We start from the raw sequence: 82,105 nt of genomic DNA, 5'->3' as shown, positions 1-82,105 counted from the left end.
GCTTGTCGAGTCCCGCGTCCTCCCGCCAGGGCAACTTCTTCGGCATGGTCGGCATGACCATCGCGATCGCCACCACGCTGGCGGCGCATCCGCCGTCGGGCCAAATCGGCTGGATTCTCGTGATCCTCGGTATCGCCATTGGCGGCGGCATCGGCGCGGTGATCGCCCGCCGCGTGCCGATGACCTCGATGCCGGAACTGGTCGCTGCCTTCCACTCGCTGGTCGGTATGGCGGCGGTGCTGGTGGCAGCCGGTGCGTTCTACGCGCCTGCCGCGTTCGACATCGGCACCCGTGGCAACATCCACGCCTCCAGCCTTGTCGAAATGTCGCTCGGCGTCGCCATCGGCGCTCTCACATTCACCGGCTCGGTGATCGCGTTCCTGAAACTGTCGGGCCGCATGAGCGGCGCGCCGATCATCCTGCCGGCACGCCACATCATCAACATCGTGCTTGCGCTGGCGCTGGTCTATTTCATCTACGGCCTCGTGGTGTCGCAGAGTCAGGTGGACTTCTGGCTCATCACCATCATCGCGCTGGTGCTCGGCGCCCTGCTGATCATTCCGATCGGCGGCGCGGACATGCCGGTCGTGATCTCGATGCTCAACTCGTATTCGGGCTGGGCGGCGGCAGGCATCGGTTTCACCCTCGGCAACTCGGCGCTGATCATCACTGGCGCGCTGGTCGGCTCGTCGGGTGCGATCCTGTCCTACATCATGTGCCACGCGATGAACCGTTCCTTCATCTCGGTGATCCTCGGCGGCTTCGGCGGCGAGACGGCCGCGGCCGGCGCCGCTGGCACGGGCGAAGTGAAGCCGGTCAAGCTCGGCTCCGCCGACGATGCGGCCTTCATCATGAAGAACGCGCAGAAGGTCATCATCGTGCCGGGCTACGGCATGGCGGTGGCGCAGGCGCAGCACGCCCTTCGCGAAATGGCCGACACGCTGAAGAAGGAAGGCGTCGAGGTGAAGTACGCGATTCATCCGGTGGCAGGCCGCATGCCCGGCCACATGAACGTGCTGCTGGCCGAAGCCAACGTGCCTTACGACGAGGTGTTCGAACTCGAGGACATCAACTCGGAATTCGCGCAGGCGGACGTGGCTTTCGTGATCGGCGCCAACGACGTGACCAACCCGGCGGCGGAAGAAGATCCGAAGTCGCCGATCTATGGCATGCCGGTGCTGCAGGTCTGGAAGGCCGGCACCGTGATGTTCATCAAGCGCTCGCTGGCGTCCGGTTACGCCGGCGTCGACAACCCGCTGTTCTATCGTGACAACACCATGATGCTGCTGGGCGACGCCAAGAAGATGACCGAAAATATCGTCAAGGCGATGTAGGCGCGCATCAGCCTTTCCATTCGCGAAAGCAAAAAGGCCGTGCTGTATGCACGGCCTTTTTTGTTACGCCTCTCTTGGCAATCGATGGATCGCGCAGAGCTTGTTGCCGTCCGGGTCGCGCAGATAGGCGATGTACAGCTTGACGCCGCCGCCTTCGCGAATGCCCGGCGGATCTTCGCAGGTTGTGCCTCCGTTCGCGATCCCGGCCGCATGCCAGGCATCGGCCGCTTCGGTCGAAGCGGCAGCAAACCCAATCGTCCCGCCATTGGCTGGGGTGGCAGGCTTGCCGTCGATGGGCCTGGAAACCGAAAACGTCCCGGTTTTGGTGCGGTAAAAGATGCGATGGCGATCGACGATCGCGGGCGGCACGCCGAGCGTCCCCAGCAGATTGTCATAGAAAGCCTTGGCGCGATCGAGATCATTTGTCCCGACCATGACGTGAGAGAACATTCTTTTCGTTTCCTTCCCAAAAACAGTCCTTTTTGGTTAAGGCATCTTGCTTCCGGGTGCAAATTTCCCCCTAGCTGGCTAGGTCTTTTGCAATCGTGCCGTTAGAGTGAACGCATGAGTGGACAAACACACATGCCGAGGTCAGCCTGGGTCTATCCCGCGCTGGCCGTTTTGCTTTACATCGCTACCGAAATTCCCGGGCTTGGCATCGGTTTTACCCGCTCTCCCGCCGGGCTTGTCTTTGCAGCGGTGCTGCTTGTCGTTCTGTTCGGCACTGTGTTTGCCGCCGTGCACCACGCCGAGGTGATTGCTCACAGGATTGGCGAGCCGTTCGGCACGCTGCTACTGACCCTCTCGGTCACTATCATCGAGGTTGCGCTGATCGCCACCATCATGCTCGGCGAAAGCGGCGTACCGACGCTGGCGCGCGATACGGTGTTCGCGGTGGTGATGATCGTGTGCAACGGGCTCGTGGGTATCTGCATTCTCTTTGGCAGTTTGCGCTACCGCGAGCAGGATTTTCAGGTCACCGGCGCGAACGTCTATCTGAGTGTGCTGATTGTGCTTGCTACCATCACGCTGATCCTGCCGAACTACACGGAAACCACGCCGGGCCCCGTTTATTCGGCGAGCCAGCTTGGCTTTGTCAGCGTTGTGACCATCGTGCTCTACGGCGTGTTCCTTTACACCCAGACCATCCGGCACCGTGACTACTTCATCGCCGGCGCAAGCGATGAAGATGACGGTCACATGCCATCCAGCCGTATGCTGACGATCAGCGGGATTCTTTTGCTGGTGTCGCTGGTCGGCGTGGTGATGCTGGCCAAGAAGTTTTCTCTGGTCGTCGATGCGGGTGCGGCCGCCATCGGTGCGCCGCCGGCGTTTGCCGGTGTTGTCGTGGCGCTGTTGATCCTGTTGCCGGAAGGCGTCGCCGCGCTGTCGGCCGCGCGCAAGAACGACCTGCAGAAGAGCATCAACCTCGCGCTCGGCTCCTCGCTGGCCACCATCGGTCTGACCGTCCCGGCCGTTGCGATCGCCACCTACATCCTCGACAAGCGGCTGGTGCTCGGTCTTGAGACGCGCGACACCATGATGCTGGTCATGACCTTCCTGGTCAGCCTTGCCACATTCGGAACGGGCCGCACCAATATCCTGTACGGCCTGGTCCATCTGGTGATGTTCGCGGTGTTCCTCTTCCTGGTGCTGGTGCCGTAGCGGCATCGCCGAGCCTCCGCGCGGGCTTACCGGGAACGTCTAAAATTCCTGACAAAGCCGTTACCCGGCGTTTTCCCGGCCTTTGCCACCGATCCGTCGCAGTTGATCCCTCAATCGGCCCAAAAGTTCCCTCATCCATCTCCGCGCGGGGAGTTGCGATGATCAAGAAGCTGTTCACCAAGTACTTTTTAGAAGTTATTCCGTCGATCGTGGCGACGGTGGTCGGTGCGTATATCGTCACCCACTACATCAACGCCAAGTCCGAAACGGACAAGCCGAAAGCTGCGATCTCGGCCCCCGCCGGGACCTCGAAGGATGCCGCCCCGCAAACGCTGAAAGCAGACGACTCCGGCGACAAGGTCTCAAAAGAGAGCGCGAAGGCCGAGGCCGCCAGGCTCAAGGCGGAAAAGCTTGCCCTCGAAAAGGCCGCGGCCGAGCGGTCGGCGGCTGACCGGGCCGAGAACGCGAAGCGGGCCGCCGAAAAACTTGCCGCCGAGAAAACCGCCAGCGAGAAGGCCGCCGCCGACAAGGCTGCTGCCGAGAAACTCGCCAGCGACAAGGCCGCTGCCGAGAAGCAGGCAAAGCCGGTTACGAAGTCCGCGCCCGTTGTGCCGCTGCCCGCCGAAGCCAATGCCGCCTCCGACGACCGGCGCGACGCCAACGATCTGGCGCGGGCCGCGATCGAACGGCTGCGCAATGCCAAGACCTCCGAACAGCCGCGTGCGCCGGAAGCCGCGCGTGCCGAGGAACAGCCGAAAGCGGAGCGCGCCAGGGTCAACAGCGTTGTTTATGCGCCGGCAGCCGCCCCGCAGCAGCCGGCGATGCAGCCGCTGCCGCCCGCGGTGACTGTTGCGCCGGGACCGAGCGAAGCGGCAGTCACGCCACCGAAACCCTTCCCTGAGCCCATTTCCGGATCATCCGACATCCGGGCTGACGATGGTTTGCGGCTGACGCCGCCCGCGGATATTCCTTCGCGGCCGCTGGATTTGCGCGCGAAACAGGGCCGGATCTCGTCTGTGACGGAAGATGTTGTCTCGGCCGCGAAGTCGGTGTTTCACGCCGTGGTGCCGGAATCGAACTAGACGTGTCGCTTCGACGCTCGGATGAGAGAACTGCAGCATCTCCCATTCAAGTCGGCGTGTTGCCCTGAGCCGCTTAATAGCACCGCGTGATATTCACGCTGACGGTTTCTTCCGCGCCTTCGCGCCGCGGGACCTTGACGGTCTGCCTGGTGCATTCCTGCACATAAGGTCTGTCGGACGGCGCGACCGCCGGCGGAAACCGGTGTGACCAATCCCAGGGAACGTCATAGGTGTACGTGTAACGGACGTCGCCCGATGATGGCGGCACGGCATCCACCACGCCCGGTTCGGCATATGATGGTTCGTAGAACAGGCCTGCCGTGCCCGGCCAGAAAGTCCCTGCGTGGTGTCCCCGGTGACGATGCAGCGGCCGGCCCGCTGACGGACGGAAAGCCGGCCGCGCCGAACCGGAGCTTCCAGCATATGCGATTGCCGGATCGGCAAATGTCTCGTTCGGGGCAAGGACAAGCGCGACTGCGCCAAGAGAGGCGATAAGCGCTCCGTACATTCGATACGTCATGGCGCGCACCAGTTCCAAGTTGCGAGCAGCACTCATGGCACGCTAGGTCCGGCTTTTCGGGCCCGCAAACTCAGACTTAATAATTGGTTAAGGCTTAATCTTAACGGGCCGGCTGGTGGCGTCGACGATATCCAGAAACTCCTTCACCGTGCTGACCGCTCCGGGGCTCGCCGCGAGATAGCCGGGAAGTTGCGTGACCGCATCGCGGAACGCATCGCCCTTCATGATGTCGAGCACGCGCTGCATCGGTTCGGTGTCCAGAAACGCGCGGCGGCAGACGAAGAAATAGTCCTCCGTCAGCAGCCGGACGAAATCGAGTCCGAACTGCCTGGCGGCGGCTTCGACGCCGAACGCCGCATCCGCCATGCCGCTCGCCACATAGGCGGCCACGGCGGCATGGGTGAATTCCATCTGCTGCGCGCCATTGATCCTCGCCTCGTCGATCTTGTGCAGTTTCAGCAATTGGTCGAACAGCGTGCGTGTGCCGGAATCGTGGTCGCGGTTGACGAAGCGCGCCCTGGTTTCGACGAGGTCGCCCAGCGATCCGATCCTGAGCGGATTGCCGGACTTCACCATCAGGCCCATCTCGCGGGTCACGAAGCTGATGACGCGATCCTCGCGCGGATCGAGCCATTCCCGGCAGGCCTTGACGCTTTGTGCGCGCAGCTCGCCACGCGGGATATGGACGCCGGACAGATCGCAGGCACCCTGCGCCAGCGATACCAGCGAGTTCTGGTTGCTCACATAGCGCAGATCGACGCCGATGCCGGGTTCCTTGTCGAGCAGCTCGCGCAGCTTTGAGACCGCGAATCCATGGCTTGCGTGCACGCGGATGACTGACGGGCGCTGATGCAGGAAGGGCTTGATCTCGGTGGCGAGTTCCTGAGCGAGGTTTTCGAGTTGAGGGCCGAGCCGCGCCTGCATGCGTTGTCCGGCCCACACCAGTTTCTCGCCGAATGCGGTCAGCGTCGTGCCTTTGCCGCGATGGGTTTCGACCAGCGGCACGCCGAAGAACTCCGACCATTGTTCAACCAGATTCCAGACATGCCGATACGAAAGCCCGGCGTGGTCTGCGGCACTGGTGAGTTTGCCGGATGTGCGGATGTCATTGAGTACGCCGAGCATAACGACGGCGGTTTGCGGGCTGCCTTCCTTGTGAAACCGCCAGACGGGTTCGATCTCGATCTGCAGCATCGTGACGTCCTTATGAATCCAATTTCATATGATCGTGAGTCATTGGCATATCATATCATATTTACTGGGGGATTTCTAATGAACAAACTCAAGAAAAGAACAGGAGAAATATGATGTCAATTGCATATGACTATTCCCCCGGTACGACCGCGCACGACAATGCCGTCGTTCTCCGCAAGCAACTCCTCATCGACGGTCGCCACGTCGAGTCGGTCTCGGGGCGGACCTTCAACACGCTCAATCCCGCCACAGGGCAGGTGATCGCGACCATCTCGGAGGGCAATGAGGCCGATGTCGACCGGGCGGTCGATGCAGCGCGCCGCGCCTTTGAAGGGATCTGGGGCACCATGCGTCCCGCAGAACGTGGCCACATCCTGTTTCGTTTCGCGGAGCTTCTGAAGAAGCACGGCGCAGAGATTGCCGAACTGGAAAGCCGCGATGCGGGCAAGCCGATCGCCGCCGTGCTGCGGCAGGATCTCCCCGCCGCCATCGACACGCTGACCTATTACGCGGGCTGGGCCGACAAGATTCACGGCGACACTGTGCCGACGCGCAGCGATGCGTTGACCTATACCGTGCGCGAGCCGGTCGGTGTGGTCGCGGTGATCGTGCCGTGGAATTTCCCGCTGATGATCGGCATGTGGAAGCTGGCGCCAGCGCTGGCCTGCGGCTGCACCATTGTCATGAAGCCTGCCGAGTTGACGTCGCTGTCAGCGCTGCGCCTTGGCGAGCTTGCGCTCGAGGCAGGTCTGCCGCCGGGCGTGCTCAACATCGTGCCTGGTCCCGGCCGTGTGGTCGGCGACGCGCTGGTCAATCATCCCGGCGTGGACAAGGTGACTTTCACCGGTTCGCCCGGCGTTGGCCGCGGAATTCTCAAAGGCGCGGCAGGCAACTTCAAGCGGGTGTCGCTCGAACTCGGCGGCAAGTCGGCCAACGTGATCTATGACGACGCCGATCTCGATGCGGCGACCAAGGCCGCAGCCGCAGGCATCTTCTTCAATGCCGGGCAGGTGTGTTCGGCAGGCTCGCGCGTCCTCGCGCACGAGAAGGTCTATGAAGAAGTGGTCGCGCGGCTCACCGCCCGTGCCGAAGCACTGCGCATGGGCGACACCGCCGACAAGACCACAGCGCTGGGGCCCGTGATCTCCGAGAAGCAGATGAAGTCGATTCTCGAGTATGTCGACATCGGCCAGAAGGAGGGCGCGACGCTTGTCACCGGCGGCCAGCATGTCGGAGATCGCGGCTACTACATCAGCCCGGCGGTGTTCGCGAATGTGAAGCACGAAATGCGGATCTCACAGGAAGAAATCTTCGGCCCGGTGGTCAGCGTCATCAAGTTCAAAGATGAAGCTGATGCGCTGCGGATCGCCAACGGCACGGCATTCAGTCTCGCGGCGGGTGTGTGGAGCCGCGACATCGGTCGGGTGCAGCGTTTCGCGAAGAAGGCGAAGGCCGGCACGGTCTGGATCAACACCTATGGCTATACTGATGTGCGGTTGCCCTGGGGCGGTGCGGGTGACTCGGGCTTCGGCCGCGAGCACGGCACCGAAGCGCTGGCGAACTTCACCGAGCCGAAAGCGGTGTGGATGAATCTGAACGTTTGAAATCTCCCTCTCCCCGCTTGCTGGGAGAGGTGAAGAGACGCACAGCTCAAACAAAAACGCGGGCCGAAAGGCCCGCGTTTTCATATTCAAAACTATTGTGATCGCTTAGCGCGGTCCGCGCGGACCGGCGCCAGCGCCGCCACGGCCGCCAGCACCACGGTCTGCGCCCGGACCGGCACCGAACACGGGCTTCGGCTTCATCGGCAGCAGGCCTTCGCGCTGCAGCTTCTTGCGCGCAAGCTTGCGGGCGCGGCGAACGGCTTCCGCCTTTTCGCGGGCCTTCTTCTCGGAGGGCTTTTCGTAATGACCGCGGAGCTTCATCTCGCGGAAAATGCCCTCGCGCTGCATCTTCTTCTTCAGCGCCTTGAGAGCCTGGTCGACATTGTTATCGCGGACGAGAACCTGCACGCGGCATCCTCTTTGGTTTCAATCAGGAAATTCTGGGGACGACAAAGGACTGGCTAAAGGCCACGCCCTTCCCATCGAAGGCGCGGATGTACCAGATCAAACCGCGAATGTCCACTGTGGACCGGGGTTTTTCAGGGGCCGGAGCGGCCGATTTTCGGGCAGAATCCCGGTGCCGGGCCGCGATTCGGAGGGGCTGGAAAGCCCCGGATACCGGGTTCCTGCGGTCCCCGCCGCCGGATAGTCCTGCGGCACGATCAGGGGAGAATCAATATGAACGCGAAAAAGTACGCCGCCGAGGTCATCGGCACGTTCTGGCTGACGTTTGCGGGGTGCGGCAGCGCGGTCCTTGCAGCGGCCTTTCCGCAGGTCGGCATTGGCCTGCTTGGGGTCTCGTTTGCCTTCGGCCTGAGCGTTGTCACCATGGCGTTCGCCATCGGCCACGTGTCCGGCTGCCACCTCAATCCCGCCGTCACGGTCGGGCTCGCCGCCGGCGGACGGTTCCCCGGCGGACAGGTGATTCCCTACATCATCGCCCAGGTCGTCGGCGCGATCCTGGGCGCGGCGCTGTTGTACGTGATTGCCAGCGGCAAGGCCGGTTTCGATCTCGCGGGCGGCTTTGCGTCCAACGGCTACGCCGACCATTCGCCGGGCAAATACAGCCTGCTGGCCTGTTTCGTCTCCGAAGTGGCGATGACGGCGATGTTCCTGTTCATCATCATGGGCGCCACCCATGGCAAGGCGCCGGCCGGTTTCGCGCCGCTCGCCATCGGCCTTGCGCTGGTGATGATCCATCTGGTCAGCATTCCCGTCACCAACACCTCGGTGAACCCGGCGCGCAGCACCGGCCCCGCCCTGTTCGTCGGCGGCTGGGCCATTCAGCAACTCTGGTTGTTCTGGGTCGCGCCGCTGATTGGCGGCGTCATCGGCGGCGTGGTCTATCGCTGGCTGAGTGACGAGCCGGAAGGAATCGTCACCGGCAGGTAACGCCTGATCTTCAGATAAAGACGGAGGCTGTCGCGAGCGATCGCGGCAGCCCTTTTATTTCTGCTTTTGGGGAGCCTTGACCTCGGTCACATGGCCCATCTTGCGGCCGGGGCGCGGCGCGCCCTTGCCATAAAGATGCACAGTGGCGCCGGGGACGCCCAGCCACTTGCCGTAATCGAGGATGTCGTCGCCGATCAGGTTGGTCATGGTGACGTCGCCATGCCGGACCGGATGCGCCAGCGGCCAGCCGGCGATGGCGCGGATGTGCTGCTCGAACTGCGACACCGACGCGCCGTCCAGCGTCCAGTGGCCGGAGTTGTGCACCCGTGGCGCAATCTCGTTGACCAGCAGGCTCGGGCCGTCCTTGCCGGGCACCACGAACAGTTCCACCGCCAGCACGCCGACATAGTTCAGCGCGGTCGCGATCTTCTCGGCGATCACGCGGGCCTGTGCCGCGAGCTCATCGGAAATGCGCGCCGGTGCGTGGGAATACTTCAGAATGTGGTCGCGATGCTCGTTCTCGGTGACGTCGTAGCAGACCACTTCGCCACTGGCGCTGCGCGCGGCGACCACGGAAATCTCGCGCTCGAACGGCACGAAGGCTTCGAGGATCGCGGAGCGCGTTTCGAGATCCGCCCACACCGTTTCCGGATCGTCGCCTTCGCGGACCACGACCTGACCCTTGCCGTCGTAACCGAAGCGCCGGGTCTTGAGCACGGCGGGCAGCCCGATCTGGGCGATAGCGGTTTTCAGATCCTGCGCGGAGGAGACATCGGCATAGCGTGCGGTGGCGATGCCGAGCTTGCTCACGAAATTCTTTTCCGCCAACCGGTCCTGCACGGTTTCCAGCACCTGCGGATCCGGCAGCACCGGACGGCGGGCCGACAGGATCATCGCGGTCGAGGAGGGAATGTTCTCGAACTCGTAGGTGATGACGGCGACATCGGATGCGAACAGTTCGAGCGCTTCGACATCGGCATATTCCGCGCAGGTCGCGTTCTGCACCACGTCGAAGGCCGGCGAATCCGGATCCGGCGAAAACACCTGCGCCTTGAGGCCGAGACGTGCTGCGGCGAGCGCGAGCATCCGGCCCAATTGTCCGCCGCCGAGAATTCCGATGGTGTCGCCTGGTTTCAGCGTCACCCGACCTGAAGATGTCACTTAGTTTCTTCCTTTGGGCGCTCGCTCACGGCCTCGGTCTGTTGCTTGCGCCATGTCGCAAGCCGGGTTGCAAGGCCGGCATCGTTGAGCGCCAGCACACTTGCGGCGAGCAGGGCGGCATTGATAGCGCCCGACTTTCCGATCGCCAAGGTGCCGACGGGGATTCCGGCAGGCATTTGCACAATGGAGTACAGCGAATCCACGCCCGACAGCGCCTTGGATTCGACCGGCACGCCGAACACCGGGAGTTCCGTCAAAGCCGCCGCCATGCCGGGCAGATGAGCAGCGCCTCCTGCACCGGCGATGACAACCTGGAACCCCGCCGCCTTGGCCCCCTTGGCGAAGCTGTAGAGCCGCTCGGGGGTGCGGTGCGCCGAGACGATGCGCGCCTCGTGCGCGACGCCGAGCGCGGTCAGGGTCTCTGCGGCATGGCGCATGGTCTCCCAGTCGGACTGGCTTCCCATGATAATGGCAACGAGGGTGGTCATCTGGAATCTTCAAAAAGGGCCGAAAAAGAGGGCGGATTATAGGGTTGCGCCCCTGCGAGGCAAGCTAATGCGACACCGGCGCGAATCCGTTATCCTTTCATGGTCAATGGCCGCGCCGGTCAAGCGGATTAGAGGCGGGAACTTGAAGAAAGCGCGCGGCAAAATGGCGTCACGGGGGCGGCCGGCCAGGAAACCGCCCGGCCGCGGCACCGCAGGCCGGAGCAAAACCACCACCAAATCTGCTCTTGCGAAACCCCCGCGCAAGCGGGCGGCCGATCCGCTGGCAAAGGCCAGGCGGCAGGTCGCGGCCCTCCAGGCGGAACTGGCCGCATCCCAGGCCCGGATCGACGAACTGCAGGCCTGGGCCGATACCGACTTCCTGCTGAACATCTACAACCGCCGCGGCTTTGAGCGCGAACTCGACCGCTCGATCGCCTACATCCGTCGCTACAAGGCGGGCGGCGCGCTGATCGTGCTCGACGTCGATCGCCTCAAGCCGATCAATGACACCTTCGGTCACGCGGCCGGCGACATCGTGCTCAAGGGTGTGGTCGCAGTGCTAATGCGCCATGTCCGCTCGTCGGATGTGGTGGGCCGTCTGGGCGGCGATGAATTCGGACTGCTGCTCTGGAATTTGACGCAGGCCGATGCGCAGGCGAAAGCGGCGGCGCTGGAGCAGGCGATCGATCAGCTCACATTTGTGTTCAAGGGAAGGCCTGTGGTCGCAGGCGCATCTGCAGGTGTTGCGCTGATCGGTGCTGCGGACAGTGCTGCGGATGTGATGGAGGCGGCGGATCGCGCAATGTATGCGCGAAAGGCATTGCGGCGCGGAGGCCGCGCGCAGGCCGTGCTCTGAAATCATGCCGCGGCGTCGTGACGCAAAATCAGGCGATGATGTCTGGCGTGATCTGGTCTTCGATGAATGAAATGCGGTCGCGCAACTGAAGCTTGCGTTTTTTCAAACGCTGCAATCTGAGCAGGTCCGGCGCGGGCGACTGATGCAGCGCTTCGATGGCGGCGTCCAGGTCGCGATGCTCCTGCTGCAACTGCGCCAGTTCAAGCGCGTATTCGTTGTTGTCCTGATCTACCATAACCGTCATTTGACTGAATTCGCCCAGACTTTCAGGTAAGTGTCTCAGAACGCTTCCGCATGACCGTCATTGCAGAAAATTGTTACCAACTCCAGTAGTCCAGTTCCAACATTTGCATCCGTTTCGGCGGGCGTTTCGCGCATGTTGGATCAGCGAGCCCAGAGGATTTAAGTCGGCTCGCGGACGCGCGATATATCGGTGACGGTATCGTGGGCCGGGTTCCCTCACAATTCGTTTCCTTTGTGCACGAAAATTTTGAACGGCTCTTTTAACTCCGCTGTCGACAGACCGCCTCGGTCATGTAGACTTAACCGTCCAGATCCGATCTGAGGTCCACTTAGCAGAGGAGACTTCTATGGCGATTCAGGCGCATCTCGTTGAACTGGAACGTAAACACGAAGTTCTGGAAAACGAATTGCACGATGCTCTCCAGCATCTTTCTACCGACGACCTCCAGATTATCGAACTCAAGCGCCGCAAGCTGGTGCTCAAGGATCAAATCGAGCGCATCAAGCTCTCTACGGTCCACTGACTTTTCCACCATTTAATCGCACGGAAATTCAGCGCGATGCTCGTAACGGCAGCAGCTGCCGTTGCGAGGTGCGGTGATGCCTGCGGCCGAGGCTACGTTACCCCGGCGACGCGGGCGGCTTCGCCTGCGATTGCGAGGGATGAGGTCAGGCCGGGCGACTCGATCCCGAACAGGTTGACCAGCCCCGCGAGGCCATGGTCCTGCGGGCCTTGGATCACGAAATCCTGCCGTGCGATGGCGGGCGGCACGATCTTTGGTCGGACGCCGGAATAGCTCGGTGCCAGCGCGCCATCCGGCAGCGCCGGCCAGTAGCGGCGGATTGCCGGGTAAAACCGCTCTGCACGTGCCGGATCCACCGCATAATCGAGACTTGCCGCGTCGGGACTGTCGACCCATTCGACGTCGGGGCCGAATTTCGCTTGTCCGCCGAGATCGATGGTCAGATGCACACCAAGTCCGCCGGGCTCCGGCACCGGATAGATCAGGTGCGAGAACGGCGCGCGCGTGCTGCAACTGAAGTAGTTGCCCTTGGCGTAGTAGCTCACCGGAATGCGGTCGGCGGGCATGCCGTCGATGGCGCGGGCAATGGCAGGCGCGTTCAGCCCCGCCGAATTGATCAGGATGCGGCACTTCAGCGTCATCGGCGCGTCGCCGCCGATCTCGACTTCGAAGCCGTCAGGAACAGCGGTCGCGCGCTTGAGCGGTGCATGAAATGCGAGTGCTCCGCCCGCATCTTCGATCTCGCCGCGCAGTGCCAGCATATAGGCATGGCTGTCGACGATGCCGGTGGATGGCGACAGCAACGCGCCGGTGCAATGCAGGGCAGGCTCGAGGGCGCGCGCTTCGGCAGCCGACAGCACCCGCATGTCATCGACGCCGTTGGCTTCGGCATGCGACTTGATCGAGACCAGCTTCTCGTCCTCATTGCTCGCGGTCGCCACGATCAGCTTGCCGCAGCGCCGGTACGGCACGCCATGGGCGTCGCAGTATTGATAGAGCGCCTGCTTGCCGGCAACGCACATCCGCGCCATCAGGCTGCCCGCCGGATAATAAATCCCGGCGTGGATCACCTCGCTGTTGCGCGAGGATGTGCCGGTGCCGATGTCCCCGGCGGCCTCGACCACCACGACCTCAAGGCCCGCGCGCGCCAGTTTGCGTGCAACGGCGAGCCCGACGACGCCGGCGCCGACCACAACACACTCAATTCTGTCCATGGATGCTTCGCCCTGCCGGAACGATTCGTTTCTTGCTCATTCTATGTCCAGCGCGCCGCTTTGCGATGCTGTCCGCGTTAGGGCTTGGTTAAGCATAAGTGGCCAATTGCCCGCATTTAAGTCACAATGTGAGGGAGCCGCGATTACGCGTTTACCCGATCCAAAGAGGTACAGCCAGACACTGCGGGATGAAGAATTCCGCGGAATGGTAATGACCGGCTGGCAGAAGCAAGCACGAGCGACCACAGCGAGCCCGGTGTGGGCCGCTGCATGTCTCTGCGCCATTTTGGCGCCGGGCAGCGCGGCCGCGCAGATCGTCGCCAATCCCGATGGCTCGTTCTCTGCAACGGCTCTGGAAATCTCGAATACCGCGCTGGTATGGCAGGTGGCAATGGGCGGCTTCGTTGTCGCCGCGTTTCTTGCCGCCATCATCCTCTGGGTTTCGACCGCGCTGCGGCGTGCACGTCATGCCAATATCAGGCGCGCCGCATTCGTTTCAAGCGCGCTCAACAATCTGACGATCGGCATTGTCATGGTCGACGCGCGCAAGCGCATCGTCTTCTGCAACGACCGCTATCTGGAAATGTATGGGTTCTCCCGTGCGGATCTCGTGCCCGGAATGACCGGCCGCGATCTCACCGCACTGCGTGCGACACGAGGCATGCTGTGCGACGACATCGAAGAGTACTACCGCAACGTCAAAACCGCAGAAGGGCATATCTGCGAATTGCGCGACGGGCGCTCAATCGTGATCAAGCATCGCGAACTGTCGAACGGCGGGGTCGTCTCGACCCACGAGGATTGCACCGCGCAGCGCAGGATGTCGCGGAAGCTTGCAACCACCACGCACTTCCTTGAATCGGTCATCGACAACATTCCGGTCTGCGTCGCGGCCAAGAGCATCGAGGATGGCAGGTACATTCTCGCCAATCGCGCGTTCGAGCAATTCTCCGGATTGAGCCGCGATCAGATCATAGGCCACACCGCGGAGAAGGTTTACGTGCCGGAAGCGGCGCAGATGGTCACGGAGGCGGACCGCGACGCGATCGCTTCGCCGACCGGGCAGACGCGCACCGAATTGTCCATCGAACACAATGGCGGCAGACGCCTGATCGCCTGCAACCGCATGATCGCGCGCGACGAGAAAGGCAAGCCGGAATTCCTGGTCTCCCTGTTCGAGGACGTGACCGATCGCCGGTCCCTGTCGCGGGAAGTCCAGAGCGCGAAGAAATTCCTGGAACAGGTGGTCGACAACATCCCGGTTTCGCTCGTCGTCAAGCGGCTCAGCGATGGCCAGTATGTGCTCGCCAACCGTGCCGCCGAAGCCATGCTGACTCGGCGGCGTGAGGATGTGATCGGCTCCACGCTCGAGGACATCTACAACCCGGCCGACGTGCAGTTCATTCTCAAGCGCGACGAGGATGCCGTCCGCAAGAAAGGCGTCGTCACCGAGGAACATCCGATCCAGACCGAAAACGGGCTGCGTCTGTTTCTGACTCGGCGCGTGACCGTTCTCGACGAGGCCGGTGAGCCGCAATATCTCATCAAGACCAATGAAGACATCACCGACCGGCGCGAGACCGAGTCGCGCATGGCCCACATGGCCTATCATGATGCGCTGACGGAATTGCCGAACCGCGCGGCGTTCCTGCAGGCCCTGGAGCAGATGATCGACGCCTGCGAGGACACCGACGAGGAATTCGCGGTGCTCTCGCTCGATCTCGACCGGCTGAAGGAAATCAACGATGTGTTCGGCCACGAGGTCGGCGACCAGTTGCTGATCGAATTCTCGCGGCGTCTTGAATCGGTCATTTCCGGCGGCGTGGTCGCACGTCTCAGCGGCGACGAGTTTGGTCTCATCATCGACGGTCTTCAGCCCGATTCCGCCAAGGCGCTCGCCACGCGCCTGATGCAGTCGATGCAGACCGAATTCACGTTCGACGGGCGCGCAGTCCGCATCGGTCTCACCATCGGAATCTCGGTGTATCCGCGCAATGGCCGCGACGCCGAAACATTGCTCACCAACGCGGACGCCGCCCTGTTCCGGGCCAAGACCAAGGCGCGCGGCTCGATCAATTTCTTCGATATGGAGCTCGACCAGCAGCTCCGCGACCGCCGCGCGTTGCATCAGGATCTGTCGACTGCGATCAGGAACGGCGAACTGTCGCTGCACTATCAGCCGCAGGCCCGTGCGCGCCACAAGATGAAGTCCGATCACGTTCTCGGTTTCGAGGCGCTGGCGCGGTGGACCCATCCGGTGCGCGGTTTCGTTCCGCCCGGCGACTTCATTCCACTGGCGGAAGAAAGCGGCCTGATCGTCGAGATGGGCGAGTGGATTCTGCGCGAAGCCTGCCGGGAGGCGGCGTCGTGGCCGAAGGATCTGCAAATCTCGGTCAATCTGTCGCCGGCGCAGTTCATGCACGGCGATCTCGTCGGGCTGGTCCATTCCATTCTGATCGAAACCGGTCTCGCGCCCGGCCGGCTAGAGCTTGAAATCACCGAGGGCGTGCTGATCGAGGACTTCGACCGCGGGCTTTCATTGCTGCGGCGGCTGAAGGCGCTCGGCGTGCGGATCGCGATGGACGATTTCGGCAGCGGCTATTCCTCGCTGACCTATCTGCAGGCGTTCCCCTTCGACAAGATCAAGATCGACCGCGCCTTTGTCATGAATCTCGGACGCAATCCGCAATCGGCCGCCATCATCCGCGCGATGATCGGTCTTGGCCACGGGTTGAATATTTCCATTGTCGCCGAAGGCGTGGAAACCCAGGAACAGCTGTCCTTCCTCGCGGACGAGGCCTGCGATCAGGTGCAGGGCTATCTCCTTGGCAAGCCGGCGCCGATCGAGACCTATGCGGAATGGATCGGCCGCACCAAGAGCGTTTCCAACGTCTCGAACCTCCCGCGCAGGGTTGGCTGACGAACATCTGTCACTAATCCGCGGGCTTGACTTGCGATGATCACCATCGGAGATCATCGCGGCATGGCTGATGTCGACATTGCGATCATCGGAGGCGGCCTCAACGGCACGAGCGTCGCACGCGATGCCGCCGGACGCGGTTTGCAGGTGGCGCTGTTCGAGCAGAACGATCTCGGCAGCGGCGGGACGGCGGCCGCTCCCCATTTGATGCATGGCAATTTCATCGACCTCGAGCGCGGGAACGCGCTACGGGTGCGCGCCGCGCTGGGGGAGCGGGACATCGCGCTGCGTATCGCGCCGCATCTGGTGCGTCCGGCCCGTTTCGTGCTCCCGGTTCATTCCGAAGAGCGGCCTCCGGCTATGCTGCGCGGCGGGCTGTTTGTTTATAGCCGTCTTGCCGCGAGAAGCCCGTTACCGCGGTCCGAAGTCCTCGACCTGACGATCGACGAAGCGGGTCATTCGCTCAAGCGATCGCTCGGGCTGGCGCTGGCATATTCCGACTGCACCGTGGACGAAACGCGGCTTGTCGTTCTCAATGCGGCCGACGCCGCAGCCCGCGGCGCCGCGATCCGGACCGGCGCACGCTGCGTGTGGGCTGAACGCTCCGGGACCTGGCGGCTCGCGGTGGTCAACCGCGGCCGGCGCGAAACCGTCACCGCGCGGGCTCTGGTGAATGCGAGCGGCGCGTGGACGCGGCAGGTCGCCGAAACCGTCTTGCATTTGCCTGCCGTTCAAGCGAGCTTCTTGAAAGTCAGCCAGATCGTCGTGAGGCGGATGTTCGATGGCGACAATGTTTATGTGCTCCAGAACGACGACCGCCGCATGGTCTATGCCATTCCCTATCATCGCGATTTCACGCTGATCGGAACATCCGAGCGGAGCTTTGCCGGAGATCCGGCGATGGCATCGGCAAGTGCTGACGACATCGCCTATCTGTGCGCGGCGGCGAGCCGCTATTTCCGGGTGCGGATCGAGGCCGCGGATGTCGTGCATGCGATGGCGGGCTGCGACGCCACGGGCCATCGCAACGGCATCGTGAAACGGGACCGGAAGTCCGGCAAGGCGCCGTTGCTGACCATGATCGGCGGCGCGACGACAACGGCGCGTCGGCGCGCGGAAATCGCGCTGGCGCAGCTTGCGTCGTTTTTCGAGTTGCCGCCATCCTGGACGGCAGACGAACCTTTGCCCGGCGGCGATTTCTCTTGGGACACGTTCGACGATCAAGTCGACAATGCGCGCCAGCGCTGGACATTCCTCAGCGAGCGTCATGCGCAGCGGCTGATCGCGTCATACGGCACGCGGACCGAGCGGATTCTGGGTGCGGCAAAAAGCATGGATGACCTTGGGCCACGGTTCGGCGATGACCTCACCGGCGTGGAGGTGCGTTATCTGATGACGGAAGAATTCGCCCGGTTTGCCGACGACATTGTGTGGCGGCGCTCCAAACTCGGCCTGACGATGTCGCGGCAGGACCGCGAGGCGCTCGAAAAATTCATGGCCGCGGCATGACGGTGGGCGCTGCTAAAACGCCGTTGCTGCGGATCGGGTCGGTGGTGAAGCGTTTCGGCGGATTCACGGCGGTGGACGATCTGTCGCTCGATATCGCTGCCGGAGAATTCTTCGCGCTGCTGGGGCCATCAGGCTGCGGCAAGACCACGCTGCTCCGCATGCTGGCGGGGTTCGAGACGCCGGACGCGGGTGCGATCCATCTTGATGGTGCGGACATCGCGCATGTGCTGCCGCATGAGCGCCCCGTCAACATGATGTTCCAGAACTACGCGCTGTTTCCGCATCTCACCGTTGAGGGCAACATCGCGTTCGGGCTGAAGCGCGCAGGATTGCCGAAAGACGAGATCGCTGCGCGTGTCGCCGAAGTGGTGGCGCTGGTACGCCTGGAGGGACTTGAGAAACGCCGCCCCGACCAATTGTCGGGCGGCCAGCGCCAGCGTGTGGCGCTGGCACGGTCGCTGGCGCGCCGTCCGCGGGTGCTGCTGCTCGACGAGCCGCTGGCCGCGCTCGACAAGAAGCTGCGCGAAAGCACGCAGGCCGAATTGCTGGACGTACAGCGTCGTCTCGGCATGACCTTCATCATCGTGACCCACGACCAGGAAGAGGCGATGACGGTGGCCGACCGCATCGGCGTGATGAATAAAGGCAGATTGGTGCAGGTCGCGCCGCCGCGGGAACTCTACGAAGCGCCGAATTCGCGCTGGATTGCCGGCTTTGTCGGCGACATCAATCTGATTGAAGGGCAGGTGGCCGCGCGGCAGGCCGGGCACTTTACGATTGCGACGGAACATGCTGGCACGATCGTCGCCTCGCATGTGCCTTCAACTGCAACTTCCAATGTCTGCGCGGCAATCCGCCCGGAAAAAATCCGGATATCCAAGGAGGCGTCGGGTGAATCCGCGGTCAACACATTCAGCGGTAATCTGACATCCACCGGGTTCCTCGGCGGCGTGTCGGTCTATGCGGTCAAACTCGATGGCGGCGCGGTGCTGCGGGTGGCCGCGGCGAACGCGACGCGAGCATCCGCCGATGGGTTTGTGGTGGGGCAACGGGTGACCGTTTCATTCGCGCCCGACGATGTCGTGGTGCTGGACCGATGAGCGGGCGGCGCATCTTCACCCGCCCGGCGCGGCTTGCGGCCATCGCGCCCTATCTCTGGATGGCGCTGTTTTTCCTTGTGCCGTTCGGCTTCGTGCTGAAGATCGCACTGTCGCAGACCGCTATCGCCCAGCCGCCCTATGTCCCGGTGTTCGATCTTGCTGCTGGTTGGGAGGCCTTCAAGGCGGGCTTGAGCGCGCTGTCGTTCGACAACTTCAAGCTGCTGGCGTCGGACGATCTCTATATTTTCTCTTATGTCCGCAGCCTCGTGGTCGCGGTCACATCCACCGCGATCCTGCTGCTGATCGGCTATCCGGTGGCGTACGGCATGTCGCGGCTGCCGCAGCGGTGGCAGCCCATCGCGATGATGCTGGTGATTGTGCCGTTCTGGACCTCGTTCCTGATCCGCATCTACGCCTGGATCAACGTGCTTCAGCATGACGGCTTGCTGAACAAGGCCCTGCTCGCGCTGGGCATCATCGACAAGCCGCTGGTCTGGCTCTCGACCGACGCAGCGATGTATCTCGGCATCGTCTACTCATATTTCCCGTTCATGATCCTGCCGCTTTACGCGACGCTGTCGAAAATGGACGACGCGCTGCTCGAAGCCGCCGCCGATCTCGGCGCCTCGCGGCTGAAGGCCTTCTGGCTGGTGACTTTCCCGCTATCGCTGCCGGGCATCGGCGCGGGCGTGCTGCTGTGCTTCATTCCCATCGTTGGCGAGTTCGTGATTCCCGATCTGCTGGCGGGCTCCGATCGCATGATGATCGGTCAGACGCTGTGGCTGGAGTTTTTCACCAACAAGGACTGGCCGGTAGCGTCGGCGATTGCCGTCGTGCTGCTCGTCGTATTGCTGGTGCCGCTGTTGATCTACGAGAAGCTGCAGCGCCGTCATCTGGAGCAGCGCTGATGGCTGCGCGGCAAGCTCGCTTCTCCACATTCAATCTCGCCGCGGTGGCGCTGGGACTGGCGTTTCTGTACCTGCCGATTGCGATCCTCGTGATCTATTCGTTCAATGCTTCCCGCCTTGTCACGGTGTGGGGCGGCTGGTCGCTGCGCTGGTACATCGAATTCTTCAACGACGAGGCCATGCTGTCGGCGGCATGGATGAGCCTGCGCGTGGCGTTCTGCTCAGCGACCGCCGCGACCTTGCTTGGCACGCTGGCGGCCCTCGGGCTGGCGCGCGGGGAGCGCTTCAAGGGGCGCACGCTGTTCTCGGGGATGCTTTATGCGCCGCTGGTGATGCCCGAAGTGATCACCGGGCTGTCGCTGCTGCTGCTGTTCGTCGCCATCGATGCCGGACGCGGGTTTTGGACCGTCACCGTCGCGCACACCACGCTCACCATGTGCTTCGTGACGGTGGTGGTGCAGTCGCGGCTGAGTACGCTGGATCGCAGTCTTGAGGAAGCCGCGATGGATCTCGGCTGCTCGCCGGTTCAGGCGTTCATCGCGGTGACGCTGCCGCTGATGCTGCCGTCGATTGCCGCGGGCTGGATGCTGGCCTTTACGCTGTCGCTGGACGACCTCGTGATCGCCAGCTTCACCACCGGGCCGGGATCGGCGACGCTGCCGATCCGGATCTACTCGGAAGTGCGGCTCGGCGTGAAGCCGGAGATCAACGCCATCTGTACGCTGGTGATCGCGGTGGTAGCGCTGGTGATCGTCGCCGCGTCGCTGGCATCGAAACTGTCGAGCGAGCAGGGCGAGAGCGCGGCGCCGCTTTAGGCCGAAAGTCCTGCCGCAACGGCCCGTCTCTGAAATGCGACTTGCCGGTGTGGCGCTGATCCTGGCAGGGGGCCGCGGCTCTGAAACTGCCGCTGGCCTAGTCCACCTTGTCGGATTTTGATTCCGTGGTCGAAGGTGGCGCAGAATTCTGAGGCGTCTCGGTGGACTGCGCCGGAACGGGGGCTTCCGCAGCGGGCGCAATCGGAGCAGGCAGCACCGGCACCGGCAAGACAACGGCAGCGGGGGCGCTCGGTTGCGGGGCTGCGGCCTGAGGCTGCGCCGCCGCCGGTTCGGCGGGAGCTTTTCGACCGCCGGTGAAACGATCGATCACCGATTTCACCGCGTCGCGCGTCTTGCGGTCCTTCAGGGAATCCAGCAGCGGCGCGGAGGCCGGCGAACGGCGGAGCAGCGATTCCGAATCCGGGAACACAAGCGGGTCATCCCACGGCCCTTGCACCACGAACGGCAATTGAAACGCCGGCGGGACATCGCTCGCGACGACAAGGCTGGCAACGCCCTTCAGATCGTATTCACGCGACGGCACCGACGCCGTGCCGGTGAGCAGGACGCGTATGGTCGGCCCTTCGATCCGCGCATCTTCTGCGGTGGCGACGCCGTCATTGAAGCGGATCGCGATATTCAGCGTCTCGAACGGCGTCGAGCCGCTGCGGAAATTGCCGGCGCCCGACAACGGGCGGCGCTCGAGACGCTTCAGAAGTTGTTCGACATTGAGTCCGCTGATCGCGCCGTCATGCCCCGTCAGTGTCGCGGTGCCGTCGAGCGACTGCGCCAGCGCAAACGGGCTGGCGCCCTTGGCTTCCAGCGCGAAGTTGAGATTGCCGCGCCCCGTCAGCTTGTTGACGCCGAACAGTTCCTGCACGCAGCTTGCCAGATCGACATCGGTGAACTGGAACTGGGCTTTGACATCCGCATCGGGATCGGTCCGGGTAATGCCGAACGAGCCCTTGAGGATGCCGCCGTAGATCTGCGCTTCGCCGATGCTCAGCGCCAGCGTGCCGTTGCGCAGATTGGCGCCGAGCGCGGTGCGGCCGAGTTTGGAGGTGCCGATAGTGACCTTGGCAGCCGACAGGCGCATGTCGAGATCGGTGGCGGAGAGGCCGCGCAGATCGAACAGTTGCCGGTTCCAGTCGCGGGCACCGCTGGCGAGCAGGCGGATGGTTTCGATGTAAGGCGTAAAGTCGAGCGTGTCGGCGGCCAAGGTCGCCTGCACGGTCTGGCGGTCGTTGTTGCTGTAGGTGATGACGCCTTCGGCGGTGTTGCCGTCGAGCTCGAGATTGACGTTGGTCAGCGCGATGGATTCGCCGACCACATTGGTGCGGGCCTTCAGCGAAAACCGTCCGAGGCCGCCGGTGCCGGGAGGGGCCTGTCCCGCCCAGCGCATGGCGTTGCGCAGCGAGGGGCTGTCGGCGGTCAGCGTGCCTTCCATCAGGAGGCTGGTGCGGTTGGCGATCGCACCGTCGAAAGCGAACTTGAGCGGCGCGCTCGCGACCCGGACCTTGATGCCGGATCGGTCGCCGGAGAGCGCGGCGATGAAGTCGTTGATGCTCAGGCTGCCGTCGACCAGTTCGCCCCGCCAGTTGAACTGACCGGTGGCGGCGAAGGAGCGCGAGATCGACGGCCATGCCAGCGACAGGTCGATCGCGTTGACGGTCTCGGCGATATCGCGGGCGTCGTTCTGATAGGTGAGGACGCCGTCCTTGATGCGGATTTCGGAGAACGACACCGGACTGTCGACGCCGGGCTTCACGGTGCGCGCCAGCGTTTCGACGATGGCCGACCAGTTGCTGCGGCCATCGGCGCTGCGCTTCACGTTGATCCGCGGATTCTGCAGCGTTACGTCGGCGATTTCATAGCGCCGCATCAGGAGCGGCAGCAGGCGCAGGTTGGCGGTCAGTTCGTCAACGGTCAGCGGCTCGTCGGCGATGCCGCCGCCGCGCGAACTCGCGCCTTTCAGTCCGACCTGCCGGAGGGTGATGGAACTGCCGGGAAAAACCGAGACGCGGACGTCGCCGCCAACCTTCAGGTCGAGACCGGTCGCTGCGCGAATCTGCTTCTCGACCGAAAGCCGCACGGCGTTCTCGTCGATCATCCATGAAATGGCGATCAGGCCGATCAGCGCGGCAGCGAGAAATGCCGCAACCGGCATCCCGAGGCGCTTTATCCCTTGGGCCATCGTCAATGAGTTCATCCGGTAAGGTTGCTGTGTCGGGCATCGGCGGGTTTCCCTGCGCCGGGCAACCGCAACTTGATTGTTTTTCTTGACGCTTTCAAGGCCATCCGAAGCCTTAAACCCTGCAATCGCGCCCCAAAAGCAAAGGTATTCGAAGGTGTTCGGACGATGCGTCGCATTGAGCGGGATCGCAGCCGGCCGAACCGGCGGGACGCCGCGACGCGATTGACGCGCCTTGAAAATTCCGCCTAATAATCGGCCCCAACTCGGACTTGCCAACCACCACTCGAGCGGCTTGCCCGCCTGTTTTCCTCCATCAGGTTGCACCCCCATGAACAAGGTTTACCCCGACGCGAAATCCGCGCTCGATGGCGTTGTTAAAGACGGCATGATGGTCATGTCCGGCGGTTTCGGTCTCTGCGGCATTGCCGAGACCCTGTCCGACGCGCTGCGCGAAACCGGCGTCAAGAACCTGACGGTCGTCTCGAACAATGCCGGTGTCGACGGCATCGGCCTCAGCCGCCTGCTGGAAACACGCCAGATCAAGAAGATGATCTCGTCCTATGTCGGCGAGAACAAGCTGTTCGCGCAGCAATACCTCGCAGGCGAGCTCGAACTCGAGTTCAATCCGCAGGGCACGCTCGCGGAACGTATCCGCGCCGGCGGCGCCGGCATTCCGGGCTTCTACACCAAGACCGGCGTCGGCACGCTGATTGCCGAAGGCAAGGAAGTGAAGGAGTTCAACGGCGAGAAGTACATCCTTGAGACCGGCCTCGTTGCCGATCTCGCCATCGTGCACGCCTGGAAGGGGGACACGGCGGGCAACCTCGTCTACCGCAAGACCGCGCGCAACTTTAACCCGATGATGGCGACCGCCGCGAAGGTCACGATCGCGGAAGTCGAGCATCTGGTGCCTGCGGGCGAGATCGATCCCGATCACATCCACACACCCGGCATTTTCGTCCAGCGCATCATCGCAGTCGATCCCGCGCTGAAGCGGATCGAGCAGCGCACCACGCGCAAGCGCGCATAACAGATTTCCTTAAGGAGAGCCCCATGGCCTGGACCCGCGAACAGATGGCAGCGCGCGCCGCGAAGGAGCTGCGCGACGGTTATTACGTCAATCTCGGCATCGGCATTCCGACGCTGGTGTCCAACTACATTCCCGACGGCGTCGATGTGTCCCTGCAGAGCGAGAACGGCATGCTGGGCATGGGTCCGTTCCCCTATGAGGGCGAGGAAGATCCCGACCTCATCAACGCCGGCAAGCAGACCGTGACCGAACTGCCAGACACCAGCTACTTCTCCAGCGCGGATTCGTTCGCAATGGTGCGCGGCGGCCATATCGATCTGTCGATCCTCGGCGCGATGCAGGTCGCCGAGAACGGCGACCTCGCCAACTGGATGATCCCCGGCAAGATGGTGAAGGGCATGGGCGGCGCGATGGATCTCGTCGCCGGCGTCAAGCGTGTCGTCGTGGTCATGGAGCATTCCGCCAAGGACGGCGCGAAGCTGCTGCATCGCTGCAACCTGCCGCTGACCGGCGAGCGCGTGGTCGACATGGTCGTGACCGATCTGGCGGTGTTCACCATCGACAAGCACGGCAACGACGGCATGGCGCTGATCGAACTTGCCGACGGCGTCACGCTCGATGAGGTGAAGGCCAAGACCGAGGCAACCTTCCGTGTCGCGTTGAAGAACGCCTGAACGCCTGGACGGTCATGACAGCGCAGCGCGGCCTCATTGGCCGCGCGACGCTATCGCCGGCCGAGAAAGCCGGGATTTTGCGGGGACAGCAATTGCGAACGGATGTCGGTGTCGAGGGTCGGGTTCGACTGAACGAAACTGCCTGACAGCGACAGAGTGACGTTGGAGGTCGGCTTGAATTCGACCCCGGCGTTGACGCTGGTGGCAAGCGTGCCGCTGGGCTGCAGGCCGGGCGTGACAATCGATGTAAAGACGTCCGGTGTCGTTCGCAGCGAGCTGACACCTCCGAAGAGTGTCACTGGTGTGTCGCCAATGCCCTTAAAGCTGTAGCCGTATTGCGCGCCATCGGACGACAATCCGCTCCCGACAGTGAATGCGCCGGCGCTGAACGGGACGTTGAATGAATTTGCCGGTATGCTGTAGCTGCTGAACGAGAAGCCCTTGCGGAAACCGTCCTCGTCCGGAGCGTTGTCCCAATACTGCGTCGTTGTATCGCCGCCGAGCCCGAAAGGCCCGCCTGGGATCCAGTACCGGATGGGTGCGACCTGAGCCTGGGCGGCAGACGCGGCCAGAGTCAGTACAGCGGCGAGAGCAAGGGCGCACTTGACGGCGATTCGATATTTCAGAAGTTCCATCATCTCACGCATTATACGGTTGCGGCAGGTCCAAGCACAGCAAGTTAAGAATAAAATATGCTAGGTCTGACGGTATATCCGAGGCTCTTTCGATGCTGCGACGTCGTTGCGGCGTTTTTTCGGCGGCGCGCTCAACAGCAAAGGACAATCTCATGCGCGGCAGCATCGAAGACAAGGCCTTCCTGATCCTGATCGTCGTGGTGTCGCTGGCCTTCGGCTGGATTCTCACGTCGTTCTATGGCGCGATCCTCTGGGGCGTGGTGATTGCCATCATGTTTGCACCGCTGTACCGGCGGTTGCTGCAGCGGATGCCGGAGCGGCCGACTCTTGCGGCGGTGGCGATGATCTTGCTGGTCGTCATGATCGTGATCCTGCCGCTGACGCTGATCGCCGCGTCGCTCACCCAGCAGGCAGCCGCAGTGTTCGCGAAGGTGCAGTCCGGCGAACTCAACTTCGTCAGGCTGTTTCAGCAGATCCTGGATGCGCTGCCGCAATGGGTAACCAACGTGCTCGACCGCTTCGGTGTCGCAAGCCTCGGCGGGATGCAGGAGAAAATCGCGGCCGGGCTGCTTAAGGGCAGCCAGCAGATCGCGGCCCAAGCCTTGAACATCGGTCAGAGCACGCTCGAATTCATCGTCAACGTCGCGATCATGCTTTACCTGCTGTTCTTCCTGTTCCGCGACGGCGGCGCGCTGTCGCGGCGTGTCAAGGACGCGATTCCGCTGCGCGCCGAGCTGCGCGATGCGCTGCTGGAGAAGTTTACGGTCGTGATCCGGGCCACGGTGAAGGGGAGTCTTCTGGTCGCCATGGCGCAGGGCGCGCTCGGTGGTCTGATCTTCTGGATCCTCGGCATCAATGCAGCGCTGCTGTGGGCGGTGCTGATGGCGTTCCTGTCGCTGCTGCCTGCCGTCGGAGCGGGACTGGTCTGGATGCCGGTCGCGCTTTATCTGCTGGCCGCCGGATCGTTTCTTCAGGGCGTGATCCTGATCGCCTACGGCTTTCTGGTCATCGGCCTTGTCGACAATCTGCTGCGCCCGATGCTGGTGGGCAAGGACACCAAGCTTCCGGACTATGTGGTGCTGATCTCGACGCTGGGCGGCATCGAAGCCTTCGGGCTCAATGGCTTTGTCATCGGTCCGGTCATCGCTGCGATGTTCATCGCGGTGTGGGATATCTTTTCGATATCGCGGAATAAGGCGCGGGCTGCTGAGACCGATCTCTAGGCCGGTCCCTGCGGAATATCCGAGAACCGCGTCAGCCATGCCACCGGGCCGATGCTCGCCGCCACGATCAAAAGCGCGGCGAGGGCGCCGTCCTCGAAGCTGCCGCGGCTGGCATACTGATAGATCGAGGTCGCCAGCGTCTCGACATTGAGCGGCCGCAGAAGCAGCGTCGCGGGCAGTTCCTTCAGGCAATCGACGAACACCACGATGGCGGCACCAAGTAGCGCGGGGCGCAGCAGCGGCAGATGGATGCGCCGCATGGCGGTGATCTGTCCGGCGCCAGCGCTCCGCGCGCTGTCGTCGTAATCGAACGGGATGCGCTCGAAGCCGGCGCGCAGAAATCCGGTCGGGACTGCGAGAAAGCGGATCACATACGCAGTGATCACGGCCGCGCCGGAGCCCATCAGCACAAGGCCCGGCAGCGCCAGTCCGAGCCACGCCGCAAAAGTGTTCAGCGCATTGTCGATGGTCAGCACCGGCGAGAGCAGGCCGAGCGCGAGCACCAGTCCGGGGAGCGCGTAACCGGTCTGCGCGATGTTGGACGCGACCGCGCGCCAGGAGCCGGGCCGCCAACGCGTGGCGAGGATTGTCGCCAGTCCGAGACCCAGCGCGACGAAGGTGGCGAGCGCCGCGAAACTTATCGAACTGAATGCGTCGCGCCAGATCGCGGTATCCATCGTCACCGACGATCGATGGATGCTCTGATACAGCAGAAACAGCAGCGGCACGACGAAGCCGAGCAACGCCGGCAGGGCGCATGCGGTGAAAGCCAGCCAGCCTCTGAGTCCGGTGAACGGCGTGCGCGGCGTCAGCCGGGGACTCTCGGACGAAAATTCCGTGACGGCGTTGCGGCGTCCGTAACGCTCCAGCGCGATCAGCCCGCCGACGATCACCAGCACCAGGCATGACAGTTGTGCTGCGCCCGCAAGGCTGCCGCGATTGAGCCAGGTGGTGAAGATCGAGACGGTGAGTGTCCGCACCCCGAGATACTCGCTGGCGCCGATGTCGTTCAGCGTTTCCAGAGCGACGAGCGCGAGGCCGACCGCCAACGCCGGACGAGCCATCGGCAGCGAGATGCGGCGAAACACATCCCAGCGTCCCGCGCCGAGGGTGCGCGCGGCTTCGGCAAACTCGGCGCTCTGCAACTGGAAGGTCGCGCGCGCGGAGAGATAGACATACGGATAGAGCACAATGCCGATGATGAAAATCGCGCCCGGCAGGGAGCGCAGGTTCGGCAACAGCGCCAGCGCATCGCGCGGCGGAAGCCACAGCGTCAGCGCGCGATGGACGAGGCCGAGCGGCTCGAACAGATCGACATAAACGTAAGCCGCAATGTAGGTCGGAATCGCCAGCGGCAGCGGCAGCAGCCAGAGCAGCAACCCGCGTCCCGGGAAATCGTGCGATGACACCAGCCACGCGGTGCCCGCACCTGCGAGCAGCGCGACCGCTCCGACGCCGATCAGCAGCGCGGCTGTGTCGCGCAGCGCCAGCGGCAGCACGTAGTCGATAAGATGCGACCACAGACCGGGCGCGGGCTGTGCCGCGATCACGACGATCGCCAGCACCGGCAACGCAACAAGCGCCGCCGTGAAGACCGCCAGCACCGAGATGGCGGGCTCTGCGATGCGCGTGGTGGTCACGTGTCCTCACTCCCTCTCCCCGCATAACCCGTCGAAGACGGGCGTAAACGCCCTTTCGCTGGGGAGAGGGTTGGGGTGAGGGGCTTTTGGTATCGGTCGATCAGAACGAGCGCCTCAATTGTCGAAGCCGACCTTGTCGACCAGCGTGGAGGCGGCCTTGCGACTGGCCGCGATCTTCGCGATCGGCAGTGCGTCGGGGTTCAACTTGCCGTAGCCTGCGATGGTCGGATTGACGGCGACGCCGGCGCGGACCGGATATTCGTAGTTGGCATCGGCATAGAGGTGCTGCGCGTGTTCGCCGGCCAACCATTCGATGAACTTGACTGCATTGGCGCGGTTGGGCGCGTTCTTCGCCAGCAGTACGCCGGACAGATTCACATGGGTGCCGCCGCCTGCGAAGGTCGGCAGGATCACCCTGGTGGCTTCCGCCCATGGCTTCTTGTCGGGGTCGTTGTTCATCAGCGCCCAGTAATAGGTGTTGCCGATGGCGAGATCGCACTTGCCCGCCGCGACGTCGCGCGCCTGCTCGCGGTCGCCGCCGGACGGCTTCTGCGCGAGATTGGCCTTGACGCCGCGCAGCCATTCTTCGGCTTTCGCTTCGCCGTGATGCGCGACATAGGCCGCGAACAGCGCGTTGTTATAGATGTGCTGACCGGAGCGGATGCAGATCTTGCCCTTCCACTTCGGGTCCGCGAGTTCCTCATAGGTGATGGCGTCCTGCTTGACGCGGTCTTTGGAGGCGTAGATCACGCGCGCGCGCATCGAGATGCCGGCCCAGTGGCCGTCGGGATCGCGATATTGCGCCGGTACGACCTTGTCGATGACGTCTGACTTGATCGGTTGGGTCACCCCGGCCTGCACGGCTTCATCGATGCGGCCGATATCGACCGTCAGCAGCACGTCGGCGGGACTGTTGGCGCCTTCCGACTTGATGCGCTGCTCAAGGCCGGAACTCGCCGAGACGATATTGACCTTGATGCCGGTGTCCTTGGTGAAGGCGTCGATCAGCGGCTGCACCAGCTTGTTCTCACGATAGCTGTACACGTTGACCTCGCCGGATTGGGCGAATGCGGCCGCATTCAGGGTCATCGCGGAAGCGATGACGGTTGCGGCGGCGAGAATGCGAGATCGTGACATGATGAGGCTCCGGCAGCTTTGATGAGCATCGCGGCGCTGAGCGTTGCAGCGCGCGGTGCCGGTTCTGTAGCGCAGAGAGCGCGCACATTCACGCGGCGCGATGTCGCGAGATCGCTGATTTAGAGAGATTCCAGAGTGGCGATCAGGCGATCGCGCTGGCGTGCGAGAACACGACCTCGATCAGCGTGCCCGAATGCGGCGCGGTCTTGATGTGGAATTGCGCGCGGTTGGCTTCGACCAGCGCCTTCGTCAGCGACAGGTTCACCACCGAGCCATCCGCCGTCTGGTCCGATGCGCCCGTCGTGCGGAACGGCGCCATGGCGGCGGCGATCTCGTTGTCGTTGAGACCGGTGCCGGTGTCGCGGACGCGCAGCACGATGTCGCCGAAATCGGTGGTGGCGGTCGAGACGATGACCTGCCCGCCGGCATTGGCCAGATGAATCGAATTGCCGATCAGGTTCAGCGCGATCTGGCGCAGCGCGCGGGCATCGGCCTTCACCGTCGGCAGCGCATGGGCGAGCGAGGTGCGGATGATGATGCGCTCGCGATTGGCCTGCGGCTGCATCACCGCGACACATTGCTCGACCATGCTGTTGAGGTCCTGGCTTGCGAACGAGAGCTCCATCTTGCCGGTTTCGATGCGCGACAGGTCCAGCAGATCGTCGATGATCGCGATCACACGCTGCCCGGACGCGCGGATGTCTTTCATGTATTCGACATAGCGTTCGTTGCCGAGCGCGCCGAAGCGTTCGTCGATCATCACGTCGGCGAAGCCGATGATGGCGCTGAGCGGCATGCGAACCTCGTGGCTGATCCGCCCGAGGATGTCGGCGCGCGCTGTCGTCGCACGCTCGACCTGCCGCCGCGCCTGCACCAGTTCGCCTTCGCTTTTCCGTGTCTGCGACTGGTTACGGAAGATCGCGAAAAGGCGTGCGCCGTCCGGCCGTGTGCGGCCCAGGGTCATCGACAATGGAATGACGCTGCCGTCACGGGCGCGGCCCAGCATCTCGCGGTCGTGGTTGAGCAGACTCGTCACCGCGGCGGTCCTGACCTCGCTCACATAGTCCTGCACGGCGCGCTGGCTGTCCGCTGCGAACAGATCGGTCAGACCGAGCGTCGCCATTTCGTTGTCGTCACGGCCGAACAGAATCTCGGCGCTGCGATTGCAGGAAAGGACGCGGCCCTGAGCGTCGAAGACAATGACGCCCTCGGCGGTGTTGTCGAGAATGGTGCCGAGTTCTTCGGCCTGTGTGGTGTCGTCGCTGGCGACCGTGACCGGCGTGATGGCGATTGCCGGCGCGGGTTCGATCCTTGGTTCGCCTCTTGGCTCGGCGCGCGGACCGGAAAACACCAGCGCATGCGCCGGCTCGTTGTCCCATGTGATGGCGAACAGCCGGGCGTCGGCGGGCTCGCCCTTGTCCGGGCCGCTCTTGCTGGTGGCCGCGATCACGACAGGCGTGCCGGTCTCGGAGGTGCTGCTGGCAGAGCCCGCACCGGCCTCGACAGTCAGCGCATCGAGACCGCCGGCCTCTGTCAGCGCGTGAAGGTCTTCATAGCCGGTGGAGGCGAGAAACGCCTTGTTGGCGTAGATCAGCCGGTCGAGCCGATACACCAGCACACCGACCGGCAGGCGGTCGAGCAACAGCGAATCCTGTGCGGCATTGGCACGCGGCAGGATTGGCTCGGGCTGGAGAAATGCGGGAGGATGTTCAAGCGCGGGCGGTTCGGACACGGGTGCATGGGGCGGCGCAGCGTCGTCGGCGGCAAACAGTTCGGCGACGGAGGCGTCGGTGAGCATTTCGTCCTCGGCTGCATTCTCCAGACGCGCCGACAGCCGCCGCGCCAGTTCGTCGAACGCGTTGCTTTCGACAGCCGTCAGCGTCGGCGATTTCGGTTCGGCCACCGGGAACGGCACGACGTTCTGCGGAGTGTCCACCATGGGTTTCTGCTCCGTTCTCGGGACAGTGTCCCTTGGGAAGTTATCTTGCACGCTGTCCGCGGCATGCACCACCGTCTCTGACGGAAGCATGCTTGCTGGCGGCTCGTCCACAATGTGTTCGCTGACCGGCTCGGGCGCCGTCGTGTCTTGCCGCGGCGGTTCGCCGGGCTGCGCCGCCGCCGGAGGCTTCGGCGCATACAACACGTCGTCATGGCGCTGGGCGGCGAGCCGCGCCATGCCTTCGACGTCGCGGCAGATGCCGAAGCCGCGATAGCCCAGGAAATTCCCGGCGCGGTCGTAGAGCGGCAGTCCTGACAGTTCGACCGGCAGCCGGGCGCCTGCGCCGTCGGCAGGCCAGTTCACGACAATGCCGCTCCAGGTGTCGCGGGTGGCGACGGCGGCCGCGACCTGGCCCTCGGGGTCGAGGCCGAGCGCATCGGCGATCTCGCCCCACGGCCGGCCGAACGCGGCAGCCGTGCGCGCGCCGATCAGGCGGCTGAATTCGTCGAAGCCAAGCGAGAAGCGGCTGTCCTCGTCCATGTGCCACATGAAGCGCAGCGGATGCCGCCGCGGCGTCAGTGGCGGGCCGTCCATCTCAAGCAGCGTTGCCGATACATCGCCGGCGTCGGCCGAAGCAGAGGGTTGGCGTCGTTCGTCATCAATATAGATGCGCGTGACGTTTTCCGCTGGCCTGTCGTGATGCGTGGGCTCTCCGCGCGGCGCGTCTGCATCTGCGGCTGGCTCAGGTTCTTCGCTCGCGATGTGCCGAGGCGCTGCGGTGTCCGCAACAGTCTGAGCTGGCGCTTCCGGTTCGGACGAGTCATCGAACACGGATTCGAAAAGATCGACCGGGGTCACGCCGTGTGCGGTTGTCTGGCCGGAAACCTGTGCTGGCGTTTTTGTTTCAGCCGGAGCGGGTTCAGCGGGTGCAGTCTGCTCAGCATGCTCCGTGCCGCTTGCCCGCACCGGCTCCGCCGCTTCCGGAGCCAGCACCACTGGCGTCGGCTTCGGCACCGGCTTGGGCACGATCACGGGATCGATCAATGCAACCAGGGCGGTTTCGTCGCCGCTGCCGACGCGATGGACCGTGACGCGGCTGGAGTCCATTTGCAGGATCGATTGTCCGTTCCGCAGGGCGCCGGTGCGTGCGTCGTCGAATCCGGGCCCGGTCAGATCGTTGAACAATCCGGGGAATGTCTTCGCAGCTTCGTTCGCGCCCGCCAGCGCGCCGTTCGGTGTGAATGTCATGGCCGGCATGGCAATGCTGTCGACCAGATGCGCAAGCCGCTCGGTGAGCGGCATCGGACGTCCGGCAGGATCGGCGGCGGCGATGAGAATCCCGGCGCTTCCGTCCGCGAAGGTGAGCCGCGCGCAGGAACATGTCAGCAGGCGGCCGAGCGGCGCGCCGAAACCGCGCAGCCGTTCAAGCCGTGATGCGCCTGACGGTGACAATCGCGCTGCCAGCTGCGCGGCCTGGCGGCGATGCGGGTCGGCGGGGCCGATGGTTTTCTCGGCAAGGGCGGCGGCACTGCGTTCGCCGAACAGCCGCGCTCCGACTGTGTTGGTCCAGAGAATGTGCGCGCCGTCGAGCGACCAGACCCACGCAGGCAAGCTGCTTGTCGCGTGAACCGCAAGGCGCGGATCGCGGATGCCATGGAGCTGGAAGTCGGCTTCGCGGGTCTTGGGCAACGGGTCTGTGTCTCGCTTTCGTGGCGCCTGATTGGGGCGCGGGAGGTGGATCGGACAGCCTTAACAAATGATTAGTATGGCGCGGCTGCCGCAAGGTCCACCAGTGCGGCGCGAGACTACCGCTCCAAACCAGCGATAACGTTAATTCCCTCGGGCCTGCGCTGAACCCCGACGCCGCTCGGACGTTGGGTGTTGCAAAAGATATTCAAACGTTCACGATGGACATGCAGGAACTGTCGTTGCGCTGCGTCATATGTGGTGCCACCCGGCGGTGAATTGCGGACACGGGTCCGGCAGGACCCGAATGTAACAGGAGGGCGCGATATGACTGGCAATCAGTTCGAGATTCCGAAGGAAATGCGATCGATGGCGGAAGCGAGCCTCGAACAGGCACGCAAGGCATTCGAGACCTTCATCAGCAACGCGCAGCAGACGGCGGCGGCGTTCGGCGGCTCGGCGCTTGGTGGTCCGGGCAGCACCGCCAAGGAGATCAGCGCCAAGGCCATCGCGTTTGCGGAAAAGAACGTGCAGACCTCGCTGGCCTACGCGCAACAGCTGATTCACGCCAAGGACCTCACCGAGGTCATGCGTCTCCACACCGAATACGTGCAGGGGCAGATGCGGGCGCTGGCCGAGCAGGCCAGTGAAATGGGGCAGACCGTGACCCGTGCCGCCATGGATGCCACCAAGCCCAAATAACCTGTCCGGCACAGGCCATTTTGGAGGGTCGATCCGGCGCTCGCGCCGGATCAGGCATGCGCCAGCCTTGTTGCAATGCACAAAATCCCCCGTATAGTGCCAAATAGAAAAAGACCGCCGCCAGCCTTGATGGGCCCGCGGCCGGTTGCGCCGTTCCGGCGGCTTCACTTCCAGACACAAGGACTGCCTTTATGAGCGCGAACGATCCATTCGCTGTTGTCCCCTTCAAGGTTCCCGAGCAGTTTCGCGCCTTCGCCGAGATGGGCGTTTTCCAGGCCCGTGACGGCTACCAGAAGCTCAAGGACGCAGCCGTTTCCAACAATGGGGCACTCGAGGCGCTGGTCGAGCAGTCCACCAGGAGCGCCGGCGATTTCACCTCGAAGGTGATCGGAATGGCGCAAACCAACACCGAAGCCGCGTTCGCCTTCACCCAGAGCCTGATGGGCGTGAAATCGCTGCCGGAAGCCTTCGAACTGATGAATGCTCACGCCCGCAAGCAGTTCGAGGTTCTGACCGCGCAGTCCCAGGACCTCGCGGCCATGACCCAGAAGGCGGCGGCTGCGGCCGTCGAGCCGATCGCCGCCGGCGCGGCAAAGGCCTTCAAGCCCGGCGTTTGATCCCGGAATTTGTTACCGGGCAGGGCCGGCGCGAATGAACCGTTTGCGGTTTCGCGGTCACCCATAACGAGTTGTTCGTGACGTGATTTCGGCAGGTCAAAGCGTCTTGCCAAAGCGCGGCGTTGCACCTAGTTTCCCGCGAAATCGCCGCCCTCGGCGGGGCAGCCGATTGGCTGCCGTCGATTGAAAAATGCAGTTGTAGCTCAGCTGGTTAGAGCGCCGGATTGTGGATCCGGAGGTCGGTGGTTCGATCCCACCCAACTGTACCACTTCCAAAGCCCCGAAAATCCGAAGTCTCAGGCCGACTGCGCCAGCAGGACGCGGATTTCCTCGCCTGTTGCAGGCCCGCTTCCGGGATGGGTGAGGGTTGCGAAGGTCCCGATCGCGGCGGGCCGCCCGACGAGATAGCCCTGAACCTCGTTGCACAATTCCGATTGCAGGAATGCCAGCTCCGCCGGTGTCTCGACGCCTTCCGCCAGCACCGGCAGACCGAGACCGCGGCCGAGGCCCAGCACGGCGCGCACGATGGTCGCGGCCTGCTCGTTGGTGTTGACCGACTTGATGAACGAACCGTCGATCTTGATCTTGTCGAACGGGAATGCGCGCAGGTTGGAGAGCGACGAATAGCCGGTGCCGAAATCGTCCATCGCGATATGCACGCCGAGCGCCTTGATCCGCCGCAGCGTGGTGAGCGCGCGGTTGAGATCGCGCACCAGCGCGGTCTCGGTGATTTCGAGTTCGAGCCGGCCGGGCGCGAGGCCGGTTTCCAGCAGCACCTCATGCACGAGCTGCACGAAGTTCTCGTTGTAGATCTGAACCGCCGAGACGTTGACGGCAATGGTGAGAGGCTGCGGCCAGCTCGCGGCCTGTTTGCACGCTTCGCGCAGGACCCATTCGCCGATGCCAAGAATCGCGCCGGTTTCCTCTGCGATCGGAATGAATACGGCCGGTGAAATCGAACCGCGGGTCTTGTGATTCCAGCGTAACAGGGCTTCGAAGCCGACCACGGTCCTGCTCTGGATGTCTTCCTGCGGCTGATAGACCAGAGTGAACTCGCCGCGCGACACCGCCTGCCGCAGATCGTGCTCCAGCACACGACGGTCGTGAACTTCCGCGCCCATTTTCGCTTCGAAGAAGCGGTAGGTGGCGCGGCCTTCCATCTTGGCGCGGTAGAGCGCCGTGTCGGCGTGGGTGAGCAGCGTCTCACGGTTGTCCGCATCGTCCGGGCAGATTGCGATGCCGATGCTGCACGAGGTCATGTTCTCGCTGTCGGATTTATCCCCGTCGGATCGCAGTGCCTCGATAATGCGCTCGGCCAGCCGTCCGGCCGTGGCCGGGTTCGACAGTCCGGGGACAAGGACCGCGAATTCATCGCCGCCGAGGCGCGCGACCATGCATGTCTTGTCGAGGATCGCGGTAACCCGTGAGGCGACGGTCTGAAGCACCTTGTCGCCGGCCGCGTGTCCGAACAGATCGTTGACCTCCTTGAACCTGTCGAGGTCGAAGCAGAGCACGGCGCACTTCTGCCCGCCTGCCATGGTGGCGGCGATCTCATGATCGAGCCGCGCATGGAACGTGCCGCGGTTCGGCAGCGAGGTCAGCGCATCGTGATGCGCAAGATAGCGGATGTGCTGCTCAGCCTTCTTGCGCGCCTGCAGGTTGCGCACGGCGATGACGTGATGCGCATGCCCGGCGAAGTCGATCGGACGCAGGATCAGTTCGACCGGAATCATCGATCCGTCGGCGTGACGAAGATCGGCCTCCACCGGCTGGTTAGGGGCGGCGAACAGTTTCGCACGCGCGCCGGCATCCGGAATGTACGATTGCAGGTTCGTACCGATGAGCTTGTCCGACGTTGAGCCGACAAGCTGCGCGAAACTGGTGTTGACGGTCACAGCGATATCGCCGTCGCAGACCAGAAGGCCTTCGACCGCGGCATTGGCGAGACCGCGCATGCGCTCGGCTTCAAGCACCGAGCGGCGCTGATCGCGGATGTCCAGCGCGAGGCCGGCCAACGCGAGGATGATGATGGTAAAGCTTGCGACCGCGACGCTGAAGGCGAGCCATGCAGCCGGCAAGGCCTGCTGCGACACCTTGATGGTTGGGTCCGGCATGATCGATGCGGCGCCCATGGCGGTGAAATGATGACTGCAGATCGCAAGGGTCAGGAGCAGCGCGCCGGTGGCTTTCCATCGCTCCGATTGACCATGGAGACCCGCCGGCAGCGCCGCTGCGCCGATCAGGGCTCCCAGAACAATGGAAGCCACCACGAGCGTCGGGTCCCAGAGGATCGTTCCTTCGATCTCAAACGCCGCCATGCCGAGATAATGCATCGTAGCGATGCCGCCACCGACCACGGCGCCGCCGAGCCACGGTCCCAGCCGCCATTTCGGCTGCATCGACATCGCAAGACCGGCACCTGTCAGCACGATCGCGGCGATCAGCGACAGTGCTGTCAGGGAGATGTTGTAGCCGTTCGGAATTCCGGGCGAGAACGCCAGCATCGCAATGAAATGCGTGGACCAGATGCCGAAGCCGGTCGAAATGGCGGAGACCGCAAGCCAGACCTTGCGCATGTGACCGGTCGACAGACGGGCATGTCTGAGCAGGTTGATCGCCGCGAGCGACGCGATGGCGCAGATGACGGCCGCGAGCCCCACAAGCCGCAGATCATGGGCGGTGGCGATGCAGTTATAGACTTTCAGCATTGGGCAACCTGGGACGCGAGAATACGCAAGCGTCGGCAGGTACGGGGAATTGCGTAAGAAGAGGTAAACTCGCCGGCGCAGGTTTGACGGATGTGGTTGCGCGGGGTGCTATCGGCTATCGTTGCGATGTGTACGCACAGCGAACAATCGCGAAAAACCCTGTGCCGCAATCACTTTTCGTATGCGAGCGAAGTATCCCGCAGGAAACCGGGGACTAACGCGCAGTAAACCATGAGACGATGAGATGATTGTTCTCTCGTCCGTTAGCGGTCCGCGCGGCTCACGACATCCATCAGTTCGGCGATCTTGCGCCGCTGGTCGGCCTTGTCGCCCGACGTGATCGCATGCTCCACGCAATGGGCGACATGATCGCGCAGGACCTCTTCCTCGACCCGCCGCAGCGCTGCACGGGCGGCTGCGATCTGCGTGACGATGTCGATGCAATAGCGATCATCCTCGACCATTCCCGCGAGACCGCGAACCTGGCCTTCGATCCGTTTCAGCCTTTTCAGGCACGACAACTTGATTTCCTTGCGCATGCCATACTATATACCCCCATAGGGTATAAGTTGCAAGAGGAGAATGGGCCGTGGCATCATCGGATCATCAGAGCAACGGCAAGGGCAGTTGCTGCGGCGGGCAAAACCACCAAGGTTCTGGCGGTCACAGCCACGACGAGCACGCTCACGCGCACCACCATTCCCATGTGGCGAGCCACGGCCACGTTGATGGAGATCAAGCGGGTCAGGCGATCGATCCGGTCTGCGGCATGACCGTCACCACGGCGACCGCGAAGCATCGCCTTGCGTACAAGGGGCAGGACCATTTCTTCTGCTCGGCGGGCTGCCGGACCAGGTTCGAAGGCGATCCGGAAAAGTATCTCGCGCCGAAATCGTCACAGCCTGAAGAGAAGATGCCAGAAGGCACCATCTACACCTGTCCGATGCATCCCGAGGTGCGACAGGTCGGGCCGGGGAGCTGCCCGATCTGCGGCATGGCCCTCGAGCCCGAAACCGTTTCGCTGGATGATGCGCCCGATCCCGAACTGATCGACATGACGCGCCGCTTCTGGATCGGTCTCGCGCTGACGCTGCCGGTGTTTGTCATCGACATGGCGGCGCATCTCGGCGGCATCCACCTGCTGCCGCTGCAAACCTCGAACTGGCTGTCGTTTGCGCTGGCGACGCCGGTGGTGCTGTGGGCCGGCTGGCCGTTCTTCGAGCGCGGCTGGCAGTCGATCAGGACTCGCAATCTCAACATGTTCACGCTGATCGCGATGGGCACCGGCGTCGCCTACATTTACAGCGTGGTCGCGACGCTGGCGCCACAGATGTTTCCGGACGCATTCCGTGATCACCACGGCGCGGTCGCGGTGTACTTCGAAGCGGCCGCCGTCATCACTGTTCTCGTTCTGCTGGGGCAGGTGCTCGAACTGCGCGCCCGGGCGCGCACGTCAGGCGCGATCCGCGCATTGCTCGGACTTGCTCCGAAGACGGCGCGGCGCGTCTCGCAGACCGGCGACGAGGACATCGATATCGACGCCATCGCGGTGGGTGATCTGCTCCGGGTGCGGCCGGGTGAAAAAGTCCCGGTCGATGGCACCGTCGCCGAGGGATCGTCGCTGGTCGATGAGTCCCTCGTCACCGGCGAGTCGATGCCGGTGAAGAAGGCGATCGGCGCGCAGGTGATCGGCGGCACTGTCAACCAGAGCGGCGGCCTTGTGGTCCGCGCCGACAGGATCGGCCGTGACACCATGCTGGCGCGCATTGTCGATCTCGTGGCGCGGGCGCAGCGCTCGCGTGCGCCGGTGCAGCGGCTCGCCGATCAGGTCGCAGGCTGGTTCGTGCCGGTGGTGATCGCGGCGGCGCTCGCGGCGTTCGCGGCATGGGCGGTGTTCGGTCCCGAGCCCCGATTCACCTATGCGCTGGTTGCCGCGGTGACTGTTCTCATCATCGCGTGTCCCTGCGCGCTTGGTCTTGCGACTCCGATGTCGATTATGGTCGGCGTCGGCCGCGGCGCGCGCTCAGGCATTCTCGTCCGCGACGCCGAGGCGCTGGAGAGGATGGAGAAGGTCGACACCCTGGTGATCGACAAGACCGGCACGCTGACCGAAGGCAAGCCGAAGGTGGTCGCTGTGATCGCCGCCGATGGCTTTGATCGCGGCGAACTGCTGCGGCTGGCCGCCAGCGTCGAGCGCGCCAGCGAGCATCCGCTGGCCTTTGCGATCCTGAACGCCGCGAAGGAGGAAGGTCTCGCGCTTTCCGATGTGCAGGGTTTCGACTCGCCTGTGGGCAAGGGCGCGACCGGTACTGTCGATGGCCGCCGCATCGTAATCGGCAATGCCGTGATCATGCAGCAGTCGAGCGTCGACACGAAGGCACTGGAGAAGGACGCACGCGACCAGCGCGAGCGCGGTGCGACCGCGATCTATGTCGCGGTCGATGGCCGCGCTGCGGGCGTCATCGCCATTGCCGATCCGGTCAAGCCGAGTGCGCCTGAGGCGCTCAAGCAACTGCGCGCCAGCGGTCTGCGCATTGTCATGCTGACCGGCGACAATGTGACGACGGCGCAGGCGGTGGCGAAGACGCTTGGCATCAGCGACGTGGAGGCTGACGTTCTGCCCGAGCGCAAGGGCGATGTGGTAACGCGTCTGCGCGGCGAGGGCCGCGTGGTGGCGATGGCCGGTGACGGCATCAACGACGCTCCCGCGCTTGCCGCGGCCGATGTCGGCATCGCCATGGGCAGCGGCACCGATGTGGCGATTGAAAGCGCGGGCATCACGCTGCTGCGCGGCGATCTGATGGGGCTGGTGGAAGCCCGGCAACTGTCGCGGGCGACGATGCGCAATATCCGCCAGAACCTGGCGTTTGCCTTCCTGTACAACGCAGCCGGCATTCCGGTCGCGGCGGGTGTGCTTTATCCGGTGTTCGGGATTCTGCTGTCGCCGATGATCGGCGCTGCGGCCATGGCGCTGTCGTCAGTCAGCGTGATCGGCAATGCGCTGCGGTTGGCGCGCATGAAGCTTCAATCATAAGAGGCTTCATTCGAAGTTGTTCGGGTCATGCGCGATAGCAAGGGAACATGCGCATGAAAAAAGGCCGGGCTAAAAAGCCCGGCCTGTTTAGTTTTTGGCCACGTGAGGCCGACACAATCACCTTCCAAGAGGGATAACTGAGCGCGCGTTCCGCTGGAGGAGGGGGACAGTGTGCAGAACGCTCATTCAGTGTGGGGAGAGTATGGTCCGCGATTTCCCATGCGGACAACTCCGATCCCGGTATGTCAGTCATGCTCAGGATGCGGGCTCAAACGTCCGTTTGAACAGCATCAGGACGGCCAGCGCTGCGCCTTACTCACGATAAAATCACGGAAAACCTGCACGCGCGCCACGGACTTCAATTCTTCGGGATAGACAAAATACGTATCCAATTGAATCGAGTCCGCCTCGCTGAACAGCTGCACGAGACGGTTGTTGTCCTCGACCAGATAGTCCGGCAGCGCCGCGATTCCGAGGCCCTGCTGGCAGGCGCGCACCAGGCCCAGGATGTTGTTGACCTTGAACACCGGCTCGCGCGGCCCGGACCCGTTGGTATTGGCCTCGATCAGCCAGTTCCGGTTTTGCAGGTGCTGCGGCACGTTCTGGTCGCTGAGGACGATGATCCGGTGTGCGTCCAGTTCGTCCAGCGTGCGCGGGGTGCCGTGGCGCTTGACGTATTCCGGCGAGCAATAGGCATGGAAGCCCATCGAGAACAGCTTGCGCTGAATGAGATCCGGCTGGGTCGGCTTGCGGGTGCGGATCGCCACATCGGCTTCGCGCATCGACAGGTCGAGTTCCTCGTCGGTGACGATCAGCGAAATGCGGATGTCCGGATACAGCGCGGTGAACTCGCCGAGCCGCGGGATCAGCCAGTTGATGCCGACGCCCGGCGTGGTGGTCACCTTGAGGTCGCCGCTCGGCCGCTCGCGGCTGTCGGTGAGCTTCGCGCGCGCCGCCTGCAACTGCATGAACACGTCATGCGCCGTGCGGAACAGCAAGTCGCCCTGTTCGGTGAGGATCAGTCCGCGCGCATGGCGATGAAACAGCGAGACCGCCAGTTCCTGCTCCAGCGCGCTGACCTGGCGCGACACGGCCGACTGCGACAGCCCGAGCTGTTCGCCGGCATGCGTGAAGCTTCCCGCTTCCGCCGCCGCGTGAAAGACCTTCAGCTTGTCCCAATCCATATCGCTTAATCCGTCGCGTGTTCGTGGCATGGTCACTCCGCCGCTGCGCGTTCGGTGGCGCTGTGCGCCAGGAAGCGTTCCGCTTCCAGCGCCGCCATACAGCCGAGGCCCGCAGCCGTCACGGCCTGGCGATAGGTTTCATCCGCGACGTCGCCCGCGGCGAAGACGCCGGGCACCGAGGTCGCGGTGGAATGCGGTGCGATCTCGATATAGCCGGAGGGCTTCAGTTTGAGTTGGCCGGCGACGAGCTCGGTCGCCGGAGCATGGCCGATGGCGACGAAGACGCCGTCGGCGGCGTGTTCGGTCACCGCGCCGCTCTTGATGTTTTTCAGCACGACGTGGGTCACCTTGGAAGGATTGTCCTGGCCGCGGATATCCGCGACTTCGCTGTCCCAGATCACCTTGATCTTCGGGTGCTTGAACAGGCGATCCTGCAAAATGCGCTCCGCGCGCAGGCTGTTGCGGCGGTGAATCAGCGTGACCTGCGAGGCGAAGTTGGTCAGGAACAGCGCTTCCTCGACGGCGGTGTTGCCGCCGCCGACCACGAACACTTCCTTGTTGCGGTAGAAGAAGCCGTCGCAGGTGGCGCAGGCCGAGACGCCGAAGCCCTTGAACTTCTCCTCGAAAGGCAATCCGAGCCAGCGGGCCTGCGCGCCGGTGGCGAGGATCACCGTGTCAGCCAGATAGACGTCGCCGCTGTCGGTCGAGATGCGGAAGGGGCGCTGGCCGAGTTCGAGCTTGTTGACGTGATCGGTGACGATCTTGGTGCCGACATGCGCCGCCTGCTTCTCCATCTGCTCCATCAGCCAGGGGCCTTGGATGACGTCGGCAAATCCCGGATAGTTCTCGACGTCGGTGGTGATGGTGAGCTGGCCGCCGGGCTGAATGCCCTGGATCAGCACGGGCTCAAGCATGGCGCGTGCGGCGTAAATTGCGGCGGTGTAACCCGCCGGTCCTGAACCGATGATGACAACCTTGGCATGAATAGGAGCGGCCATAGCCCGACCCTTAGGAGTTTGTTGCATGGATTGATCAGCGAAGAGGCGGGAAATGCCCGCAAAGGCATCGCTGCGCTGTTAAAAGTGCATGTTCCGAATGTAGGCCATCCTGTGAGCTATGCAAGATATGCAACCCCTATCATGAAATTTTCCCCAGCTAGACATGAGATAGCTCATGGCGCGAAATAAAATTGCGCGAAGCCGTGCCGCTGGCTAGAACAGTTTTGCAAAAGGCCGGAAATATCCGGTCGCCAGGGGATTAGGTGTCCGTGTCAAAGAGCCTCGACGAAATCGACCTGAAAATACTCAATGAGATTCAGGCTGATGGCCGAATCACCAATGTCGAACTGGCCAAGCGGGTGGGCATTTCGCCGCCGCCCTGCCTGCGCCGGGTCCGCACCCTGGAGGAGGAGGGCTATATCCGCGGCTACCGCGGACTGCTGGACCCGCCGTCGCTCGGCTTCGACGTCACGGTGTTTGCCTCGGTGCACCTGTCGAGCCAGGCCGACGCGGATCTGCGCGCGTTCGAGGAGTTCGTCCGCCACGAGCCGCTGGTGCGCGAATGCTGGATGCTGTCGGGCGAGATCGATTTCATCCTCAAATGCGTCGCGCCGGACATGGCGACCTTCCAGAACTTCGTCTCGCATCTCACCGCCGCGCCCCATGTGCGCAATGTGCGAACCTCGCTGGTGCTGCACAACTCCAAGAATGCGCCCGACGTTCCGCTCGAACTGAAAGTCCCGCAGGGCTGACGCTGCTCGCGGCTTCGGTTTCTATGTCGTCCTGGCGAAGGCCGGGACGACATAGAGGCCATACGAGACCCAGCATTCTCGCGGGCAAAGGTTTCATCTAAAAGCCGCGTGCCGGGCGCTTGCCCAATTGCGTGATGGGACTGACGTGACTTTATTCCAGATCATTGTGCTGGCGCTGGCTGGTTTCGCCGCCGGCACCATCAATGCTGTCGCCGGTGGCGGCACGTTCGTTACATTTGCCGCCCTCGTGGCCTGCGGATTGCCGACGCTCGATGCCAACGCCACCAGCGCGGTGGCCCTGACGCCCAGCAATCTGTCCAGCGTCGCGGCCTATCGCTCCGAAGTCCGCAGCCATTTCCGCGAGATGATTCCATTCGCGATCATCGGACTGATCGGCGGAGCCGCAGGTGCGCTGTTGCTGATCTGGATTGGCGATGGCGGTTTCCGCCCGCTGGTGCCGTGGCTGCTGTTGCTGGCCACTTTGCTGTTCGCCCTCAGCAGCCAGATCCGCAACTTCGTCGAGCCGTGGTCGCGCGGACAGCATGCGGGCGCACGAATTGCCGCCTATGTGCTGATGATGGTGGTGGCGGTCTATGGCGGATTTTTCGGCGCAGGCACCGGCATCATGATGCTGGCGGCACTGGCCATTCTCGAAAGCGGAAATTTCCACAAGGCGAACGCGACCAAGCTTCTTGTGGCGTTCCTGATACAGATCATGTCGGCGGCGCTGCTGATCGCCGGTGGTCTTGTACACTGGCCGCAGGCGCTGGTGACGATCGGCGCATCGGTGTTCGGCGGATATTACGGCGTTGTGGTCGCGCGCCGCGTTCCGGAAAAAATAATCCGCGCCGCGGTGGTGGCCATCGGCGCGGTTTTGACTGTCGTGTTCTTTCTCAGGACATGATCGCAATCATGTCGCGCCGGCTTGAGAGATCAAGCCTTGCCGCGCGAGGCGTCGACGCTCCAGGGACCCGGGCCCGCGCTCGCCAGATAGAGACAGACGAAGCAGAGCGTGATAGCCGCGGTGCCGCCGTTGATCACAGGATAGAAATTCTTCGGAAAGTGACCGATGAAATATGCGAAGGCCATCTCGCCTGCGAGAATGAAAGCTACCAGCCGGCTAAACAACCCGATGATCAGCAAGCCGCCGAGAATCAGTTCGAGCGATCCTGCAGCGCCGTATAATGAGAAGAGTTCGACCTTGGCGAATGGCGAGTCCGGTGGAAACTTGAGAATCTTTGCGACGCCATACTGAAACAGCATAAGGCCGATGATGATGCGCAGCACGCTGAGCAGTTGCGGTCGGTACGGTTCGAGAAATCTGAAGTCCATGGAAAGCCCCCTGTTTGATTCCACGTACTTTGTTACCGCGCCGTCCGGCCAAGCGGAAGATTCGGACATGCCGGATTCGATGACGATTTCGTCAGGCGATCTGGAGTAATTCCGGAAAGTCGGTGTTGTGCGTGTGCCTTGGTTTCCGACGGGAAACCTCTGCTACTTTTTCTGCTGTTCATCCCGCGGAATTTCAGCGCCGATACAGCGGGTGGCCTTGGGCTGACAGGCAAAACCGATATTGGAGCAGGCCGGTCCCTTGCCGTCGGCGCCGCGCGTGCAACTCACGCACTCGTCGGTCCAGCGCGTGCAGTGCGGCTGGTTGACGTAGACCGACAGTTCCTTCGGCTTGCTCGGGGGCGGAATCTCAAGCTCGGCGGCACGCGCGCCGGTGGCAGCCAGAAAGGCCGCCAGCATCAGCATCGTCATGGAAGAACGCCGCATCGATTCCTCGTCGCCGCGGAGCGGCATTTATTCGCGCGATCCTAAAGCAAATGGCCGGGAAGTCCCGGCCATTTCCTGAATTGCGCAGTTGCGAGCGTCCCGCTTACTTCCAGTCCACCTTGGTGATCTCGTAAGCCTTCGCGCCGCCGGGAGCGACGACCTCGACGGACGTGCCCTTCTTCTTGCCGATCAGCGCGCGCGCTAGCGGCGACGTGATCGAGATGCGGCCCTTCTTGGCGTCGGCTTCGGTCTCGCCGACGATCTGCCAGACGGCCTTCTTCTCGGTGTCTTCGTCGATCAGGGTCACCGTCGCGCCGAACTTGATGGTGTCGCCGGACAGCTTTGAGACATCGATGATGTCGGCGCGCGCGAGCTTGTCCTCGAGTTCCGCGATGCGGCCCTCGTTATGCGACTGCGCTTCCTTCGCGGCATGATACTCGGCGTTCTCGGACAGGTCGCCATGCGAACGCGCTTCGGCGATCTGCTCGACAATGCGCGGGCGATCCACCGACTGGCGCTGCTTCAGTTCAACTTCCAAGGCGGCGTATCCGCCCTGTGTCATCGGTACCTTCTCAACCATTTCGCCGTCCTTGTATCTCGCGCGTCGGAACTGGCCGGGCGCGCGAAACATGTGATGTGATCCCTTTGGCGCCTTGGGCCGCCGGGCAACGAATGAGAACATGAACGCAGCGAGACGGTTCCCGCCGCTGGTCCCACTTTATACTACGCCGGCCAAGCCGACCGGCTACCAATTTCACAAATCGGGGAAGTAACCCTGCAGGGTGCGGACCTCGAGATCCCCGCCCAGATAGGCCCGGATACCCTGCGCCGCCGCCAGTGCACCCGAAAGAGTGGTGTAATATGGCACTTTATGCAAGAGGGCAGCACGTCGCAATGAGCGGCTGTCGGCCAGCGCCTGCGGCCCCTCGGTGGTATTGAAAACGAGTTGCACCTCGCCGTTGGTAATTGCGTCAACAATGTGCGGGCGGCCTTCCAGCACCTTGTTGATCTTTTCCGCCGGTACCCCGTTCTCCACGAGGAAACGCTGGGTGCCCGAGGTTGCGATCACCTTGAAGCCGAGCGAGCTCAGCATTTTCACTGCATCGAGGATGCGCGCCTTGTCGATTTCGCGCACCGACACGAACACGGTTCCCTTGCGCGGCACGCGCGTGCCGCCCCCGAGCTGGCTCTTGGCGAAGGCGACGGCGAACGACGTGTCGATGCCCATGATCTCGCCGGTCGATTTCATTTCCGGCCCGAGCACGGTGTCGACGCCGGGGAAGCGCGCGAACGGGAACACGGATTCCTTGACGCCGACATGGTTGAGCTTGCGCGGCTTCAGCTTGAAGTCAGCGAGCCTCTCGCCGGCCATGATGCGGGCTGCGATCTTGGCGACCGGAATGCCGACCACCTTGGCGACGAACGGCACGGTGCGCGATGCACGCGGGTTCACTTCGAGCACGTAGATCTCGCCGTCCTTGATGGCGTACTGGACGTTCATCAGGCCGACGACGTCGAGGCCGAGCGCGAGCTCGCGGGTCTGGCGTTCGAGTTCGGCGATCATCGCGGCGTCGAGCGAATGCGGCGGCAGTGAGCAGGCCGAGTCGCCGGAGTGAATGCCGGCTTCCTCGATATGCTCCATGATGCCGACGACGAACGTATCTTTGCCGTCGCACAGGCAGTCGACGTCGACTTCGGTCGCATCGGACAGATAGCGGTCGAACAGCAGCGGGTTCTTGCCGAGCACCGTGTTGATCTGGCCGGTCTTGTCGTTGGGATAGCGCGCCTTGACGTCGGCGGGCACCAGCTCCGGCAGGGTGCCGAGCAGGTAATCGCCGAGCTGGAACTCTTCGCGGATGATCTGCATGGCGCGGCCGCCGAGCACATAGGACGGACGCACGACCAGCGGCAGACCGAGATCAGCGGCCACGAGGCGCGCCTGTTCGACCGAATAGGCGATGCCGTTCTTCGGCTGCTTGAGACGCAGCTTGTCCAGCACGCGCTTGAAGCGGTCGCGGTCTTCGGCGAGATCGATGGCGTCGGGCGAAGTGCCGAGGATCGGCACGTCGGCGGCTTGCAGCGCATGCGCGAGTTTCAGCGGGGTCTGGCCACCGAACTGCACGATTACGCCATGCAGCGTGCCGTTGCTGCGCTCGGTGTCGATGATCTCCAGCACGTCCTCGGCGGTCAGCGGCTCGAAGTAGAGCCGGTCCGCGGTGTCGTAGTCGGTGGACACCGTTTCCGGATTGCAGTTGACCATGATGGTCTCGTAACCGGCGTCATGCAGCGCGAAGCAGGCGTGACAGCAGCAGTAGTCGAACTCGATGCCCTGACCGATCCGGTTCGGGCCGCCGCCGAGAATGATGACCTTGTTCTTGTCCGACGGTGCGCTTTCGTCCGCGGCGGTGCCGGCGAACGGCGCCTCATAGGTCGAATACATGTAGGCGGTCGGGGATGCGAATTCGGCGGCGCAGGTGTCGATGCGTTTGAACACCGGACGCACGTTCAAGGATCGCCGCAGTGACTTTACTTCGGCTTCGGTCTTGCCGGCCAGCACCGCAAGGCGCGCGTCGGAGAAGCCCATCGCTTTCAGCGTGCGCATGCCGTGGGCATTGCCGGGCAGGCCGTGCGTCTTGACCTTGTCTTCCATCTCCACGATGCCGCGCATTTCGGCGAGGAACCACGGGTCGATCTTGCACGAGGTGAAGATCTCTTCGTTGGTCCAGCCGAGCCGCATCGCCTGCGCGACCTGCAGCAGCCGGTCGGGCGTCGGCGTGCCGAGCGCGGCGCGCACCGCGTTCTTGTCGTCGCTCTGGCCGAGGCCCTCGATTTCGATCTCGTCGAGACCGGTGAGGCCGGTCTCAAGGCCGCGCAGCGCCTTCTGCAAGCTTTCCTGGAAGGTGCGGCCGATGGCCATCACTTCGCCGACCGACTTCATCGAGGTGGTCAGGGTGGTGGAGGCGCCGGGGAATTTCTCGAAGGCAAAGCGCGGAATCTTGGTGACCACGTAGTCGATGGTCGGCTCGAACGACGCCGGCGTCGCACCGCCGGTGATGTCGTTGGCGATTTCATCGAGCGTGTAGCCGACGGCGAGCTTCGCCGCGACCTTGGCGATCGGGAAGCCGGTGGCCTTGGAGGCCAGCGCGGACGAACGCGACACGCGCGGATTCATTTCAATGACGACCATGCGGCCGTCCGCCGGATTGACGCCGAACTGCACGTTCGATCCGCCGGTCTCGACGCCGATCTCGCGCAGCACCGCCAGCGAGGCGTCGCGCATGATCTGGTATTCCTTGTCCGTCAGCGTCAGGGCAGGGGCGACGGTGATGGAGTCGCCGGTGTGCACGCCCATCGGATCGAGGTTCTCGATCGAGCAGACAATGATACAGTTGTCCTTCTTGTCGCGGACAACCTCCATCTCGTACTCTTTCCAGCCGAGCACCGACTCTTCGATCAGCACTTCGTTGGTCGGCGAGGCATCGAGTCCGCGTTCGATGATGTCGAGGAATTCCTCGCGGTTGTAGGCAATGCCGCCGCCGGTGCCGCCCATGGTGAACGACGGGCGGATGATGGCAGGCAGGCCGATCTCGGACAGCGCCATCAGCGCCTGACCGAGCGCATGTTCCTGATAGCGCTTGCGCCGGTCACCCTCGTGCAGCACCCACTGGCGCTCGTGTTCGGCAAGCGCTTCGCCGGAGAGCTTTTCCTTCTCGGCGAGATACTGGTCGCGATACTGCTTCTTCAGGTCGGAGGCGTTGGCGAGCCGCGACTTCGGCGTCTCGAGCCCGATCTTGGTCATCGCCTCGCGGAACAGCTGGCGGTCTTCCGCCTTGTCGATGGCGTCGGCGGTGGCGCCGATCATCTCGACGTCGAATTTCTCCAGCGTGCCCTGACGGCGCAGCGACAGCGCGCAGTTCAGCGCGGTCTGGCCGCCCATGGTCGGCAGCAGCGCGAAGCCGCCGGGAATGACATGGCGTTCCTTCTCGATGATCTTGGCGACGATTTCCGGCGTGATCGGCTCGATATAGGTCGCGTCCGCCAGTTCCGGGTCCGTCATGATGGTGGCCGGATTGGAATTGACGAGGACGATGCGATAGCCCTCTTCGCGGAGCGTTTTCACGGCCTGGGTGCCGGAATAGTCGAATTCGCAGGCCTGACCGATCACAATGGGGCCAGCGCCGATGATGAGGATCGTCGAGATGTCTGTACGTTTAGGCATTGTCGCTCAATAGTGGATCGAATTGAAGTTTGCGACAGCAAAGACAGGGCGCCGCGCTGAAACCCTCTCCCCGTGGGGGAGAGGGTAGGGTGAGGGGGTTCTATGGTGGACGGACGGGCTCGTGCCCTGCGCCAAAGGATGACCGACGCGGAAAAGCTGATGTGGAGCAGGCTCCGCAGCCGCCGGTTGGCTGGCGTCAAGTTCAAGCGCCAACAGCCGCTTTTCGGTTACATCGTTGATTTTGTCGCTCCGGACCGGAAGCTGGTGATTGAGATTGACGGTGGGCAGCATGCCGAACAGACCGATCAGGATGCCAAACGCAGCACAATGATTGAAGAATCCGGATATCACGTCATCCGCTTCTGGAATCATGACGTTCTGGGCAATATCGACGGCGTTCTTCAGACCGTTATTCAAGAGCTGAACATCTCCCGATGAGCCCCCTCACCCCAACCCTCTCCCCGCCGGGGAGAGGGGGTAGGTCGTGGCTAGGTCAAAAACTGGGCACAAAAAAAGGGCGCGCATCCGCGCGTCCCTTGAGCCAAGCGCCAGGTTGCCCTCGCGCGCGGGGTGTCTTTAGACCAGATTCCCGAGCGTTGAAAGGCTTTTAAGGCCGCAATTAACCGGCATTTTTACGCAGTTTCGGGCTTTTTGACGCTCAGGTGGGCGTGGTTGCCACGAAGGTCATGCGGGCCGGGTTGTAGCCGACATTGGTTTTGGCGCGGACCGGCGAAAACCCTGCGGTTTTCAGCTTGGCCAGCATGTCGGCCTCGCCGTAGCGCTGCAGCCCGATGCTTTGGCGCAATTGCCAGTAATCGGAGAGGGCGGTGCGCGCGAGGCCCCACAGCGCGTCGGTCAGGAAGCCGTTTTTGGCCGCGAGCTTGAGCAGCGCGATCACGTCGGTGGCGGCGCCCACTTCCGGCCGCAGGATGTCGCCGAGCACGAGCTTGCCGCCCGGCTTCAGGATACGCCGCATCAGGCTGAAGGCGCGGTCGAGTTCCGCCGGCGTCATGTACTGCGCGACCGAAATCATCACCGCGAGGTCGACCGAGCGATCCGGCAATTGCTGAAGGTCGTCGAGGGAGCGGACATCGATTTTCGGGTTCGGGCCGAAGCGCGCACTCAGCCGCCCGCGCACGCCGGGCGCGGGTTCGGCGAGAATGAGCTTCCGGCAGGCGGCGGCAACCCCCGCTGCGAACAGTGCTTCCCCGCACGAATAGTCGAGCACGACGGCGTCGGGCGAGGGCACATAGCTGAGAATGTCATTGGCGATCACGCGGAAATGCACATCGCGATGCAGCTTGCTGACATAAATCGTATGCGTTGAATCGTAATAGTCGATCCAGTCGTCCATCGGCCTGTCCGGCAGCATGATCCCGAAAAGTGGAAGCCGGTTTTCGGAAGATCATGCCTCTACGTTAATGGCATCCCTGCGTTGCCGCAGAACCATGCCTCCAAATGAAGGGTTCCTTGTGCAGGAACCGGCGGGTGCAGGATGCGTTAGAAGGTCTGGCGATCCCTGTCCATCGCCTGATCTGTATCTCCTAGCAGGAAGGCCCCGCCGTGAGCAAAACCAGGACCAGCGTTTCCCCCGATCTCGATACGCCCACCGACCTCGACACCGCAGACGTGGCCAAGGTGTCTGCCGCCCTCAACACGCTTCTGGCCGATGCCTTCGCGCTTTATCTGAAGACCAAGAACTTCCACTGGCACATCAGCGGGCGGCATTTCCGCGACTATCACCTGCTGCTGGACGAACAGTCCGATCAGATTTTCGCGACCACCGATGTGCTGGCGGAGCGTGTCCGCAAGATCGGCGGCAGTACCATCCGCTCCATCGGCAACATCGCCAAGCTGCAGACCATCAAGGACAATGACGAGAAGTTCGTGCCGCCGCGCGAGATGCTGCGCGAACTCATGAACGACAACAAGAAGGTCGCCGCCGCGATGCGCAAGGCGCACAAGATCTGCGACGATGCCGAGGATGTGGCCTCCGCCAGCATTCTTGAGAACTTCATCGACGAAACCGAGCGGCGGACCTGGTTCCTGTTCGAGGCGACGCGGCAGGAAGGCGGCAACGAAGCCTGATTTCCAAAAACGTCGCGCTCTGGAAAAACGCCCGCCTCGTAGCGGGCGTTTTGTTTCATTCTGATCTGTCTTCGGCCCATGCTAATAAGGCGTCCCGCTTTCGCGGGGCGGGGTGGAGACGTTTCTTGCACGCATTCGAATGGCTGATCGGCCTGTTGATGGGCGCCATGCTGCTGTCGGCCCTGGCGCGGCGTCTTGGCGTGCCCTATCCGACCTTTCTGGCGCTCGGCGGCATCGCGATTGCGCTCCTGCCCAGTTCACCCAACTGGACGCTTGAGCCGGATCTGGCGCTGGCGCTGTTCGTCGCGCCGGTGCTGCTCGACGCCGCGTTCGACACGTCCACCCGCGATCTGCGGGACAACTGGCTTCCGGTCGCCATGCTGGTGGTGGCTGCGGTCGGCGTGACCACCGTGGCTGTCGCCGTCGTGGTGCGCTGGCTCGTGCCGGAGATGCCGTGGGCCGCGGCGGTCGCGCTCGGCGCCATCGTTGCGCCGCCGGACGCCGCCGCCGCGACGGCGATCCTGCGCAGTGTCCGGCTGCCTTACCGCATCCAGAAAATTCTCGAGGGTGAAAGCCTGCTCAACGATGCCAGCGCGCTGCTGATCTATCGTATCGCCGTCGGCGCAGCGATGGCGTCTTCGTTGAGTCTGGAGAGCATCGCCCCGGCGCTCACGCTGTCGCTGATCGGCAGCGTCATCGCCGGTTATGTGCTGGCGCGGGCGATAATGCCGCTGCTGACTCGGATCTCCGACGTGCCAACCGCGATCATCATGCAGTTCGCGACAACGTTTGTTGTCTGGATCATCGCCGAGAAGCTGCAACTGTCGGCCATCCTGACCATCGTGGTCTATGCCATCGTCATCTCACGCAGCGTGCCGATGCTCACCTCGGCGCGAATGCGCGTGCCGTCCTATGCGGTGTGGGAGACGGTCGTCTTTCTTCTCAATGTGATGGCGTTCGTGCTGATCGGAATGCAGTTGCGGCCGATCTGGAGCGGACTGGGCGACGGGTCGGTCCGCCAGCAGTACTGCATCGTCGCCGGCATCGTGCTGGTGACCGTGATCGTGGTGCGGATTGTCTGGATGATGTGCTACATCACCGTCGTGCGCGCGAAGCTCCTGCGCTACGGCTACAACCCGGAGCGGAAATCCGGCGTCCCATCGGTCAAGAGCAGCCTGCTGATCTCGTGGTGCGGGATGCGCGGCATCGTCACGCTCGCGGCTGCGTTCGCGCTGCCGGTGGGCTTTCCCTATCGCGATCTGATCCTGCTCACCGCCTTCGGGGTGGTGCTGGGCACGCTCGTCATTCAGGGGCTGACGCTGCGGCCGCTGATCGACTGGTTTGCGCTGGATGATGGCGATCCGGTCGGTCAGGAGATCGGCTGGGCGCGCCGCGCGGCCTTGCATGCGGCGCTGGAAGCGATCGACGGCAACACCTCGCCCGCGGCGGAATTGCTGCGGCTTGAATACCGGCAGTTGCTCGATCAGGCCGAAAGCAATCCGGATGGTCTGATGTCGAGCGAACTGCCTGCCGATCCTGTGCGGTTGCAGGCGATCGATGCCGCGCGACTTGTGCTGTTCGAGATGCGTCAGTCAGGCGAAATCGGCGACGACGCGTTTCACCGGCTGGAAGAGGAGTTCGACTGGGCCGAACTCAGCGCGGCGAAGTCGTAGTAAAGCGGGCTTGAGACTTAAGCCCGCTTTTTCTCGCGCATCAGATCGGCGAAGCGCTTGAACAGGTAATGCGAATCGCGCGGGCCGGGTGAGGCCTCGGGATGGTACTGCACCGAGAACACCGGTTTGTCGTCCAGCGCGATGCCGCAATTCGAGTCGTCGAACAGCGAGATATGCGTCTGGGTGACGTTCGTTGGCAGCGTGGTCTTGTCCACGGCGAAGCCGTGGTTCATCGAGGTGATCTCGACCTTGCCGGTGGTGAGATCCTTGACCGGATGGTTGGCGCCGTGGTGGCCCTGATGCATCTTCATGGTCTTGCCGCCCAGCGCCAGGCCGAGCATCTGGTGGCCAAGGCAAATCCCGAAGGTCGGCGTGCCGGACTCGATCACCTTCTTGATGACAGGCACGGCGTATTCGCCGGTCGCCGCCGGATCGCCGGGGCCGTTCGACAGGAACACGCCGTCCGGCTTCATCGCCAGAATGTCTTCGGCGGAGGTCTTCGCGGTGACTACCGTGACCTTGCAGCCTTCTCCGGCGAGCAGACGCAGGATGTTGCGCTTGATGCCGTAGTCGATGGCGACGACATTGAATTCCGGCTTGTCCTGCTTGCCGAACCCGTTGTTCCACTCCCACGGCGTCTCGTCCCAGTTGAAGCGCTGGGTGCTGGTCACCATCGGCACGAGGTCCATGCCCTCCAGGCCGGGCCACTCGCGCGCTTCTTCCTTGAGGCCGTGCAGATCGAACTTGCCGTCCTTGTTGTGGGCGATCACGGCGTTGGGCATGCCCTTGCTGCGGATCAGCGCGGTCAGCGCGCGCGTGTCGATGCCCGACAGGCCGATGATGCCGCGCGCCTTTAGCCATGCATCGAGATGCCTGGCGGCGCGATAATTCGACGGATCGGTGATGCCCGCGCGCAGGATCACGCCGCGTGCGCCCGGCGTTGCCGCCATGTTCACCGTTTCGATGTCTTCATCGTTGGTGCCGACATTTCCGATATGCGGAAATGTGAAGGTGATGAGCTGCCCGGCATAGGACGGATCGGTGAGGATTTCCTCATAACCGGTCATCGCCGTATTGAAGCAGACTTCGCCAACGGCCTGGCCTTCCGCACCGAGGCCGAAGCCTTCCAGCACGGTGCCATCGGCGAGCACGAGGAGCGCGGTCGGTTTGAGGTCCGGCCAGGCTGAGGAGTTATCTGATGTGGTCATAAGCCCATCACATAACCCCTGTGCCGCGGCGCGTCAAAGGCGGAACAGGTATGTTTCATCAGGTTTTTTGGGGTTTTCTGGAAAAATTGACAGGTGTCAAGAGAACCCTAATCTGCGCCTCCACGCAGCCGGGAAAGAACTGCGGCAAGGCAGGAGACATATCCATGAGTTCAGCGGGCGTTGCGCCGGAATTGCATCACCTTCATTCGGGCGGAACGATCGGGAATCTGATCGTCAATGCGGTGGGCCGGTATGCCGACCAGCCCGCCATTGCCGACGGCAAGGTGCGGTGGAGCTACCGCGAACTCGGCGACACCATCGGCCGGTTCATCAGCCTGTTCCGCTCCCTCGGGCTCAAGAAGGGCAGCGCGCTCTCCATTCTGGCCAGCAACCGCGCTGAATCATGGGCCGCGATCTGCGCCGCGCTGGTGATGGGCGTGCGCTACACGCCGCTGCATCCGATGGCGGCGGAGGACGACCACGCCTTCATCATCGAGGATGCCGAGATCGATCTTCTGATTGTCGAGGGTGCCAAGTTCGGCCCGCGCGGCATGGCGATCAAGAGCCGGGTGCCGTCGCTGAAGAATCTCTACTCGATCGGGCCGATGGACGGCGTGCGCGACATCATGCCGGACCTCGCCACTGTGAAAGCCGCGCCGCTGGTCGATGAAAGCTCGTCTCACGAGATCGCGTTTCTGGCCTACACCGGCGGCACCACCGGCCGCTCCAAGGGCGTGATGCTGCCGCATCGCGCCCTGATAACAATGACGCTGCTGCTCTATTCGGATTGGGACTGGCCCGAACAGATCCGTTTCCTTGCCGCGACCCCGATCAGCCATGCCGCCGGCGTCACATTGTTCCCGGTGATGATGCGCGGCGGCCTGATGCGCCTGGTGCAGGGCTTCGAGCCCGAGGTCTATGCGGGCGTGGTCGCGGCGGAGAAGATCAACTCGACCTTCCTGGTGCCGACGCTGATCTATGCGCTGATCGACAACGAACACCTGCGCAAGCGTCACGACATGTCGTCGCTGGAAATGATCGTCTATGGCGCCGCGCCGATGTCGCCGGACCGCCTGTTAGAGGGCATGAAGATTTTCGGTAAGGTGTTCGTGCAGCTCTATGGCCAGACCGAAGCGCCGCAATGCATCACCTCGATGCGCAAGATCGACCATGACGAGACCAAGCCGCAGCGGCTCGGCTCCTGCGGCCGCGCCAGCCCGTTCGTCGACGTGAAGCTGTTCGATGCGGAGATGCGCGAGGTCGGGATCAACGAGCCCGGCGAAATCTGCGTGCGCGGTCCGCTGGTGATGGACGGTTACTGGAAGCGCCCCGAGGCCAATGCCGAAACCCTGAAAGGCGGCTGGCTGCACACCGGCGATGTCGCGGTGAAGGACGAGGAGGGTTACTTTTATATCGTCGACCGCACCAAGGACATGATCATCTCCGGCGGCTTCAATATCTATCCGCGCGAGGTCGAGGATGCGCTGATGTCGCATCCCGCCGTTGCCTCCGCCGCGGTGATCGGCATTCCCGACGACAAGTGGGGCGAGGCGGTGAAAGGCTTTGTAGTGCTGAAAGCCGGCGCCAACAGCGGGGTCGCCGAGTTGCAGGCCCATGTGAAAGACAAGCGCGGCGCGCCGTGGTCGCCGAAGACCATCGATTTCGTTGATGTCATTCCGGTCACGGGGCTCGGCAAGATCGACCGCAAGGCGCTGCGCGCGCCGTACTGGGAAGGCCGCAAGCGCGGCGTGGCGTAGTGGAGAGGATTCGGCCTCGCGACATGTGAGACATACTCAGGCTGTCATGCGCGGGCTTGACCCGCGCATCCATCCTGAGAAAAGCTCTTCAAGTGATGGATTGCCAGGTCAGGCCCGGCAATGACAGAACAGGAAGGTTCGCATGCTCAATTCGCTTCCCGTCGTGCTGGTGCCTGGTCTTGCGTGCTCGCCGCGGATTTACGAGCCGCAGATACCTTCGCTGTGGCGGCAGGGCGCGGTGTTCGTCGCCAACCATGCGCGCGGCGGCGACATGGCGGCGATCGCGCGGCGCATTCTTGCCGAAGCTCCGCTGCGCTTTTCGCTCGCGGGCCATTCGATGGGCGGCTACATCATCTTTGAAATGTTCCGGCAGGCGCCGGAGCGGATTGCGCGGCTCGCTTTCCTGAATACATCGGCGCGGCCCGAAGCGCCGGAAGTCTCCGAAAAGCGGCGGGCGATGATCGCCGAGGTGAAGCAGGGCGGTTACCGCGCCGTGATGGATCGCCTGTTTGCGAACTTCGTGCATCCCGCGCTGGCGCGCGACGAGCAGTTGCACCGCATCGTGCTCGACATGGCTGACGACGTCGGTCCGGATGCCTTCGTCTGGCAGCTTGAGGCCATCACGGGACGTATCGATTCCCGCCCAACCCTGGCGCAGATCAAATGTCCGACGCTGGTCCTGACCAGCGATACGGACAACATGATGCCGCCCGATGCATCAAGCGAGATCGCGAGCGGTATCCCCGGCGCGAAGCTGGTCAACATTCAGGATTGTGGTCATCTCACGCAACTTGAGAAGCCTCAGGCAGTGACGGATGCGCTGCTGGACTGGCTGGAGATGTGACGGCGTTGGTTGTGCGGGCTCGCAAAACGCCCTAAATGAACGGCAATCTGATTTGCCGCGAGGGAGAGACCGATGCTGCGCGATGACATCAACAACGCCGTCAAGGACGCCATGAAGGCGAAGGACGAGCGCAAGCTCTCGACGCTGCGCATGATCAACTCGACGCTGAAGAACTCGGATATCGAGGCGCGCGGGCAGGGCAAGCCGCCGCTCAGCGACGAGGACATTCTCGGCGTGCTGCAAAAGATGATCAAGCAGCGTCAGGAATCGGTCGAACTGTACGACAAGGGCGGCCGCGCCGAACTCGCAGCGCAGGAGCGCGAAGAGATTGCGGTGATCTCGGCCTATCTGCCGAAGCAGATGTCGGACGACGAGGTAAAGACCGCCATCGCCGCTATCGTGAGCGAGACCGGCGCCGCCAGCATGAAGGACATGGGCAAGGTGATCGCCGCGCTGAAGGCGAAGTACGCCGGCCAGATGGATTTCGGCAAGGCCAGCGGTTTGGTGAAGGCGGCGCTGGCGGGTTAGTTCGGAAGACACCCCACCCGGCTGACCTGCGGTCAGCCGCCCTCCCCATCGAGGGGAGGGATTAAGAGATGCGGTGACGTCGTACCCTTTCTTCTCCCTCCCCCCTTGTGGGGAGGGAAGGCGCGAAGCGCCAGGGTGGGGGTGTTAGGATTACGCTTTTTCGAGATGGTTGCCATGCTGCCTCAAGCTGACACCTACGACGATCTCTACAAGAACTTCCGCTGGGACATTCCGGCGACATTCAATATCGCGACGGCCTGCTGTGATCGCCATGCCGACGGCTCCGGCCGGCTGGCGCTGATCTATGTGGATGAAGACGGAGGCACGCAGAGACTGTCGTTCGACGAGATCAGCGCGCTGTCGAAGAGTTTCGCCAATGTGCTGAAATCCGACGGCCTCAAGCCGGGCGACCGCGTCGCCGTGTTCCTGTCGCAGTCGGTGGAACTGCCGATCGCGCATCTTGCCGCCTTCCGCTCCGGGATGATCTCGGTTCCGCTGTTCACGCTGTTCGGCGAGGATGCGCTGGAATTCCGCCTCGCCAACAGCGGGGCGCGGGCGGTCATCACCGACGAGGGCGGCTGGGAGAAACTCTCCAAAATCCGCGACCGGCTGCCGCATCTGCAGGACATCTATATCACCAGCGGCGCGGTCCATGCCGGTGCGAAATCGTTCTGGCAGTCGATCGAGGATGCCTCGGAGGATTTCCAGACCGTTGATACCAGCCCCGACGATCCGGCGATCATCATTTATACGTCAGGCACGACAGGGAATCCCAAGGGCGCGCTGCACGCCCATCGCGTGCTGCTCGGCCATCTGCCCAATGTCGAGATGGCACATGATTTCTTTCCGAAGCCCGGCGACCTGATGTGGACGCCGGCGGACTGGGCCTGGATCGGCGGCTTGTTCGATGCGCTGTTCCCGGCGTGGTATTACGGCGTGCCGATGCTCGGCTATCGCGCGAAAAAATTCGAGCCGCAGGCGGCGATGCAATTGATGGCCGATCACGGTGTGCGCAATGTGTTCCTGCCGCCCACCGCATTGAAGCTGATGCGTCAGGCGAACGTCAGGCATGACGGCGTGAAGCTGCGCAGCATCTTCTCCGGGGGCGAGTCGCTCGGCGCTGAACTGATCGAGTGGGTGCGCGCCACCTTCGGCGTCGATGTGCACGAGATCTACGGCCAGACCGAATGCAATCTGGTCCTTGCCAACAATTCCCATCTGTTTCCGATCAAGCCGGGCTCGATGGGCAAACCGACGCCGGGATTCGATGTGCGCATTGTCAATGAGCAGGGCGAGGAATTGCCGCGAAATGAACGCGGCATTGTCGGGGTGCGCGTGCCCAATCCGGTGACCATGATCGAATACTGGAAGAACCCGGAGGCCACTGCGAAGAAATATGCGAACGGCTTCCTCCTCACCGGCGATCTCGGCGTGCAGGATGACGACGGTTACTTCTGGTACGTCAGCCGCGAGGACGATGTCATCACCAGCGCGGGTTATCGCATCGGTCCTGCGGAGATCGAACACACCTTGATGAAGCATCCGGCGGTGGCGATGTCCGCCGTGGTCGGCATTCCCGATCCAATCCGCACCGAGGCGATCAAGGCATGGATCGTGCTGCGTCCGGGATTTGCTGCGAGCGACGCGCTGGCGAAGGAGATTCAGGATTTCGTCAAGGTGCAGCTCGCCGCCCACGAGTATCCGCGTCTCATCCAGTTCACGGACGCCCTGCCGATGACGGCCACCGGCAAGGTGCTGCGGCGGGAATTGCGCGGATTGGGGTAGACGCTTCTTCTCCCTCCCCCTTGTGGGGAGGGTCGACCGGCGTCAGCCGGTCGGGGTGGGGGTCTGCAACGCAGTGAGTATGCGCTCCATCACGCCGTCGAGATTTTGGTCGATATCTGAATTCCAAAATCGAAGGATACGAAAACCTTGCGAGGCAAGAAAGGCATCGCGATCACGGTCACGCTCAGCATTTTTGACGAAACCGTGCTGACCTCCGTCAACTTCGATGGCTATTCGTTCGTTAAAGCAAGCGAAATCGACGATGTACGCTCCAATCGGGACTTGGCGGCGAAAGTGAAAACCTAGTTGTTTAAGGACGCGCAGTTTAGCCCACAGTCTAACCTCTTGTGGGGTGAGTCGCTTTCGGAGTTGGCGCGCTGTTTCATTAGCCATCCATCACCCCACCCGGCTGACCTGCGGTCAGCCACCCTCCCCATCGAGGGGAGGGAGGTCACTGCCCTACATCCCCGGCACTTTCACGCCGAGCCGCTTCAGCGCCTCCAGCATTCGCTTTGGCGGCTCCATCTTCACCGCCAGCGGCTTGCCGGTTTCCAGCAGGCTCTTGAGGCTGGAAAGGATCGCCGGCCATCCCGCGCGACCGCCGGACAGAATGTCCTCGTCGATCGGCCGGTCATTGGCCTCGGACATCGTCAGGCGGACGGCGTCGCCTGATTGTTCGATCTCATAGGTCACCAGCGTCTCGCCGAGCGCCTCGATCAGGCCCGGCCAGTTAACGTTGAAGGTGATGACCAGCTTGCGCGGCGGATCGTAGGCGACGACTTCGCCGCTGATGTGGACCGATCCGTCGGGCGCGCGAAGCACGAACGCGCCGCCCACCCGGTCCTCGACCTCGACGCCGAAGCCCGAGAAGTAATCCCGGCTGTATTCGGCGGACGTCAGCGCGTCCCACACCTTCTCCGGCGTTGAGGCGATGTAGATCGTGTAGACGAGGGACGGTTTGAACTTGCTGATGTCCATCACGCGCGCTCCGCGCTGCGTGGCATGTCGAAATCCAGCGGCTTGCCGGTCTCCAGAATGCTCTTGAGGCTGGAGAGGACCAGCGGCCAGCCTTCGGAAATGCTGGGCAGTGTCTTGCTGTCCTCGGCGAAATCCTCGTGGGTCACGGTGAGCTTGACCGCGCCGTTGCTGGGCTCAAGTAGGAATGTCACGCGCGAGGGACGCTCCTTGATCATCTCCGCATCGAAGACCGAGAGCCAGCTATAGGACAGTCTGCGCGGCGGATCGGATTCGAGCACGAAGCCCTCGTTCACCACCTTGCCGAACCTGTCCATGTGCATGCGGGAGCCGACCTTCCAGTCGGAATGCAGGCTGCAGCCGAACCAGTAGCTTTCCGTGAAGGCCGTGTTGGTCAGGGCATGCCAGAGTTCTTCCGGCGTGGTCTTGATGAAGGTCACATAGACGAATTCGGGTTTACGCATCACGCTTCTCCAGTTGCCTCTTTAACTCGCTGAGCGCGGCGAGCTTGCCGCGCTCGAATTTCCTGATCCATCGGTCGCCGATCTCATGGATCGGAACGGGATTGAGGTAGTGCAGCTTCTCGCGGCCGTGCTTGAGCGTGGTCACGAGATTGGCGTCTTCAAGAATCCCCAGATGCTTGGTCACGGCCTGCCGGGTCATGTCGAGGCCGTCGCAGAGCTCGAGCAGCGTCTGCCCGTTGCGGGCGTGGAGCCGGTCCAGCAATGAGCGCCGCGATGCATCCGCCAATGCCTTGAAGACCTCGTCCATGGCTGGAATAATAGGCAACCAAATGGTTGCCTGTCAAGCGACGGCTGAAATCATTTGCGCGCCGGTTGAACCGCTTGCATTTGCGCAGCGTCTGATCTTTTGATGCGGTCTCACGCATCGGGGAATTTCATGTCGCTTCAGGTCTATCTCGCCTATGTCGCCGCCTGTGTCGCGCTCGCGATCCTGCCGGGTCCGATCGTCACCCTCGTCATTGCCAACGGTCTTCGCTACGGCACGCGCGCGGCGCTCACCAACATTGCCGGCGCGCAGGTGGGCCTTGTGATCATCATCGGCATCATCGCCGTGGGCCTGACATCGCTGATGGCGACGATGGGCTACTGGTTCGAATGGGTGCGGTTCGCGGGCGCGGCCTATCTCGTCTGGCTCGGCATCAAGCTGTTCCGCTCGACCGGCGCGATGTCGTCGACCGACGCGCCACCGCCGCCGCGCGGCGGATTCTTTCTTCAGGGATTTCTGGTGCTGCTGAGCAACCCGAAGGTGCTGGTGTTCTTCGGCGCGTTCATTCCGCAATTCGTCGATATGAATCAGGATCACCTGCCGCAGGTGGCGCTGCTCGGCGTCACCTTCACCGTGATCGCGGCGCTGTCCGACGGCGCCTACGCCCTGCTGGCGGGCCGTGCGGGCAAGCTGCTCTCCGCGCGCCGCGTGCGCCTCGTCTCGCGCATTTCCGGCGGCTTCATGATCGGCGGCGGCATCTGGCTCGCCCTGACGCGGGCGAGATAACGATGCTGCCGGATATTCCGTGGTTCGTTTATGCGATGCTGCTGGCGCCGGTCGGCCTCATCGTATTCGCGGCGATCTACAAATATCTGGAAGTCCGCGCCGCCAGCGACTGGCCAAGCGTGCCGGGCAAGGTGGTGATCTCGAAGCCGGAAACGCGCGACGTCAGGGTCATCGATAGCGACCGCGAGGCGGGGCATTACTGCGAGGAGCGCAACTTCGCGAACGTCACCTATGAATATGTGATCGCGGGGCAGGCCTATCGCAACAACCGCGTCACCATCGGCGAGGATCGCGGCAATTTCGAAGTCGCCGAAACCCTCGCGCGCTATCCGGTCGGGACGGCTGTCACCGTCTATTACAATCCAAACAAGCGTAGCGAGGCCGTGCTCGAGCGCGACATGCCCAAGGGCATGTGGGGCTGCATCGGCTGGATGGTGGTGATTGCGGTCGCGCTGGTGTTCGGCTCGGCGATCGGCTTTCACAAACTGACCGATTTCGTCTCGACCAGACTCGCCAACCCCGAAATGTCGGGCATGATCGTGGCGCTGGGCGCATTCGGCGCCGCGATCGCGCTGTTCGCGCTGATGTTTCAGCGTCAGGCGTCGCTTGCGAAAAAATGGCCGGTGGTGAAGGGCAGGATCAAGACCTCCGGTCTTGAGGAATTTCGCGCGGCGCCCGAGGAAGGCCGCTCGCACGGCACCACCAAGTTCCAGTCAAAGGTGCTGTATTCCTATCGCTACAACGGCATCGATTACACCAGTTCGCAGGCGTCCTACGACGGACAGGTCTCATCCACATCGCGCTGGATGATGGAGCGTGTCGCGAAGAAATATCCCAACGGCAAGCGTGTCGATGTTCACGTCAATCCGGAAAATCCATCGCAGGCGGTGCTGGAGACGCGCACGCCCGGCGTCTGGATTCTCTGGCTGTCTGCGATCGCGATCTGGGGCATCGCTTATTTCGTCGCGACGAAAGGCTAGCGCCTCACTCGGCGGGCATCAGTTTCCTGGCGTGCAGCCCTTCCTCGATCTCGCGCAGGAGACGTGACAGCCGCTCCGCCCATTGATGCTGGCCGGACTGGTCGCTGATCAGATCCTGACGGATCTCGATGCCGGTATGCATCAGCCCGCGCTTTTCGCCATGCACAGGAATGGTGTAGTCGGTCGCGTCGCTCACCGCATAAGGCTCGTTATCGCCGACCACCAGATCGCCCTCAAGGCGCAGCTTGTCGCGCAAGAGATGCGGCAGCCGGTCGTCGCGGTTGTAGAGCGTGCCGATGTGCCAGGGCCGGGCGATGCCGGCATAGACCGGCGTGAACGAATGCAGCGACACCAGAATGGTCGGCAGACCCTGTGCCTTGCGTGCGTCGAGCGCCTGCATGATGCGCGTATGGTAGGGCGCGAACACGGCGCGCTGCCGCTCCGCCACCTGCTCGCGGGTGAGCCCGCCATTGCCCGGAATTTCCGTCGCCTCGCTGATCAGCGGGATCGAGCCGGGGCTGTCGAACGGCCGGTTGCAGTCGATCACGAGGCGCGAATAGCGCTGCGCGATCAGATGCACGTCCATTTCACGGGCAAGCCAGGTCGCGACCTCGGCAATGCCGATGTCCCATGCGATGTGCCGCTCCAGTTCGCCGGCATGGACGCCGAGATCGCCGAGCGCGCGGGGGATCAGGCGGCCATAATGATCGCAGGTGAAGAAGAACGGCGAGCGGCTGCCGGCATTTTCCTCAAGGACCGGCGGAACTTCGTCGTCCTCAAGGAGTCGTAAAGTGTCGGCTGGAGCGGGCAGGGCCATTTTGTGTTCGTTGCCTATCACAGCGGCATCCAAGCCCAACAATTAGCCGGAAATGCAGCAAAAACAGCATGTACGATTCGCAGACGAATTCAATCGGCCTGAATGAGATGCCCCTGCTGACGATTCATCACAAGACCGAGTATCGCTACGACCGCCCGGTGGCGTTCGGCGAACACCGGATCATGCTGCGTCCGCGCGACGGTCACGATATCCGCGTGCTGTCGGAGCGGCTGGACATCTCGCCGGAGCCATCCTCGCTGCGCCGCATCCATGATGTCTTCGGCAACAGCGTCGCCATCGCCGATTTCGACACCGAGTCGGACCGGCTGGTGTTCGACTCGACCGTCACCGTCGATCACTATCCGCTGGAGAACATCGTCCTGACCCCCGATGACCAGGCCTATTACTACCCGTTCTTCTACGATCATGACGAACTGACCGACCTCGCACCGTCGATGACCCCGCAATACTGCGATCCCGACGGCGCGCTGGCGGCGTGGGCGCGGCAGTTTCTCAGCAACGCAAACCGGACCCGGACGCTCGACCTGCTGATCGGCATGACTCATGGCGTCCGGGAGTCGTTCGGCTACCGCAAGCGCCACGAGCAGGGCACCCAGCATCCGCTCGATACCCTGAGCATCGGTTCGGGCACCTGCCGCGATTTCGCGCTGTTCATGATCGAGGCGCTGCGACGACTCGGCATCGCGTCGCGTTTCGTCAGCGGCTACATCTTCATTCCGGGCGACGAGGCCCATGGCTATGTCGGTGGCGGCAACACCCATGCCTGGGTGCGGGCCTATCTGCCGGGCGCAGGCTGGATCGAGTTCGACCCCACCAATGGCATTGTCGGCAGCCGCGATCTCATTCGCGTGGCGGTGGCGCGCGACCCGCAACAGGCGATTCCGTTGCACGGCACCTATATGGGGCCGGCCGACGCCCACCTTGGCATGGACGTCACCATTCACGTCCTCTCGGTCGGGGAAGATCTGGAGGAAGCCGCCGCATGCTGATCAGGGTTGGATTCGAGATTTCGTACGGCGCCGTGGCCGAAACGCCGATGGTCGTCATGATGCGGATTCATCCCTCGCGCGCCCGGGATATCGTCGGCGAGGAGACGATCGTCACCGATCCGGATGTGCGTATTCGCTACTATCACGACTCTTTCGGCAACATCTGCGGGCGGCTGACCGCGCCGCCGGGCGGAATCACATTCCGTGGCCATGCGCTGGTGCGCGATACCGGGTTGCCCGACGCGGTCGTGCCTGAAGCGCAGCAGATGCCGGTCGAGCAATTGCCCGACGAGGTTCTGCTTTATCTGATGCCGAGCCGCTATTGCGAGACGGACCGCCTGACGGACTTCGCCTGGGCGCAGTTCGGCAATACACCGCCGGGATGGGCGCGGGTGCAGGCGATCAATGCATGGGTGCACAACCATGTGCGGTTTGACTACCAGCAGGCGCGGCCGACCAAGTCGGCCTTCGATGTCTTTGAAGAACAGCAGGGCGTGTGCCGCGATTTCGCGCATCTGGCGTTGACGCTGTGCCGCTGCATGAACATCCCGGCGCGCTATGCCACCGGCTACATGGGCGACATCGGCATTCCGCCCGATCCGGCGCCGATGGATCTGTCCGGCTGGTACGAGGTCTATCTGTCCGGCAAGTGGTACACGTTCGACGCGCGGCACAACATACCGCGCATCGGCCGTATCCTGATGGGCACTGGCCGCGATGCGGCAGACGTTGCAATCTCCACGACCTTCGGGCAGATGGTGTTGAACAAGTTCGTCATCGTGAGTGACGAAGTTATCGAGTCCAAAGCCAGCCAGTGAAGCCAGCGTCGGATAAGGGACCGCAGTTGCGATGACGGAGCGTCTGTTCGTCTACGGCACCTTAAGACGCGGTTCACGGCATCCATGGGCGGTAAAGCTGGCAGCCAAGGCCAGTTTCCTCGGCGAGGCGCGCTACAACGGCCGCCTTTATCGCATCACGCACTATCCGGGCGTCGTTCCGTCCACCCAGCCGGATGAGTGGGTGCATGGAGATGTCTTCGAACTGCGCGATCCGGAGATTCTGACAGCGCTCGACGCTTACGAAGGCTGCGGCCCGGACGATGCCGAGCCGACCCAGTATCTGCGCAAGCTTCAGAAAATGACGCTGGCCGACGGCACGTCCGTCGAGGCGTGGATGTATGTCTACAACTGGTCCCTCGAGAACCGGGAGCGGATCAAGTCCGGCCGGTTCGACGAAGTGGAATCGTAGACTTACGCGGCTTTTGCCGCGGCCGTCAGCGCCGCGGTGTCCTTGACGACAATCGCAAAACGATCGGCCAGTTCGGTCAGCGCCACGCGATGCACCACGCTGGCCGGAATCGTGCCGCCGAGCGGATCGGGCAGGTCGCGTGTTGCGGTGGCGTTGGCGATCACGGTGGTACGGTATTTCAGGTCGAGCGCCGCGCGGGCGGTCGCGCTGACGCACATATGGGTCATGAAGCCCGCGAGGATCAGTTCGGCGCGGCCGGTGCTTTTCACCAGCGCATCGAGATCGGTGCCCGCGAAGGAGTTCGGCAGCGTCTTGCGCACCACGACCTCGCCTGCAGCGGGCGTCAGCAGCGGCACGATCGCGGCGGTGGGCCCGTCCTCTGCGAACAGCGGGCGACCCGACGGCGCGTGCTGCACAATATGGAACACCGGAACGCCGCGCTCGCGTGCCAGCTTCAGCAGTTTGGCGGCCTCGACAATGGCGGCATCGACGCCGTCCAGCGGCAGATTGCCCTTGCCCGTGTATTCAAGCTGGGCGTCGATGATGACGAGGGCGGATTTGTCGAGCGCACTCGGATGCAGCGGCGCACCGGCGATCTGGAGCAGCGTTTTCGGGGCGGTAGCCATATTTTCTTGCTTTCGTTGAGTAATCCGGAACCGAGGCCGGACCATAAGGGCTGTGAATAGCCGGGACAATCCGGCTTTCATTGGGGGACGGACCCAGGAAGCCTATATTGATGGTCGGTTGCAGAGGCTGTCCGATTCCATGCGCTTTACGCCCCAATTTCTCGAAGAACTGCGCGCCCGGCTTCCGGTTTCGGAAGTCGTGGGCCGGCGTGTGAAGCTGAAGCGGGCGGGCAAGGAGTACAAGGGACTCTCGCCGTTCAAGCAGGAGAAGACGCCCTCGTTCACGGTGAACGACCAGAAGGGCTTCTATCACTGCTTCGCCTCCGGCAAGCACGGCAACATCTTCGACTTCATCATGGAGACAGAAGGCCTCGGCTTCATCGAGGCGGTGGAGGTCGCAGCCTCGCAGGCCGGCATGCCGCTTCCGGCGGTGACGCCTGACGCCGCGCGTCACGAGCAGCGCCGCAAGACGCTGTACGATGTGATGGACCTCGCCGCGAAATTCTTCGCCGACACGCTGGCCTCGCGCAATGGCGCGAAGGCGCGCGGTTATCTCGGCGACCGCGCTATCTCGCCCGCGACGCAATTGCAGTTCCGTCTCGGCTATGCGCCCGGCGAGCGCTTTGCGTTGAAGGAGCATCTCGGAGGGCTCGGCATTCCGGTCGAGGACATGGTCGAGGCGGGGCTTCTGATCGCGGGCGATGACATCCCGGTGCCGTACGATCGTTTCCGTGATCGCGTGATGTTTCCAATCACCGATGCGCGGGGCCGCGTCATCGCCTTCGGCGGCCGCGCGCTCGAAAAGGACGTGCCCGCGAAATATCTGAACTCGCCGGAAACGCCGCTGTTTCACAAGGGCGACAATCTCTACAATCTCGCCACCGCACGGCAGGCTGTCCATGACGGCGCGCAGCTCATCGTTGCCGAAGGCTATGTCGACGTGATCGCGCTGGTCACCACGGGGTTTCCCGGAGCGGTCGCGCCGCTCGGCACCGCGCTGACCGAGAACCAACTCGCGCTGCTGTGGAAGATGGCGGACGAGCCGATCCTGTGTTTCGACGGCGACAGCGCCGGACAGCGCGCGGCATTCCGCGCGGCGGATCTGGCGTTGCCGCATCTCAAGCCGGGAAAAAGTTTGCGTGTCGCGCTGCTGCCAGAAGGACAGGACCCCGACGATCTCGCCCGCTCCGGCGGGCGGGGCGCGATCGAGGAAGTGATCGCGCAGGCCAAGCCGCTGGCGGACATCGTGTGGTCGCGCGAAATCGAAGGCGGCAACTTCGCCACGCCAGAGCGGCGCGCGGCGCTGGAAGCGCGCATTGTTGAACTCACCAACGGCATCCGCGACGAAGTCGTGCGGCGCTATTACAAGCAGGATTTTTCCGAACGGCTGCGCAATGCGTTCGCGCCGCAAGGAAACTATCAGGGCGGATATCAAGGCGGCGCGCGCGGCGGTTTCCGGGGTCCGAACCAGGGCGGCTTCGGCGGCGAATCAGGGCGGCGTTTTCAGCCGCGCCCGCCGTTTGCCCCCGGCGGGGCCGGGCGGAGCGACGCCCGGGGCGGTCTATCCACAGGCCCGCGCACCATCAACCGGTCGCCCTATCAGGTCGCAAGCCCCCAACTGGCGGGTTCCTCGATCATGCGCGGTCAGCGCAGTTCCATCTCCCGGCGGGAGGCCCTGATCCTGCAATCGCTGCTCAACCACCCCTGGCTGCTGCACGATCATCTGGAGGAAATCACCGCCCTGGAGCTGGCCCATCCCGAGGCCCACAAGCTGCGCGCCGGGATCGTGACGGCCTTTGCGAATTACGGGCCGACCAACGATCTGGAGACCGAACGGACCCGAATCCGGACCTGGCTCACGGCGAACGGATATGATGAGCAGATTCAAAGGGTTGAGCGGGCGCTGACGACCAAGAGCGTCTGGGGGGCGCAGGCCGGCGCTGCGGCAGAGGACGTTCTTTCAACGTGGCATCAACTTGTTGTCTTGCATCGCCAATCCCACTCCTTACTTAGAGAACTCAAGGATGCCGAGCAGGCACTGGGGCAAGACAGCAGCGAGTCCAATGAGGCTTGGCTGCGCGATGTGAAAGCCCGGCTTGCTGACGTGGACGGCCTTGACGCGCTGATTGAGGGTTTCGGTGAATCTTCGGGCCGGTTCCAGCGCAGCGTGTGATGAAAATGATGCGGCAGGGCCCCGCCGGGGGTTTTATGTCTGCGCCAAGGCCTTAAAAAGACTCGCCAAACCGGGTTTTTACCCGCAAAAACAGGGTTAATCGTAGCTTAACGGCCTTCGGCCATACCTACATCTTCGGCCCGGGTGGTGCCCTCAAAAGCGCCGCCCTTTCCGCATCGTGCGGGTGTCAGATTCAACGCAGGCCGTGGGCCTACGTCGTGAGCGCGTTTCAGGAGCAGTGAATGGCCATCAAGGCAAAGACAGCAGCGATCAAGGACAAAGACAAGGATCAGAAGGCCGCTGACACTCCTGAGAAAGATGGTGCGGACGCTCCGTCGCCGTTGCTCGATCTGTCCGACGCCGCCGTCAAGAAGATGATCAAGCAGGCCAAGAAGCGCGGCTTCGTGACCTTCGATCAGCTCAACGAAGTGCTCCCGTCCGATACCACCTCGCCCGAACAGATCGAAGACATCATGGCGATGCTCTCCGACATGGGCATCAACGTCTCCGAGTCCGACGACGCCGCCGACGAAGACGAGGAGAAGCAGGAAGAGGCCGACGACGAGACCGATAACGAACTCGTCGAGGTCACCTCCAAGGCCGTCACCGAAACCAAGAAGTCCGAGCCGGGCGAGCGCACCGACGATCCCGTGCGCATGTATCTGCGCGAAATGGGCACCGTCGAACTGCTGTCGCGCGAGGGCGAAATCGCCATCGCCAAGCGCATCGAGGCCGGCCGCGAGGCGATGATCGCGGGCCTGTGCGAAAGCCCGCTGACCTTCCAGGCCATCATCATCTGGCGCGACGAACTCAACGAAGGAAAGATCTTCCTTCGCGACATCATCGATCTGGAAGCGACCTACGCCGGTCCCGACGCCAAGAACAACATGAACCCGGCGATGATCGCGGGCCCCACGGGTCCTGACGGTCAGCCGACCAACGCCATCATCAATGCCGACGGCACCGTCCAGGTGATCGCCGCCGCGCAGGCTGCCGCCGCGCCGGCCGCGCCGCCGTCGCCGACGCCGTTCCGTCCCGCGCCCGCGGGCGACGCCGCCGCAAAGGACCCCAGCGAAGCCGCCGCCGAAGCGGACATGGACGAGGACGACGAGTTCGAGAACCAGATGTCGCTCGCGGCCATCGAGGCCGAGCTGAAGCCGAAGGTGGTCGAGACCTTCGACAAGATCGCCTCCGAGTACAAGAAGCTGCGCCGCCTTCAGGAGCAGGACATCCAGAACCAGCTCCAGAACGAGACGCTCTCGCCGGCGCAGGAGCGCAAGTACAAGAAGCTGAAGGACGAAATCGTTGTCGAGGTGAAGTCGCTGCGGCTCAATCAGGCGCGCATCGATTCACTGGTCGAGCAGCTCTACGACATCAACAAGAAGCTGGTGTCGTTCGAGGGCCGTCTGTTCCGTCTCGGCGACAGCCATGGCGTCGGCCGCGAAGACTTCCTGCGCAACTATCAGGGCTCGGAGCTCGATCCCCGCTGGCTCAACCGCGTCTCGAAGCTGGCCGCGAAGGGCTGGAAGAATTTCGTCGCGGTGGAGAAGGACCGCATCAAGGAACTGCGCCAGAGCATTCAGGAACTGGCGGCGCTGACCGGCCTTGAGATCGGCGAATTTCGCAAGATCGTGCTCGGCGTGCAGAAGGGCGAGCGCGAGGCCCGTCAGGCCAAGAAGGAAATGGTTGAGGCCAACCTGCGCCTCGTCATCTCCATCGCCAAGAAATACACCAACCGCGGCCTGCAGTTCCTCGATCTCATTCAGGAAGGCAACATCGGCCTGATGAAGGCGGTCGATAAATTCGAATACCGCCGCGGCTACAAGTTCTCGACCTACGCGACGTGGTGGATCCGTCAGGCCATCACCCGCTCGATCGCCGACCAGGCGCGCACCATCCGCATCCCGGTGCACATGATCGAGACGATCAACAAGATCGTGCGCACCTCGCGCCAGATGCTGAACGAGATCGGCCGCGAGCCGACCCCGGAAGAACTCGCCGAAAAGCTCGGCATGCCGCTGGAGAAGGTGCGCAAGGTTCTCAAGATCGCCAAGGAGCCGCTCTCGCTGGAAACCCCGGTGGGCGACGAGGAAGACTCACACCTCGGCGATTTCATCGAGGACAAGAACGCGGTGCTGCCGATCGACGCGGCGATCCAGTCGAACCTGCGCGAGACCACCACGCGCGTGCTCGCCTCGCTCACCCCGCGCGAGGAGCGCGTGCTGCGCATGCGCTTCGGCATCGGCATGAACACCGACCACACGCTGGAAGAAGTCGGCCAGCAGTTCTCGGTCACCCGCGAACGAATCCGTCAGATCGAGGCGAAGGCGCTGCGCAAGCTGAAGCATCCGAGCCGGTCGCGCAAATTGCGCTCGTTCCTTGATAACTAAGTTCAACAGTCAATATTGACTGTCATTGCCGGGCTTGACCCGGCAATCCATCGAAACAAAACGGCGGGCCGAAAGGTCCGCCGTTTTTGCCGTTCTGCGAAACCATTCGCGCGCCGCGCCGTTGTCACCTTGCAATCCTCACAGCGATGGAGACAGGCATGGCCGGACAACTCGATGGCAAACGCGTTCTCATTCTCTCGACCAACGGTTTCGAGCAATCGGAACTCGAAGTTCCGCGCGACAGGCTGACAGCCGCGGGCGCGCAGGTCGATATCGTCTCGCCGGAAAGCGGCGAGATCAAAGGCTGGGACAAGAAGGACTGGGGCCGCGCGGTCAAGGTGGACAAGCCGCTCTCGGGCGCGAAGGCCGACGATTACGACGCCATCGTGCTGCCCGGCGGGCAGATCAATCCTGATCTGTTGCGCGTCAACAAGGACGCGCTGGCGCTGATCAAGGCGTTTTACGATTCCGGCAAGACGGTCGCCGCCGTGTGCCATGCGCCGTGGCTGCTGATCGAGACCGGCATCGCCAAGGGCCGCAAGATGACGTCCTATAATTCAATCAAGACCGACGTGATCAATGCCGGCGCAAAGTGGGAAGACAGCGAAGTCGTCACCGATCAGGGCGTCATCACCTCGCGCAATCCGGGCGATCTCGAAGCGTTCTCGAAAAAGATCATCGAGGAAATTCGCGAAGGCAAGCACGAGCGCAAGGCGGCCTGACGGCCGCGGGGCCGGAGCGCGTGCCGCGCATGCGCTTCGGCATCGGCATGAACACCGATCCCACGATGATGGAAGTCGGCCAGCGGTTCTGCGCAAGCTACCTAAATAGCTGGGAGTTGCTGAGGCGTTTGTATTTGTCGAAGACGTTCATACAATTGCCTCGCGCGTTCGAGGCGGCCGCTCTCAGCCTTTTCAGGCTTACGTCGTGCAGTCTCTGCCCATGGATCAGGAAATCTCTCGTAAGCCAAGAAGGCAGCGGTCGCAGCTAGTTCAAGTTCCACGGCGTCTGCGTTCACCATTTCCTGTGCCAGCCGAGCCCGGGCAGGATGTGTAAAGGGATCAGGAGGAAGCTGGGTGCGAAAAGTTGAATACTGTCCCCCCCAGTTTGCAACGGACTCGTTCTCGACGATAAGCCGCAATGCAGCAGCATGCTGCGCGGCAGTGGCTAGCTGCTCCGAATACGGGCCGTAATGCTTGTAACGAAATAGGAAGCCCGCTCCGACTCCGGCAGCCTCAAGAAAAAAAGCGATTTTCTGGAGTTTGGTGCGTCCTACAATGTAGCCTCCTGCATCGCGAACGATTGCGGCGGCTTGATGCGCATCTATGCCGGCCATGCTGATATCCCCGCATCCATGATCTCTGTAATCTTCCTTTTCGCTTCGTCGTCTCCATCCGCATGATAAACGCGGAAAGCCTTATACACATTGAGTTTTGCAACGACACTTGATCGCTTTGAAAGGTCGGCCAAATGGTCGCCTTCTGTTCGAATGTTTATTTGATTAAGTGGCCCCTTAGCATTTTCAGTAAGTTCCTTGTATGGAGAGCGCTCAACCTCGTCGATGAGTATACGGGGCGAGGCATCAGGAAATTTAGCCGACCATTCATTGAGGCATTCAACTATCTTATCTCGAATGCCAGCACATACAGTGTCGGCTTCAGAAGATGAAGCAGCTGTATCATTTTTATCATGTGCGATTTTCGCGCGTACGTCGATGCATTTATATAATTTGCGATCTCGCATGCGCTCCGCGAACTTGCTAATCCACTCATCGTCGCAGCCGGCCATCATAGAGAGACCGCCCCATATAACTGTATCGTCAAGCGCAAGAGCGCACTCAATATCATCTGGTGCCTGTGCGAACTTCACGAGAGGATGAGTTTTAGGCAATCCAGTTTTTTGTACGGAACCATCCCTAATGAGTGCAATCGCGCGCGAAAGCAATTCAGTGTAGATTTTCTCAGCTCCTCGAGTGGCTTTATGGAAGTACACGGTCGGATAAAGCTGAAAAAGGCCTAAGACGTATGCCTCTGCAGCGAAAATTGCCTTTCGTCCTAAAACGAAAGTTTGGACGGGTTTAAGCCTCGTTGTATCGACGCTATATTCGACCTCACCTACTTCGAGATTTGCTATGAGCCATTCGAAGTCGATGCCTGCATGCTGAGTCCCTGTCATGAGGCGATCGCGCCGCATGTAGTCGAGCCGATCCGCGTCGAATTGGCTTGAAACAACGGCTGAGTATATCGTAGGCGTACCGCTACCGCTTACCATGTCGGCCACATCATTCGCGAAACCGCTGCCCATCTCGCGCAATTCTTTAGATACCTCGCTGTCGCGGATTAGTATGTCGCTTACAGCTTCGTGGTTCGCCATTTTGAGATTAAAGCGCTCGCCAATCTTCTCAAATGCATGACTGAACGGCCCATGCCCGAGATCATGAACAAGCGCTGCCGCGAGTGCTTGGTCGACTCGAGCGTCTTTTGCAGGTAGATATTTTTCAATCACTTTCATCAGCCGCCTAGCGGTGTGAAATACGCCAGCACTGTGAATCAGGCGTGAGTGCGTGGCGCCAGGATAAACGAAGTCTGAAAACCCAAGCTGTTTGATACGTCGGAGACGTTGAAACGGGCGAGTCTGGATGACGCGCCATAGAACGTTCTCCAATTGCGACCTCTCGACATCAAACTCGATGAGGTCATGCAACGGGTCGCGAATCCGCTGTTGTTTCGGCATTCGATCGAATCACCTTTACCACAGCAGATTTGTAACATAGAACAAAACAAGAACATGTCAATTTCTGTCTTATATCAAAGCGGAGCTTGGTAAATGAAACGTTGCGCATCAACCTAATGCTCTTTTCAGTGGGTATTAAATCCTATATCGTCTTGGGAGACGAGTGATTGGAGATCGTCATCGCTCGCTTGCCCAGATCCAGTTGCCTCCCACCCCAAACCCCGCTAAAACTCACTTTAGAACCATTCTAAATTGAGTTTTGACCATGTTTCAGGGCTTCGCCGCGCGGCGGCAGTTTAGCGATCTGTCCGAGGCCGAAGTGCTGGCGCTCGCCATCTCGTCGGAAGAGGACGATGCGCGCATCTACGCGACCTATGCCGAACAGTTGCGGTCGCAGTATCCGGCGACGGCGGCGATGTTCGACGAGATGGCGGCGGAGGAAGACGGCCATCGCCAGCTGCTGATCGACCGTTTCAAGAAGCGTTTCGGCCAGGTGATTCCGCTGATCCGGCGCGAGCATGTGGCGGGTTACTATTCGCGCCGGCCGATCTGGCTGGTGGAAAATCTTGGCCTCGAGCGCATCCGCGCCGAGGCCGAGCGGATGGAGGACGATGCCGCGAATTTCTACGTCCGCGCGGCGCAGGCCTCGACCGATCCCGACACGCGCAAGCTGCTCGGCGATCTCGCCGCCGCCGAGCGTCAGCACGAACATCGCGCAGAAGAGCTTCAGGTCACGACGCTGACGGGCGGCGCGCGCGACGAGGAGGACCACAAGGCGCGGCGTCAGTTCGTGCTGACATGGGTGCAGCCGGGCCTCGCGGGCCTGATGGACGGTTCGGTGTCGACGCTGGCGCCGATCTTCGCCACGGCCTTTGCGACGCAATCGACATCGACGACATTCACCGTCGGCCTTGCGGCGTCGGTGGGCGCCGGCATCTCGATGGGATTCACCGAAGCCGCGCATGACGATGGCGTCATCTCCGGGCGCGGATCGCCGCTGAAACGGGGCCTCGCGTCGGGGCTGATGACCACGGTGGGCGGTCTCGGCCACGCGCTGCCTTATCTGATCCCGCAGTTCTGGACCGCGACGGCGATCGCCGGAATCGTCGTGTTCTGCGAGCTGTGGGCGATCGCATGGATTCAGAACCGCTATATGGAAACGCCGTTCCTGCGCGCGGCGTTTCAGGTGGTGCTCGGCGGCGCGCTGGTTCTCGCCGCCGGCATTTTCATCGGCAACGCCTAATGGTTTCTAACATTCGCATCCCATTTCAGCAGGCATTCTTGCGAATGTTAGAATCGACGGCCCACTAGCAAATATGACCTGCTAGTGGAGTTCTGGATTTGACATTCGCTTTGCAGGCTTGCTGTTGGCAGCGTAGCGAATGTCAAATCCACTCCACGAGCGGCGTTTACTTCACACCGTCCACGAACCGCTTGAACGCCTCCGCGTAATCGGGGTGCCAGCGCGACAGCGGCGGCCGGTTCTCGGTGATGTCGCCGGCGGCCCAGAGGATGCGCTTTTCGTCGAGCGCGCGCGGCACGTCGTTGTCGGGGCAGAGAATGTAGAAATCGCCGCGCGCGAGACTCTCGATCATGAAGTCCACCGTCTGCTCCGCGGTCCACGCGCCCGCGGGCTTTTCCGTGCGCCCGCGCGAGGTGAGACCGGTGAATACGAAGCCGGGGATCAGCAGGTGCGCGCTGATCCGGCAATCGGGCGTGTTGCGCAGTTCGTGCTGCAATGCCTCGGTGAACGCCTTCACGCCGGCCTTCGCGACGTTGTAGGCCGGATCGCCCGGCGGTGTGGTGATGCCCTGTTTCGATCCGGTGTTGATGATCAGCCCCGGCCGCCTGCGCGCGATCATGCCGGGCGCGAACACCTGCGTGCCGTTGACGATGCCCCACAGGTTCACGCCGAGCACGCGCTGCCACGCATCGAGCGGTCCGAACATCGCGCTGCCCGGCTGGATGCCGGCATTGTTCATCAGCACGTCGGTGCCGCCGAACCGCCCGAGCACGGCGGCTTCAAGTTTTTCGATCTGGTCGCGATGGCTGACGTCGACCGCAAGCGACATGATGTTCTCGCTGCCGCCGGGCGCGACATAGGTCAGCAGCTCGGCCGCGCGCGACAGCCTGTCGGCGTCGTGATCGGCGATGCAGACTTTCAGGCCGAGCCTGGCGAAATGGTTTGCGGCGGCAAGGCCGATGCCGGAGGCGCCGCCGGTGATCACGGCGACGGAATTCGGAGCGAGGGCGGGATGGGACACGTGGCTTCTCCGGGATTTTTCGAGCACGGGCGAGATGAAACGGCGCGGCTTTTAATTTAGATTCGTTTGTGAGCGCGATTGTGTCGCGCGCCGCATATCGGCGCAGCAAATCTGTGTGAAGCGTAGCAGAGCGCGCGCATCTTGGATAATGTCGGATCGTTGTCATCAATGCGGTAGCCCGATGCCTGTCCTGCGCCTGCTTCTGATCTCGCTTCTTGCCCTCATGCCAGTTTCAGCCCGCGCGGCCAGCCAGCCGATCGACACCGCGCCGCGCATTGCGCTGTTCTCCGCCTTCGAGCCGGAATGGAAGGCGCTGCTGGCGATTGTCGAGCAGCCGGTCTCGCACAGGGAAAAGGGCGTCGATTTCGTCACCGGCCGTGTCGAGGGCCACGACGTCGTGCTGGTGCTGTCCGGCGTCTCGATGGTGAACGCGGCGATGACGGCGCAGATGGCGATCGATCGCTTCAATCTGCGCTCCATCCTGTTTTCCGGCATCGCGGGCGGGGTCGATCCCTCGCTCAACATCGGCGACGTGGTGGTCTCCGAGCGCTGGGGCCAGTATCTCGAAACCATTCTCGCGCGTGAGACCCCGCAGGGCTTTCAACTGCCGTCGTGGTCGAAGCAGGAGTTTCCCAATTACGGGATGATCTTCGCGCGCGGCGTGCGGGTGCCGCGCGACGGCGTGGACAAGCCCCAGCGGCAGTTCTGGATTCCGGTGGATGCGAATCTGTTCGAGATCGCGCATACCTCCACATCAGGCGTCGAACTCAAGCGTTGCATCGAGGCGGCGTGTCTGGTGCATCCGCCCAAGGTGGTGGTGGGCGGCAACGGCGTGTCCGGCACCGCCTTCGTCGATAACGCCGCATTCCGGACCTGGGCGTTCGACACCTTCAAGGCGCAGGTGCTGGACATGGAAAGCGCCGCGGTCGCCCATGTGGCGATCACCAACGCGGTGCCGTTCCTCGCGTTCCGCTCGCTGTCGGACCTCGCCGGCGGCGGCGCTGGCGAGAACGAGATGCAGACCTTCGAGAAGCTGGCGTCGGAAAATTCCGTCGCGGTGCTGCGGGCGTTTTTGAAGGGGATGCCGAAGTAAGGGGTGGACGTCCGCCGGTCGTTAAAAAGCAATCAAACTCAGGCGCGGCGGGCCGGGACAAGTCCGGCCATGATGTGTAGACTCGCGGCCATATTGAAACGGAGTTCATGATGTTCAGACTTCGCCTCGCCGTTATTGCCGCCGCGCTCTCCCTCACAGCACCCGCACATGCCGCCCGCTGTGGCGGCGATTTTCAGACCTTCGTCGGGGCGATGTCGCAGGAGGCGGCCGCGGCGGGGATTTCGCAGAGCGTTATTTCTCAGGCGTTCGCGGGCGTGACGCAGGACCCGGCGGTGCTGTCGTTCGATCGCCGCCAGCGCGGGACCTTCAACAAGTCGTTCGAGCAATATGTTTCGACCCGTGTGGGACCGGGGCGAATCAACACCGGCAAGGCGATGCTGCAGCGTCATGCCGCGCTGCTGTCGCGCATTCAGCAGCGTTTCGGCGTGCCGCCGGAGATTGTGGTCGCGATCTGGGGCCTAGAATCGGATTTCGGCAAGGGCGACATCGGCAAGATGCCGGTGATCCGCACGCTCACCACCATGGCGCATGATTGCCGCCGCACCGAACTGTTTCAGGGCGAACTGCTGGCGGCGCTGAAGATCGTCCAGCGCGGCGATCTGCCGCTGCGTGATCTGATCGGCGCCTATGCCGGCGAGCTCGGCCAGACCCAGTTCCTGCCGTCGTCCTATATCAAGTACGGCGTCGACTTCGACGGCAACGGCCATGTCGATCTGCGTCACAGCATTCCGGACGTTCTGGCCTCGACGGCGAACCTGCTCAAGACCGCGGGCTTCCGCGGCGGCGCCGACTATCACGAAGGCTCCGCGAATTTCGAGGCGATGCGCGAGTGGAACAGGGCGACGATCTATCGCAAGACCATCGCCTATTTCGCCGACCGCCTCGCGGGGCGGTGACCGCTGCTGTCTAGAACCCGCAGGATGTGCTGACTTTCAGCGTGAACTGGTCGATCTCGAACGCATGCTCGAGATCCTGCCCGAACAGGCCGAGCCACTTGTCCTGCGCGCGATAGGCAAGTTGTTCGCGCGCCGCCGGGCACTCGTATTTCATGCCGCCGATATTCTGAAGGTGATGCACCATTTCGTGCACCAGCACCGACAGATCCGCGGCCGTGCTGCCGGTCCATGACAAGGGGAGATAGATGGTGCGGCTGCTGTCGTCATAGATGGCGACGGTGTCGCGCGGATCTGACACAGGCGGCATGGCATCGATGTCGTGGCTCCGCTCCACGCGGAAGGCCTGATAGCGGATGGCCATGATCCTGGCCTGGGAGACGAGTTCGACTTTCGGCGGCTCGTTCAGGGGCGGGAGGTTGAAGTTGGCGGAAAGCCAGAGCGCGATGGCGGTCAACAGGGCTGTCATATCCGTGGCTCCTGTCAGGGGTAGCGACGGGCGCAGACTATGTCCTGTTTCGGTGCTTCTCTGTGGCACGCTTCACGCGCGCACGTCATCCTTACGGGGGACCTGCAGTTCCGGATGCGGTAGCTCCAAAAGAAAAAGAGCAGCACGAATGCTGCCCTTCCTGTTCGGTCCGCGGCGCTCACATCGTCTTGGCGTAGGCGACAAGCTGATCGAGCGCCGTGCCCCAGCCCGAGTGGAAGCCCATCTCCTCGTGGGTCTTGCGGCCGGCTTCATCCTTGTGAATCGCACAGGCGATATATTTGGAGCCGCCCTTGGCCGGCTCCATCAGGACGACGCCGGTGAAAAATCCGTCGTCGCGCGGGCGGAAGCCCGGCAGCAGCGCGTCGGTGAAGACCAGCTTGCGGTGATGCACGACCTCGAGACAGCAGCCGATGTTGTTCATGTCCTGCCCTTCGGGTGAACGCATCACGGTGCGGAAAATGCCGCCGGGGCGCAGGTCGATTTCGCAGTCCACCGTCTTCCACGGGGCGGGCGTGAACCACTGCATCAGGTGCTTGGGTTCGGTCCATGCTTTCCAGACCAGTTCGACGGGCACATCGATGTTGCGTTCGAGGATCAGGTCGAGCTTGGGGTCGATAGGGTACGCTGTCACTTTCGGTTCTCCGTGGCGTTGAGGTGTCTCAGGTAGTCATCGAGCTGGTCGAGCCTTTTGGTCCAGAGCGTGCGCTGCGCGCCGAGCCAGTCCTGCGCCTCTTCGAGCGGTTTTGGCTTGAGCTGGCAGGTCCGTACCCGGCCGACTTTTTTCGATCTCACGAGGCCGCATTCTTCCAGCACCTTGAGATGCTGGAGAAATGTCGGCAGCGCCATGCTGAACGGCTGCGCGAGATCGCTGACGGTGGCAGGGCCGGATGTCAGTTTTGCCAGCACCGCGCGCCGGGTCGGATCGGCGAGCGCGTGAAACGTGTCGTTGAGGCGATCTTGTTGGTTAGTCATATTGCTAACTATAGGGATGTGAAAAGTTAGGTCAATGCCTAAGTGTTGCGGCGCGTGGTCGCAGCCGGAGGCGTGCAGCGTTCGAGGAAATCCGTTGGAAAGAAGGACGGCGCGAGGGCCGCCCTTGCGCTGTCAGTTCGAGGGCGGCGGTGCGACCACCAGCGCCACGATCCGCCGCACCAGCGGCAGCACCGCGAGCAGGGTCGGGAATGCCACCACCCATGAGATCGCCCATGCTGCGGGCCAGGTGGCGAGGAATTCCTGTGTGAAGCCGAGACTCTTTAGCGTCGAAATGGCAGAGACGACGAAGGTCATCAGCACCGACAGCACCAGCGGCATGACGATGGATGCATAGCGCGCGGGCAATTTGCCGCGGCGTTGCGGTCGGGAAAGCGTTTTCATCAGATCACTCTTTGGAAGCGGCCGGCCGATCGCGGAACACGGCGATGACGGTAAGACAGGCGTCCTGCGGGTCATGGCATCCCTCCGGGCCGGTCGGCCTCAGTTGAATGCGTTGCCTGACGTGAGACGCTTACGGCGCGATGAGCACGCGGCTGTCTTATCGGGATCGGTTGGAGGGTTCAAGTGCCGCCGGGGGGCGGGAAATCTCTGGAAGAGAGAGGTGCCGGGCGCCGATGCGCGGGCCTTGGGTCTGGCGGATGAGTTGACAAGCCGCCTGAACCGGCAGCTCGGGCGAAGCGACTCCGCCCGAGCCACTTCAAATTAATAAAACTACTTCTTCTTGGCCTTCTTGGCCTTCTTCACTGTCTTCTTCGCTGCCTTCTTCGCCTTCTTGGCTTTCTTCGCCATGGCATCCTCATGGGTTCGAGTTGACGTCAACGTCACGAGGCATGCTCGGCGATAGGCCAGTGCGCAGCCTCAATTCCGATCCGAACCGATTCGCTGAAATTTGTCGCCTGTTTTTCAACAATGTGCCGACTTGGTGACATCGCCCGCGCTTTTTCCTGTGGATGACAGTCCGGCGTGCAGGGTTAACAACAAGCAAAGCCTTTCGTTTTGCTTTCGCGATTGCCTGTGCGTGTGCCTGATCGGCTTTCGTTTGGGCGCGCGTCCTCGTTCTTCATCAATTCACAACCACGGCGCGGTTTTACCCGATCAGGTCAGACTCCGTTAAGGCCGCCCCTGCAAGGATGCATCCGGCTTCGGGGGAGGCGGATCCTGCACTTGCGGGATTGAGGAGCAGGTTCATGCATCGGGCGGCTATCGATCAGAGAGACAGGGCACAAGACGCGGGTCACCGCGCACCCTGGGCCTGCTCATGCTGAGCGTCCCGACACTCTGGATCGTTTTCATCGTCAACTTCGTCGCCATCGGGACGGTGTGGGTCTACGTCGTCCGCAGCTATCCCAATCTCGAGGCCGCGCGGTTCTGGACCGGCGGCGCGCTGGTCGCCGCGCTCGGCGCCGCCGTGGCAATGACCCGCAGCTTCATCGATCCGGAAGCCAAGACGCTGCTTCTCATTCCGCTGCTGGCCGGCGGCTCGATCCTGATTCTGGCGATCTGTCTGGCCTCTATGGGCATCCGGCGCTTCTACGGCGTTCCGGTGTCGTGGCGTTTCACGTTTGCAATGGTCGGGATCAATTTCTTCGGCCTGGCGTACTTCATCTGGCAGGACAACATGGCGATGCGCATCGTGATCTACTCGGCCTGTCAGGCCGTGCCGATCGCGACAACGCTGCCGCTGTTGTTGTCCCGCAAGAACGGCACCATTCATCCCGGCGCACGGATGTCCGGCTACATCGCGATCCTGATGATCGGGGTGTATGTCGCGCGCTCCATCGCGGCGCTGCTGCATGTCGGCGGTCCCATCTCGCTGATCGACTTCAACCAGTTTCAGGCGGTGCTGATCCTGGGGCTGGTGTTCCTCTCGATGATGTGGAATTTCGGCTTCCTGCTGATGGCGATCGACCGGCTGCGCGCCGAAGTCGCGGATCTGGCGCTGTTCGACGATCTCACCGGCGCCGCCAACCGCCGCCAGCTGCTGGCGCGGCTCGACGAGGAATGCGCACGCTCCGGCCGCAGCGGCGAGGTGTTCGCGCTGCTGATGATCGATCTCGACGGCTTCAAGGACATCAACGACGGCCATGGCCATGCCGCCGGCGACGAATGCCTGCGGCTGTTCACCCGCGCCGCATGCAGCCGGCTGCGCACCGGCGATCTGCTGGCCCGGATGGGCGGCGACGAATTCTGCGTGGTGCTGCCTGCAACCACGCTGCGCGAGGGGGCGATGGTCGCCCGCCATGTGCTGGAAGCCTGCCAGGGCGAGACGGTGCAGTGGAACGGCGCGCCGCTGGCGCTGTCCGCGTCGATCGGCGTCGCGCAGTGGCGGCCCGAGATCGGATTGCAGGCCGAACGTCTCCTGGCCGCAGCCGACCGGGCGCTCTATACCGCCAAGAAGGACGGCAAGAACGGCTATGCGGTGTTCGACGCAACGCCGCTCGAGGCCGAGCCTGCACTGCGCAAGTCGGCCTGATCCGCTCCCAGCCTCTCAAGCATCGTTGATGCCTCACGCGGCATCTTTTCCGGCGCGCCTCGTCGCAAGCTGTTAGGCTGATCGCGTCGCCCGCGAAGTGGATCGCCCCTTTGCGGCCGGACGGCAACAGGAGGGACGCGATGGCCAAAGGCAAGGACAAGGGCAACAAGGAAAAGAAAAAGCCGAAGGCGGACAAGAACACGCCGAAGGGCGCCGGCTCGAGTTATCAGCAGAGCAAGGGCGGCAAGAAGTAGCGCATGACCGGGCGCATGACTGTTGAGACAAGCGGGCAGCATTGATCGCGCCGGGCCGGAAGGTCCGGCGTTTTTCTAGACGGCAACTCTGCCGGACAGCCACTCAGTTCAGAGAGGAATGTCATGACGCTGCCGGGATTTTTCGACGGGACCGGAATGCCGGATCCGGGCTGGTGGGAGGCGCTGTGGCCGGACCCTGCCCGCGTGCTCGAACGGGTGGGACTTCGGCCCGGAATGGATGTCATCGACCTCTGCTCGGGCGACGGCTGGTTCACCCTGAAAATCGCGCAGCTCGCGCGCCACGTCACCTCGATCGATCTCGATCAGCAACTCCTGGATACGGCGCGCGTGCGCCTCAAAGAGAGCGGTGCGGCGAATTGCAGCTTCCTTGCCGGCGATGCCTACGACATCGCGGCACTGGTCCCGTCGAAGGCCGACTTCGTCTTTCTCGCCAACGCGTTTCACGGCGTGCCGGACCCGACGCGGCTGGCCCGCGCCGTCCGTGACACGCTTGCGCCGGGCGGCCAGTTTGCCATTGTGAACTGGCACGCGCGGCCGCGCGAGGAGACGACCGTTCTGGGTGAGCCGCGCGGACCG

The 82,105-nt window shown here is 62.8% G+C and carries 76 protein-coding genes, 1 tRNA gene and 1 pseudogene (1 of these 78 cut by a window edge); 42 read left to right on the top strand and 36 right to left on the bottom strand.

Annotated features, from left to right (window positions below; genetic code table 11):
* On the top strand, positions 1-1,334 hold a 1,334-nt coding region (locus AC1Q67_RS07570), incomplete at its 5' end, for an NAD(P)(+) transhydrogenase (Re/Si-specific) subunit beta (protein WP_492238142.1).
* A gap of 63 nt (positions 1,335-1,397) precedes the next feature.
* On the opposite strand, the gene AC1Q67_RS07565 is transcribed toward AC1Q67_RS07570, so the two are convergent.
* Positions 1,398-1,784: a VOC family protein gene (locus tag AC1Q67_RS07565; protein ID WP_492234603.1), complete on the bottom strand. Its 387-nt coding sequence runs from the start codon at positions 1,782-1,784 to the stop codon at positions 1,398-1,400.
* A gap of 114 nt (positions 1,785-1,898) precedes the next feature.
* Between AC1Q67_RS07565 and AC1Q67_RS07560 the strand changes: the two genes are divergently transcribed.
* Positions 1,899-2,999: a calcium:cation antiporter gene (locus AC1Q67_RS07560; protein WP_492234604.1), complete on the top strand. Its 1,101-nt coding sequence runs from the start codon at positions 1,899-1,901 to the stop codon at positions 2,997-2,999.
* Between the two features lie 158 nt (positions 3,000-3,157).
* The gene (locus AC1Q67_RS07555; RefSeq protein WP_492234605.1) at positions 3,158-4,081 is read left to right on the top strand and encodes a cell envelope biogenesis protein TolA; all 924 of its coding nucleotides are present in this window, start codon (positions 3,158-3,160) and stop codon (positions 4,079-4,081) included.
* 73 nt (positions 4,082-4,154) lie between these two features.
* On the opposite strand, the gene AC1Q67_RS07550 is transcribed toward AC1Q67_RS07555, so the two are convergent.
* Positions 4,155-4,601, bottom strand: a complete 447-nt coding sequence (locus AC1Q67_RS07550) for a hypothetical protein (RefSeq protein WP_492234607.1) — start codon at positions 4,599-4,601, stop codon at positions 4,155-4,157.
* A gap of 87 nt (positions 4,602-4,688) precedes the next feature.
* Positions 4,689-5,795, bottom strand: coding sequence for a substrate-binding domain-containing protein (locus tag AC1Q67_RS07545; RefSeq protein WP_492234608.1), 1,107 nt, complete (start codon positions 5,793-5,795; stop codon positions 4,689-4,691).
* Positions 5,796-5,908: 113 nt separating this feature from the next.
* On the opposite strand from AC1Q67_RS07545, the gene AC1Q67_RS07540 reads away from it, so the two are divergent.
* Complete coding sequence (locus AC1Q67_RS07540) at positions 5,909-7,399, top strand: aldehyde dehydrogenase family protein (protein ID WP_492234609.1); 1,491 nt, start codon at positions 5,909-5,911, stop codon at positions 7,397-7,399.
* A 105-nt stretch (positions 7,400-7,504) separates the two neighbouring features.
* Here AC1Q67_RS07540 and rpsU read toward each other — a convergent pair whose 3' ends face one another.
* Entirely contained in the window at positions 7,505-7,807 is a 303-nt protein-coding gene (rpsU, locus tag AC1Q67_RS07535) for a 30S ribosomal protein S21 (RefSeq protein WP_492234611.1), read from the bottom strand.
* 270 nt (positions 7,808-8,077) lie between these two features.
* Between rpsU and aqpZ the strand changes: the two genes are divergently transcribed.
* On the top strand, positions 8,078-8,791 hold the full coding sequence (gene aqpZ, locus AC1Q67_RS07530) for an aquaporin Z (protein WP_492234612.1): 714 nt from the start codon (positions 8,078-8,080) through the stop codon (positions 8,789-8,791).
* A 54-nt stretch (positions 8,792-8,845) separates the two neighbouring features.
* On the opposite strand, the gene AC1Q67_RS07525 is transcribed toward aqpZ, so the two are convergent.
* Both AC1Q67_RS07525 and purE read right to left on the bottom strand, forming a co-directional pair.
* Complete coding sequence (locus AC1Q67_RS07525) at positions 8,846-9,952, bottom strand: 5-(carboxyamino)imidazole ribonucleotide synthase (protein ID WP_492234613.1); 1,107 nt, start codon at positions 9,950-9,952, stop codon at positions 8,846-8,848.
* Entirely contained in the window at positions 9,949-10,440 is a 492-nt protein-coding gene (purE, locus tag AC1Q67_RS07520; protein ID WP_024574306.1) for a 5-(carboxyamino)imidazole ribonucleotide mutase, read from the bottom strand. Before purE ends, AC1Q67_RS07525 begins: the two co-directional genes overlap by 4 nt.
* A 106-nt stretch (positions 10,441-10,546) precedes the next feature.
* Here purE and AC1Q67_RS07515 point away from each other — a divergent pair, with 106 nt between their 5' ends.
* Positions 10,547-11,296, top strand: a complete 750-nt coding sequence (locus AC1Q67_RS07515) for a GGDEF domain-containing protein (RefSeq protein WP_492234614.1) — start codon at positions 10,547-10,549, stop codon at positions 11,294-11,296.
* A 28-nt stretch (positions 11,297-11,324) separates the two neighbouring features.
* On the opposite strand, the gene AC1Q67_RS07510 is transcribed toward AC1Q67_RS07515, so the two are convergent.
* Entirely contained in the window at positions 11,325-11,531 is a 207-nt protein-coding gene (locus AC1Q67_RS07510; protein ID WP_024574308.1) for a YdcH family protein, read from the bottom strand.
* 355 nt (positions 11,532-11,886) lie between these two features.
* Here AC1Q67_RS07510 and AC1Q67_RS07505 point away from each other — a divergent pair, with 355 nt between their 5' ends.
* Positions 11,887-12,063 carry a YdcH family protein gene (locus tag AC1Q67_RS07505; RefSeq protein ID WP_081710847.1) on the top strand — a complete coding sequence of 59 codons (177 nt, stop codon included), beginning with the start codon at positions 11,887-11,889 and terminating at the stop codon, positions 12,061-12,063.
* A gap of 92 nt (positions 12,064-12,155) precedes the next feature.
* Here AC1Q67_RS07505 and AC1Q67_RS07500 read toward each other — a convergent pair whose 3' ends face one another.
* A complete protein-coding gene (locus tag AC1Q67_RS07500) occupies positions 12,156-13,277 on the bottom strand; it encodes an NAD(P)/FAD-dependent oxidoreductase (RefSeq protein WP_492234615.1) in 1,122 nt (373 codons plus the stop codon).
* 211 nt (positions 13,278-13,488) lie between these two features.
* Between AC1Q67_RS07500 and AC1Q67_RS07495 the strand changes: the two genes are divergently transcribed.
* The 5 genes from AC1Q67_RS07495 (at position 13,489) to AC1Q67_RS07475 (ending at position 20,529) form a co-directional block, all read left to right on the top strand.
* Positions 13,489-16,197 carry a sensor domain-containing protein gene (locus AC1Q67_RS07495; protein ID WP_492234616.1) on the top strand — a complete coding sequence of 903 codons (2,709 nt, stop codon included), beginning with the start codon at positions 13,489-13,491 and terminating at the stop codon, positions 16,195-16,197.
* A gap of 63 nt (positions 16,198-16,260) precedes the next feature.
* Positions 16,261-17,706 (top strand): glycerol-3-phosphate dehydrogenase, encoded by a 1,446-nt coding sequence (locus AC1Q67_RS07490; RefSeq protein ID WP_492234617.1) that lies wholly within the window; start codon positions 16,261-16,263, stop codon positions 17,704-17,706.
* Positions 17,703-18,806: an ABC transporter ATP-binding protein gene (locus AC1Q67_RS07485; RefSeq protein ID WP_492234618.1), complete on the top strand. Its 1,104-nt coding sequence runs from the start codon at positions 17,703-17,705 to the stop codon at positions 18,804-18,806. Before AC1Q67_RS07490 ends, AC1Q67_RS07485 begins: the two co-directional genes overlap by 4 nt.
* The gene (locus tag AC1Q67_RS07480; protein WP_492234619.1) at positions 18,803-19,714 is read left to right on the top strand and encodes an ABC transporter permease; all 912 of its coding nucleotides are present in this window, start codon (positions 18,803-18,805) and stop codon (positions 19,712-19,714) included. The genes AC1Q67_RS07485 and AC1Q67_RS07480 overlap by 4 nt, the downstream gene beginning before the upstream one ends.
* Positions 19,714-20,529: an ABC transporter permease gene (locus AC1Q67_RS07475; RefSeq protein WP_024574315.1), complete on the top strand. Its 816-nt coding sequence runs from the start codon at positions 19,714-19,716 to the stop codon at positions 20,527-20,529. The genes AC1Q67_RS07480 and AC1Q67_RS07475 overlap by 1 nt, the downstream gene beginning before the upstream one ends.
* 97 nt (positions 20,530-20,626) lie before the next feature.
* On the opposite strand, the gene AC1Q67_RS07470 is transcribed toward AC1Q67_RS07475, so the two are convergent.
* Positions 20,627-22,723 carry an AsmA family protein gene (locus tag AC1Q67_RS07470; RefSeq protein ID WP_492234620.1) on the bottom strand — a complete coding sequence of 699 codons (2,097 nt, stop codon included), beginning with the start codon at positions 22,721-22,723 and terminating at the stop codon, positions 20,627-20,629.
* A 328-nt stretch (positions 22,724-23,051) separates the two neighbouring features.
* Here AC1Q67_RS07470 and AC1Q67_RS07465 point away from each other — a divergent pair, with 328 nt between their 5' ends.
* Entirely contained in the window at positions 23,052-23,753 is a 702-nt protein-coding gene (locus tag AC1Q67_RS07465; protein ID WP_006022134.1) for a CoA transferase subunit A, read from the top strand.
* Positions 23,754-23,776: 23 nt separating this feature from the next.
* Entirely contained in the window at positions 23,777-24,427 is a 651-nt protein-coding gene (locus AC1Q67_RS07460) for a 3-oxoacid CoA-transferase subunit B (RefSeq protein ID WP_002713333.1), read from the top strand.
* A gap of 50 nt (positions 24,428-24,477) precedes the next feature.
* Here the strand turns inward: AC1Q67_RS07460 and AC1Q67_RS07455 are convergent, their stop codons facing one another.
* Entirely contained in the window at positions 24,478-25,065 is a 588-nt protein-coding gene (locus AC1Q67_RS07455) for a hypothetical protein (protein WP_492234621.1), read from the bottom strand.
* A gap of 149 nt (positions 25,066-25,214) precedes the next feature.
* Between AC1Q67_RS07455 and AC1Q67_RS07450 the strand changes: the two genes are divergently transcribed.
* The gene (locus AC1Q67_RS07450) at positions 25,215-26,285 is read left to right on the top strand and encodes an AI-2E family transporter (protein ID WP_492234622.1); all 1,071 of its coding nucleotides are present in this window, start codon (positions 25,215-25,217) and stop codon (positions 26,283-26,285) included.
* On the opposite strand, the gene AC1Q67_RS07445 is transcribed toward AC1Q67_RS07450, so the two are convergent.
* The 3 genes from AC1Q67_RS07445 to AC1Q67_RS07435 all read right to left on the bottom strand — a co-directional run bounded on the left by AC1Q67_RS07445 (position 26,282) and on the right by AC1Q67_RS07435 (position 32,690).
* Positions 26,282-27,925 carry an ABC transporter permease gene (locus AC1Q67_RS07445; RefSeq protein ID WP_492234623.1) on the bottom strand — a complete coding sequence of 548 codons (1,644 nt, stop codon included), beginning with the start codon at positions 27,923-27,925 and terminating at the stop codon, positions 26,282-26,284. The genes AC1Q67_RS07450 and AC1Q67_RS07445 overlap by 4 nt on opposite strands.
* A 114-nt stretch (positions 27,926-28,039) precedes the next feature.
* Complete coding sequence (locus tag AC1Q67_RS07440; RefSeq protein WP_492234624.1) at positions 28,040-29,062, bottom strand: Fe(3+) ABC transporter substrate-binding protein; 1,023 nt, start codon at positions 29,060-29,062, stop codon at positions 28,040-28,042.
* Positions 29,063-29,204: 142 nt separating this feature from the next.
* Positions 29,205-32,690, bottom strand: coding sequence for a PAS domain-containing sensor histidine kinase (locus tag AC1Q67_RS07435; protein ID WP_492234625.1), 3,486 nt, complete (start codon positions 32,688-32,690; stop codon positions 29,205-29,207).
* A gap of 324 nt (positions 32,691-33,014) precedes the next feature.
* Here AC1Q67_RS07435 and AC1Q67_RS07430 point away from each other — a divergent pair, with 324 nt between their 5' ends.
* From AC1Q67_RS07430 to AC1Q67_RS07420, 3 genes are all read left to right on the top strand, one after another.
* Positions 33,015-33,389, top strand: a complete 375-nt coding sequence (locus AC1Q67_RS07430; RefSeq protein WP_492234626.1) for a phasin family protein — start codon at positions 33,015-33,017, stop codon at positions 33,387-33,389.
* 191 nt (positions 33,390-33,580) lie between these two features.
* Positions 33,581-34,006, top strand: coding sequence for a phasin family protein (locus AC1Q67_RS07425; RefSeq protein ID WP_492234627.1), 426 nt, complete (start codon positions 33,581-33,583; stop codon positions 34,004-34,006).
* 192 nt (positions 34,007-34,198) lie between these two features.
* Positions 34,199-34,275, top strand: a tRNA-His gene (locus AC1Q67_RS07420).
* A gap of 27 nt (positions 34,276-34,302) precedes the next feature.
* Here AC1Q67_RS07420 and AC1Q67_RS07415 read toward each other — a convergent pair.
* The gene (locus tag AC1Q67_RS07415) at positions 34,303-36,714 is read right to left on the bottom strand and encodes an EAL domain-containing protein (RefSeq protein WP_492234628.1); all 2,412 of its coding nucleotides are present in this window, start codon (positions 36,712-36,714) and stop codon (positions 34,303-34,305) included.
* A 263-nt stretch (positions 36,715-36,977) separates the two neighbouring features.
* The gene (locus tag AC1Q67_RS07410) at positions 36,978-37,253 is read right to left on the bottom strand and encodes a metal-sensitive transcriptional regulator (protein ID WP_492234629.1); all 276 of its coding nucleotides are present in this window, start codon (positions 37,251-37,253) and stop codon (positions 36,978-36,980) included.
* 50 nt (positions 37,254-37,303) lie between these two features.
* Between AC1Q67_RS07410 and AC1Q67_RS07405 the strand changes: the two genes are divergently transcribed.
* Positions 37,304-39,748, top strand: a complete 2,445-nt coding sequence (locus AC1Q67_RS07405) for a heavy metal translocating P-type ATPase (protein WP_492234630.1) — start codon at positions 37,304-37,306, stop codon at positions 39,746-39,748.
* Between the two features lie 290 nt (positions 39,749-40,038).
* Here AC1Q67_RS07405 and AC1Q67_RS07400 read toward each other — a convergent pair whose 3' ends face one another.
* Positions 40,039-40,962, bottom strand: coding sequence for a LysR family transcriptional regulator (locus tag AC1Q67_RS07400; protein ID WP_006022122.1), 924 nt, complete (start codon positions 40,960-40,962; stop codon positions 40,039-40,041).
* A gap of 2 nt (positions 40,963-40,964) precedes the next feature.
* A complete protein-coding gene (trxB, locus tag AC1Q67_RS07395) occupies positions 40,965-41,930 on the bottom strand; it encodes a thioredoxin-disulfide reductase (RefSeq protein WP_492234631.1) in 966 nt (321 codons plus the stop codon).
* A gap of 269 nt (positions 41,931-42,199) precedes the next feature.
* On the opposite strand from trxB, the gene AC1Q67_RS07390 reads away from it, so the two are divergent.
* Positions 42,200-42,682: an Lrp/AsnC family transcriptional regulator gene (locus tag AC1Q67_RS07390; protein WP_024574330.1), complete on the top strand. Its 483-nt coding sequence runs from the start codon at positions 42,200-42,202 to the stop codon at positions 42,680-42,682.
* 145 nt (positions 42,683-42,827) lie between these two features.
* The gene (locus AC1Q67_RS07385; protein WP_024574331.1) at positions 42,828-43,586 is read left to right on the top strand and encodes a sulfite exporter TauE/SafE family protein; all 759 of its coding nucleotides are present in this window, start codon (positions 42,828-42,830) and stop codon (positions 43,584-43,586) included.
* Positions 43,587-43,615: 29 nt separating this feature from the next.
* Here AC1Q67_RS07385 and AC1Q67_RS07380 read toward each other — a convergent pair whose 3' ends face one another.
* The 4 genes from AC1Q67_RS07380 to carB all read right to left on the bottom strand — a co-directional run bounded on the left by AC1Q67_RS07380 (position 43,616) and on the right by carB (position 48,677).
* The gene (locus tag AC1Q67_RS07380; RefSeq protein WP_492234632.1) at positions 43,616-44,014 is read right to left on the bottom strand and encodes a DoxX family protein; all 399 of its coding nucleotides are present in this window, start codon (positions 44,012-44,014) and stop codon (positions 43,616-43,618) included.
* A gap of 162 nt (positions 44,015-44,176) precedes the next feature.
* Entirely contained in the window at positions 44,177-44,458 is a 282-nt protein-coding gene (locus tag AC1Q67_RS07375; RefSeq protein WP_492234633.1) for a hypothetical protein, read from the bottom strand.
* A 103-nt stretch (positions 44,459-44,561) separates the two neighbouring features.
* On the bottom strand, positions 44,562-45,038 hold the full coding sequence (gene greA, locus AC1Q67_RS07370; RefSeq protein ID WP_024574334.1) for a transcription elongation factor GreA: 477 nt from the start codon (positions 45,036-45,038) through the stop codon (positions 44,562-44,564).
* 174 nt (positions 45,039-45,212) lie between these two features.
* Positions 45,213-48,677: a carbamoyl-phosphate synthase large subunit gene (gene carB, locus AC1Q67_RS07365; RefSeq protein ID WP_492234634.1), complete on the bottom strand. Its 3,465-nt coding sequence runs from the start codon at positions 48,675-48,677 to the stop codon at positions 45,213-45,215.
* Between the two features lie 138 nt (positions 48,678-48,815).
* Between carB and AC1Q67_RS07360 the strand changes: the two genes are divergently transcribed.
* Complete coding sequence (locus AC1Q67_RS07360; protein WP_492234635.1) at positions 48,816-49,115, top strand: endonuclease domain-containing protein; 300 nt, start codon at positions 48,816-48,818, stop codon at positions 49,113-49,115.
* Positions 49,116-49,335: 220 nt separating this feature from the next.
* On the opposite strand, the gene AC1Q67_RS07355 is transcribed toward AC1Q67_RS07360, so the two are convergent.
* On the bottom strand, positions 49,336-50,031 hold the full coding sequence (locus AC1Q67_RS07355; protein ID WP_492234636.1) for a class I SAM-dependent methyltransferase: 696 nt from the start codon (positions 50,029-50,031) through the stop codon (positions 49,336-49,338).
* Between the two features lie 209 nt (positions 50,032-50,240).
* On the opposite strand from AC1Q67_RS07355, the gene AC1Q67_RS07350 reads away from it, so the two are divergent.
* Both AC1Q67_RS07350 and AC1Q67_RS07345 read left to right on the top strand, forming a co-directional pair.
* Positions 50,241-50,765: a Dps family protein gene (locus tag AC1Q67_RS07350; protein WP_492234637.1), complete on the top strand. Its 525-nt coding sequence runs from the start codon at positions 50,241-50,243 to the stop codon at positions 50,763-50,765.
* Positions 50,766-50,890: 125 nt separating this feature from the next.
* Positions 50,891-52,438, top strand: a complete 1,548-nt coding sequence (locus tag AC1Q67_RS07345; protein ID WP_492234638.1) for a cation:proton antiporter — start codon at positions 50,891-50,893, stop codon at positions 52,436-52,438.
* Between the two features lie 17 nt (positions 52,439-52,455).
* On the opposite strand, the gene carA is transcribed toward AC1Q67_RS07345, so the two are convergent.
* Positions 52,456-53,646 (bottom strand): glutamine-hydrolyzing carbamoyl-phosphate synthase small subunit, encoded by a 1,191-nt coding sequence (gene carA / locus AC1Q67_RS07340; protein ID WP_492234639.1) that lies wholly within the window; start codon positions 53,644-53,646, stop codon positions 52,456-52,458.
* Positions 53,647-53,810: 164 nt separating this feature from the next.
* Between carA and AC1Q67_RS07335 the strand changes: the two genes are divergently transcribed.
* The 4 genes from AC1Q67_RS07335 (at position 53,811) to AC1Q67_RS07320 (ending at position 58,560) form a co-directional block, all read left to right on the top strand.
* A complete protein-coding gene (locus tag AC1Q67_RS07335) occupies positions 53,811-55,403 on the top strand; it encodes an AMP-binding protein (RefSeq protein ID WP_492234640.1) in 1,593 nt (530 codons plus the stop codon).
* Positions 55,404-55,545: 142 nt separating this feature from the next.
* Positions 55,546-56,247 carry an alpha/beta fold hydrolase gene (locus AC1Q67_RS07330; protein ID WP_024574343.1) on the top strand — a complete coding sequence of 234 codons (702 nt, stop codon included), beginning with the start codon at positions 55,546-55,548 and terminating at the stop codon, positions 56,245-56,247.
* 72 nt (positions 56,248-56,319) lie between these two features.
* Positions 56,320-56,775: a GatB/YqeY domain-containing protein gene (locus AC1Q67_RS07325; protein WP_492234641.1), complete on the top strand. Its 456-nt coding sequence runs from the start codon at positions 56,320-56,322 to the stop codon at positions 56,773-56,775.
* Positions 56,776-56,949: 174 nt separating this feature from the next.
* Complete coding sequence (locus AC1Q67_RS07320) at positions 56,950-58,560, top strand: acyl-CoA synthetase (protein WP_492234642.1); 1,611 nt, start codon at positions 56,950-56,952, stop codon at positions 58,558-58,560.
* Between the two features lie 42 nt (positions 58,561-58,602).
* Here the strand turns inward: AC1Q67_RS07320 and AC1Q67_RS07315 are convergent, their stop codons facing one another.
* The 4 genes from AC1Q67_RS07315 to AC1Q67_RS07300 all read right to left on the bottom strand — a co-directional run bounded on the left by AC1Q67_RS07315 (position 58,603) and on the right by AC1Q67_RS07300 (position 60,306).
* Positions 58,603-58,953 (bottom strand): endonuclease domain-containing protein, encoded by a 351-nt coding sequence (locus tag AC1Q67_RS07315; RefSeq protein ID WP_492234643.1) that lies wholly within the window; start codon positions 58,951-58,953, stop codon positions 58,603-58,605.
* Between the two features lie 66 nt (positions 58,954-59,019).
* Positions 59,020-59,538, bottom strand: a complete 519-nt coding sequence (locus tag AC1Q67_RS07310; RefSeq protein WP_492234644.1) for an SRPBCC family protein — start codon at positions 59,536-59,538, stop codon at positions 59,020-59,022.
* Complete coding sequence (locus AC1Q67_RS07305) at positions 59,538-59,999, bottom strand: SRPBCC family protein (protein WP_492234645.1); 462 nt, start codon at positions 59,997-59,999, stop codon at positions 59,538-59,540. The genes AC1Q67_RS07310 and AC1Q67_RS07305 overlap by 1 nt, the downstream gene beginning before the upstream one ends.
* Complete coding sequence (locus tag AC1Q67_RS07300) at positions 59,992-60,306, bottom strand: ArsR/SmtB family transcription factor (protein ID WP_492235691.1); 315 nt, start codon at positions 60,304-60,306, stop codon at positions 59,992-59,994. Before AC1Q67_RS07300 ends, AC1Q67_RS07305 begins: the two co-directional genes overlap by 8 nt.
* A gap of 129 nt (positions 60,307-60,435) precedes the next feature.
* On the opposite strand from AC1Q67_RS07300, the gene AC1Q67_RS07295 reads away from it, so the two are divergent.
* Together AC1Q67_RS07295 and AC1Q67_RS07290 are read left to right on the top strand one after the other, a co-directional pair.
* Positions 60,436-61,050: a LysE family translocator gene (locus AC1Q67_RS07295; protein ID WP_492234646.1), complete on the top strand. Its 615-nt coding sequence runs from the start codon at positions 60,436-60,438 to the stop codon at positions 61,048-61,050.
* 2 nt (positions 61,051-61,052) lie between these two features.
* Positions 61,053-62,030 (top strand): DUF3592 domain-containing protein, encoded by a 978-nt coding sequence (locus tag AC1Q67_RS07290; protein ID WP_492234647.1) that lies wholly within the window; start codon positions 61,053-61,055, stop codon positions 62,028-62,030.
* Between the two features lie 4 nt (positions 62,031-62,034).
* Here AC1Q67_RS07290 and AC1Q67_RS07285 read toward each other — a convergent pair whose 3' ends face one another.
* Positions 62,035-62,847 carry an N-formylglutamate amidohydrolase gene (locus AC1Q67_RS07285; RefSeq protein WP_492234648.1) on the bottom strand — a complete coding sequence of 271 codons (813 nt, stop codon included), beginning with the start codon at positions 62,845-62,847 and terminating at the stop codon, positions 62,035-62,037.
* Positions 62,848-62,915: 68 nt separating this feature from the next.
* Between AC1Q67_RS07285 and AC1Q67_RS07280 the strand changes: the two genes are divergently transcribed.
* From AC1Q67_RS07280 to AC1Q67_RS07270, 3 genes are read left to right on the top strand one after another with little or no spacing between them, the layout of a single operon-like run.
* Entirely contained in the window at positions 62,916-63,857 is a 942-nt protein-coding gene (locus AC1Q67_RS07280) for a transglutaminase family protein (RefSeq protein ID WP_492234649.1), read from the top strand.
* Positions 63,851-64,675 carry a transglutaminase-like domain-containing protein gene (locus AC1Q67_RS07275; protein WP_492234650.1) on the top strand — a complete coding sequence of 275 codons (825 nt, stop codon included), beginning with the start codon at positions 63,851-63,853 and terminating at the stop codon, positions 64,673-64,675. The genes AC1Q67_RS07280 and AC1Q67_RS07275 overlap by 7 nt, the downstream gene beginning before the upstream one ends.
* A 31-nt stretch (positions 64,676-64,706) precedes the next feature.
* On the top strand, positions 64,707-65,105 hold the full coding sequence (locus AC1Q67_RS07270; protein ID WP_492234652.1) for a gamma-glutamylcyclotransferase family protein: 399 nt from the start codon (positions 64,707-64,709) through the stop codon (positions 65,103-65,105).
* A gap of 2 nt (positions 65,106-65,107) precedes the next feature.
* On the opposite strand, the gene AC1Q67_RS07265 is transcribed toward AC1Q67_RS07270, so the two are convergent.
* Entirely contained in the window at positions 65,108-65,731 is a 624-nt protein-coding gene (locus tag AC1Q67_RS07265) for a cysteine hydrolase family protein (protein ID WP_492234653.1), read from the bottom strand.
* Positions 65,732-65,870: 139 nt separating this feature from the next.
* Here AC1Q67_RS07265 and dnaG point away from each other — a divergent pair, with 139 nt between their 5' ends.
* From dnaG to AC1Q67_RS07245, 4 genes and pseudogenes are all read left to right on the top strand, one after another.
* The gene (dnaG, locus tag AC1Q67_RS07260; RefSeq protein ID WP_492234654.1) at positions 65,871-67,904 is read left to right on the top strand and encodes a DNA primase; all 2,034 of its coding nucleotides are present in this window, start codon (positions 65,871-65,873) and stop codon (positions 67,902-67,904) included.
* 242 nt (positions 67,905-68,146) lie between these two features.
* On the top strand, positions 68,147-70,294 hold the full coding sequence (gene rpoD, locus AC1Q67_RS07255; RefSeq protein WP_492234655.1) for an RNA polymerase sigma factor RpoD: 2,148 nt from the start codon (positions 68,147-68,149) through the stop codon (positions 70,292-70,294).
* Between the two features lie 158 nt (positions 70,295-70,452).
* Positions 70,453-71,016: a type 1 glutamine amidotransferase domain-containing protein gene (locus tag AC1Q67_RS07250; RefSeq protein ID WP_492234656.1), complete on the top strand. Its 564-nt coding sequence runs from the start codon at positions 70,453-70,455 to the stop codon at positions 71,014-71,016.
* A 14-nt stretch (positions 71,017-71,030) separates the two neighbouring features.
* Positions 71,031-71,105 (top strand): annotated as a pseudogene (locus AC1Q67_RS07245) (RNA polymerase sigma factor RpoD); the annotation flags it as partial.
* A gap of 12 nt (positions 71,106-71,117) precedes the next feature.
* Here the strand turns inward: AC1Q67_RS07245 and AC1Q67_RS07240 are convergent.
* Together AC1Q67_RS07240 and AC1Q67_RS07235 are read right to left on the bottom strand one after the other, a co-directional pair.
* Complete coding sequence (locus tag AC1Q67_RS07240) at positions 71,118-71,630, bottom strand: hypothetical protein (protein ID WP_492234657.1); 513 nt, start codon at positions 71,628-71,630, stop codon at positions 71,118-71,120.
* Complete coding sequence (locus AC1Q67_RS07235) at positions 71,618-73,027, bottom strand: HD domain-containing protein (protein ID WP_492234659.1); 1,410 nt, start codon at positions 73,025-73,027, stop codon at positions 71,618-71,620. Before AC1Q67_RS07235 ends, AC1Q67_RS07240 begins: the two co-directional genes overlap by 13 nt.
* 265 nt (positions 73,028-73,292) lie before the next feature.
* Between AC1Q67_RS07235 and mbfA the strand changes: the two genes are divergently transcribed.
* Complete coding sequence (mbfA, locus tag AC1Q67_RS07230; RefSeq protein WP_024574359.1) at positions 73,293-74,270, top strand: iron exporter MbfA; 978 nt, start codon at positions 73,293-73,295, stop codon at positions 74,268-74,270.
* 166 nt (positions 74,271-74,436) lie between these two features.
* On the opposite strand, the gene AC1Q67_RS07225 is transcribed toward mbfA, so the two are convergent.
* On the bottom strand, positions 74,437-75,291 hold the full coding sequence (locus AC1Q67_RS07225) for an SDR family NAD(P)-dependent oxidoreductase (protein WP_492234660.1): 855 nt from the start codon (positions 75,289-75,291) through the stop codon (positions 74,437-74,439).
* Positions 75,292-75,472: 181 nt separating this feature from the next.
* On the opposite strand from AC1Q67_RS07225, the gene AC1Q67_RS07220 reads away from it, so the two are divergent.
* Complete coding sequence (locus AC1Q67_RS07220) at positions 75,473-76,384, top strand: 5'-methylthioadenosine/S-adenosylhomocysteine nucleosidase (protein WP_492234662.1); 912 nt, start codon at positions 75,473-75,475, stop codon at positions 76,382-76,384.
* 110 nt (positions 76,385-76,494) lie between these two features.
* Positions 76,495-77,301 carry a lytic murein transglycosylase gene (locus tag AC1Q67_RS07215; protein ID WP_492234663.1) on the top strand — a complete coding sequence of 269 codons (807 nt, stop codon included), beginning with the start codon at positions 76,495-76,497 and terminating at the stop codon, positions 77,299-77,301.
* A 10-nt stretch (positions 77,302-77,311) separates the two neighbouring features.
* Here AC1Q67_RS07215 and AC1Q67_RS07210 read toward each other — a convergent pair whose 3' ends face one another.
* The 4 genes from AC1Q67_RS07210 to AC1Q67_RS07195 form a co-directional block, all read right to left on the bottom strand.
* Positions 77,312-77,767 (bottom strand): DUF6647 family protein, encoded by a 456-nt coding sequence (locus tag AC1Q67_RS07210; RefSeq protein ID WP_492234664.1) that lies wholly within the window; start codon positions 77,765-77,767, stop codon positions 77,312-77,314.
* Between the two features lie 178 nt (positions 77,768-77,945).
* Complete coding sequence (locus tag AC1Q67_RS07205; protein ID WP_024574364.1) at positions 77,946-78,419, bottom strand: SRPBCC family protein; 474 nt, start codon at positions 78,417-78,419, stop codon at positions 77,946-77,948.
* A complete protein-coding gene (locus AC1Q67_RS07200) occupies positions 78,416-78,760 on the bottom strand; it encodes an ArsR/SmtB family transcription factor (RefSeq protein WP_492234665.1) in 345 nt (114 codons plus the stop codon). Before AC1Q67_RS07200 ends, AC1Q67_RS07205 begins: the two co-directional genes overlap by 4 nt.
* Positions 78,761-78,892: 132 nt before the next feature.
* Entirely contained in the window at positions 78,893-79,162 is a 270-nt protein-coding gene (locus AC1Q67_RS07195; RefSeq protein WP_024574366.1) for a DUF2798 domain-containing protein, read from the bottom strand.
* An 877-nt stretch (positions 79,163-80,039) separates the two neighbouring features.
* Here AC1Q67_RS07195 and AC1Q67_RS07190 point away from each other — a divergent pair.
* Positions 80,040-81,254, top strand: a complete 1,215-nt coding sequence (locus AC1Q67_RS07190; protein WP_492234666.1) for a GGDEF domain-containing protein — start codon at positions 80,040-80,042, stop codon at positions 81,252-81,254.
* 377 nt (positions 81,255-81,631) lie between these two features.
* Positions 81,632-82,105 carry the 5' portion of a class I SAM-dependent methyltransferase gene (locus AC1Q67_RS07185; protein WP_492234667.1) on the top strand. 117 nt of this gene lie beyond the right edge of the window, so only the first 474 of its 591 coding nucleotides appear in the window; it begins with the start codon at positions 81,632-81,634; the stop codon falls past the right edge of the window.

The sequence above is a fragment of the Afipia sp. GW823-FHT06G09 genome (assembly GCF_058794875.1).
The sequence above is the reverse complement of the archived record's forward strand: the minus strand, read 5'-3'. Positions and strand labels throughout refer to the sequence as shown.

What these genes read in the sequence shown, in the direction of transcription:
- AC1Q67_RS07565 (WP_492234603.1), bottom strand. Translation starts at nt 1,784, where the DNA reads ATGTTCTCTCACGTCATGGTCGGGACAAATGATCTCGATCGCGCCAAG.
- AC1Q67_RS07560 (WP_492234604.1), top strand. Translation starts at nt 1,899, where the DNA reads ATGAGTGGACAAACACACATGCCGAGGTCAGCCTGGGTCTATCCCGCG.
- AC1Q67_RS07555 (WP_492234605.1), top strand. Translation starts at nt 3,158, where the DNA reads ATGATCAAGAAGCTGTTCACCAAGTACTTTTTAGAAGTTATTCCGTCG.
- AC1Q67_RS07550 (WP_492234607.1), bottom strand. Translation starts at nt 4,601, where the DNA reads ATGACGTATCGAATGTACGGAGCGCTTATCGCCTCTCTTGGCGCAGTC.
- AC1Q67_RS07545 (WP_492234608.1), bottom strand. Translation starts at nt 5,795, where the DNA reads ATGCTGCAGATCGAGATCGAACCCGTCTGGCGGTTTCACAAGGAAGGC.
- AC1Q67_RS07540 (WP_492234609.1), top strand. Translation starts at nt 5,909, where the DNA reads ATGTCAATTGCATATGACTATTCCCCCGGTACGACCGCGCACGACAAT.
- aqpZ (WP_492234612.1), top strand. Translation starts at nt 8,078, where the DNA reads ATGAACGCGAAAAAGTACGCCGCCGAGGTCATCGGCACGTTCTGGCTG.
- purE (WP_024574306.1), bottom strand. Translation starts at nt 10,440, where the DNA reads ATGACCACCCTCGTTGCCATTATCATGGGAAGCCAGTCCGACTGGGAG.
- AC1Q67_RS07515 (WP_492234614.1), top strand. Translation starts at nt 10,547, where the DNA reads ATGGCCGCGCCGGTCAAGCGGATTAGAGGCGGGAACTTGAAGAAAGCG.
- AC1Q67_RS07510 (WP_024574308.1), bottom strand. Translation starts at nt 11,531, where the DNA reads ATGGTAGATCAGGACAACAACGAATACGCGCTTGAACTGGCGCAGTTG.
- AC1Q67_RS07505 (WP_081710847.1), top strand. Translation starts at nt 11,887, where the DNA reads ATGGCGATTCAGGCGCATCTCGTTGAACTGGAACGTAAACACGAAGTT.
- AC1Q67_RS07500 (WP_492234615.1), bottom strand. Translation starts at nt 13,277, where the DNA reads ATGGACAGAATTGAGTGTGTTGTGGTCGGCGCCGGCGTCGTCGGGCTC.
- AC1Q67_RS07495 (WP_492234616.1), top strand. Translation starts at nt 13,489, where the DNA reads ATGACCGGCTGGCAGAAGCAAGCACGAGCGACCACAGCGAGCCCGGTG.
- AC1Q67_RS07490 (WP_492234617.1), top strand. Translation starts at nt 16,261, where the DNA reads ATGGCTGATGTCGACATTGCGATCATCGGAGGCGGCCTCAACGGCACG.
- AC1Q67_RS07485 (WP_492234618.1), top strand. Translation starts at nt 17,703, where the DNA reads ATGACGGTGGGCGCTGCTAAAACGCCGTTGCTGCGGATCGGGTCGGTG.
- AC1Q67_RS07480 (WP_492234619.1), top strand. Translation starts at nt 18,803, where the DNA reads ATGAGCGGGCGGCGCATCTTCACCCGCCCGGCGCGGCTTGCGGCCATC.
- AC1Q67_RS07475 (WP_024574315.1), top strand. Translation starts at nt 19,714, where the DNA reads ATGGCTGCGCGGCAAGCTCGCTTCTCCACATTCAATCTCGCCGCGGTG.
- AC1Q67_RS07470 (WP_492234620.1), bottom strand. Translation starts at nt 22,723, where the DNA reads ATGGCCCAAGGGATAAAGCGCCTCGGGATGCCGGTTGCGGCATTTCTC.
- AC1Q67_RS07465 (WP_006022134.1), top strand. Translation starts at nt 23,052, where the DNA reads ATGAACAAGGTTTACCCCGACGCGAAATCCGCGCTCGATGGCGTTGTT.
- AC1Q67_RS07460 (WP_002713333.1), top strand. Translation starts at nt 23,777, where the DNA reads ATGGCCTGGACCCGCGAACAGATGGCAGCGCGCGCCGCGAAGGAGCTG.
- AC1Q67_RS07455 (WP_492234621.1), bottom strand. Translation starts at nt 25,065, where the DNA reads ATGATGGAACTTCTGAAATATCGAATCGCCGTCAAGTGCGCCCTTGCT.
- AC1Q67_RS07450 (WP_492234622.1), top strand. Translation starts at nt 25,215, where the DNA reads ATGCGCGGCAGCATCGAAGACAAGGCCTTCCTGATCCTGATCGTCGTG.
- AC1Q67_RS07440 (WP_492234624.1), bottom strand. Translation starts at nt 29,062, where the DNA reads ATGTCACGATCTCGCATTCTCGCCGCCGCAACCGTCATCGCTTCCGCG.
- AC1Q67_RS07430 (WP_492234626.1), top strand. Translation starts at nt 33,015, where the DNA reads ATGACTGGCAATCAGTTCGAGATTCCGAAGGAAATGCGATCGATGGCG.
- AC1Q67_RS07425 (WP_492234627.1), top strand. Translation starts at nt 33,581, where the DNA reads ATGAGCGCGAACGATCCATTCGCTGTTGTCCCCTTCAAGGTTCCCGAG.
- AC1Q67_RS07415 (WP_492234628.1), bottom strand. Translation starts at nt 36,714, where the DNA reads ATGCTGAAAGTCTATAACTGCATCGCCACCGCCCATGATCTGCGGCTT.
- AC1Q67_RS07410 (WP_492234629.1), bottom strand. Translation starts at nt 37,253, where the DNA reads ATGCGCAAGGAAATCAAGTTGTCGTGCCTGAAAAGGCTGAAACGGATC.
- AC1Q67_RS07400 (WP_006022122.1), bottom strand. Translation starts at nt 40,962, where the DNA reads ATGCCACGAACACGCGACGGATTAAGCGATATGGATTGGGACAAGCTG.
- trxB (WP_492234631.1), bottom strand. Translation starts at nt 41,930, where the DNA reads ATGGCCGCTCCTATTCATGCCAAGGTTGTCATCATCGGTTCAGGACCG.
- AC1Q67_RS07380 (WP_492234632.1), bottom strand. Translation starts at nt 44,014, where the DNA reads ATGGACTTCAGATTTCTCGAACCGTACCGACCGCAACTGCTCAGCGTG.
- AC1Q67_RS07375 (WP_492234633.1), bottom strand. Translation starts at nt 44,458, where the DNA reads ATGCGGCGTTCTTCCATGACGATGCTGATGCTGGCGGCCTTTCTGGCT.
- greA (WP_024574334.1), bottom strand. Translation starts at nt 45,038, where the DNA reads ATGGTTGAGAAGGTACCGATGACACAGGGCGGATACGCCGCCTTGGAA.
- carB (WP_492234634.1), bottom strand. Translation starts at nt 48,677, where the DNA reads ATGCCTAAACGTACAGACATCTCGACGATCCTCATCATCGGCGCTGGC.
- AC1Q67_RS07360 (WP_492234635.1), top strand. Translation starts at nt 48,816, where the DNA reads ATGACCGACGCGGAAAAGCTGATGTGGAGCAGGCTCCGCAGCCGCCGG.
- AC1Q67_RS07355 (WP_492234636.1), bottom strand. Translation starts at nt 50,031, where the DNA reads ATGGACGACTGGATCGACTATTACGATTCAACGCATACGATTTATGTC.
- carA (WP_492234639.1), bottom strand. Translation starts at nt 53,646, where the DNA reads ATGACCACATCAGATAACTCCTCAGCCTGGCCGGACCTCAAACCGACC.
- AC1Q67_RS07335 (WP_492234640.1), top strand. Translation starts at nt 53,811, where the DNA reads ATGAGTTCAGCGGGCGTTGCGCCGGAATTGCATCACCTTCATTCGGGC.
- AC1Q67_RS07330 (WP_024574343.1), top strand. Translation starts at nt 55,546, where the DNA reads ATGCTCAATTCGCTTCCCGTCGTGCTGGTGCCTGGTCTTGCGTGCTCG.
- AC1Q67_RS07325 (WP_492234641.1), top strand. Translation starts at nt 56,320, where the DNA reads ATGCTGCGCGATGACATCAACAACGCCGTCAAGGACGCCATGAAGGCG.
- AC1Q67_RS07320 (WP_492234642.1), top strand. Translation starts at nt 56,950, where the DNA reads ATGCTGCCTCAAGCTGACACCTACGACGATCTCTACAAGAACTTCCGC.
- AC1Q67_RS07315 (WP_492234643.1), bottom strand. Translation starts at nt 58,953, where the DNA reads ATGGCTAATGAAACAGCGCGCCAACTCCGAAAGCGACTCACCCCACAA.
- AC1Q67_RS07310 (WP_492234644.1), bottom strand. Translation starts at nt 59,538, where the DNA reads ATGGACATCAGCAAGTTCAAACCGTCCCTCGTCTACACGATCTACATC.
- AC1Q67_RS07305 (WP_492234645.1), bottom strand. Translation starts at nt 59,999, where the DNA reads ATGCGTAAACCCGAATTCGTCTATGTGACCTTCATCAAGACCACGCCG.
- AC1Q67_RS07300 (WP_492235691.1), bottom strand. Translation starts at nt 60,306, where the DNA reads ATGGACGAGGTCTTCAAGGCATTGGCGGATGCATCGCGGCGCTCATTG.
- AC1Q67_RS07295 (WP_492234646.1), top strand. Translation starts at nt 60,436, where the DNA reads ATGTCGCTTCAGGTCTATCTCGCCTATGTCGCCGCCTGTGTCGCGCTC.
- AC1Q67_RS07290 (WP_492234647.1), top strand. Translation starts at nt 61,053, where the DNA reads ATGCTGCCGGATATTCCGTGGTTCGTTTATGCGATGCTGCTGGCGCCG.
- AC1Q67_RS07285 (WP_492234648.1), bottom strand. Translation starts at nt 62,847, where the DNA reads ATGGCCCTGCCCGCTCCAGCCGACACTTTACGACTCCTTGAGGACGAC.
- AC1Q67_RS07280 (WP_492234649.1), top strand. Translation starts at nt 62,916, where the DNA reads ATGTACGATTCGCAGACGAATTCAATCGGCCTGAATGAGATGCCCCTG.
- AC1Q67_RS07275 (WP_492234650.1), top strand. Translation starts at nt 63,851, where the DNA reads ATGCTGATCAGGGTTGGATTCGAGATTTCGTACGGCGCCGTGGCCGAA.
- AC1Q67_RS07270 (WP_492234652.1), top strand. Translation starts at nt 64,707, where the DNA reads ATGACGGAGCGTCTGTTCGTCTACGGCACCTTAAGACGCGGTTCACGG.
- AC1Q67_RS07265 (WP_492234653.1), bottom strand. Translation starts at nt 65,731, where the DNA reads ATGGCTACCGCCCCGAAAACGCTGCTCCAGATCGCCGGTGCGCCGCTG.
- dnaG (WP_492234654.1), top strand. Translation starts at nt 65,871, where the DNA reads ATGCGCTTTACGCCCCAATTTCTCGAAGAACTGCGCGCCCGGCTTCCG.
- rpoD (WP_492234655.1), top strand. Translation starts at nt 68,147, where the DNA reads ATGGCCATCAAGGCAAAGACAGCAGCGATCAAGGACAAAGACAAGGAT.
- AC1Q67_RS07250 (WP_492234656.1), top strand. Translation starts at nt 70,453, where the DNA reads ATGGCCGGACAACTCGATGGCAAACGCGTTCTCATTCTCTCGACCAAC.
- AC1Q67_RS07240 (WP_492234657.1), bottom strand. Translation starts at nt 71,630, where the DNA reads ATGGCCGGCATAGATGCGCATCAAGCCGCCGCAATCGTTCGCGATGCA.
- AC1Q67_RS07235 (WP_492234659.1), bottom strand. Translation starts at nt 73,027, where the DNA reads ATGCCGAAACAACAGCGGATTCGCGACCCGTTGCATGACCTCATCGAG.
- mbfA (WP_024574359.1), top strand. Translation starts at nt 73,293, where the DNA reads ATGTTTCAGGGCTTCGCCGCGCGGCGGCAGTTTAGCGATCTGTCCGAG.
- AC1Q67_RS07220 (WP_492234662.1), top strand. Translation starts at nt 75,473, where the DNA reads ATGCCTGTCCTGCGCCTGCTTCTGATCTCGCTTCTTGCCCTCATGCCA.
- AC1Q67_RS07215 (WP_492234663.1), top strand. Translation starts at nt 76,495, where the DNA reads ATGTTCAGACTTCGCCTCGCCGTTATTGCCGCCGCGCTCTCCCTCACA.
- AC1Q67_RS07210 (WP_492234664.1), bottom strand. Translation starts at nt 77,767, where the DNA reads ATGACAGCCCTGTTGACCGCCATCGCGCTCTGGCTTTCCGCCAACTTC.
- AC1Q67_RS07200 (WP_492234665.1), bottom strand. Translation starts at nt 78,760, where the DNA reads ATGACTAACCAACAAGATCGCCTCAACGACACGTTTCACGCGCTCGCC.
- AC1Q67_RS07195 (WP_024574366.1), bottom strand. Translation starts at nt 79,162, where the DNA reads ATGAAAACGCTTTCCCGACCGCAACGCCGCGGCAAATTGCCCGCGCGC.
- AC1Q67_RS07190 (WP_492234666.1), top strand. Translation starts at nt 80,040, where the DNA reads ATGCTGAGCGTCCCGACACTCTGGATCGTTTTCATCGTCAACTTCGTC.